This is a genomic window from Phytobacter cepae, from assembly GCF_054165735.1.
Genome location: NZ_CM135107.1, coordinates 229514 through 344856, shown reverse-complemented (window position 1 = coordinate 344856; position 115343 = coordinate 229514). Strand labels below are relative to the sequence as shown.

Here is a 115343-nt window from a genome sequence, read left to right as displayed (position 1 = left end):
GTTCAGGGAGACATGAAAATGATGACAAAAAAATAAGAAATAGCAAAGAGTGCATTGCCCGTACATTCTCCGAAAACCAAAAAACATATGTCATTGGTCAAATGGTTTACGCGTCATTTAACTATGGTCCGAATCCCGAAGACTGGAAATACCGAGAAACACTCAATGATAAAATAGCAATAGATATTTTTGGGAAACAGGAACTTGTGCTTTGGGGATATAAATCTGGTGATGCCGTGAAAAATCGCTACTCAAAAGACAAAGAATATGGCGTTTTGTCTGGTGGACAAATATGGCCATGCAGGAAATACAGAGATGGGCAAGAAATCGTGCGAACCGTTAGTTCACATGCTTTTAATTACGATGACCTTACCTTTATCTAATCCAAGGAATTAACTACGCCATGCCTTACACCGGAAAACGATTTTATTCAGGACTTGCCTGTTTGTTGACTATCCTCATATTAGTGGTCACATTTTACATTTACCAATACAAACACCGTAATTATACATTAAAACTCGCAATGCTGCCGCAGGAAGAATTATGGACTATAGAACATTCACGTAAGATGATGGATAAAGCTATAACCCCAGAGCATCCGAGTATCGATGATGAACAAGCAATGCTGCAACTCATCATTCATGCCTGGCAATGGGATAAGAATGCCATGATCCGGTATGTCGACATTCAGTTCGAGATCCACGGAGATCCAATTCTGGATGATTTTATCGAAAAACATTGTCATCTCATCGTGGATAAACACGGTCAACAACTTAAAAAACCCGAGATCCTGGATTTAGATTATGATCATTTTATCCCTTTATTTGCAGACCAGCATTATCCTTTGGCAGCTAAATTTGCAACCTGGTTGATTTTTGGAAAGACAGGAAGAACGGATACACTTCATAACCCGCTAACAACTGCAGATCGAAAAAAAATAATAGCTTACACTCGGGATACTATCAAGGGTGGAATGAGAGATCATTTATATCTTGCTAGCGTCTTTTTATTTGAAAACGGACATCTTTATAGAGATAGTGATTTCACACAAATACACACACTAAAAGATATAATCCCTTCCGCTTCTCAAGATGAATTAAAGGCTAGCTTAGATGCATATAAAATCAGCGCTCTTCATGGTTCACTCTATGCGCAGGTTAAAATGAGTGAATTTTATTACTATGGCGTTGGTATTAACCAAGACATCGAACAAGCCTGGGCATGGTCTTTAATTGCCAGTGATAACTTTATTAAATTTATTAAATCAAACCCACGCTACTATTATAAGACAAACAGTCCAGAATCGACTATAGATAAATTTAACAAGACATCTCTCCAAAAAGAAATATTAGAAAATTCCACTAAACAGCAAATTATAAATGGTGAGGCACTGGCAAAAAAACTGCAGCCCAATTGTTACCAGGATGACTTCCGCATTTGGGCGGCAGGAATAGAAGATGTTACACCGCAACCTTGACAATCTGTCATTGATAAAAAATATGCACAGAAACAATCTACTGCCTGATCACACTTCAAACCGGACAAGAATATGCCCCTAGCCGCCAGACTTAACGATAAAGGTACTCAGCATGATGGTTATCGTGAAACCGTCATTACTGCTGGTTCATCCACTGTATTTATAGATAATCTCGCCGCAGCCCGAAAAGGAGATCCACTAACTCCCCATTCAAAACCAAATCATCCTCCACATCCAAGAAAAATAGCCAGTGGCTCTGGTACGGTTTTTATTGATGGTCTGCCTGCGGCCAGAACCGGTGATGTTATAGACTGCGGCGGTGTGGTTATCGGTAGCGGTACGGTCAATATTGGCTAGCGTGGAGCCACAGGGCAGAAGCAAGGTTAACGGTTGCGTTAAAAATAACCATTGCATCAACGGGCCGTTGCAGTATCATGCGGCGGCTTTGCACGACGCTTACACGTTCAACCACGCGTAATTGTCGCAGCCCGTTTGATGGAGGCCAGCGCGCAGGCACCGCAACGTACTCAGTATACGTGGGGGTGACGAGCACTATCTGATATCAAAATGGCAACTAAAATAGCGAGTTACATGTTTATTGGGTTCCCTCACCCCAAACACTAAAAAGGTCAAAATATGACGCAGTTTTCACAAACGCAGCGCATGAAAGCGCTGTTCTGGCTATCCCTTTTTCACCTGCTGGTGATCACCTCCAGCAACTATCTGGTGCAGTTGCCGGTCAGTATTTTCGGTCTTCACACCACCTGGGGCGCCTTCAGCTTTCCCTTTATCTTCCTCGCGACCGATCTGACCGTGCGTATTTTTGGCGCGCCGCTGGCTCGTCGGATTATCTTTGCGGTGATGATCCCGGCACTGGTTATCTCCTACGCTATCTCTTCTCTGTTTTACATGGGAAGCTGGCAGGGATTTGAGGCGCTGACCCACTTTAATCTGTTCGTCGCCCGTATCGCGACCGCCAGTTTTATGGCTTACGCGCTGGGGCAGATCCTCGACGTTCACGTCTTTAACCGTCTGCGTCAGAACCGGCGTTGGTGGATGGCCCCTGCGGCCTCCACGGTCTTCGGTAACGCCAGCGACACCCTCGCCTTCTTCTTCATCGCCTTCTGGCACAGCCCGGACCCGTTTATGGCCGAGCACTGGATGGAAATCGCGCTGGTGGATTACGCCTTTAAGGTCTTTATCAGCATCGCGTTCTTTTTACCGATGTATGGCGTATTGCTCAATATGTTGCTGAAAAGACTGGCAGACAAATCTGAAATCTCAGCGTTACAGACCAGTTAAAGGTACGCGTTGCCAGTTGTGGTAAGATGGACGAATGAGCCGTTATGGCTGTTTATCGAAAGGAAGAAGTCAATGCGCAATCTGGTTAAATATGTCGGTATTGGCCTGCTGGTAGTCGGCCTGGCGGCCTGCGACAACAGCGACAGCAAAAAAACGCCCGCGCAGGGTGCCTCGGCGGAAAGCAACGCCACCGGGCAGCCAGTATCGCTGTTGGACGGTAAACTCAGCTTCTCGCTGCCCGCAGACATGACCGATCAAAGCGGCAAGCTGGGTACGCAAGCCAACAATATGCACGTTTACTCGGATGCCTCCGGGCAGAAAGCCGTGATCGTGATTGTAGGTGACGACACCCAGGAAGGGCTGGACACGCTGGCAAAACGTCTTGAAGACCAGCAGCGCAACCGTGACCCGCAGTTGCAGGTCGTCACGAACAAGCCGATTGAGATGAAAGGCCAGAAGATGCAGCAGCTCGACAGCATCATCTCCGCTAAAGGCCAGACGGCCTGGTCTACCGTGATATTGGGTAAAGTGGACAACAAATTGCTGACCCTGCAGGTCACGCTGCCGGCAGATAACCAGCAGCAGGCACAGACCGCAGCGGAAAATATTGTGAATACCCTGGTCATCAAGTAATCAGGAAGCGGCCTCCAGCGGAGGCCGTTTTTTTAGCCACCACGTCAGCAACAACGCCCCCGCCACCAGCACCGCTGTCAGCAGATAGACCATCGATACACCGGCCCACGCCATCAACAACCCCGCCAGCGGCCCTGTTATCCCAAGCGACATATCCATGAAGACCGTATAGGTGCCTAACGCCGCACCCTGGTTATGCTGCGGCACGGCTTTAACCGCCACCACGCCCAGCGCCGGGAAGACCAGCGAGAAGCCCGCACCGGTCAGGAATACCCCTATTTTCGCCATCAACGGCGCATCGGCAATGCCGACCAGAATCAACCCGATGACTTCGACAGCCAGGCTTATCATCGCGACGTTCAGTCCGCCGAGACGGTTGATGCTGTTCGGAAACACCAGCCGTGAGCCGACAAACGCGAGGCTGAACAGGGTCAGGGCGAAGGCCGCGCCGTCCCAGCCTTTGGCATCATAAAAGAAGGTGATAAAGGTCGCGATAACGCCAAATCCGGCCGTGCCCAGCGCCAGGCCCATGCCATAAATCCAGACAAACCCCAGCACCGCACGGAACGGCAGCGGCTTACCTTTACTGGCTTTAACCGCCGCCCGCGGCAGCGCGCAGGCAATCGCCACGAACACCACCGCCATAATGAACCCGCCCAGTCCGCTCAGTCCGGCGTAGCGGTAGCAAATCACGCCAAGCGGCGCGCCAAGCGCCATGGCGCCATAGGTAGCGATACCATTCCAGGAGATAACGCGGGCGATATGCAGTGAACCGACCACCCCCACGCCCCAAAGCATCGACCCGGTACCGGCAAAGCTTTGCCCTACGCCCAGAATCACGCGCCCGAGGCAGAGCAGCGCCAGACTCACCAGCGGCGAGGCACTTTGCAGATCCGCCAGCCAGTAGCAAAGACCACAGATAAATGCCCCGCAGAGGCCAAACACCACCACTTTTTTCGGGCCAAGCGTATCGGCAAAACGTCCGGCATGCGGGCGGCTGATGAGGGTCGCGAAGTATTGCAGGCTAATCACCAGTCCCGCCCAGAAGGCGCTATAGCCCAGTGTTTCATGAACATAGCCGGGCAGCACCGCCAGCGGCAGACCTATGGTGAGGTAACTTGCGAAGTTGAAGATAACAACAGAGAGAATCCGCAGATTAAGACGTAATCCGCTTAGCGCCGGTTCAGCGGCTTGTTCGGGCATAGGGGGTCACCAGATTTTCACAACGATGTTTCACTATTACCACGTCATGGCCTGAAAATCAGCACGCAGAATAAGATTATCTGCCTCAGGCGAAGCGTCTGGCAGTAGCTACACTTATCGGGCGGTATATAAAAAGGAATTACCCATGACACAGCCCCAGCCCGATCGTGCGGGTTTACACATTCTGCTTAAACTGGCCTCACTGGTCATTATTCTGGCCGGTATTCATGCCGCTGCCGACATCATTGTTCAACTCTTACTGGCGCTGTTTTTCGCCATTGTTTTAAACCCGTTAGTCACCTGGTTTCTTCGCCGGGGGATCAAGCGCCCCGTTGCCATCGCCATTGTCGTTCTGGTGGTGATGATTTTCATGACCGCGCTGGTGGGCGTATTAGCCGCTTCAACGAATGAATTCATGACGATGCTGCCGAAATACAGTCGCGAGTTCACACGTAAGTTCCTCCAGTTACAGGATGCACTCCCTTTCCTGCACCTGCATGTTTCACCGGAACGCATGCTCCAGCGTATGGATTCCGACAAACTGATGACCTTTGCCACCGCGCTGATGACGCAGCTTTCGAACGCGATGGCGAGCATTGTTCTGCTGGTGATGACCATGGTCTTCATGCTGTTTGAAGTGCGCCATGTGCCTTACAAACTGCGGTTTGCACTTAACAACCCGCAAATCCACATTGCGGGCCTGCACCGGGCGCTAAAAGGCGTCTCCCACTATCTGGCGCTGAAAACACTGCTCAGCGTCTGGACCGGGGTGATTGTCTGGGCGGGACTGGCGATTATGGACATCCAGTTTGCCCTGATGTGGGGGGTATTGGCTTTCCTGCTCAACTATGTGCCCAATATCGGCTCGTTCATTTCCGCTATCCCGCCGATGATTCAGGCGCTGCTGTTTAACGGCGTCTACGAAGCTGCGCTGGTGGGCGGCCTGTTCCTTGTGGTGCATATGGTGATTGGCAATATCATGGAGCCACGCATGATGGGACACCGTCTCGGCATGTCGACGCTGGTGGTGTTCCTCTCATTACTGGTCTGGGGATGGCTGTTGGGTCCGGTGGGCATGCTGCTCTCCGTACCGCTCACCAGCGTATGTAAAATCTGGATGGAAACCACCAAAGGCGGCAGCAAGCTGGCCATTCTGCTGGGGCCAGGCAGGCCGAAAAGCCGCCTGCCTGGTTAGCAAAACTTAACGCAGATTATTAGGGAAATCTGCCGGAAGTTCACTGGCGGCGCAGGCGATGACGTTGTCATTATCTGCGCCGCAGTCGTGCACATAGGTGATGGTGGCAAACTCATCGATAACTTCGGTCGGATACGCCGGACCTGCCGCACGGTATGACTCCATCAACGGAATGTGGTCGTTCTGGAAACAGACGGTTTTTTCCGGATTATTGATAACCCAACGCGGGAAGAAGATGGTGCCGTGGAACAGACAATCGCCGAGGTTCACAATCAAGCTGACGTCAGTGCCGGTCGGTTCCGTCCAGGAAATTTTATAAATGCTCTCGCCGACGCGCACAATGTACGCCTGCTGATTTTTCACCCACCGATTTGCCACAATGCCGCTATGAATGCGGTAATCAAGCGTGGTGCCATTTTTGACATAAATCTCGTAGTTCCAGCCATTATCGTAGGTATAAACCACATGTTTGCCGATAAAGCCGCTTAAGTCGTGTTTATCAAAGTTGCTCATGATGTCTCTCCTCATTTCGATGAGAGGATCTTACCCCTTCAAAAAATGAATGAATAACGCTATGTTTGAATCAAATTAATTCATTTTTTAGATGTATTATGCATAAAACCACCCTGGAACAATGGTCGCTGCTGCAAAAAGTGGTCGAGCTCGGGAGCTTTGCCAAAGCCGCTGAAGAGACGCACCGCAGTCAGTCTTCTGTTAGCTATAATCTCGCCCTGTTACAGGAGCGGCTGGGGGTAGCATTGCTGGTACAGGAGGGCCGCCGCGCGGTGCTTACGCCTTCAGGCGAACTGTTGCTCAATCAGGTAAAACCCCTGTTGAAAGCGTTCGATTATGTTGAAACCCGGGCGGTTACGCTGCGCGACGGTCAACGCACCCGGCTGGACCTGGTCGTGGACAGCATCTTTCCACGTGCACGACTGTTTGCCATTTTGCGCCAGTTCCAGCAGCGTTACCCGCAGACGCAGGTGCATTTAACAGAAGTGTTAGAGAACGCCCCGACGGAGCGCCCTGCCCATGCGGAGGCAGATGTGATGGTACTGACCCGTCGACAGGACATGACCGGGCGCGGTGAGTGGCTGATGAATATTGATTTTGTCGCCGTTGCCCATCGCGATCACCCCCTCAGTAAAGCATCAACGGTCAGCGACGAAACTCTCGCCGCCTGGCCGCTGATTCGCATTGCCGACCGCGATAACCGCCAGCAGCCGAATGAAAGCGGAGAATCCTGGACCTTTTCGACCATCGATGCGGCCATAGAGGCAGTGCAGTACCAGGTCGGCTATGGCTGGCTGCCGGAAGAGCGCATTGCGTCGCTGCTTTCCAGCGGGGTGCTAAAAATTCTGCCGCTCAGCCACGGTTCGCGTCGCGCCACACCGCTTCATGTGATTGTTAAAAAGGATTTGATGCCGCTGGATGAACAGGTGGAAACCTTGTTGCAGTTGTTGAAGGGGCAGTAGCACCTGGCGAAGAGATTATTGAGACGCTGTTTGCCGGCGGGAGGATCCCGTCTGGTAAGCAACAAAATTTTACCGGCAAAATAACCCGCCCAATTTATAGGGTTTTTGATCCTGCGCACCGTATTCGTATGATGAATGCATAGAATCGTCATACTTCTTTGGTGGCAGTTTCTTTTTCAGGGACAGTTATGTCGCTCTCTCGCTCTGTCAGCGTGCTGCTGTTGGCCTGCGCGGCATTCGTGGCGCAGGCCTCAACATCATTTGAACTGACGACCGCCTGGCCGGTCAACGTGGGGCCGCTCAATCCCCATCTTTACACCCCCAACCAGATGTTCGCCCAGAGCATGGTGTATGAGCCGCTGGTGAAGTACCAGGCTGACGGCAGCGTGACGCCCTGGCTGGCAAAAAGCTGGACCACATCAGCCGATGGCAAAACCTGGGTTTTCACCCTGCGCACCGATGTGACCTTCTCTAATGGTGAACCGTTCAACGCTCAGGCAGCGGTCGAGAACTTCCGCGCCGTGCTGGATAACCGCCAGCGCCACGCCTGGCTTGAGCTGACCAATCAGATTACCGACGTAAAAGCGCTCAGCGAGAGCGAACTGCAAATCACCCTGAAAAGCGCCTACTACCCCTTTTTGCAGGAACTGGCGTTACCGCGACCGTTCCGCTTTATCGCCCCCTCACAGTTCAAAAACCACGAAACCCAGGACGGCATTCTTGCGCCGATCGGCACCGGGCCGTGGGTGTTAAAAGAGACGCGTCTGAACCAGTACGATGTACTGGTGCGTAACGATCATTACTGGGGTGAGAAGCCGCAAATTAGCAAAATAACGGTGAAGGTCATCCCCGACCCTACCAGCCGGGCCGTAGCGTTTGAAACGGGGGATATTGACCTGCTCTACGGCAACGAAGGGCTGCTGCCGCTCGACACCTTTGCCCGTTTCAGCCAGAACCCGCAATGGCACACTCAACTTTCCGCCCCTGTAGAAACCATCATGCTGGCGCTGAATACCGCAACCTCGCCGACCCAGGATCTGGCGGTGCGTGAAGCGCTCAACTATGCGGTGGATAAAAAAACCCTGATCGACAGCGCCCTCTATGGCACGCAACAGGTTGCCGATACCCTGTTTGCCCCGAGCGTACCGTATGCCAACCTTGGCCTGAAACCGCGCCAGTACGACCCTGAACATGCCCGCGCATTGCTTGATGAAGCGGGCTGGACGCTGCCTGCCGGGAAGACGGTGCGTGAAAAATCAGGCCAGCCATTGCACCTCGAACTGGCCTTTGTTGGCACCGATGCCCTGAGCAAATCCATTGCTGAAATCATTCAGGCGAATCTGCGGGATATCGGGGTGGATGTCGCCCTGGTGGGGGAAGAGGAGAGCAGCATCGATGCGCGTCAGCGCGACGGGCGCTTTAGCATGATCTTCAACCGCACCTGGGGCGCCCCCTACGATCCCCATGCGTTTATGAGTTCCATGCGTGTACCGTCCCACGCAGACTACCAGGCGCAACGGGGTTTAGCGGATAAACCGCTTATCGACAAAGAGATCGGCGAAGTACTGACCACGCAGGATGAAGCCCGGCGCCAGGCCCTGTACCGCGACATTCTCACCCGCCTGCATAACGAAGCGGTCTATCTGCCGATTGGCTACGTCTCAATGATGGTGGTGGCTAAGCCGACGTTAGGCACGATCCCCTTCGCCCCCATCACCTCTGAGATCCCTTTTGATAAAATTAAGGTTATGGCCCCCTGATGCTGCGCTACGTGTTTCGCCGTCTGCTGATGTTGATCCCGATGATCCTCGGGGCCTCGGTGGTGATTTTCCTGCTGCTGCGTCTGGGCACCGGCGATCCGGCGATGGATTATCTGCGCCTGTCGAATCTTCCGCCCACCCAGGAGATGATCGCGTCAACCCGCGTGATGCTTGGGCTGGATAAACCGCTGCCGGAGCAGTATCTGCACTGGCTGTGGCAGGCGCTGCATCTCGATTTTGGCCTCTCTTACGCCACCCAGCGCCCGGTACTGGACGATGTGCTGCACTTTCTGCCTGCGACGCTGCAACTGGCGGGCGTGGCGCTGGTGCTGATCCTGCTGACCTCGGTGCCGCTCGGCATCTGGGCGGCGCGGCACCGCAACCGCCTGCCGGATTACGTGGTGCGGCTGATCGCCTTTTTTGGCGTTTCGATGCCCAACTTCTGGCTCGCCTTCCTGCTGGTGATGTGTTTCTCGGTCTGGCTTAAATGGCTCCCGGCGATGGGCTATGGCGGCGGGCAGCACATCATCCTGCCTGCCGTATCGATTGCCTTTATGTCACTGGCGATCAATGCCCGTTTACTGCGCGCCAGCATGCTGGAAGCTGCCGGGCAGCGCCATGTCACCTGGGCGCGGCTACGCGGACTGAGTGAGAAACAGACCGAACGCCAGCATATTATTCGCAACGCCGCCCTGCCGGTGGTGACAGCGCTGGGCATGCACGTGGGCGAGCTGATTGGCGGCACGATGATCATCGAGAGCATCTTTGCCTGGCCTGGTATTGGGCGCTACGCGGTGTCGGCCATCTTCAACCGCGACTACCCGGTCATTCAGTGCTTCACCCTGGTCATGGTCATCGCTTTTGCCCTGTGCAACCTGCTGGTGGACGTCCTGAGCGCGGCGTTGGACCCACGTCTGCGCCGCCATGAAGGAGCACACGCATGACCTTCCTCCATCGTGCCCGCCCGTCGGTGCGTCTGGCGCTGTTGATTTTGCTGTTACTGCTGGCGATTGCGCTGACCTGCCAGTGGTGGCTGCCGTTCGACCCGCAGGCGATTAACTTGCCCGCTCGCCTGCTGCCGCCGGGCAGCGAGCACTGGCTGGGCACTGACCACCTTGGGCGCGATATCTTTTCACGGCTGCTGGCCGCCACCCGCGTGTCGCTCGGTTCAGTGATGCTCTGCCTGCTGCTGGTGCTCAGTTTAGGCCTTACCCTTGGCGGCTGCGCCGGGTTGTTGGGCGGACGCGTAGACCAGTGCATCATGCGCGTCGCCGACGTGTTTATGACCTTTCCGACCTCCATTCTCTCGTTTTTTATGGTCGGCGTGCTGGGGACCGGACTCACCAACGTGGTCATTGCCATCGCGCTCTCCCACTGGGCGTGGTACGCCCGCATGGTACGTAGCCTGGTGATTTCCCTGCGCAGTCGCGAATACATTCTCGCTTCACGTCTGAGCGGCGCGAGTTATGCCCGGGTGTTTATCGACCATCTGGCCGGGGCGGTTATTCCTTCACTGCTGGTGCTGGCGACGCTGGATATCGGCCATATGATGCTACACGTGGCGGGGATGTCGTTTCTTGGCCTTGGCGTGACCGCACCCACGGCGGAGTGGGGCGTGATGATCAACGACGCCCGCCCGTACATCTGGACGCAGCCGCTGCAAATGGTGTGGCCGGGGCTGGCGCTGTTTATCACCGTGATGGCCTTCAACCTGGTGGGAGACGCCCTGCGCGACGACCTCGATCCCTATATGGACACGGAGCACGCTCACTGATGCCCTCGCAATTAGCCCTGCGCAATATCACTCTTGAGGCGGACAGATGTCTGACCGAGAACGTCTCGCTGACCCTTCATCGGGGACGGGTGCTGGCCTTAGTCGGCGGCAGCGGCAGCGGGAAATCCCTGACCTGCGCCGCGGCGCTGGGTGTACTTCCGGCGGGCGTTCATCAGACAAGCGGCAGCCTGCAGGCCGACGGTCAGCCCGTTTCACCGCAGGCATTACGCGGCCTGAACGTGGCGACTATCATGCAAAACCCGCGCAGCGCCTTTAACCCCCTGCACACCATGGCGGCCCATATGCGCGAAACCTGTCTGGCGCTCGGTAAGCCCGCCGATGACGCTGCGCTGATCGCCGCACTCACTGCCGTCGGGCTGGAATCCCCGGAACGGGTGCTCGGACTTTATTCGTTTGAGATGAGCGGCGGCATGCTGCAGCGCGTGATGATCGCGCTGGCCCTGCTCAGCGAGGCCGCTTTTATTGTGGCCGATGAACCCACCACCGATCTCGATGCCGTCGCCCAGGCGCGCATTCTCGATCTGCTGGAAAATATCATGCTTACGCGTGCGCCGGGCATGCTGCTGGTCACCCATGATATGGGCGTGGTCGCCCGTCTTGCCGATGACGTGGCAGTCATGGAAAACGGGAAAATTGTTGAACAGGGGAGCGTTGGGTCACTCTTCGCCGCGCCGCAGCATCCGGTCACCCGGCAGCTGATTTCTGCGCATCTGGCGCTGTACGGGATGGAGCTAACCCCATGAATCTGCTGACGGTTTCCGGTGTATCACACCACTATCAGCATCATGGCGTGCTGGAGAATATCTCACTGGCCATCAACAGTGGAGAAAGCCTGGCGCTGCTGGGCCGCAGCGGCTGTGGGAAAAGCACGCTCGCACGGTTGTTGGTCGGGCTGGAGTCACCTGCAGACGGCGAAATTTATTGGCAGGGTAAACCGCTAAAAAAGATGCCCCGTTTGATGAAAAAAGCGTTTCGCCGGGATATTCAGTTGGTGTTTCAGGATGCCATCAGCGCCGCGAACCCCCGTAAAACGGTGCGGGACATTCTGGCCGAGCCGCTGCGCCACCTGCTGAATCTGTCTAAACAGGAACAGCAGGTACGCATTAAGCAGCTTATGACGGATGTAGAACTCGACCTCTCGCTGCTTGAGCATCGGCCGCCGCAGTTGAGCGGAGGGCAGTTGCAGCGCGTCTGTCTGGCCCGCGCGCTGGCAACTCGCCCCACGTTGCTGATTCTCGATGAAGCCCTGTCCAGTCTGGATCGAGTGCTGCAGGCAGGCGTGATACGGCTACTGACAAAACTGCAACAACAGTCGGGCATCGCCTGCCTGTTTATCACCCACGATTTGCGTCTGGTAGAACGCTTCTGCCAGCGCGTGGTGGTGATGGACAATGGCCATATCGCGGAAGATATTGCCGTGACTCATCCGTTACGCTTCACCTCTCTGGCCGGACAGGTACTGCAAGAGGCCGTCCTGCCCGCCCTTCCCCGCCCACGCCCCGAAAGGACGATGCCATGCAACGTGTAACCATTACCCTTGACGACGATCTGCTCGCCACCCTCGACAACTTAAGCCAACGCCGGGGCTACAACAATCGCTCGGAAGCACTGCGGGATATTCTGCGCGATGCGCTCAGCGAGGAAGCCACCGTCAATCCCCAGACCCACGGCTACGCGGTGCTCTCCTATGTTTACGAACATGAGAAGCGCGATCTGGCGAGTCGCCTTGTCGCCACGCAGCATCACCATCACGATCTCTCCGTCGCCACGTTACATGTCCATATCAACCACGACGACTGCCTGGAGATTGCGGTGCTGAAGGGCAATATGGGCGAAGTTCAGCATTTTGCCGATGATGTCATCGCCCAACGCGGCGTACGCCATGGCCATTTACAGCGCATTGCCGGGGTTACGCCGTCAGGTCACGGGCATACGCACGGTTTGAAACGTATTGTTCTGTAAGCCGTAAGGCCTGTTCAATGCGTGAGGGTTCGAGCGAGAAGGGTAAATACGCCAGCGCATCACGCGGAAACGGAATGCTCCGTGCCACGGCCTGAATGACCGCCAGGCGGATCTCTTTGAGCGGCGCCAGCGTCAATGGCATATCGTACTGACGCAGCAGCGCCAGTAGCACCGGATCGGGCTGACTGTTGTCATTTTCCAGAATAGATTGCACCAACAGGCTGAACCCCACGCGCTCACCGTGCAGCCAGTGGCGTAAAGCCGGCTCATGGGTCAGACGATTGTGAATGGCGTGTGCTACGCCTGGGGTGGGGATTTCGCCCCGCACGCTGTTAGCCATACCGGCAACCGCGATGTTGGCATCAATCACATTAATCAATGCATCAGACACCACCTGCGCTTTATTATCGCGAATAGCCTGCTCACCGTGCTTTTCAAAAATCTCTACCGCCAGTCGCGCGTTCTGGACTTTTAATTGCAGCGCGAGGTTATCGGGATTCTTTTGCAGGTAAGGGCGAAACTCATACCATTTCGCCAGTGCATCGACGATACCGGCTTTTAAATAACGCACGTCGCTGCGGGCAATAATTTCACTGTCCACCAGCACCAGTCGCGGCATCGTGCGCAATGCCTGGCTGCTGATTTGTGCCCCTTCAGCGGTGTAGAAGACCGCCAGCGGGGACCAGGCCGCACAGGTTGCTGCGGTGGTCGGAATGGTCACCGACTCGCCTCCCTCCAGCAGATCGGCCACCGCTTTGGCGGTATCCAGCACCTTGCCACCGCCTACACCCACGATAAAGTTGATGCCCAGCGCTTTCGCCCGTTGGACGTAGCGAGCCACGCCTTCCTCCGTACAGTATCCGGTCATAATTTCGGTCTGCCAGCGAATACCACTGGCACGCAGACTCTCTTCAAACGCCGGATTCACCTGCGCCCACGCCTTTACGCTGGTAATAATTAAAATATGTTGAGTGAGTGGCGCAATATATTTCCCTGCGTCATGACGAATACCAGACTGGTGAAACCAGGTCTGCGGAGTTTTTATCGCAAGCATTGGCATGTCCATGTGTGCGCGAATTATTTCGCGTTATGCCACCATGCTACAAAATTAAAAATTAAAAACAACATTCTCTATTTCTTCTATTTTCATATCGATAGCTAAATCCTGAATAAGCGTAATTCAATGTTTTTGAAAAAAAACAATAACCAAGGAAAACAGCAATAGCCTGGCAGCATCACCGCGGGTGACACCTGAAAAATTCCCCTGCGTAAACTGCTACGCTTAATGGTTTCCGATCGCTAAAAGGAGCAGAGGATGAACATTGATCTGAACGGGAAGGTTGCACTGGTCACCGCGTCGACCGGCGGTATTGGTTTTGCTATTGCCACGGGGCTGGCAGAAAGCGGCGCAGAGGTGATTCTCAACGGGCGCAGCGAAGGGTCGGTAAGCAAGGCGCTGAAGGCGCTGAATGAACGCGTGCCGGGGGCGAAAGTGCGTACCGCCATCGCCGATTTAGGTACCGCAGAGGGGGTAGAAACACTGCTGAGTGCGGCGACGGACGCCGACATTCTGGTTAACAACGCCGGGATTTACGGGCCGCAGGATTTTTATGAAACCGACGACGCCACCTGGGAAAACTACTGGCAAACCAACGTGATGTCTGGCGTGCGTCTCTCCCGTGCGCTGCTGCCTGCAATGGTGAAAAAAGGCTGGGGTCGCGTGGTCTTTATCTCCTCCGAATCGGCACGCAATATCCCTGCCGATATGATTCATTACGGCGTGACCAAAACGGCCCAGCTCTCGCTGGCGCGCGGGCTGGCCAAGTTTGTCGCCGGAAGTGGCGTCACGGTCAACAGCGTTCTGCCTGGCCCAACCCTTTCCGATGGTTTTACCGCCATGATGCAGGACGAAATAGAAAGAACCGGTAAATCGTTGGATACACTGGCTAAAGAGTTTGTGATGGCGAACCGCCCCAGTTCCGTTATTCAGCGGGCGGCAACAGTGGAAGAAGTGGCGAATATGGTGGTTTACGTTTGCTCGACTCAGGCATCGGCGACCTCAGGCGCGGCGCTGCGCGTTGACGGCGGCGTGGTGGATGACATTCTGTAACCCGTTCTGGCAGGGCACGCGGCGTGCCCTGCCGGGAAAATCACGGCCATGCCGGATAGTAGCGGCTCATCATGATCATCAGCATCGGCGTGGTCAGGGTTGAAAGAAGAGTTGAAATCAGCATGCTGGTAGCCGTCGCCCCTTGCAGCACATTGAATTTCTGCGCCATCAGATAGACGTTAATCCCTACCGCCATCGAACCCAGTAACACCACCACCTGACTCTCCTGCTGCGGCAGATGCAGAGCATAAGCCAGCAGCCAAATCAGCCCTGGCATTAGCACCAGTTTGATCAGGCAAATGGCGGCGCTTTCCCGTAGCCCCTGGCTTATCTTGTAATGCGAAAGACTCATGCCCAGCGTCACCAGGGTCAGGGGCGCGGCGACTTGCCCGAGCATACTCACCGGGCCATCAATAAACTGCGGCAAGGGATGGTGCGTTGCGCTCCAGGCAAAGCCAGAAAAGATCCCGATAATCAGCGGATTGCGCAGCACATTCACCAGCGTTTTGCCGATCCCTTTCAGGGAAAAACTGCCACTCTGCGCCCACTCCACGGAGACGGTCACCAGCGTCCACAGAATCAGGCTGTTAAACACCAGCACCAGTGCGACCGAGGCGAGGCTGCCCTGACCGAGAAGAATCACCGCCACCGGAATGCCGAGCATCACATTATTGGAGAAGATGCCACCGAGGCCAAATACCGATCTTGAGATAGCATCGAGGCCAAACACGCTTTTTGCGACAATGCGCCCAACGATATAGACCAGCAGACAGCTCCCGAAGTAGGCAATCAGCAATCGCATATCGACCGGGGGGCTTTGGTAGAATTTACTCATCACCTTAAATAACATGCACGGCAAGGCAACGGAAAAACAGAAGCGGTTAAATACCGCGCTGGCCGATTCTGGCCAGCCGGCAAAACGCCCGAGACAATAACCCAACGCAATTAATGAAAACAGCGGTGCAGACAATATCATTTGCTGCGTAAGCTGCCCGAGGAAATTCGCGCTTTCCATCCTTTACCCTGCCTGTTCTATCCAAAGTGAATAAATTTAATGTTTTTTGGCAGTATAAGGATTTCAACGCGAAGCGTCAGGGAAGCGGTGCGGGTTTGTAAAATTGCACGGGATATATTTGGCAGCTGACCAGGGGGGTGATGTGGATTGTTGACCCTCACCCCTGCCCTCTCCCTAAAAGGGAGAGGGTGCAAACCAGCCCCTCGCCCAAGTAGAGCTGAGGAATCCCCGGTAATATTACGTTTTACAGCGATAACATTGCTCAATGAGAACACAACAGTCACCGCGATGACTGGGTCCGGCTGAAAATCGACGAAGCGTATCCGCAAGGCCGGGGCGACGCGCAGGGATGCGCGGCGAGGGCGACTTTACACGGACGTTTCCTTCGCCCGTCCCCGATTAGCCTGAAGGAATATGCGTAGTGCACCGCGCCAGCGGCGATTTTCCTGGCCGGGAGCCCGGGTCGCCAGGGTGGTGGCGGTGAACCACCCTGGCACGTTCACGGGTTCTGTCGCTACAGAAAAGCAAGGAACATAAGGTGAACGGAATGCCCCTCAGAGCCGCATGTTTCCCCTCACCCTTACCTTCTCCCTATGAAAACCGGTCCCTCGCCCCTTGCGGAAAGGGTTAGGATAAGAAGAAACACAATTAACTCAGATAATTACCCTGCGCCTTAGAGAAAAACGCCAGCGTCTCTTCGAGATTCTTCGCCTGCTCTTCCAGCGACATCGCCGCCGCAGAAATTTCCTGTACCAGGGACGCATTCTGCTGCGTTGCGCTGTCCATCTGATTGACCGCCACGCTCACCTGACCGACACCTTTGGTCTGCTCATCAAGCGCCTGCACAATCTCGCTCATCACCAGATGCACGCTCATCACCGATTCGATAATTTGCTTCATCATCGTCCCGGTTTCATTGACCAACGCCACGCCCTTACTGACGCGCCCTGCGGACTCGTCAATCAGTGTGGAAATCTCCTTCGCCGCGTTTGAGCTGCGCTGCGCCAGGTTGCGCACTTCGCCTGCCACCACCGCAAAACCCCTGCCCTGTTCACCGGCACGGGCCGCTTCAACCGCGGCATTGAGCGCCAGGATATTGGTCTGGAAGGCAATGCCATCAATGATGCTGTTGATGTCGCCGATCTTGCCGGCACTCTCATCAATCTTGCCAATGATGTCCACCACTTCTCCCACCAGCGTCTCACCCTGCCCGGCAATTTGCGCGGCCTGTTCGGTCAGATGCGTCGCCTTGAGGACGTTATCGGCGTTGTTTTTCACGGTCACAGAAATTTGCTCCATGCTCGCTGCCGTTTCTACAATCGCCGCCGCCTGCTCTTCCGTACGTGATGCCAGGTCGAGATTCCCCGCCGCTATCTCACTGCTGCCCGCGCGCACCGAATGGCTGGCATCACTGATGCTGCCCACGATACGCTGGAGCTCAGACTGCATGGTGTGCAGGGCATAGAAGATGCTGTGGTTGTCTCCCGCTTGCACCGGAATCGGGTTAGTCAAATCCCCCTGCGCCACGGAGAGGGCGATTTCAGAGGCTTCCGACGGCTCTCCGCCCACCGGGCGCGCCACTTTACGGGTGAAGACCAGCGCCACCACCACGCTGACAATGATAATACTCAGAATCATCAAAATGATGGCGTTACGCAGGTAGTTCCAGGCTTCTGCCATCACTACGCTGACCGGGGTAACAATGGCGAGCTTCCACGGCGTCTGGCTGTTACCCACCTCAATGGATTGCCAGGTCACAAACGCCGGCTCGTTTAACAGCGGGTCATCGATGCGCGTCACCGCTTCCCCGGTAATCGCCCCGCTCCAGGGTTTACCGGCCATGGTTTTGTCCGGGCTGGAAATGACTTTGTTATCCGCCGAGAGCAGCAGTGCGTAGCCTGCCCCTTCCCAGGGCTTGATTGCACTAATCATCTTTTGCAGCGTTTCCAGCGAGAAGTCTGAGGTGACGGAACCCTGGAATTTGCCCTCGCGCATAATCGGTGACGCAATGGAGGTGAGCATCACATCCACGCCGTTGTAGGGGTAGATATAGGGCTCGATAATGACATCTTTCTGACGCTGACGCGGCAGCACATAGTAATCGCCGCTGCCGGGCGTTTCATAATCCACGAGGTTGTGCAGCGCCGGGTTGCCGCCATTATCACGATCCACATAGCGGGCGTAACGCCCTGCCGGGTCCTGTTCTGGCTGGCCCGCAAAGTCGCTGTCTTTACCGTCAAACGCGTTGGCCTCGAAGGTCAGCGACATCGACAGAAAGTCATTATGCTGGCGCAGAAAATCGGTGAGTAACTGGTCGAGGCCACGGCGGTCGGTGAGGCCCGACTGATGTAAAGACCAGGCGCTGATCCCCAAATCGCGCGAGGCCGTCAACGCGGTATCGAGCTGCTGCTGCACACGCAATGACTCAGTATGGGCGATTTGTTGCAGGTGTTTTTGTGCGACGGCTTGTTGTTGATTCATAGACTGCCAGAGCAGCAGCCCGATGGTGACCAGGAACCCGGCAGTGATAGTGACAAATATCGACGCCAGCATCAGCGTTCTGGCGGTCAGTTTCTTTCTTGCTTTCATGTTTCCCCACTTGGGCCGAATCCTTGTGGCCAACAACGCGTTCAATGTATTCAGCTCATATTTCATATATCGGTAAAAAATCGTTAACACTTAAATCAAATAAGCATTAAATTTTTTTTACAATGTTTTGAAGGGGTTTGGGGAAGGCAGGGCTCGCTATAGCGTATTGCCATGGTAGATCTGGTAACCCAAATCCACCGTGTTGCGGTTAAGGCCATCGTTTCTGAGTTTGTTCAGCAGCATTTGCGCCGCCATCCGGCCAATATCAAAGCGTGGAGTAATAACGCTCGCCAGACTCGGGATCATCTGTTTGCCCATTTCCAGGCCATGAAAACCGGCGATGGAGATCTGTTCCGGCACGGCAAGCTGATGCTCACGGCAATGTAACAGCGCGCCCATGGCAATATCATCATTGGTACAAAAAACCCCATCGAGATCCGGGTGGGCAAGCAGGGCTTCACGCATTAACTGCGCGCCAAGATGGATGGAGGAGATCGCACGCGGGTTGATGCGGTGCGCCTCAAGATGATGCTGCCTCATCGCATCATCATAGCCGCGAAAACGCTGCTCATCGCGCATGTCATCTTTCGACCCAAGATAGATAATTTTTCGCCGCTGACGTTTAGCCAGCATGGTCGCCACCATTTCAAATGCCGCCTGGCGGTTGTTGAACCCGACGTCCATGTCCATTCTGCCGCCCTGCACATCCATCAGTTCAACAATAGGAATTTTGGCGGAGCGAAGAAATTTTACCGTGCGCGGCGTATGGTGTTTTTCTGAGAGAATAATACCGTCGATGTTATAGGAGAGCAGGTTAATCACTGACTCCTCTTCAGAGACCTTATTGTAATTATAATTAGCGATAAGTGTTTGATAATTATGCTCAGATGTCACGGACTCAATACCGGCAAGAATATCGGCGAACAACTGATTTTGGAAAGAGGGTATCAGCACACCTAACGTGAAACTTTGCGCATTGAGCAACATGCCAGGCGCACGATTTGGCACGTAGTTAATCTCCTCCATGATCAACGCAATCCGCTCCCCCGTCGCTTTCGCCACCTTTTTAGGGGAACGGATATAACGACTGACGGTCATTTTGGTGACCCCCGCCAGCGTAGCGATATCCTGTAGCGAAATACGGTGGTTTCTCATCGTTCCTCTCTGCCACGGGGAAGGACTTTACGCTTCCCCGTGGATGCTAAAAATAGGCCACAAATTTAATGCAGGATGGCATTGAGACACAGTACGCCAAGCAAACCCATCACCGAGATTAGCGTTTCCATCACGGTCCAGGTGCGCAGTGTCTCACCAACGCTGAGATTAAAGTAGCCTTTGAACAACCAGAATCCAGGATCGTTAACGTGTGACGCAATCACGCTACCCGCACCGGTTGCCAGGACCATTAACGCCGGATCCGCATGGGTGATATTAATAATCGGTAACACCACGCCTGCGGTGGTGATCGCCGCGACGGTAGCGGAACCGAGCGCAATACGCAGCACGGCCGCCACGGTCCAGCACATCAATAGCGGCGAGAGCGTCGTCCCGGCCATCATCTCCGCAATGTATTTCCCCACGCCACTGTCGACCAGCACCTGTTTAAAGGCGCCGCCCCCGGCAATGATGAAGACAATCATGGCGATCGCACCAATGGACTCACCCACCATGTCCATCACCTTTTCGAGGTTTCGTCCGTTACGCAGACCCAGAGTAAACACCGCGATCACAATGGCGATAAACAGCGCCACCGCCGGGTTACCCACGAACTCGAAGAAAATGCGAACTCCGTTCGTCTTCGGCAGATTGATTTCACATACGGCGGCAATCGCCATCAGAATAATTGGCATCACTGCCGCAAAAATACTGTTCCAGAAGCCCGGCATTTCATGGTCGGCAAAAATATGCGGGTTGAATAATCCTTCCGGTGGCGCTTTTTCAAATTTGGTCAGCAGCTTAGAAAATAACGGCCCTGCGACAATGACGGTCGGGATGGTGATGATCATGCCGTACAACAATGTTGTACCGAGGTTTGCTTCGAAAATGGTGGCGATGGCGGTCGGGCCTGGGTGAGGCGGTAAGAAGCAATGCGTCACCGATAATGCCGTGACCATCGGAACGCCCACATACAACAGCGGCAAACCGGAAGAGGCCACCACGGTAAATACCAGCGGCAGCAAAAGCACGAAGCCCACTTCGAAGAACATCGCCAGGCCCACGACCAACCCGGTGATGACCAGCGCCCATTGCACGCGTTCTTTACCGAACGTCGCAATGAGCGTTGTCGCGATGCGCTGCGCTGCGCCGGTATCAGAAATCAGTTTCCCCAGCATAGCCCCGAAACCGAGGATCATCGCCAGGCCGCCAAGTGTGCCGCCAATGCCGCCCTGAATGGAGTGCAGCACGGCTTGCGCATCCATTCCTTCAGCAAACCCTACCACAGCAGCAACCAGCACCAGGGCAATAAACCCGTTAACTTTAAAGCCAATCATTAAGACCAGCAGCAGGGCTACGCCTGCCGCGATAATCAGTAATGGCATAATCGATTCTCTGTTATGTGTGAAACAGCAGCGCCGGAGCGCTGCATCGTCTTACCTGAAGGTCACACCGCGACCAGCATGCCGCCATCGACGAACAGCAAGTGTCCGTTAACAAAATCGGAGGCTTTTGAGGAGAGGAACACGGCCGCGCCAATCAGCTCTTCCGGGTTGCCCCAGCGTGCGGCTGGCGTACGTTTGCAGAGCCAGCCGGTGAAGGCTTCATCTTCCACCAGGGCTTTGGTCATCTCGGTTTTGAAGTAGCCCGGCGCAATGCCGTTAACCTGGATGTTGTAACGCGCAAGCTCAACGCACATTCCGCGGGTCAGCATTTTTACTGCCCCTTTTGACGCCGCATACGGGGTAATGGTGTCGCGGCCTAACTCGCTCTGCATGGAACAGATATTGATAACCTTGCCAGCCTGACGTGTAATCATGCGGCGAGTGACCGCCTGAGACACCAGGAACACCGCAGTCTGGTTAACGGCAATCACATCGTTCCACTCTTGTTCCGGGAACTCCGTAAACGGATGGCGACGTTGAATGCCGGCGTTATTCACCAGCACATCAATCGGCCCGGTTTGCGCTTCAATACGCGCAATCGCCGCGTCAATCTCGTCTTTTTTGGTAACGTTAAAAGGAGCCGCCACGGCACGAATGTCTGCGGCGCGCAGCTTGTCGACCGCTGCATCTGCTCTTTCCTGATTAATATCGTTCACAATGATTTGTGCGCCATATTTTCCAAGCCCGGTCGCCAGCAGATAGCCAATACCCTGTGCAGAACCGGTAATCAGGACGTTTTTGCCCGCCAGTGAAAAGAGGTCATTCATTCTGTTATTCCTTATCGCAACGCATCAAAAAACGAGCTGAACCTTGGCGGCCTGGGTTTTATCACCCGCAAATATCAGCGCCTGTTCAAGTTCATGGAAGGGATATTCACCGCTTAATAACGGCAGCGGATTGACGACGCCCGTGGCAAGCCAGGAGACGGCGGTGTTGAATTCAGAGGTAAAACGGAAAGAACCTTTCAGGGCAATTTCTTTGGCGATAAGCATCATCATCGGGAAGTCAGGAACCGCACCGCCCATTCCGACCTGTACCATCACGCCTTTGGCCCGGGTCACTTCGAGACAGGTAGTGATGGAGCCCGGATTGCCGGAAACCTCAAAGCTGACATCGAAGTAGCCTTTTTCTGCTTTCCACGGCGTCAGGTCTGCGCTGCGCGGGTCGATAAGCGTATCGGCGCCCATCTGCTGCGCCATCTCCAGCGAACGCGGGCTGATATCCGCGCAGACAATTTCTGCGGCACCCAGGGTTTTGACTGCGCTGATAATCAGGCATCCAATCGGCCCTACGCCGGAGATAAAGACGCGTTTACCCTGCAAGTCCCCCGCCTGGTGCGCAGCATGGATTGCCACGGCCAGCGGTTCAGCAAAAGCCATCACTTGTTCACTGGCATCAGCGGCATACGGAATGCACTGCGCGGTATCGACCACTTTAAAGCGGGTAAAACCGCCATCGACATGGGGGAAATACATCGCACTGCCAAAGAAACGCATTTCAGTACACTGATTCTCTTCTTTCGCCAGACAATATTTACAGTGTCCACAAGGTTTCGATGGATTTACTGCAACCGGCTGACCTTCTTTTAATTTCTCTGAATCAGTATGAACAACATTACCAATAACTTCATGGCCAAGAATCATCGGTGCTTTAACCGTAAAATTACCCACCTTACCTTCTTGATAATAATGCAAGTCGGAACCACAAATACCCCCACGGGTTATTTGCACCAGCGTACCTTCATTATTCCATTCAATTTCCTGGTCGCTAACGTCAACAGTTTGCTTACCCGCGACAACGCAGGATTGTGTTTTAATTTTCATGTTTCCTCTCTGGTCAGGACGTGGCCTGGTGGGCATTTAAGCGGTTTTGACAAGGCAGAATTGTGAGGTGCGTCACGCATAAAAATTGTTACACTGCAATGTTACGCATAACGTGATGGGCTTTATAAATCTGCTTTACCAGGCTAAAAAAATCATAACCCTGCTCTCTCTGACGGGGTATTATCCGCGCCATAACGTACTGACAGGGTAAAAATAATGAGCGGTGAGAGTTATATTTTGATGGGTGTTTCCGGCAGCGGAAAATCATTAATTGGTAATAAATCAGCATCTTTATTGGGTGCAAAATTCATTGATGGTGACGATCTTCATCCCGCGAAAAATATTGATAAGATGGCTGCCCGTATTCCTCTTACCGATGAAGACAGATTACCCTGGCTGGCTCGGTTAAATGACGCGTCCTACAGCCTGTATAAGAAAAATGAAACCGGGTTGATTGTCTGTTCGGCATTGAAAAAACGTTACCGTGACATTTTGCGTGAGGGCAGCCCGAATGTGCATTTCTTGTGGCTGGACGGTGACTACGACACCATCCTCGGAAGAATGGCGAAACGGGAAGGCCATTTTATGCCGGTCGAGTTGCTCAAAAGTCAGTTTGCTGCACTGGAACGCCCCGGCCCCGAAGAGCCAGACGTGGCCCGCATTGATATCAACCATGACATTGAAAATGTGGTTGAACAGTGCGTCAGGGCGGTCAGAGAGTTAAGAGAAGCGAGGGGGAAAACAAGGTAAAATGGCGCGGGTGTGGCGTTAATAAAGGTAACGACAGGCTGCAATCAGAAGCGCATCGTTGGTAATGGAATAAACCAGACGATGCTCTTCAGTGATACGGCGAGACCAAATTCCTGCCAGGTTATATTTTAAAGGCTCAGGTTTCCCTTTTCCCTCAAACGGTGTTCTGCGGATATCCTTGATAGACGGCGATTATTTGAACAGCCCCGATCACATCGCAAATCCCGACGCGCTCAGCTCCTTTTCCACCCAGGCGAGAAAGACTTTTACCTTCTCTTTCTGCTCATTGACGTGCGGCAGAACAAAATGGTGCGCGGCTACCGCCATGCTGCGATCGTCGTTGAACACCGGCACCAGATTGTGCTGACGCAGGTAGTCGTCAGCCAGCAGGTTACTTTCGAGGATAATCCCCATCCCCATTCTGGCGGCTTCGATACTCATGTAGGAGCGGTCAAAACTGAAGTAGTAATTCTTATTGTGATGCTCAACGCCGTACCAGGCGAGCCAGGTATTCCAGTTCACCAGCGTACTGTCAGAGTGAATGAGTTCATATTGCAGCAGATCCGCAGGCACTTTAATGGCCTTACCCGCCAGATAGTCGCGTGAAGCAAAAGGGATCAGCTTTTCATTCTTAATGGTTTTCACGTTCAGCGTCGGCCACTCCGGCAGGCCGTGACGCACATCGATATCCAGATTATCGCGCGAGAACTGTAGGTTCTCATACGAGCAGGTCAGGCTGATTTTTAGATCAGGGTATTCCTGTCTGAATTTATTAAGACGTTGAATGAGCCATAACAGCCCAAAACTGGGGGCCGAATGAATACGTAAATGCTCATGATGAATATCATTAATGACCTGATCGGTTGCCCGCCCGATAACACTGACCGCACCGGATACTTCTTTTAAATATTTCTCACCAATAGGAGTAAGCGAAACGCCTTTGCCGCTGCGAATAAAAAGTTTCTTACCAATAAATTGCTCCAGACTTGAAACCTGATGACTCACCGCTGAAGCGGTAATATTCAAAAAATCAGCCGCCTGATTAATACTTCCGGTATTAGCGACTTCAATAAACGTCTGAATATTTCGCAGCGAGGGGATCGGCAATGCTTTTTTTGGGTTTGCTTTTGTCATTGTTAACTCGCTTTTGTCAATTGCCTCAATAGCTGCATCACACTTCGCATCTACTACCAATGGGTAACCCGGTGCGTTCACAGGGTTACAACCATAAAGCGCAAGGATAAAACCTCTTATAAAACAGGGAGGATAAGTTTAGGGACTAATTTCAGCCTCAGGATTTATCATTTTGTGACGGACTTTGCATTTTTACCCCTTTGCTTAAATGAAAGCGATTCTGGATGCCTGGTTACATGCGTCAAATCACGAATCAAATTTTTCTCAATATGAATTGAGGTTTTTTGCATGCCCGGCATTTTGGCGCATTGATATATTTCATTCGCAGGTCTGAAAATAACCGTGAACGTTGAGTCCGGAACGTACCCCTAAGATAAAAAAAATAAGAGGAAACCCTATGTCCCGTATAGATAGTCTTGTCTGTACCGGCACCAAGAAAACTCACTATCGTTTTTTGGTGCTGGCGATTATATTCGCGGTATATGCGATTAACTACGCCGATCGTACGAATATCGGTGCCGTTCTTCCGTTTATTATCGAAGAGTTTCATATCAACAACTTCGAAGCCGGGGCGATTGCCAGTATGTTCTTCCTCGGCTACGCAATCAGTCAGATCCCCGCCGGTTTCTTCATTGCGAAGCGGGGTACGCGCGGGGTGGTAGCCCTGTCGATCTTCGGCTTTTCCGCCTTTACCTGGCTGATGGGAACCGTCAGTTCCGTCTTTGGCCTGAAGTTAGTGCGCCTGGGGCTGGGATTGAGCGAAGGCCCCTGCCCGGTCGGCCTCGCCTCTACCATTAATAACTGGTTCCCGGCGAAGGAAAAAGCGACCGCGACAGGAGTGTACATTGCTGCAACCATGTTCGCCCCCATTATCGTGCCGCCGCTTGCCGTATGGATTGCGGTCACCTGGGGCTGGCGCTGGGTGTTCTACTCCTTTGCCATTCCCGGCATTTTTATTGCGATAGTCTGGTATCTGTTTGTTAAATCCCGCCCGGCTGACAGCGGATTTGTCTCTGAAGCCGAGCTGGCGGTGATTAACGCGGATACTAATGAGCAGCAACAAGTGCGGCAAAATATTGAAATGCATCCCCGGTTTGCCACCCTTGACAAATTTATCCGCGTCAAAAAACTGGCACCGATTGCCACTGTAAAAGGGTTATTCACCTCTAAAAACATTCTCGGTGACTGTCTGGCCTATTTCATGATGGTTAGTGTGTTATATGGCTTATTGACCTGGATCCCGCTCTATCTGGTGAAGGAAAAAGGCTTTGATTTTATGCGTATGGGGCTGGTCGCCAGCATGCCATGCATTGGCGGATTTGTGGGGGCAATTGGCGGCGGATTTATCTCCGACAAATTATTAGGGCGTCGCCGTAAACCAACCATGATTTTCACCGCCATTTCGACGGTCATTATGATGGTGATTATGTTGAATATTCCGCAAAGCACCCTCGCGGTCTGCACAGGACTTTTCTTCGTCGGTCTGTGCCTCAATATTGGCTGGCCTGCGTTTACGGCCTACGGCATGGCGGTTTCAGACAGTAAAACCTACCCCATTGCGTCATCCATTATTAACAGCGGCGGAAATCTGGGCGGTTTTGTCTCCCCGATGGTCGCCGGGTATTTATTAGATACCACCAACAGTTTTAATTCTGTATTTACCTATTTTGGCGCCTGCGCCGCCATTGGCTTGCTCATTATTCTCACACTTGATGAAGCGCAATAATATTTATTAACCACCACCTCATTTAATGTAATGGAGTAAATTATGTTGTTAAAAGACAAAGTCGCCATTATTACTGGCGCGGCCTCCCCACGCGGTTTAGGTTTTGCCACGGCGAAATTATTCGCTGAGAACGGCGCAAAAGTGGCCATTATTGATTTAAATAAAGAGGCCAGCCAGTCCGCCGCAGCAATGCTGGGTAGCGAACATATTGGTCTTGCTGCCAACGTGGCCGATGAAATTCAGGTACAGGCGGCGATTGAACAGGTGATCGCAAAATATGGCCGTATCGATGTGCTGGTCAATAATGCCGGGATCACCCAGCCTATTAAATTGATGGACATTAAACGCGAAAATTATGACGCCGTACTGGATGTGAGTCTGCGCGGCACGCTGATTATGTCTCAGGCCGTTATCCCAACCCTGCGTGCACAACAATCCGGCAGCATCGTCTGCATCTCTTCCGTTTCTGCCCAGCGCGGTGGCGGCATCTTTGGCGGTCCTCATTACAGCGCCGCAAAAGCCGGTGTCCTTGGCCTGACCCGTGCGATGGCCCGCGAGCTTGGCCCGGACAACATCCGCGTCAACGCCATTACCCCTGGGCTGATTCAGACCGATATCACCGCCGGGAAACTGACCGACCAGATGCGCGAAAACATTCTTGCAGGCATCCCGATGAACCGCCTCGGTGACGCCGTGGATATTGCCCGTGCGGCACTGTTCCTCGGCAGTGACCTCTCCTCTTACTCAACGGGTATCACGCTGGATGTTAACGGCGGGATGTTAATTCACTAAGGGAGAGCATCATGACGAATAACGATATTCAGAAGGTTGCCGCCGCCGCATGGCGCATCCGCCGCTACGCCCTGCGCATGGGTGAGGTTCAGGGCCAGGGCTATATTGGCCAGGCGCTGGGCTATGCCGACGTACTCGGCACCGTTTTTGCGCACATTATGAATCTCCGCCCGCACGAGCCGGAGTGGGAGGAGCGTGACCGCTTCCTGCTTTCGCACGGCCATTACGCGATTGCCTGTTACGCGGCGTTCATTGAAGCCGGCATTATCCCGGAGGAAGAGCTGGAGACCTATGGTTCTGATGAAAGCCGCCTGCCAATGTCCGGGATGGCAACCTACACGCCAGGGATGGAAATGTCCGGCGGCTCGCTGGGTCAGGGGCTGAGCATCGCCGTGGGCATGGCCCTCGGCCTGCGGCAGAAGAAAAACCCGGCGCTGGTAATTAACTCCATGTCGGACGGCGAGCTGGATGAAGGCTCAACTTGGGAAGCGGCAATGTCGGCCGCCCACTATGGTCTGACGAACCTTATCAACGTGGTGGACGTTAACAAACAACAGGCCGATGGCGACTCACGTAAAATTCTCGGCTTTGAGCCACTGCATGAGAAGTGGGCCTCTTTCGGCTGGTACGTTCAGCGCGTGGACGGCAATGATCTGCCTGCCGTCATCAGGGCTTTTGAGAATGCCAAAAGCTACCCGGAAAACCAACCGCGCGTCATCCTTTGCGACACGCTGATGGGTAAAGGGGTGCCGTTCCTGGAAACCCGCGATAAAAACCATTTTATCCGCGTTGATGCCGACGAATGGCAAAAGGCCATCGCCGTTCTGGATGCCAACAAACCGGAAGGAGTGCTGTAATGAGCCAGACCACTGCGGGCAAAACCCGTTTAAAAACCTCGGCGATGATTGCGTCGATTGCCGATGAAGGCCAGGCCACGATTCCCGCGCCTTTTGGTGTGGCCCTGTCAAAACTGGCGGCTGAGCGCCCGGATATCGTCGGAATGACGGCAGACCTGTCGAAATACACCGATTTGCATATTTTTGCCCAGGCGTTCCCGGAGCGTTTCTTCCAGATGGGGATGGCAGAACAGTTGCTGATGGGAGCGGCAGGCGGAATGGCAAAAGAGGGTTTCACTCCTTTTGTGACGACCTACGCCGCCTTTGCCACCCGTCGTGCCTATGATTTTATCCATCAGGTGATTGCTGAAGAGCACCTGAACGTCAAAGTGTGCGCGGCTCTGCCAGGGTTGACCACCGGCTATGGGCCAAGCCATCAGGCGACGGAGGATCTGGCGATTATGCGCGGTATCCCAGGGCTGACTATCGTTGATCCCTGCGATGCACTGGATACGGACCAGGCGGTGCGTGCTATCGCTGATCACAATGGGCCGGTCTATATGCGTTTGCTGCGCGGCAAAGTGCCCCTGGTGCTGGATAAGTACGACTACACCTTTGAACTGGGGAAAGCGAAGCTGCTGGAAGAGGGTAACGAGGTGCTGATCATCTCCTCGGGCATCATGACCATGCGCGCGCTGGAAACCGCACAGAAGCTGCGCGAAGACAATGTGAGCGTGGCAGTGTTACACGTGCCCACCATCAAGCCGTTGGATGAAGAGACCATTCTGGCGCAGGCGGCAAAACCGGGTCGCCTGGTGATAACCGCCGAGAACCACACCTGTGTTGGCGGGTTGAGCGAGGCCGTGGCCGCCCTGCTGATGCGCAAAGGCGTGCGCTGCGACTTTGACGTGGTCGCCCTGCCGGACGAATTCCTGCTGGCTGGCGCGTTGCCAACACTGCACGACCGCTACGGCATTTCCACTCACGCCATGGTGGAAAAAATTAAACAGCGTTTGAAATAGCCCTGCCGCCGCCGCGTTCTGCGGCGGCGTTTAACGACTTATTGCTTTTCCACGTGCAAAATAAACTCCGTAATTTCAGAGGGTCGGCCAAGACGCAGCGGGAAACCGCTCCAGAGCCCTGCGCCATTGCTCACGTAAAGCGTCATGTTGCCCACCTGATAACGACCGGAAACAAATCCACCGTTCACGGCTTTCACCGCCTGATCGAGCCCACGCACCATGCCGCCGTGGGTGTGCCCGGAAAGCTGGAGTTTAACGCCAGACTGCGCGTTTTTCACCGCCGTATCAGGACGGTGGTCGAGCAGGATAACGGTGTCATTTGGCGTGGTGCCTTTCAGTGCACGGGCAAGGTCAGGGGCCTCAAAACCAAAGCGTTTGGCAATTTTATCCGTCACGCCCGCCAGCACCAGTGACTCCTCTCCCCTGGAAATACGCACATGGCTGTTCATCAGGAACGGGATGCCCAACTGCTGCCAGGCAGGAATCCATTCGTGATAGTCAAAGTAATACTCATGGTTGCCGGTGATGGCATACACCCCGTCAGCCGCGCGCAAATGGGCGAGCGGTTCGACATCGCTGTAGCGAACCTTTAGGGTGCCGTCTGACATATCCCCGGTAAGGGCAATCAGGTCAGGTTTAAGCGCATTGGTTTTTGCGACAATCTGCTCAACCCATTCACGCGGCAGCAGGCGGGTGGCGTGTATGTCGGCAAGTTGCACCACCCGGTAGCCTTCGAATGCGGGAGATAACCCGGCAATGTTGACGTTAACGGTCCGCACCTCTGGCACCTGAATCGCCTGCCAGACGCCAAAGCCTGAGAGCGCGATTGAGCTCACCAGCAGCGTCAGGGTAACGGGCAGAAAAGGCAGACGTTTACGGGTAACCAGCCGAACAAGCAGCGCGGTAAGATCGCGCAGCAGCAGTAAGCTGGCAAAGAGTACCGTGGCACCAAACAGCGTCCCGATGGCAATCATTGCCGGGCGTGGCCATTCGGGGGAGAACATGCTTCCCCACAGCATCCTGCTGATAAAATGGAACTGGCAAATCAGCACGACCAGCAGGGTAAAGAGTAGCTTCGGGACGACGGGCAGCGAGAGCCGCCAGATAAAACGAAAAGCAATGTACAGCGCCGGTAACAGCGTCCAGAGAAAGAACATCTCAGCTCCATAGCAACAAAAGTGGGACCGCAAAGGTGATAGCTCTTTAAAGCTAGCACCTTGTTGCGTCGTTTCGGTTGCTATTTTCTCTCTTAACGCGGAATGATGTTTTCCGCTTTCAGTTGATCAAAGAGCTGAGTGAACGCGTCGAGCGTGCTGCGATAGCCGGTGAAACCCGCCTTGCGGCTTTTGCTCATGTCAGTAAATGCCTCCATCGGGCGACCGAGGTCGGCATCGGTGTGCCACCATGAGGCCAGCCGGTTCACATCCGTCTCTTTCAGTTGATAACGACCGGCTATTTCCTGCCAGGCCGCCTGCGCCTCTTGCATACGCCCTTCCAGCGGCATCGGTGTTCCGCTAAAGCCGGCGGATGCAATACCGAAGTACGCGGCAAGACGTGGCCACAACCAGTTCCAGCGGAACACATCACCGTTGACCGCATTAAAATCTTCGTTAGCGGCGTTCGGGCTGGATGTAGCCCAGATCAGTTGCTCCGCCAGCAGGCCTGCATCGGTCACGTCGGTGACGCCATTCCACTGCTCGATGGATCCGGGGAAGATAAACGGCCAGCCTTTCTCACGGCACAATGTAGCGTAGACCGCCAGCGTCAGCCCCATGTTCATGGCATTACCGACCGCGTAACCAATAATGGAGTGCGGACGATGCACGCTCCAGCGGTAGTCGTATTTTTCGGCGCCAGCGAAGATCTCATCTTCCTGCGCGTAATAGAAATTATCGACAGGCTGGCGGCCCTGCTCCTCACGGAAGGGGGTCACCGGCACCGCACCTTTACCATAAGCTTCGAAGGGGCCAAGGTAATGTTTTAAACCGGTCACCAGTGCCACATGCGCACCGGAAAGACGCTCACCCAGCGCCTCGATGACGTTTTTTACCATCATGCCGTTGACGCGAATGTTCTCTTTCTCATTTTCCTGGCGCGCCCAGACGCTAAAGAACAGGGCATCCGGTTTGGTTGACGCCAGCGCCGACTTGACGGCCTCAGCATCGGTCAAATCTGCCACCAGGCTGGTGCACCCTTCTGGCACCGCACCGCGTCCACGCGACAGACCCGACACGTTCCAGCCTTCTGTTTTCAGTTTTTCTGCCAGCGCACGACCAATTACGCCGCTGATGCCGACTATCAGTGCTTGTTTCTGCATTCCGGTTTCTCCTTAATCAGGTTAATGATTAGACTAATAGAGAATTTAATTCTTATCTCTGGCATTAATTCACATCATTCTTAACCTGAGTTCATTAATCGATGCACGACCAGCGCCTGAAAGATATCGTCCCCTTTGTGGCTAGCGTTGAAAGCGGCAGTTTTACCGCCGCCGCCGCACGCCTGCATGTTACCGGCTCCGCCATCAGCAAAAGCGTCAGTCGGTTGGAAGCCCGACTGGGCTCACGCCTGCTCGAACGCACCACCCGAAGCCTGCAACTCACCGACGCCGGAACGGCCTATTACCAGACCTGTATCCGCATTATGGAAGAGCTGGCTGAGGCCGAATCGGTGCTGGCGGCACAACGCATCATCCCCTCCGGGCGTTTGCGTCTGGCAGTACCGAACACGTATGGCCGATTGAGCGTCATGCCACTGCTCATCCCCTTCTGTCAGCAAAACCCGGAGCTGGAACTGAGCCTGACCTTCTCGGACCGCTTTCTGGATCTGTTTGAAGAAGGTATTGATGTCGCCGTACGGATTGGCGGCGCCGGGACGCTGCCCGCCTCGCTGGGCTGCAAGTACCTGGGGCGTGAGAAAATGGTCTTCTGCGCCGCGCCTGCTTACCTCCATGCCCACGGCAGGCCGCAAACGGTGGAGGAGTTGCTGCAACATCAGGCCATTCTGTATGAACGGGTTGATGGTTCGGTAAAACCCTGGCTGTTTATCACGGAAGATAATCATCTGCACTGGCGCACAGTGCCGTTTCGTATGGCGCTGGGAGATGTGGACGCCCAGGTGCAGGCGGTCTGTGCCGGGCTTGGCGTGGCACAAAGCCCCACCTGGCTTATCCGTGACCAGCTTGCCAGGGGTGAACTGGAGATTGTGTTGCCTGAACGACAACCGGATGGCCTGCCGTTAACGCTTATCTGGCCGCGACGCAAACAGCTTCTGCCTAAAGTGGATGCATTGCTCAATGCACTGAGCGCGCTGGATATTGCCGGGCTGGCCTCGACGTAAAATGAAGGCGGCATTGTGAGAAAGGGGCAGATCGCGTAAGAGAGGATCTGCCCGATCGAAAGGGGGACTCAGAGACCCGGATAGTCGTCCGATGGATCCGGCCATGGGGTGAGAAGATCGTACCCGGTGCGGGTAACGGCAACCATATGTTCCCACTGCGCGGAGAGCGAGCGGTCTTTAGTGACCACCGTCCAGCCATCGGAGAGCACGCTGGTTGCAGCTTTACCGGCATTAATCATCGGCTCGATGGTAAAGATCATCCCTTCTTTCAGCACCAGGCCGGTGCCCGGCTTGCCGTAGTGCAACACCTGCGGTTCATCATGATAAATCCGGCCGACGCCATGCCCGCAGTACTCTTTCACCACCGAGAACCCGGCAGATTCAGCAACCTGCTGAATGGCCGCGCCTACGTCACCCAGCGTCGCACCCAGTTTAACCGCTTTGATGCCTGCCACCATCGAATCGTACGTGACTTTAATCAGGCGGTTTGCACGCACGGAAGGTTCACCAACCACATACATGCGACTGGTGTCGCCGTACCAACCGTCTTTAATGATGGCGACATCGATATTAACGATATCGCCCTTTTTCAGGACCTTGGCAGACGGAATACCGTGGCAAACCACATGGTTCACTGAGGTACAGACGGTACGGGTATAGCCGTTGTAGCCAATATTAGCCGGAATAACCTTGAGCTCATCGCGAATGTAGTCGTGGCAGAGCCGGTCGAGTTCATCCGTTGTGATACCTGCGCGGACATGATGCTTGATCATTTCCAGCACCTTTGCGGCCATGTGTCCGGCAGCGCGTGCCATCTCAACCTCTTGTTGAGTATGAATTTTTACCTTGCTCACTGTGCTTCCTGCTCCATCGCCAGGGAAAGGGATTCGCCGTCTACCAGCCTGGTCATGTCGACGCCACCGTTAAGTTCTGCCTGTATCAGCAATCGGGTTAGCTGTTGGTGAGTCAGATGCGGATAAAGCTCCGCCAGCATGCCAACTTTAAGCCAGTGTTCCGCCTGCGCATTGATTGAGCGGCTCAGCGCGTTGCTGGCCAGACGCAGGTTTTCATGCATCAGATCGGAGATTTTGACAATACCCATGGTGTCACCATATACGTTTTATGTATGAAACGTATAATACACCATTTTCTGTAGTCTGGAAGAAGGAAGGAGCTGAAGCAGACGAAAGCGCACCGGCCCGCGTTAAGGGCTAGAACGCTTCAAGTAGCTTCAGCTGTCTGATGGTTAAGGGGTAATAGAAGATGTAACCCTGTACGCCAATATTATTGTACTTTTTAAGTAAGTTAAGATCGGCTTTCTTTTCTACTCCTTCGCAAATAATTTTGACATCAAGCTGGAGAATATTCGTGAGAATATGGTGGAGAGATCTCCGTTTTGCTTCATCATGACCAATGCCATCAACAATGGATCGGTCTATTTTAATCGTATCGAAATGAAAAAGACCCAAACTATCAAGCTGGATATTTCCAGCGCCAAAGTCATCAAGCGAAACAGAAAAACCAAACTCTTTTGCTTTTTTTAAAAATCGCTCACACTGAAGAAGCTGATCTTTCGTGACTTTCTCACTGATTTCAATTTCAATATTTTTTGGATCGACGCCCTGGGTGGCGCATTCAAGATAAAATTTTTCAGGATAATTCGTGTCATTGAGTAAAGCATGAGAAAAATTAAATGACACTTTTAAATTTCTTTTTTTTGCAATCAAACTACAAACTAGTTTAAAAATAAAGTCTGTTATTATATTTACTGAACCTGACTTCTCTGCACTATCGATAATTTTTTGTGTGGATACTGCAATTCCCTCTTCGTTACTAAATCTGGCAAGGGCTTCGTACTGGTCAATCTTTTGTTCACGCAAACTTACTATCGGCTGAAACGCCGCGGTCATATGAAACTTTTTATTATTGAATTCGAAAATTCTCGTTTCCATTTATTTATCGTTCCATTGACCTTTCAAGAATGCATCGTTATCCCCCATACATTACACATTCTAATCATTTATTCGGCATCTTTAAAAATTGTTTTAAATGATCAATATTTATAATTTGATAGGTTTTGCCTATCTAGATTATTTCAATGATCGCTACAAGCTATTTTACTTATGGTCAACAGAGACCAACCTGGCGAAAAATCATGAAAATTCATCTTAAAGCAACAGGATAATTCGTTGATTATTTTCATTATTGTTATCTTTTATTATCAATATAATAAAAATATATTTTCACATGAAAGACATTCACGTTACCTATATAGATGATTTTACATTTTATTAACACGCATAAGGCGTGGCTTTGTCCGCAGAGGCTACATGATATATATATTAATTTATTTCATGTTTTTAGGCGGATATCACGCTGTCTGGAATAGCGCCCGAAAAAGCATAAGTATAGATAAAAAAAGCCTAAGGAATATGTATTAAAAATTTCCCATAAAATTCAATTCGCTTTAATCCGTATGATTAAGCACATCCACGATAGCGACGTGGCGAAATATTACATTCAACCCTATGGCAGATTTTTCTTTCGGGAAGTGAGCAAACTACGCATTACACGCCCAGGGGCAGTGAAATAGCCGCAATAGCTGAAGGGCTGCGCCACCCTTTTGACCTCTTTTTTCATGAATGTTAGTTGAATCGTTACGCTTACTGTGCATAAAACAAAAACTACGCTACGGTTAGTTGATAAAGGAGAATTTTCTGATGTACTGGCGCAGTAAACTTCAGGAGGGGATGTGATGACTATGAGTCCGAGAATTGAGTTTTTGAACCCAACTCAGACGATACGTATGCCGGTGTACAGTGCCGAAATCGCTTTTATTAAATCGGTGAAAGATGAGCTAAGCGCTCTCAATTTTCCTGTCAGCAACAAAGATGTCATTCTGGCGATCATTCGTCATCTGGAGAATGAGCGCGATCCACAACGATCGGCGTTATACAGTAGCGCACTGGAGATGGTGGTCAGAACGACCCCTGATGATTTGTAACCCTAAGACGGTGTTGTGTTGTTTCCCTGGCTAAGCATTCAGTGTTTTTTATCGCCCCGGCCAGGCGGATCGCTGTTCAGGTATTGCAGTATATTTTCAGAATTTCTGTTTTGACTCCCCTTCCATTGCGTCGAGGCTTTTCTTTTGCCGAGCGACAGGGAGTGACTACTGCGAATTTCTTCTATCGCCGCTGAAAGGGCTTCCAGCCTCGTTTCTCGCGTTTCCGTTTCAAGATGCCGGATTAACAGGCCCAGCAATGCCTCATGAGAAATGGGAGCATCGGCTTCAAGCAGTTCAAGAATGGCATCACCAATGACGATTTCAACCAGGCTCTCTTTTACATTTTTGTACATGTTGCCTCCCTCAATTTCCATCCTGCTGGAATGTCAGCGAACATTGTGCAGGGCTAATCAGGCTTTCGGGTCAGGAGCAGGCGCAAAATGTCCGCATAATGCGCTTCAATGACCTCAGGCGTATTTTCCCCGATACAGGCCGCCACCGCGACACAAAGGCTCTGACGAGTAATACTCTGTCCTTCCCGGATCATCTGGACAACGATAGCGCCAATCGTCTGCTCAATACAAAGCATTTCACCGCCTGGTGGCATTACGATCTTATCCCGGCCGTCACTTCGTGAGTCACTCATATTTAACCTTTTCATTAGGTTCAGGAAAATATCTCTATGACAGCGCAGCGTAAAAATGCGCACCTCGCATTGTGGCACCTGCAGGCGTTAAATGAAAGAATATCTCAACATGGAAGGTGAGCGCAGTCAGGTAAATTGGCACGGCGGAAGGCAGGTTTCAGAGAATGTTTTTTAGAGGACCTCAGACATAATCAGCCCTGGGGGCAGGATTCTGCCTCCAGGGGTTACCGTTACTCACTCAAACGTGTTATCCCGGAATGTGAAGGGTCACGCTTATACAAAAGCTCATATGCCCGAACTTCACCTATGGCCATTGTATAGTGTAGACGTCGGTAATTATCATCCGTCATCGTGCGTTCCGTTCTTAACGTCCGTATCAGATTGGCATAGGTTATTTTTGCCTGCGATTGCAGTAACTGAGCTGTTGCCTCGCATATAAGCACGTCGGATAACCTTTCGGTGGTTTTCATCGTATCCTCCTCATGGTTGAAACGTATAATGCAGGTCTAAACATCGCTGATGTAAGTCATTACTGCATTTTCTCTAATACGCGTCTACGTGCAGCCTGATAAATCGACTTACGCGTTAACACTTCAGTCTCCTCTTCTTCCTGAATAAGAATTTGGATGAGACTGCGTGTGGTCACCGGCAGACCTTTTTTAATAAGTTGCGTTGTCGCAATGCCGATTACTTCGCGGATTAATTCTTCTTGTGTCAAACCATCATTACCGGTTTGTTTTACCATAGTAAAATTAATTTCTCCTCTCGATTAGGATAATATTACTGCGTACAAGACATTTAATAAAAATCATGTTGTTTATGAATATGCATGGGCATTCAGCCAGCTATAAAGCATCGCCGAAAGTATTTTTGAGGCCTTTACGCCATCATGACGGCAAGGCTATCGTGACATTAACTACCGTTGAGTAGACTAATGAATTGAGTTGGCCGACTCGCTTAACAGCGATTGCCCTTGCAGAATTTGCTTACGTAAAGTTTCATTTTTCACCTCCATGGCCTGCTTTTCTAATACAGCGATAAGTGAGCCCAGGGATATTTCTTCATTACTATGAAGCTGACCCAGTACAGCATCACCAATAGCAACATATCCTGATTTAATACTTTCTTCATTGTACATTAATGTCACCTCCTGTATTTACCTTGGTTAAATATCAAGTGTCCTGTTTTAAACATTCATGTAATCAATGATTCATAACTATATTATAGCCCCACCTGAATATGTTAATAGATATTCAGGGGATTCCTAGAGCGAGGCGGTTAATCGACGTGGGGATAATAAATGACCCAATGCTAAATTTTAAGAGAAAATAATTAAATTATTACGCGAAAAAATGATGTCGAGGGGGAAAATAACCCCCTGAATATTTGATTGGTAGTGTATTGATTTAACAAAGAATAATTAATCAGAGCGCGGTCTCATGGTGAGTAATGGCGAATCCCTGTTTTTGCCAGTGCATAAGCTGCTCTTGTTGATGACGCGACAGCGTTTTATCTGCCCAGACAAAAATGTGCTGGCCAGGGAAAAGTTCGGGTCGTGGTGAGTCAAGGGGTTCGGCTAACACGTCGATGTTCCAGCCATGTTGCGATAAACGCCATGCTTCCAGCCACAGGCGTGTGCGATCGTCAATGCTCCAGCCGATCAGCAGGGCCTCTTTACCTAACTTCTTACGCGCACGGGTCAATGCCAGAATGGCATGATCGATTAAAATACCGTCCAGAAGACTGCACATGGCGCGGGCTGTATTTTGGTCCAATGAGAGTCGCTGACGCACTGGCACAAAAACATGGTCGATAAGCGCATCAACCGGATGTTCACGGCAGAAGGTAGCAATGGTAGCGCGGAGTTTGGCAGGGCGGACATGACGGAGCGAGGCCATCAGCGCTTCCTGGAGTGATTCCCAACCTTCATGCGAATCCACTTTGTTTTCTTCCAGCAGCGCCTTAACTTTACCAACAGGCACGCCGCTTTCGATCCAACGTTTAATATTCTCGATGCGTTGAATATCTTCTTCATCAAACTGTCGGTGCCCACCCTCGCTTCGCTGAGGTTTAAACAAGCCATAGCGCCGCTGCCAGGCACGCAGTGTGACAGGGTTAATTCCACATCGTTCGGCCACATCGCCAATACTGTAAAAGGTCATTAGTTCCCTCGTACTTAAACCCGATACATGTATATCTAAACTAGCTAATACGGACAGGTTGTACAATTCATTTTATGCTGTACAACTATGGAACAGCAGGTGCTAAAGCATAACCTGAATTGCTCAAAATTCAGAACCCGAATTTCAATTAAGAATGAGAAAACACACCCATACCATCAAAGATCTCTCTTTGGATAGTATGGGTTGAATCAACAGTAAATGGGGAAGATTAAACCTGAATCAGGCCGTTTTTTCCGGCCAGTTTACGACCGGAATCGCCCCAAGTTCGGGACGTGCAAAGAGATAGCCCTGGAACTGAGAGATACCGGCAGACTCCAGCCACATCCACTCTTCCGCCTGCTCTACCCCCACGGCGGAGACCATGATTTCCAGCGAAATACAGCATTTGATAATGGCTTGTACAATGGCTTGCCGTGGCCCGCTCTTATGTACATCTTTTATAAGGTCGCGGTTAATTTTGATTCGCTCCGGCTGAAATTGCGCCAGCAGAAGCAGTCCTGCAAAACCGGCGCCGAAGTGATCGATCGCCACGCGGAAACCCGCACCTTTGAGCAGTTTGACGCCTTCGGTGAACTCATCTAAACGGGAGATAACCTCACTTTCCGTAAACTCCACAATCACCTGCTCGGGCACAAGGCCATTGGCTTTGATCTCTTGAAGGAGGAAATTTACCGCACCGGGTACTTTCACCAACGTCATCGGCAGTAAGTTAACAGATAAGGTCTGTTCGCCCAGCTCCAGTGCGGCTGCCATAGCAAACGCCACCTTCTTGCTGCGCAAATCGGCTTCATAAATGTCGTCGCCCTTCAGCTCGTCAAACCAGGCCTGAGGTGAATCACCTTCAGGGGTACGCAGTAGGGCTTCCAGCGAAACCACCTCGCGTGCGAACGGATCGATAATCGGTTGAAAGGCGAAATGGCAGCCCGCTTTGCGATCGGAACTGACTGTTTTCGTGGAGGCGGGCTGTTCGTCAGGAAGAAATTCCCACGAATCCCCCGGAGGGATTTCGAAGTAGTTCTCTTTCTCGAGATCTTCGACAAAGGTGCGGAAGAACTGCAGGGCGCGATCTTCATAGGTCAGCTGGTATTTTGAGGTGCCCTTATCGAGCACGCTTTGCAGGACCTCTTCGCGGTCATACTCGCGTAAATCGAAGAGTTCCATACCACACTTACCAAATCGACGTGATGGCGCATAGTCACGCAGTAGCTCAACAAGATTGTAATGCCGTTTATCCCGACAAATATGCTGGTAAATGGTTGAAACCTTCTCTTCAGGCCCTTCCAGTAACTGGAAAAAGTGAGTGCCGTTGAACAGCAAAATGCCGGTGACATCAACGTGCCAGTTCTTATTATTGGCCGTTGAAACCATATCCTCGAGCACCGAGAAAGGGACATTCTCGCAGATATGACTACGGTAAATGATTGTTGTAAGCATGAACTTTCCGAAAGAAAGCGTTGTAATCGCCACAATAACGGGGGCATACGCAGGGGGTCTTTTAACCATCGTGACCAACGGCGGGTATACAACTGAGTGATGTTGAAATGACAAAAAATCCTGCAATCCCTGAGGCTTTACTTATCACCTTCTAAATACTGCGCATAAAGTGTAGACCGAAACGCCTGGTTTCACCTGATTCTTTACATCTATCTCTTTGAAAATTAACTACTAGCATTTATTGATCAAAAAGAAGGTTAAATTTGTACAACTTTCATGTACAGTTTTCCTATAGTTGTATAACTTAGATGTCTCTTTTTATTAAGAGTAAAAAATTGGTTTTACAGGAGTGACCCATGCAGCAGAACGGCTACCTACCGGATACAGCGAATGCGATTGCCCAGTATTTTAACAAGGCGGACCTGCCGACTCAGCAAGAAACCCTTGGGCAAATTGTAGTGGAGATCCTTAAAGATGGTCGACATCTGAACAGGAAATCACTCTGCACCAAACTTTTGAGCCGACTGGACCAGGCTTCGACACCGGAAGAAGAGAACCATTATCAGATGCTGATTGGCTTGCTCTTTGGCCCAGACTAAACAAAACGCAGCACTAACCTGTGAATTGAGTTGATTCTGGCGGGCATTCCAGGAAGCCTGCCGACTGTACCGGAGGATTAACTCACTGCCGCGTTTCACTTTCTGAACGGTGCGGCAATCAGAGATGCAGTTATGAAGAGTAGTGATATTGAACAGCTTACCGATGAGCTGATTGGGGAAGCAGTACTGTCTCTTCTCCATGAGAATGGCCCGATCAATACGTTGTCCCTTATTGCCAGGTTGCAGACGATGAAGGGCAACGAGCAAGAGCGACAACGCATTGAGATGCTGGCGCGCCTGATTGATGAGATCAGTCATAGCCATATTACCCCTGCGGGCGAGCAAGAAGAAGGTAAGCAAGTAGTACGTAAAAAAGAGGCCGAAGATAATGTTTATCCATTATTCGGCGATCGCCAACGTCAGGGGCGCAGTAAAAAGCACTGATGGCACCCGGCATCAATCCTAAATTTAAGGCGTGAATAAATGAGCCAAGCGATGTTTGACCCAACAGAGCAATATGCAAATCTGCCGGATAGTGCGCTTACCGACTATTTCAAAAACGCAGGTGAAATGCTCGCAGAAGAGGCAGCCATCCTTGGCGGCGTGATTCGCAGTATTCTCGCCTATGAAGGGCAGATTACGAATAAGGCCATTATTTTGCGCCTTATTAACCTGCTGGAGAACACAGAAGATGTGGTCACCGGCGATGTCGTCCGCAAAACGCTGGAGATCGTGGTCGATCACACGCTGGACGATATCTAAGCACGACTTTCAACCAGTGCCTGTGAACACGCCCAGGCGCTGGCCCATGCCCACTGGAAGTTGTAACCGCCTAACCAACCTGTCACATCCATAACCTCACCGATAAAATAGAGGCCAGGCACATTGCGGGCTTCCATGGTGCGTGAGGAGAGCTCATGCGTATCCACCCCACCCAGGGTGACCTCCGCAGTACGATAACCTTCTGTTCCGTTAGGTTGCACGTGCCAGTTCGTGAGCGTGTCAATTAAGGCATCCTGTTCGCGACTATTGAGTTGTTTCAGGGTCACGTCCGGAATTTGGCCAAGCTGCTGTAAACACTCCACCAGACGTTTGGGTAACTGCATCGCGAGCGTATTTTTTAGGCTTTGATTCGGATGCGCCTGGCGCTGCTCATTCAGTAGGCTTTCGAGGTCGCACTCCGGTAACAGATTAATGCTGACGAACTCGCCCGCCTGCCAGTAGCTGGAAATTTGCAGCACCGCCGGGCCGGAGAGGCCGCGATGGGTAAAGAGCAGGTTTTCTTTAAAGACCGTGCCGTCTTCAGCGGTAATGACCGACGGCACCGACACGCCGGACAGCACCTGGAACTGGTCGAGCATCGGCTTGTGTAGCGTGAATGGCACCAGCCCCGCCCGCGTTGGCAAGACCTTAAGCCCGAACTGCTCAGCAATTTTATAGCCAAACGGCGAAGCGCCCAGCCCCGGCATGGATAATCCACCCGACGCAATCACCAGCTTTGGCGTCCCCACCGTCTCACCATTCAACTCGAGCGTATAACCGCTTTCATCGCGCGACACGCTCAACACCTCACTGCGCAGGCGCGTGGTGACGTTCCCCTTCTCACACTCCGCCACCAGCATATTGACGATTTGATCGGCGGAGTCATCGCAAAAGAGCTGACCGAGGGTCTTCTCATGCCAGGCAATGCCGTATTTACCCACCAGTTCGATAAAGTCCCACTGGGTATAACGAGCGAGGGCGGATTTGCAAAAATGGGGGTTTTGGCTGAGATAGGCCGCGGGTTCAACATAAAGGTTGGTAAAGTTACAGCGACCACCACCAGACATCAGGATCTTGCGGCCTGGTTTTTTTCCGTTATCCAGTAACAGCACGCGCAATCCTGCCTGCCCTGCCTGAGCGGCACAAAACATTCCTGCCGCACCGGCACCGATAACGATGGCATCAAACCGTTCCACACTTCACCTCACTCGTTTTTAGTCGCGCGAATTGTAAATTTTCTAAGCTGGTCGCACCAGCCCGAATATCCCGACATTCATCCATTTCATTGAAAACTATGAGAATACGATTAAATCAGAGATGTAAATTCATAAAGAATGTCAAAAAAAGTCCATATTTCACTTTGCCGATGTCACTAAAGTCACTGATAATGCGCCGCGTTCATGTCCCCAAGATGGCGTAACGTCTATGCTACATTTATTTGCCGGCCTGGATCTTCATACCGGGTTATTACTTTTGCTTGCTCTGGTTTTTGTGCTGTTCTATGAAGCGATCAACGGCTTCCATGACACCGCAAACGCTGTAGCGACGGTTATCTATACGCGTGCAATGCGCTCGCAGTTAGCTGTTGTTATGGCCGCTGTGTTTAACTTCTTTGGCGTTCTGCTGGGGGGGCTAAGCGTAGCGTATGCGATTGTGCATATGTTACCGACCGATTTACTGCTCAACGTGAGTTCTGCTCATGGCCTCGCCATGGTCTTCTCAATGTTGCTGGCAGCCATTATCTGGAACCTTGGCACCTGGTATCTCGGGTTGCCGGCCTCCAGTTCTCACACCCTGATTGGCGCGATTATCGGCATTGGTTTAACCAACGCCCTGATGACCGGCACCTCAGTGGTGGACGCGCTGAACATTCCAAAAGTGATCAACATCTTTGGTTCACTGATCATCTCCCCTATCGTCGGGCTGGTGTTCGCCGGGGGTCTGGTTTACCTCCTGCGCCGCTTCTGGAGTGGAAGTAAAAAGCGTAATCGCATCCATTTAACGCCTGCTGAACGTGAAAAGCAGGACGGTAAAAGGAAACCGCCATTCTGGACCCGTATCGCTCTGATTCTCTCTGCCATTGGCGTGAGCTTCTCCCACGGCGCCAACGACGGTCAGAAAGGCATCGGCCTGATTATGCTGGTGCTGATTGGCGTCGCGCCTGCAGGCTTCGTGGTCAACATGAATGCCACCGGTTATGACATCACCCGTACCCGTGATGCGGTCAACAACGTTGAAACCTACTTCCAGCAGCATCCTGACCTGCTGCAGAAAGTCACCGGCGTTGACCCGATGGCACCCGTGCCGGCACCGACCGATGTGGTCGCGAACCCGACCGAGTTCCACTGCCACCCTGGCCGCGCCATTCTGGCGCTGGACACGGCAAAAGGGATGCTGACCGGCATTGAAAGCTACGACAAACTGCCGATTGAACAGCGTAGCCAGCTGCGCCGTATCATGCTTTGCCTGTCCGATATCACCGATAAAGTGACCAAGCTGCCTGAAGTCAATGCTGACGACCAGCGCCTGCTCAAGAAGCTGAAAGGCGATATGCTGAGCACCATCGAATACGCGCCTATCTGGATTATCATGGCCGTCGCGTTAGCGCTGGGCCTGGGTACGATGATTGGCTGGCGTCGTGTAGCGACCACCATCGGTGAGAAAATCGGTAAGAAAGGGATGACCTACGCGCAGGGGATGTCCGCTCAGATGACGGCAGCCGTCTCTATCGGCCTGGCAAGTTATACCGGTATGCCGGTCTCCACCACCCATGTGCTCTCGTCCTCCGTGGCGGGGACCATGATTGTGGATGGCGGGGGTCTGCAACGCAAAACCGTCACCAGCATTCTGATGGCCTGGGTATTTACCCTGCCGGCGTCCATCCTGCTTTCGGGCGGTTTGTACTGGATAGCGCTGAAGCTGATTTAAAAGCACTACCCTAAGTTGCAGGCAGGCGACAACGCACATGCAACATGAAGAATGACGGGGAAAAACGGGTCAGCTTGCTGGCCCGTTTTTATAGGCTCAGTGCCATATCATCAACGCTATCAAACTCACGACAATCAAGCCGCACAACGCACTGGTTAAAAGGAACTGACCGCGTACACGGTCACAACGGCGAATGAACTCATCATCATGATGATCGCGATAACGTTGGGCATAGATATACCACACCAAACGCATCTGCTTACCAGGTTGTCCATGGGAGGTAAAAAAGCCTCCGCCATCTACATATTGATAAAGCAACGGGTCACAACCACGCAGTACCACTAGCAAAGCACGTAACGACGAAAAGTAACGTGCCATGTTAACAACACAAACGATGCATAACGCCCAAAACAGCGCGACGGTGCTGATCATCATATTTACTCTCCCGGCGACCTGCCCACGGAAACCTGCTCCGGGACTACCGCTCCCAGATATCACCCAAGTCATTCAGTGAAGAGTGTTACCAATAACCGATCGGGATCACAAACTTATATCCGAACGGCTCATTAAATAGTGTAGGAGATCAGTCTATTTTTTTGCCACATCGTTATGCGTTCTATTCATTCTGGTTGCAAATATGCGTTAAGTGATTCGTGATCGTGGCGCATTGACGGTTTCTGAAGAGAGTTATAAGGTAGAAATATCCTCTACAATGAGATCCTTAAGGCCATGCGCTACCGGCGCTGGTGGAATGCAGGACCTGGGAAGTGCCACTGCATCATAGGGGATCGACCCTGTGGTCATCGACAACTTATGGAAGGAGTAACATTATGGCTTACAAACACATACTCATCGCGGTAGACCTCTCACCCGAAAGCAAATTGCTGGTCGAGAAAGCAGTCTCCATGGCGCGCCCTTACAACGCGAAAGTGTCCCTGATTCATGTCGATGTTAACTATTCCGATCTATACACCGGCCTTATTGACGTTAACCTCGGCGATATGCAAAAACGTATCTCCGATGAAACGCATCAGGCCCTGACAGAGCTTTCCACCAACGCAGGCTACCCCATCACCGAAACCCTGAGCGGCAGCGGTGATTTGGGCCAGGTGCTGGTAGATGCCATCAAAAAATACGATATGGATTTAGTGGTGTGTGGTCATCATCAGGATTTCTGGAGCAAGCTGATGTCGTCTGCACGCCAGCTGATTAACACCGTTCACGTCGATATGCTGATCGTCCCGCTGAAGGACGAAGAAGAAGAGTAATCGGGTTACCCATGGAACAATCCCCTCTCCCCGTGGGAGAGGGTCAGGGTGAGGGGAAACATGCGGCTCTGAGGGTCATTCCGTTCACCTTATGTTCCTTGCTTTTCTATCGCTCCAGAACCCGTGAACGTGCCAGGGCGGTTCACCGCCACCGCCCTGGCGACCCGGGCTCCCGGCCAGGAAAATCGCCGCTGGCGCGGTCCACTCAGCTTCTCCTTCAGGCTTATCGGGGACGGGCGAAGGTAACCTCCCTGTAAAGTCGCCCTCGCCGCGCATCCCTGCGCGTCGCCCCGGCCTTGCGGATACGCTTCGTCGATTTTCAGCCGGACCCTGTCATCGCGGTGACTGTTGTGTTCTCATGGCGCAGTGTTATCGCTGCAAAACGTAATATTACTGGGGATTCTTCCGCCCCGTGAACGTGCCAGGGTGAGGGCATCAGAGCGCACTCTGCTCCGGTGTGCCAGCATAAATATCAAACCGGTGGCCTTTGGTGGTCACCGCATTGGTCGTCGCGACATTCGCCAGCGGCGGCGCATAGTCCGGGCGTTTCACAACCACACGTTTGGTCGCTAATTGACGCGCAGGCTCAAGTAAACCATCGGCGTCCAGGTCCGGTCCCACCAGCGACTGAAACACCCGCATCTCTTTTTTCACCAGCGCGCTTTTCTGCTTATGCGGGAACATCGGGTCGAGGTAGACCACCTGCGGGCGCGGCGTGATCTCTGCAAGCCCGGTCAGGCTCGACGCGTGAATCAATTGCAACCGTTCCCGTAACCAGCCGCCAATTTCCGGATCGGCATAGCCGCGTGCAAGCCCATCATCCAGCAGCGCGGCGACCACCGGATTACGTTCTAACATACGCACATGGCAGCCCACCGAGGCCAGCACAAACGCATCACGCCCCAGCCCCGCCGTGGCGTCTACTACATCCGGCAGATAACTGCCCTTAATGCCCACCGCTTTGGCGACTGCTTCGCCACGTCCCCCGCCAAACTTGCGTCGATGCGCCATCGCCCCGTCGACAAAATCCACGAAAATGCCGCCAAGCTTCGGCTCATCGCGTTTACGCAGCTCCAGACGAGACTCCGTCAGCACCAGCGCCATCAAATTCTCATCGTCATGTTCCAGTTCCCAACGGGACGCAAGAACAGATAAGGCGCCGTCTCCGGCGCCTGTTTCATCTATTAAACAGATTTTCACTACGTGGTACCCAAAATAATTCGAGTTGCATCAAGACAACAAGGGAACGAACCCTGGGAGCGTACAAGCGTACGTGGCCAGGGTTCGTGAGTACAGTTGCCGCAGAGGCAGCTTGAAGTATGAAGGGGATTAACCTTCGATACCATAATGCTCCAGCATCGCGTCAAGCTGCGGTTCGCGCCCACGGAAGCGTTTGAACAGCTCCATCGGCTCTTCCGAACCGCCACGGGTCAGGATGTTGTCGAGGAAGGACTGGCCAGTTTCACGGTTGAAAATGCCCTCTTCTTCAAAGCGAGAGTAAGCATCCGCCGCCAGGACATCCGCCCACAGGTAGCTGTAGTAGCCCGCTGCATAACCACCGGCGAAGATATGGCTGAATGCGTGCGGGAAGCGGCCCCAGGACGGGCTTTGCATCACCGCCACCTGGTTTTTAATCTCAAACAGCGTGTCGAGGATTTTGGCGCCCTGCTCCGGGTTAAATTCTGCATGCAGACGGAAGTCGAACAGGCCGAACTCCAGCTGACGGAGAATAAACAGCGCCGCCTGGTAGTTTTTCGCTTCCAGCATTTTATCCAGCAGATCCTGCGGCAACGGCTCGCCGGTTTCATAGTGACCGGAGATAAATGCCAGCGCATCCGGCTCCCAGCACCAGTTTTCCATAAACTGGCTCGGCAGCTCGACGGCATCCCATGGCACACCGCTAATACCGGCGACCCCTGGGGTTTCGATGCGAGTCAGCATATGGTGCAGACCATGACCGAACTCATGGAACAGAGTGATCACTTCATCATGCGTGAAGAGCGCAGGCTTTCCATTGACCGGACGGTTGAAGTTACAGGTGAGGTAGGCCACCGGTTTTTGCAGTGAACCATCCGCCAGACGCATCTGCCCGACACAGTCGTCCATCCAGGCACCGCCGCGTTTGTGCTCACGGGCATAGAGGTCAAGGTAGAAGCTGCCACGCAGTTCATTATTGTCGTCATACAGCTCAAAGAAGCGCACTTCCGGGTGCCAGACGTCCACATCCGTGCGCTCTTTCGCCGTGATGCCATAAATGCGTTTCACCACTTCGAACAACCCGCTGACGGCTTTGTTTTCCGGGAAGTAGGGGCGCAGTTGCTCGTCACTGATGCTGTACAAGTGCTGTTTCTGTTTTTCGCTGTAATACGCAACATCCCACGGCTGCAGGTCGTCGACGCCGAACTCTTTGTTGGCAAAGGCGCGCAGCTGTGCCAGCTCTCTCTGCCCCTGTGGGCGCGCACGCTTCGCGAGATCGTTCAGGAAGTCGAGTACCTGCGATGGATTCTCCGCCATTTTGGTTGCCAGAGACTTAAAGGCATAACTTTCAAAACCAAGCAGCTGTGCCAGTTCATGACGCAGGGCGAGGATCTCTTCCATCACCGGGCTGTTATCCCATTTGCCCGCATTCGGACCCTGATCGGACGCACGCGTACTGTAAGCGCGGTACATCTCTTCACGCAGCGCCTGATTGTCGCAGTAGGTCAGCACCGGCAGGTAGCTTGGGATATCCAGAGTCAACAGGTAGCCCTGCTGTTCTTTGGCTTCGGCCTGCGCTTTCGCTGCGGCAAGGGCGCTTTCCGGCATCCCGGAGAGCTCGGCTTCGTCGGTAATCAGTTTGCTCCAGCCCATGGTCGCATCCAGCACGTTATTGCTGTACTGATTGCCCAGTTCGGAGAGGCGCGCGGCAATTTCACCGTAACGTTTCTGTTTTTCTTTATCGAGACCAATCCCGGACAGCTCAAAGTCACGCAGGGCGTTATCGACAGATTTTTTCTGAGCGGTATTCAACGTGGCGTAATGCTCACCGTCGCGCAGGTCACGATATGCGCTATACAACCCTTCGTTCTGACCGACCCAGGTGCTGTACTCAGAGAGCAGCGGCAGGGTTTGCTCGTAGGCTTCGCGCAGTTCCGGGCTGTTTTGTACGGAATTCAGGTGGCTGACCGGGGAAAAAAGACGGCCCAGGCGATCGTCAACTTCAGCCAGCGGCTGGCAAAGGTTGTCCCAGGTAAAAGGCCCGCTTTGTGCGACCACGCTTTCCACCGCCGAACGGCAATCATCCAGTGCCTTCGTAACGGCAGGTACGACATGCTCAGGCAGGATTTTTGAAAATGGCGGTAATTCGAAAGGCGACAACAATGGGTTGGTCATATGCGCAGTCCTGTCCTGTTTAAGAAAGTGAATGAAGCGCACAATCCGGCGCTCTGCATAACGTTGTAGCATGGGGTTAAGTGTAGAGGATTTCAATGGCGGACGTTGCGCGTAACGGCTAATTGCTGCCATCGCTGTATCGTCGTACTCTGCCATTTTTACTCAGGAATCAGGGTCATAACTCGGCCTCAGTGCGTATACTTAGCATAACGTTTACAAGGAGAGCGTATGTTGAATTTCATTCTGGCGATACTGCCCCTGCTGGCGCTTATCGGGCTGGCACTCACTTTCCCGAAATGGCGGCGTCGTAAAAAGGGGGCAGAAGCGGATAAGGGCTTACGAAAGATATCTATCCCCACCAAAACCTTCCGCCCCGGCAAAGGCGGGCAGTTGTTACCCACAACCTATTATTTTGATGAAGAGAACTTTTATGAGATTCAGGTGGATGTGAAAAAATCCGTGCCGCTGAGCGCCATTACCAAAGTCGAACGGGACAGCATCAAAGTCAATAACCGCTCATTCTGGATTGTCACTTACTCCACCGAAGGCCAGACGAAACAGGCACGTTTTCGCCACAACTACACCCTGTTTCACACCGATTTCGCCGACTTTCTGGAGGCGGTGAAACGCGCCAACCCCGCTGCCAGCGTGCGCCAACTGAACGCATTCACTCTCTGAACTACACAGGACGCCAGCGCCGGGAGCGACTGCGCTTCCAGGGCGTCAAACGACGGGCTAATGGAAGTCGGAGTGGTGGTGTTAGCCATCTCCTGGGCCACGTTCACCGGCACATCTTTTGCCATTGCCTGTTACGCCAGCAGCAGGGAGGCAATTAACAGCGTCGTACGAATTTTCATTTTTTAGCCTTTCATTCAAACGATTACCTTGCCTGCCCACGACGCCAGGGCTGGCGTTTGACGCTTTTGTGACACGGATAAATTTTGAAACGCTTTAACGGGGGTTGAAACAAGCGCATCGGGCAACGGCATTTCAACGCAATCTACGGTAAACTGTGCTGAATCACGTTCATTTTCTGGAATCTCTGCCTCCATGCTCAGTTATCGCCACAGCTTTCACGCTGGCAACCATGCCGACGTATTAAAACACACCGTTCAGAGCCTGATCATCGAATCGCTCAAAGAAAAAGATAAACCCTTTATCTACCTGGATACCCATGCGGGCGCGGGGCGTTATCAGCTTTCCGGCGAACATGCCGAGCGTACCGGGGAGTATCTGGAAGGTGTTGCGCGTATCTGGCAGCAGGACGATTTGCCTGCAGAGCTGGAGCCTTATATGAGCGTACTGCGCCACTTTAACCGCAATGACACCCTGCGCTACTACCCTGGCTCGCCGCTGATTGCCCGCCAGTTGCTTCGCGAGCAGGACAGCCTGTTCCTCACTGAACTGCACCCGAGCGACTTCCCGTTACTGCGTCAGGAGTTCCAGAAAGATGAGCGTACCCGCGTTGAACGTGCCGACGGTTACCAGCAGTTGAAAGCCAAGCTGCCGCCGGTTTCCCGTCGCGGTATGGTGCTGATTGACCCGCCCTATGAGATGAAATCTGATTATCAGGCCGTGGTTGCGGGCATCCATGAAGGCTACAAACGCTTTGCCACCGGCACTTACGCCCTGTGGTACCCGGTTGTTCTGCGTGCGCAAATCAAACGCATGATTAAAGATCTGGAAGCCACCGGCATTCGCAAAATCCTGCAAATTGAACTGGCCGTGCGCCCGGATAGCGACCAGCGCGGCATGACCGCGTCCGGCATGATCGTTATTAACCCGCCGTGGAAGTTAGAAGCACAGATGAATAACGTGCTGCCGTGGCTGCACCGTACACTGGTGCCGGGCGGTACCGGGCACACGCTCGTTAACTGGGTTGTACCTGAGTAACAGAACCGGAGTAATCGCAGCGATTGAGGGAACCTTCGCCGCTGCGCGCTACAATCGCGACAGTTTTCAACCTCGTTCAGGACTATGGATATGAGCAAACACTACAACTACATCGCCATCGGCGGCGGCAGCGGCGGGATCGCCTCCATCAACCGTGCGGCGATGTATGGCCAGAAATGCGCGCTGATTGAAGCCAAAGAGCTGGGCGGTACCTGCGTGAACGTGGGTTGTGTGCCGAAAAAAGTGATGTGGCATGCGGCGCAGATCCGCGAAGCCATTCACCTGTACGGCCCGGATTACGGTTTCGACGCCACCATTAACCATTTCGACTGGGCGAAGCTGGTTGCCAGCCGTACTGCCTATATCGATCGCATCCATACCTCGTACGACAACGTGCTGGGTAAGAATAACGTCGATGTGATTCGTGGATTCGCCCGTTTTGTCGATGCGAAGACGATCGAGGTCAACGGTGAGACGATCACTGCCGATCACATCCTGATCGCCACCGGTGGTCGCCCGAGCCATCCGAACATTCCGGGTGCCGAATACGGTATCGACTCCGACGGTTTCTTTGCGCTACCTGCGCTGCCAAAACGTGTGGCAGTTGTCGGTGCCGGTTACATCGCGGTGGAACTGGCTGGCGTGATTAACGGTCTGGGGGCTGAGACACACCTGTACGTGCGCAAGCATTCGCCGCTGCGGAGCTTCGACCCGATGATTAGCGAAACGCTGGTCGAAATTATGGCTGCCGAAGGCCCGACGCTGCACAAAGAAGCGATTCCAAAAGCGCTCGTAAAAAATGCCGATGGCAGCCTGACGCTGGAACTGGAAGATGGGCGCTCGCAGACTGTCGATTGCCTGATTTGGGCTATTGGTCGCGAACCGGCTAATGACACCTTCAATCTGGACGTTACCGGCGTGAAAACTGACGAAAAAGGCTATATCGTCGTCGATAAATTCCAGAATACGTCGGTTCCGGGTATCTATGCGGTGGGTGACAACACCGGTGCCGTTGAGCTAACGCCGGTGGCCGTGGCGGCAGGCCGTCGCCTCTCAGAACGCCTGTTTAACAACAAACCGGATGAGCATCTGGATTACAGCAACATCCCGACCGTGGTGTTTACCCACCCGCCGATTGGCACCGTCGGTTTAACCGAGCCGCAGGCGCGCGAGCAGTACGGTGATGAACAGGTGAAGGTTTACCGTTCATCCTTTACCGCCATGTACACCGCCGTCACCTCGCACCGCCAGCCGTGCCGCATGAAGTTAGTCTGCGTCGGCCCGGAAGAGAAGATTGTTGGTATCCACGGCATTGGCTCCGGTATGGATGAAATGCTGCAAGGCTTCGCGGTCGCCCTCAAAATGGGTGCCACCAAGAAAGACTTTGATAACACCGTGGCGATTCACCCTACGGCGGCCGAAGAGTTTGTGACGATGCGCTAAGCAGCGTTATCAATGCTTTGGTGAAGAATGAAAAGGCGCTGATTCAGCGCCTTTTTTATTTTTGCCGATTAGCCAGAACATACGTTGAGAAACGCCCGATGGCGCACGCTTATCGGGCCTACGTTTCTGCCCCCTCACCCCACCCGATCCTCAATGGCTGAGGAATCCCGAGACAAAATGCGTGCACGAGCAGTCCCCTCGCCCCACCGGGGAGAGGGCAAGGGTGAGGGGAAACATGCGGCTCTGGGGGGCATTCCGTTCACCTTATGTTCCTTGCTTTTCTATCGCTCCAGAACTCGTGAACGTGCCAGGGCGGTTCACCGCCACCGCCCTGGCGACCCGGGCTCCCGGCCAGGAAAATCGCCGCTGGCGCGGTTCACTCAGCGCATTCCTTCAGGCTTATCGGGGACGGGCGAAGGTAACGTCCCTGTAAAGTCGCCCTCGCCGCGCATCCCTGCGCGTCGCCCCTGCCTTACGGATACGCTTCGTCGATTTTCAGCCGGACCCAGTCATCGCTGTAACTGTTTTATTCTCATGGCACGATGTTATCGCTGGAATACGTAATATTACTGGGGATCCCTCTCCCTGAAGGGAGAGGGGACCGACTGTGCCCGCATTTTTTTGCGGGTGTTCCTCAGCCCGATGGGAGACGGAGAAAAGCCTGCCGCGATTGATCCCGTAGGCCGGATAAGGCGTCAGCCGTCATCCGGCAAAATCCCTAATCACTCCTGACACTATGCTGTCAGGAGGGGGGTGGCACTATCTCGTTGTCGAAAACACAACGAGGACGAGAACATGAGCAACATTATCAACTGGTTTGAGATTCCGGTGCAGGACCTGACGCGGGCAACGGCCTTTTACGAATACTGCGTTAACGCACAATTTCGTCAGGAGCATGTCGCGGGCATTTCTATGTCTGTCTTTCACTATCAGGCACCGTCGATTGGTGGCGCGCTGGTAAAATCGGAGATGTTCCAGCCGTCCACCAGCGGTAGCGTGGTTTATCTCTACACTGCTGATATCGCTGCTTCGCTGGCAAAAGTGGCAGAAAAAGGCGGCACCTGCTGCTTCGGCCCAGAAATTTTGCCGGATGATATTGGCACCATCGCGCTTATCATTGACAGTGAAGGAAATAAAGTTGGGCTGCACCAACCGGCCTGAAAGCAATAACCCCCCACTGACAGGAAACCCACCATGAGTCGCCGTGCCGACAGGCTTTTTCAGATAGTGCAGATCCTGCGGACACGCCGCCGGGTCACGGCGGCCATGCTGGCGGAAAGGCTGGAGGTGTCAGAGCGTACCGTCTACCGGGACATTCGCGATCTGTCGCTCTCCGGCGTACCCATTCAGGGAGAGGCGGGGAGCGGCTATCGCCTGATGCCGGGCTTTGATATCCCGCCGCTGATGTTTACCGGCATGGAAGTGGAAGCGCTGATTGCCGCGATCGGCATGCTGCAAACCTGGAGTGGCGACACGCTGGCAAAGGCGGCGGGGTCAGCACAGGAAAAGCTGTTGGCAGTCTTACCCACCGACCGCCGCATTCTGACGCCCGACTTTGGCAGGTACCCGCAGGCAAGGCGCTGGTTTGATGTTTTCCATCAGGCCATGCGCCAGCATGATGAAGTTTACATTCGTTATGAAAACAACAAAGGCGAAGGCTCTGAGCGGGCGATCCATCCGCTGGGCCTGTCGTTCTGGAGAGAGGTATGGGTGCTGGTGGCATGGTGCGAATTGCGTCAGGATTACCGCTGCTTCCGTCTGGACCGGTGTCTGGCGGTGACACTGACGGGTAAATCCTTTGCCGACCGCCCCGACCGCTCGCTTGAGGATTTTATCCGCCAGCAAAAAGCGGCTTCTGCAAGCGCAGACGATGAACAGTAATGCCAGTCCGCTCCACAGCCGGCTGGCATTCTCTGCTCGCATCCCTTACCCACTAAATTGAGCCAATCAATCCGCCGTCGACCCGAATCACCGCGCCGGTAATGTAGCTGGCGGGCTGACTTGCCAGAAAGGCAGCGGTGGCCCCGTACTCCTGCGGCTCACCGTAACGGCCTGCCGGAATAGACAGGCGACTTTTCTCGGCCACCGCTTCGGCGCTGCTGTTTTCCCGTTTCGCCTTGATGGCATCCAGTTGCCCCACGCGGTCGGTGGCGATACGCCCCGGCACCATCACGTTCACCGTCACGCCGTCGGCCGCCACTTCACTGGCGAGCGTTTTCGACCAGCCGAGCAGGCTCATGCGTAGAGCGTTCGACAGCGCCAGATTGGGGATTGGGGCAATAACGCCGGAAGAGGTCGTGGTAATAATGCGCCCCCAACCACGACGGCGCATGGCAGGCAGCAGTTTATCGGTGAGCTGAATCAGCGAGGCGACCATCACGGAGAACTGTTGTTGCCAGAGTGCGCCCTCCGTCCCCTGCGCCAGCGCGGGCGGCGGGCCACCGGAGTTGTTCACCAGAATATCGATATCTCCCCAGTGCTGGCGAATGCCACCAAGAATCTCATCAAACTGCTCGGGCGCCGCCAGGTCGAGTTGCCAGGCCTGTGCGGTGCCGCCCAGGCCGGTAATCAGCTCAACGGTATGGGCCAGCTTTTCCGGGTTACGCCCGGTGACCGCCACCTTCACCCCTTCCTGTGCCAGCGAAACGGCAATCGCCTGCCCGAGGCCACTTCCGGCACCGCAAACCAGTGCCACACGTTGTTGTATCTGGAAATCCATAACTGCTCCTGATTGTATTTTCAGAAGCAATATGTGCAAGAGTAGTGCCAGTTATGCGCGGGTGTTTTTCACGTTCACCTGATCAAAGGCGTATTGCAGGTGCTTTCTCATCAGTTCCGCCGCCTGTTCCTGTTTGTTCTCGCGCAGGGCATCGATGATCGCCACATGCTCCTCACACCACTCTTTTACCCGACGCTTATTGTGATAACTGCCGAACTCCAGCAGACGGCGCAGTCGGTTTTGCTGCTGGATGGCCTGCAACACAAACAGGTTGCCGCTGGCTTCCGCCAACAGTTCATGAAATGCCGCATCGGTTTCAAAAATCTCTTTTGCCGGCACCTGGGTGACGTCGGGGTGGGTGATGAGGCGCAGATGCTGGGCGCGCAGGCGTTTGAGCATTTGCCTGTCTACGTGCAGGTTGGGGGTAAGCAGCGCGGCCGGTTCAATCATCAGGCGAAAACCGTAACTGTTGCGCAGGGCCACATCGGAGTTCAGGGTTTGCTGGAAGCGCCAGCCGTGCCCGGCATTGCGGGCAATCAGGCCATCTTCTGACAGCTTTACCAGCGTGCGGGTCAGCACGCCGCGATCGACATCGTAGCGCTGGCTGATTTCCGTCTGGGTAAAAGATTCCGGCAGCACGCCCGCAATGCGATCGTGCACCAGTCGCTCATACAGCTTCTGGTCATTGCTCTTGGATTGTTCAATCTCCAGCAACTCCAGTTCATCGCTGCGTTTGAGCAGGAAGAAACCCTGATTAGGCCGCGCTTCAACCGCCCCCATACGGGTTAGTTCTTTCAGCCCGGCACGCACCGGCGTGCGCGAAACACCCAGCGCATCGGCAAGATGTTGTTCACGTAAGTGATGACCTGGATCGAATCTTGCTTCAGAGATCAGGTCGAGTATTTGCCGGGCTATCCGGCGACTGCTCGCAGTGGAGTCAGGCTGCATGGAAAGAGGTTCCCTGGAATGCATTATTGTGGTCGAAAGATACAATAGCACGGGCAACAAAACGCAGCAAAATAAAGCAAGGACTGCACGGTTAACGTGCAAGGCGCACCAGGATGAGACAATTTCTTCACATTTACAATTGTATTTATTGAGTCACTAAATTCAATTTAGACCTTAACCAGGAGACGACTATGTCCAGCCAATCTTTACTGTTTCGCCGCGTACGCACACTGATGTTCGCGCTGACCGTGTTCCCACTGGCAGGCCAGGCGGCAGAAACCATTGCCCCCGGCAAACTCACCTACGGCACGGCAGCGACCTTTATGCCGTTTGAATTCATGAAAGAGGGAAAGCTGACCGGGTTCGACATCGACCTGATTAACGCCCTGAGCAAAGAGATCCAACTGACGCCTGCCCCCATGCCGATGGAGTTCAAGGGGCTGATTCCTGCCCTACAGGGCAAACGCCTCGACATCATTAACTCGGCCATGTACGTCAACCCGGCCCGCGCCGCGCAGGTCGACTTCGTACCCTACCTGAAAATTGGCAGCCGCGTGGTGGTGCGCAAAGGCAACCCGGAAAAGATCACCGGGCGCGATCTCAGCCTGTGCGGCAAGAACATCGCCGTGACCCTGGGCGGGATCGAAGAGAGTCAGGCAAGAGCAAATAACCAGCACTGTCTGGACGCCAAAAAACCGGCGATTAACGTGATGACATTCCCAGCCGCCACCGACTCTGCCGTTGCTGTCGCTCAGGGTCGTGCCGACGCCGAATTCCTCTCCACACCGGGCACTGTCGCGCTGTTGACCGAAAAAGCCGGCATGTTCGAAGCGGTAGGCGAAGAGTTCGAAGCCGATACCCACATCGCCTTTGCCGTGCGTAAAGGCGATACCGCCACCCATGCCCTGCTGGAAAAAGGCCTCCAGGGCCTCGTTAAAAATGGCACCTACACGCAACTGATCAAGAAATGGAACTTCCCTGACTCCGTTGCGATTTTCTAACCCGTTTTGCCATTAACCGGAGAAAGCTATGTCGATTGAATTAATGTGGCAGTACTTCCTCTCACCCGAGTTTATTCAGGGTGCGTGGATGACGCTGCTGATTACCCTCTGCTCACTGTTGTGTGGCGTGGTGCTGGGTCTGGTGCTGGCGCTGTTACAGGAAGCGCCGTTTCGCACCGGAAAAGGGCTGGCCTTTTTCTACCTGTGGCTGTTTCGCGGGACGCCAGTGCTGTTCCAGATAATCTTTGTCTACAACGTGCTGCCAGGCTTCGGCTTACGCTTCTCCGCGTTTACCTGTGCGGTACTGGCGCTCTCCCTCAATGAGGGCGCGTATATGGCGGAAATTCTGCGATCGGGTCTGCAGGCGGTGAAAAGCGGTCAACGCACCGCCGGCATGGCGCTGGGGATGACCAACGGGCAGATCATGCGCAAAATCGTCCTGCCTCAGGCGGCGCGCATCGTCCTGCCGCCGATGGGTAACCAGATGATCAGCATGCTGAAATCAAGCGCGCTGGTCTCGGTCATCGCCGTGCAGGAGCTGCTGCTGGTCGCCAACCAGACCGCCAGCGCCAGCTTCCGTTACTTCGAAGCGCTTTGCGCAGCGGGCATCTACTACCTGCTGCTCACCACGCTGTTCATGATTTTCCAGTCGTGGCTGGAAAGCGCGCTGGACCCGAAACAGCGCCGCAGCAAAAGCCAGAAGCGGCTGACCCGCCTGTTTAAATTACCGAAAACTGCCCGGGAGGCACCATGAGCCAGAAACCGCTGCTGGAAATGATCGGCATCGATAAGACCTTTGGTCGCCAGACCGTGCTGAAGAACTGTTCCCTGGAGCTGCAACGTGGCGAAACCGTGGTGCTGATTGGGCCATCCGGCTCGGGGAAATCTACCCTGTTGCGCTGCGTCAACATGCTCTCCCCTGCCGACAGCGGTGACGTGTTCTTTGCCAACCAGCACATCAGCCGGGGCGAAGTCCCCGCCCACCAGTTGCGCCAGCGTATCGGCATGGTGTTCCAGAACTACGAGCTGTTTTCCCATCTGACGGCGGCGGAAAACATCATGCTGGCCCCGATGACGGTGCTCGGCATGAACCGCATCGATGCCCGCAAGCTGGCGGACAAGCTGCTTGCCAAGGTACGCATTAACGAACGCGCCGACCACTTCCCGGACGAGCTGTCCGGCGGGCAACAGCAGCGCGTGGCGATCGCCCGTGCGCTGGCGATGAAACCCGAACTGATGCTCTACGACGAACCGACATCAGCGCTCGACCCGGAGATGATTCGTGAAGTGCTTGAAGTGATGGCAGAGCTGAGTGCGGAGGGGATGACCAGCATGGTGGTCACCCATGAAATGGGCTTCGCCCGCCGGGCCGCCAATAAAATTCTGTTTATGGAAGAGGGCGAAATCATCGATCGCGCCAACACCGATGATTTCTTCGCCGGCAATGTCAGCGAGCGTGCGCAGCGCTTCCTGACCCAAATATTACATTAATCCCGGAGTGACCTATGTCTACGTATCAGGTTGACAGCGCGCGCATGAAAAAGAACTTAGCGAAGCTGGTGGCGATCAACACAGAAAACCCGCCGGGTCAGGAGCGCGAGGCCGCCGAGTGCCTGGCCGACTGGTTGATCACCGCCGGATTCGACCTCTCTTTTAGCGAATATGCACCGGGGCGCACCAACGTCATTGCCGTTCTGAGCAATGGCCCCGGCCCCTGCTTCGCCTTTAACACCCATATCGATACCGTGCCGGCGGGCACCGGCTGGAGCAGCGATCCTTTCACCCTGACCGAGCGCGACGGGCGCTTGTACGGACGCGGTGCCTGCGATGCCAAAGGGCCGCTGGTCGCCATGATTGAAGCCCTGCGCCAGTTGGTCACGCATCGAAATCTGTGGTCCGGCACGCTGATGGGCGTGTTCACCGCCGATGAAGAGGTCGCCAGCGAAGGGGCGAAGTACTACGTGCGTGATAACCCGCCGACCATTGATTTCGCGGTGATCGGTGAACCAACCTCCAACGCCACTTTCTCTGCCCACAAAGGCAGCCTGCGCCCCCGCGTGCGGGTCAACGGGGTCACGGCTCACTCCGGCACGCCGGAACTGGGGGTCAATGCTATTTATCAGTCAGCACGTCTTCTGGGGCTGATTGAAGAGGCGCACCACCAGCAGGTGCGCTGCCGCTGCCACGACCTGGTGGGTAACGCCAGCCTGACGGTCACCCGCATTCACGGTGGTCACGCCGACAACGTGGTGCCGGACAGCTGTGAGCTGCTGCTCGACCGGCGCATGGTACCCGGCGAAGACGAAGAGACCGTCAAAGCTGAACTGCAGCAACTTCTCGATCACGCCCATGCTCATGCAGGTGTGGACGCTGAAATCATCGCCTGGCAGCCGACGACCGGGGGCGCCACCCAAACCGACAGCAGTGAAGCCATCGTCGAGCAAAGTCTGGTGGCCTGCCGCAGTCACGGACAGCGCGAGCCTGGCCCCTTTGGTTTCCAGGGCGGGTGTGACCTCGTCCATTTCCGCTCGCTGGGCGCAAAAGGGGTGGTCATTGGCCCCGGCTCGCTGGCGGTAGCGCATAAACCGGATGAGTTCGTCCCTGTCGATGAGTTCATCGCGGCGGCGCATATCTACATCGATATCGCGCTGGCGATGCTGCCCGTGGAATCAGCATCGTGAAAGCGCAACTCTACCGGGGCGACCTGCACTACGCCGGGGTCACGCTGCACACCGCCGCCTCCGGCGCGGTCACCGCACTCGACACTCTCTGGCTGCGCCTTGAAGACCAGGGCGTAATCGGCACTGGCGAAGTACGGCTCAACATTGGCTACCTGCACGGCTACAGCGAAAGCCAGGTGCTGGACAATCTGCTGACGATGCTCGCCGGATGGAACTGGCAGCAGAGCGCGCAAACGCTACTGGCTGCCGTGCACGCACCGGGCAGCGCATTGCTTTCACCTTCTCGTATGGTGCTGGACATGGCGCTGCACGACCTGCTGGCGCGCCAGCAAAACCTGAGCGTCGCGGCCTGGCTCGGCGCACCTCACCGCCCGGCGTCCTGGCCCACCAACCAGACCCTGTTTTGGGGAAGCGAAGCCCAGATGCTTGACCAGGCCTGGCGCTATGTCGAGCGCGGTTTCACCCAGTTGAAATTGCGCACCGGGGTAGCGGATTTCGCCACCGATCTGGCGCGCCTGCACGCCCTGCGCCAGCGCTTTGGTGAGCAGATAGAACTGGCTATCGACGTCAACGGGCAGTGGTCAGTGGCCAAGGCGCACAAGGCCTTTCCTCAGCTTCGCGCGCTGGCGCTGAGCTATATCGAGCAGCCTTTAAGCCCGGCGCACGACGACCAGTTACCTGAACTCTACGACTACGGCATTCCGGTCATGCTCGATGAAAGTCTCAACAGCGATGCTGCCATTACGCGGTTAGCGGCGGCCAAAGGCGCACTGTGGGGCCATCTCAAGCTGGTGAAACTGGGCGGTATCGCCCCGACGCTGGCGGCGGCAAAACGCCTCAAGGCAGCAGGCGTGCCCTTTATGGTCGGTCAGATGAACGAGGGCCACGCCGCCACCGCTGCCGCCCTTCAGCTCTGCCGTGTCGTGCAACCCGATTTTGCCGAGCTGTATGGCGCAGACGGCTTAACCGACGATCCGGTCAGCGGGCTGGATTACCGGCACGGACGTGTCGCGGTCAACGATTCTCCCGGCCTGGGCGTGCAGTTCGACGCCGCGCGGGCCACCTTCCTTCAGGAGTTTAGTGATGCAAGATATTAACAACGTCATTCAGGGCAGCGAGTCGGCATTTGCTGCCGACGAGTATGCCCAGCGCATTCGGCGCACCCGCGAACGCTTAAACCAGGCGGGCGTAGATGTGATGATTGTCACCGGACCGGAGAATATTTTCTGGTTAACCGGTCAGCAAACCCCCGGCTATTACACCTTCCAGGCACTGCTGTTGCCGGTAGAAGGGGAACCGGTGTTTGTGATTCGCCAGCTCGAATATTTTAACTTTATCGCCAACACCTTTATTTCTGACGCCGCCGTCTATCAGGACGGTGATAACCCGGTGGACTTCCTGGTCGGCATGCTGCAACAGCGCGGCTGGCTCAACAAGCGCATCGGACTGGACAAACGCGGCTGGTTCCTGCCGATTGCGGTGTATGAACTGCTGCAATCGAAACTCGGCACCATCGCCGATACCGCAGGCGTCATCGAGCCTCTGCGCGCGGTGAAATCAGCAGCCGAAGTGGACAAAATCGCCGCTGCAGCCCGCTACGTGGATGCCGGTATGCGCGCCGGGATGGCCGCGATTCGCAGCGGCGCCGACGAAAACGCGCTGGTCTCCGCCATGATGGGTGCCGCGATTGCCGCCGGTTCCGAGTATGTCGGCATGGAGCCGCTGGTTTCCACCGGCCCGCGCAGCGGTGTGCCGCACGGTACCTGGCGTCGTCGTGTGATGCAGGATAACGATCCGGTCTTCCTGGAGATGTCCGCCGCTCACGATCGTTACCACGCCGCGCTGATGCGATCCGCCTGGCTGGGCCGTCCGCCGGCTATTGCTCTGGAAATGGAAAAGGTGTGCCAGGAGGCCCTACAGGCCGCGCTGGATGCGATCCGTCCAGGGGCGACCTGTGAAGCACCGCACCTCGCCTGCCAGAAGGTCATCGACCACGCCGGGTTTACCGACAACTTCAAAAAACGCACCGGCTACTCCATCGGTGTGGCCTTTGCTCCCGACTGGGGCGAAGGCGGCATCCTCAGTTTGTACAGCGGTGTCACCACCGAGCTGCAACCTGGCATGACGTTCCACATTCCCCCTGCCCTGCGCATCTACGGTGAGTTCACCGTTGGCGTCAGTGAAACCGTGGTAGTAACCGAAACCGGATATCGCCAGCTTGGTAGCCTGGCTCGCCCATTAACCCTGCTGTAAGGAAGAGACATGAAAGATTTCGACGAATGCCGTGAACGCCTGCGGGGGATTTTTAATATCACCGTGACCCCTTTCGACGCCCAGGGGGCGATTGATTTCCCGGCGCTGCGCGAAAACATCGAGCGCGTCATCGGATTAGGTTATGACGGCCTGCTGATTGGCGGCACCTACGGTGAGTTTCCGGTGATGACCGTGGCGGAACGCCGCGAACTGTTCACACAAGTGATGGCCTGCGTGGGCGATCGCATTCCGGTGATGCTGTGCAGCGCCAGCTCAGATCCGCGAGATGCCCGTGAACTGACGATACTGGCGAGCGACCTCGGCGGCCTGCCGATGGTGACGGCGCCCTTTGTCAGCGAGATAACCGACGCGCAAATCATCAGCTATTTCAAAGAAATGGCCCCGTTATCTAAAACCGGCATTCTCGTCTACAACGCGCCGGGCATCGGCATCACCCTCTCGCCGGCGCTGCTCGACGAACTGGCAGATATCCCGAACGTGGTCGGCATTAAACAGGGCGATTTGAACCCGACCGCCATTGACCAGATTGCCAATCGCCTGCGTGGTCGCCTGCGCCTGTTCTGTGCGTCAGACCTGGCCTTCCTCGGCCCGATGATGGCGGGCTTTGACGGCATCAGCACCACCAATAGCGGCGCACTGCCGGAGATTATCATTAACACCTTCCGTGCCGTGGAACAGGGTGATGCCGCCACCGCGCGGGATCTGCACCAGCTATGGTACGACTACCGTGCCCTGGCGCGTAAACATGGGCAGCCGCAGCTGGTGAAAGCAGCGATGGCGCTGCGCGGCTTTAACGGCGGCACCGTGCGCGAACCGTTAAAACCGGTCTCTGAAGCGGCGCTGGCAGAGTTGACCCGCGTGATGCAGGTGCTCGCCAGCGATCCACGCACTGGCGTTACCCTTGCGCGCTAAGGGCCGTCAGTAGCAGCGCCGTAAACAGCGGATGGGGCGCATCCGGGCGTGACATCAGTTCCGGATGCCCCTGAACGCCGTGCCAGAAGGGGTGCGCCGGCAGGGAGATGCCCTCGACGATATCGTCGGTTTGCGCACTGACCTGTACGCCGCTCGCGACAAGCTGCGGCAGGCACTGCGGGTTAAAACGGTAGCGGTGGTTGTAGTGCATCTGGGTGGTGTTGCCCGGCAGCAAGGTTGAAGTAAACGGCAGCACGCCGCAGCGATGGAGACCATCGGCAAAGGCCACAAAGCTGTGCACCGGGGCATCGGGGGCGACTTCCGCCAGGATCGCCTGTTCAAAGCCTGCGGATTGGCGCACGGCAGCGGTCATCATGCTCTGCATGCCAAGACACAAGCCGAGTGTCGGCAACCGACGGGCCAGCGTTGCTTGCGCCACGCGGATCTGCCCGTTGACCGCCGCCATGGACGCCCCCCCCGGCAGCACCACGCCGTGGAGTGTATCCAGCTCCTGCAAACCGTGAGACAGCTCAGCGGGCGGCAGAAAATGGACGTCGAGATCAAAACCCAGGGCGCAGGCGGCATCCCCCAGCGAACCGAGGGTGGCGGGGTAAACCAGACGGTGGTCAGCTTCGCGCCCCACCAGGCCAATGCGTAGCGATGCCCCCGCTTCGCCGGGGAGGGTGGAGAGCCAGCGCCCAAAGCGGTCACCCGTCAGGCGCATCAGGGTTTGCGTGCCCTCGCGCAGGGTCAGATGGCCATCGCGATCGTCGCTGTACAGGCGCGGGCCGATGAGGGAGGCAATCCGCTGTACGTCGGATTCCGCCAGCACAATCACCGCGTCAGATGCGGGTAATTGCGCCACATCGCACACCTCTTCACGCAGGGTGTCACTGCGCCAGAGGCCGCTGGTGACGCAGTATCCGGCACGGATAACGTGCTGGTGACTGTCGGGCAGGTCGCCCGCAAATTCAGGGCGCAGGCTCCACAGAGGCAAGCCCAGACGATTGGCCCACAGGCTGGCAGTGATGCCAAAGCGGGCGGGAACAGAGGCGTTATCGAGAATAAAGATCGGTGACACGGCGATTTTCCTGCTGAAGTTGGGTGCTTAATTGTATTAATTGAATCATGAGATACAAAAGAGGATTTATGAATAACAGCCAAACAGCCCGTCGTATGCAATCGGTACGCCCTTCCCCAACGGCGGCCATATCTGACCAGGTGCGTGCACTCGAAGCGGCAGGCAAACAGGTGATTAATCTCGGTGAAGGGGAGCTGGATTTTGCCACCCCGGCACACATCAGCTATGCGGGAATCGAAGCCATTGTGCAGCAGCAGACCAAATACACGGCAGTCTCCGGTACGACCGCGCTGAAATCGGCGATTGCCGCGAAATTTGCCCGTGATAATCAACTGACATACCGCCCGGAAGAGATCATTGCCGGGAGCGGTGCCAAGCAGCTTATTTTTAATGCGTTTCTGGCCACGCTGGATGCAGGCCAGCAGGTGATTATCCCTGCGCCATACTGGGTCTCATACCCGGACATGGTGGCGCTGGCCGACGGTGAACCGGTGATTGTGCCGTGCGAAGAGGCGCATCGCTGGAAGCTGACCCCGCAGAAGCTGGCGGCCGCCCTGACGCCATCAACACGCTGGTTGATACTCAACTCACCCGGTAACCCCACCGGGGCGATTTACAGCAGGCAGGAGCTGTGCGCGCTGGCAGAGGTGCTGGCGGATTACCCGCAGGTACTTATCATGGCTGACGATATTTATGAACCGCTGCGCTACGGCAACACGCCGTTTACCACCTTTGCCGACGCGGCACCGCATCTGGCGTCACGCACGCTGACGGTCAACGGTGTGTCGAAAAGCCATGCCATGACCGGCTGGCGGCTGGGCTATGCGGGCGGTCCGCAGTGGCTCATCAACGCCATGCAGGTCCTGCAATCGCAGAGCACCTCCAACCCCAGTAGCATTTCGCAGGCGGCAGCGGTCGCGGCGCTGAACCACCCGGCAACATTCTTTGATGGCTGGTTAACGACGCTCGATAAGCGTCGTCAGAGGGTGCTTCAGATGATTACCGCCACCGACGGCCTTAGCGCCAGGACGCCGGAAGGCGCGTTCTACATTTTCGCGAACTGCCAGGCATTGATCGGGCGCGTCACGCCGGAAGGCGAAATCCTGGACAGCGATAAAGCGCTGGCGAACTGGCTGCTTAGCCACACCCAGGTTGCCGTGCTGCACGGCTCCGCCTTTGGCACGCCGGGTTATTTGCGCATTGCCTATGCGGTGGAAGATGGCCTGCTGGAGATGGCCTGCCAGCGCATTGAAAAGGCGTGCGCGCTGCTGCGCTAACCACGCTGCCGTCAGGGAAAATGCCTGACGGCGCGTTAACTCAATGATTTCGACTTATCGGTAGCCTGAAGATGACATGATCTGCCAGGCAACAAACAACACGACGGCGACGATTGCCAGCAGGACGATTTTGCCAAATGCGCCTCCGCCACCACCACCACCGCTTACCGGAAGTTCAGTCACCGTCATGGTCGCTTTTTCCGGCAGATCAAAACCACACTGCAACTCTTTCACGGTGGTTTCAGTTAATGGTGGCAGGTTCCGGCGGAAGGGGAAGACCTCTACAAAGCGGGTGCGGTCTGTATTAAACGTATCTGGCAGGCTATGCACCTTATCGCCGACGCGCGGATCATGAAAATCTAAGGTCTTTCCGGCAGGCACATCCGCCCTGCCCTGGGCCCGGTCGAAAACAACCAGCTCGGTATCACTGCTATTAATAAACTTAGCAAAAGAGCTTACCAGATAATATTTATCTCCGTGATAGTGAACCGTGTTTCCGCGTGTAACACCCTGACCAACAATATCTTTTCGCGCGCTATAAGCGATTTCGGTTTCAACTCGACACTCTCTTATTTTTAATAACGGCAGCGCCCATTCATATCCCTGTGAAATGCGCGCCTGGCAAAGCGCTTTATAAGCAGAAACATCACCGGATCTGTACAACGCATGCAATTCCAGTAGCGTGGCCAAAATAAAGAATTGCTCTCCCGCTGACTTGAGCTCATCGCAACCTTTATTGATAAGCTCATCGACCAGCGCAATCAGCGCATTAAGGCTGGCAACATGCTGCATCGCCTCTTCACGACTTAAATTACGATTATTAAAAAGTTGTAGTTTTTCAGGCAGTTTAAGCGTTGCTTTTCGCTGCATCCGCAGAAGACGAAGCCCTGCTGCCTTTACCCCGCCCTCCAACGCCAGCATATAGTGGTGTTTCGCGCGTTCAATATCGGGCTGCGTACCTTCACCCACATTGTAGCAATAAGCAATATTATAATGCGCTTTGGGGTCATTGGTTGTATTAGCAATATTTGTCCATTCAATGAACGCGGCATAAAAATCATCCGGGAGTTTATTGCCGATAAAATAAAGGAGACCGTCTTTAATTAATCCGTCTATTTTTTCTTTCATGAATGCCCCAAAATAAAGCTCAAGTATTAATGCGTTTATTCCGCTGCCACGGAAAAAAGGCACCATCTTCGTCCCGGCAACGATAACAGATAAAATAACAACAGTAACTTGCTGATTTTGGTAGGCAACAGCATGACCGACCCTTGCGCTGAGGAATCCCCAGTAATATCACGTCTTGCAGCGATAACATTGCGCAATGTGAATAAAACAGTCACCGCGATGACTGGGTCCGGCTGAAAATCGACGAAGCGTATCCGTAAGGCCGGGGCGACGCGCAGGGATGCGCGGCGAGGGCGACTTTACACGGACGTTACCTTCGCCCGTCCCCGATAAGCCTGAAGGAATATGCGCAGTGGACCGCGCCAGCGGCGATTTTCCTGGCCGGGAGCCCGGGTCGCCAGGGCGGTGGCGGTGAACCGCCCTGGCACGTTCACAGGTTCTGGCGCTTTAGAAAAGCAAGGAACATAAGGTGAACGGAATGACCACCAGAGCCGCATGTTTCCCCTCACCCTTGCCCTCTCCCCAAAGAGGAGAGGGGACTGTCCGTGCTCGTATTATTTTGTGGGGATCCCTCAGCCCTGAGGGAGAGGGTTAGGGTGAGGGGGGAATGCAGATCTGAGGATCACTCAGCCCGAAGGCAAAATGCCCCCCTTCCTCAGAGCTTGAAGCTACCGACCACGTTTTCGAGCTGTACGGTCTGCTCTTCCATCGACTGGGCGGCAGCCGCGACCTGCTCAACCAGCGCGGCGTTCTGCTGCGTGGCGCTGTCGAGCTGGTTAATCGCAATGTTGATTTGCGCGATCCCACGGCTCTGCTCATCGCTGGAAGAACTGATTTCCGAAATCAGCACGTTCACGCTTTCCACTTTTTCCATCAGGCCATCCATGTTGGTTCCAGCCTGACGCACCAACCCACTGCCCTGCTCAATGCTGCTGACGGACTCTTCAATCAGCTTTTTGATCTCCTGCGCGGAACGGGCGCTGCGCTGCGCCAGGGAACGCACTTCCCCTGCCACCACCGCAAAGCCACGACCATGCTCACCCGCACGCGCCGCTTCCACCGCCGCGTTAAGGGCAAGGATGTTGGTCTGGAAGGCGATGCCGTCGATCACACTGATGATTTCCACCACTTTCGAGGAGGAGTCATTGATGTTGTTCATGGTCAACACCACCTGGTTAACCACGCTGGCCCCTTTCTTCGCCGCCTGGGTCGCTTCCACCGCCAGCTTGTTCGCCTGCAGCGCATTTTCAGCGTTCTGGCGGACGGTGCTGGTCAGTTCTTCCATGGATGCCGCCGTTTCGACAATTGATGACGACTGTTCCTCCGTGCGTGACGACAGATTCAGGTTGCCACTGGCAATCTGGCGCGAGGCCGAGGAGATAGCCATGGAACTGCTGCCTACCTGCTGCATCAGCTCATTCAGGAATGAGATGAACTTATTGAAGTTATTGATAATGGAGTTAAATTCCGGGCTCTTACTTGCCACCAGACGCTGGGTTAAATCGGCCCCACCGCTGGAGAGCGCTTCAATATTCTGATTCAGCAGCGTCACATTGCGGAAAATATTACGCACGATGAACATCATGATTAACACAATCAGCAGGCCAATCACGGTCTGCACGATAGTGAGTTTGGTCATGATGGCATTAGACATGCTCACCAGATGACTGCTCGGAATATCAACCGCCATAAACCACGGGCTGCCGCTGATGGGCAGAACCAGCAGCGTATGCTCCCCATCATCGCCATCATAGGTGCTGGTGGTTTCCGCCTGCCCGCCTTTTGTCAGTAGCGTGCTTAAGGCTGAAGAGGAGGGGAGGTTAAGGTCGCGCACGTTGGACAGCGCAGGTTTATCCTGTACGGAAGAGCCGTTACCCACGATTTTGCCATCAGCCTCGACGATCAGAACGCTGCCACCCACGGCTTTGCCCATGTCCACGGCCAGTTGGTTAAAGAAGCCCAGCGTGACATCGATGGTTGCCACGCCCCAGGCTTTGCCATCTTTGGTGATCGCCATGGCACAGTTAGTGCGTGGCTGAGGACTGGCGGCATCCTGATAGGCTTTCGCCCAGGCACACTCTCCTTTCGGCGCGTTCAGGCCATCTTTATACCAGGGTTGCTCCCAGTATTTTGCCGATTCCGGCTGGTTCCAGACGGTGTTGACCTGAAGGGTGCCGCTGGAATTACGTGCGTAAAAGGTGCTGAATTTGTCACGCTCAGGCGCGCGCTGGCCCGGCAAAGGCCAAATTCCGCCACCAAAAACGTTTAAATCTCCATATTGATTAACGAGTTGCGGTAATAACTCGTCAATCTGTTCACTCTGCAAGCCAACGACCAGTTCAGTAATTGCACGTTGCTGTGCTTTAACGCGGTTCATTTGCTCTTTAATTGCATCACTTTGCAATTCAACCGTTGCCTGAATATTTTTAGTTTCCGTTTCAATAATCTGGGGAGAAACAAATTGTTTAATAACTATCCATGTCACTATGAGTAAAACGACGAAAAAACTAATTAATAACAGGCCAATTCGGCCCTGCGTGGTTTTCCATGACATAATGGCAGATACTCGGTCTGGTTGAATTTAAAGGTTATTTACCCTAAATAATCCGATTCGCAGGCAGGCGCCAGGTGCATCAGCCCCCTGAAGCTTACGGGAGTAAGTACAGGGCGAACAAACGCAGCCAACGCACAGGCAACTTGAAGGATCACCGGTATAACGACAATTATTAGAATTTCTTTAATCTAAATTGTGCTTTGATTTCATAAAAAAACACGTTCCATCAGGCAAAATTCGATTTTAAAAAAACAAGCACACTGGCTTATTTATTTTTATCTCTGAGAGAGAAAATAAAGGTGATGGAATGCGCCCACGCTGATTTGCGTAACTTAACATTATCAATATGTTGAGTCGCAAGATGCGAACATTCTCATGAAATGAAGCAGAACCCGATACCGCATCTTATTTTTATGCTTTCCGTCACATCAACCGGTTACCGCGCTTTTTCTGATTCAGGATGCCTTTGCGGGCGCGTGAACTGTTGTTCCAGCATTTCACTGCCCCACTGTTCCCCCTGCCACTCTTTTGTCAGGCGAAAGCCAAAGGATTCATACAGACGGCGTGCAGCATTAAGTCCGCTAAAGGTCCACAGCTGGACGGCGGCAAATGCCTGACTGTCGCAAAAAGCCATCGCCTCGCTCATTAAGCGGCGACCGATGCCTGACCCTCGGCACGCATCATCAAGAATAAACCAGCGCAGGTGCGCCTCATTATTCCCCAGGTCTTCACCATCAATGGCAACCGAACCGACGATGCGGCCCTGCTGAACAGCTAACCAGATGCGGTTAGCAGGATTCTCAAGTCGCCCGGTGAACTCCGCCAGACCGGCAGCGACTTTGCTTTCAAAAAAATAACCGAAGTTATAATGCGATGAATAGTAGCTGGCATGCATCTCGCTGATGCGGCCAATCATCCCAGGCTGATAACCGGAAACAATGTCGATGCTGTCGCTTTGCGAGGTTGACGTGCCCTTCCGGCAGGCTTCGAGAGCCTGCGCCCAGTTTGTCAGACCTGCAGCAACCGTGTGCTGCTGAGACGGTGTTAAATGATGCAGCGCCTCGACCACGCGCTGGCTGCCATACTGATTAATTCGCGAAACGCTCTCCTGCCCCTGCGGGGTCAATTGCAGCGTCTTGAATCGCGCATCCTCCTTCGAGGCTACTTCCTCTATTTCACCGGCGGTAATGAGCTTGCCGAGCATCCGGCTGACGCTGGATTTCTCAAGCCCCAGGAGGTGGACCAGTTGAGCCGCTGTCATCGCCCCCTGATTATCAATTTCTAATAAGGTGTGTACCGCTGAAGGGGAGTAATCCGTGGCGGCAAGCGTTGCGTTCATAAAACCTAACTCACGAACCATAAGGCGGGAGGCAACGCGGATTTCATTGACCAGGCGGGCGTTTTGCATACTCATTACCGTTCATTTAAATAGTTGTACAATACAACCATCTGAACAAACCTCTGTCAATAGCGCATAAAGGGCGGTGCCGTCACGCGCGAGAAAAAGCTAAAAATATCTGAAAAAAGCATAAGCCAGAGTTTGATTAAAATTTCATCAGGAAAACAACCAGCTAGCGGCATGACGGGTCTGTAAGCCCTTTCCTTAGCCGCTTCGCTTTTACAAAGCTCCTGCTCCTAACCTCTTCACAGCACGTAGTTTTCGGCGCATAGTTGAACAAATGTTCAGCAGAGGAAGAGAGTGGTTGTAATGACAGACCGTCCGTTAATTATCCTGCAAGTAGGTTTACCCTCAGAATCTATTCGTGAAACGCATGGCGATATCCCGTCCTGGTTTTGCCGTGCTATTCAGCACCCTCTTGAACAAACGGAAGTTGTCAGAGTCTTTGAAGGCGAAGCCCTTCCCCCACCGGATGCCAATCGCGTTGCCGTGATTACCGGCTCCTGGGCGATGGTGACTGACCGCCTGCCCTGGAGCGAAACGGCTGCCGAGTGGATCCGTGAAGCCATGTCTATTGGCATGTCGCTGTTTGGCGTTTGCTATGGCCACCAGTTGATGGCGCATGCGTTGGGTGGCGAAGTGGCATGGCACCCGCAGGGGCGCGAAGTGGGCAGCCAGGCGATTGAGCTTCATCCGCATGCCAGCAACGACATGCTGCTTAGCACCTTGCCGCGCCAGTTCCCGGCGCATCTGACGCATATGCAAACTGTTTCTCGTCTGCCGGAAGGCGCACTGGCACTCGCATCCTCTTCTCATGACCCGCATCAAATTGTGCGTTATGGGCCGAACGCCATGTCTACTCAGTTCCACCCGGAATTTACCCCGGATATTGCCGCCGACATGATTCGCCAGCGTGAAGAGGTGCTGACCACTGAAGGCTTTGATCCGCTTGCCTTGTTAGCAGGCGTGCTGCCGTCACCCGATACCGCCGAACTGCTGCGCCGCTTTGTGCATCAGGCGTTTAGTCGCGAAATTCCACAGCAAGGTGAACTGGCGCAAAGTGCCTGATACGGCTCCCCGGCGGCGCCAGCTTGCCGGGGCTACAGATATGCACAACGCCATCAGATCTATCACATCTGCACATCAATCAACTCCGACACTTTTTTGCGGCCTTTCTTCCATAATAACATTTCTATCAAACAGTTAATTTGCACACTCGCCCTCGTTCAGGCAAAGAATAAAATTTCAAATCAGAAATGAGCACCACCAATGTTGACAATATGTCAACATTGGATTTATTGTTCACCTTCTCAGGGAGAGAGAAATCAACGTGCACATCATTTCAAGAGCACCGTTTGATGAAGCCGCAAAGCGTTTTCCAAATGACGCCCAGGCACTTACGGATGTCTATAAGACACTTAAGCGCCTGCGATTTGCTACACCAGAGGAGATGAAAAAGGTCTATGCGACCCTGGACCGCATGAAATACCGGGAACGATGGTGGGTCATTGATGTTGGCGGCAACAACTTGCGAATTGTGTTTTACGCGGATTTCGACGCAGGACGCCTCTTTATAAAGCATATCGTGGCGCATTCTGCGTATGACAAACTTATCAAAAAATATCGAGAGCAATCAGAATGAGAACACAGGATATTATTAACACCACAAATCATCTGGTCAGTTTGCTTCCGATTCTGGGTGGCAGCCCCCTCAGACAAGATTATGAAGATGCTCTGGAAATGGTGGAGTATCTGCTTGAACACGAACCCACAAACCCTTTGATTGAGATGCTCAGTGTGCGTATCGAGAAATATGAAAACACCGCACCTGAATTTGCCGCATTTAATGCCCGTGTGGCCAGCACAGAAACCGGACTGGCACTGCTTCGCGTTTTGATGGCGCAGCATGGGCTCAATCAGAGCAGCTTTCAGCAGGAAATTGGCAGCCGTTCACTCGTCAGCAAGATCATGAACGGCCAGCGCAGCCTGACACTGGATCATATGCGGGCGCTGGCAAAACGGTTTAACGTGCCCGTCGCCGCGTTCGCCGGATAGGCCCCCCCCCCCCGGATATGCGCTAAGCTATCCGGGAATATTGCTGAACTATTCGTAGGAGAAGGTGAACTCAGTCTGGGATTTAATGGGGCCGCTCTGTACCGTGCCGCCTTTATAGTAATAGTAGGCATTGAATTTCAGTGCTTCGCTGGCTCCAGCAGAGCTGAGGACAGCCACTTTCTCACTAATTTTTAATGGGTTGCTGTTATAGAGTATTTGCACACCAACATTATCGTTACCCGTTAATTTATTAACCAAAACATCCTCACTGGTAATACCGGGCAGCTTATCGCCATCAAATTTTACGCTGACTTTCGGCGTGTTTTCACAGGCGAGGTTAATGGTAAATTCTTTTGTCACACCATTGTAGCGACCCGAACCCTGACTGATTAAATCGGCACGCTTTACCTCAGGTAGGGTGACCGTGTTATCAAAGTTTTTGACATCGCAGGTGGGGACAACGGGTGTAACGCTGCCATTAAATCGAAAATATAAAGGCAACAGAGTAGAGTCATATGCACCATAATTATTCATACGAAGTCTTATTGTTGCAATAAGAGTATTCGTCGGGATAGTAGTGTATGTCGCCGTATTATTTTTTTTTAATCGTATATATACAGCTACCGTAGGGTAGTTATTAAGAGAACTGCTATATGATACAGTACACTTATCATCAGCCCAAACACATTTACCTACGGCTGCGGAAGGTTCCATCCATTCTGAATTGCCAACTTTTACCTCTAAAGTAAAACCTCTGTTCTGAATTTGCGAATTAAACTCAACAGAATATATTTTCACCATGTCTTTAAAGGAAGAATTAGGATATCCACTTGCCCTCACTGACGCACCGCCACTAGTAAGAGAGGTTACATTTCCTGTTCGGGCAGGAAACGTTGCCGCATCCATATATGCAGTTGCACTTGAATCATTATAACCGAAAGCCAACGTTTCTTCAGGCGTGAACCCTGAGAAGAAAATCATAACGACTAACAACCAATAACGCCCCTCCATTAAGATATCTCCTTGTCTTTGATTAATATGAATAAAATCTTCATTAAAAAAATTAATTTTGCAATTAAAATTAAAATGATTAATAATCACGATTATCATTTATTTAATGGCATGGCAGACGACAAATAATGTGCCTGGAAAATATTTTTAGCGTAAAGAGACGATAAATAAATAATCTTATCGTTGCGGAAGTATGGTGTTTTTATATTCCCTGATTAATTATTATATTTTAACCACCTTCAGTTCGTTAATCAGCCACTGCAATGCCGCCTGATAATCAAATAAGCGATGCGTTAACAGGATTAAATCATAAGAGGGCGCGCCGTCAGGCAATTGCATAATGCGCAGCGGCATCATTGCCGCCAGCTCTTTAGCAATGCGATACGGCACACACATGACGTACCCCGACGCGACGGCCACGCGTCCGCCCACGGCGTAGCTCTGCACCACCGTGGTTAATGGGCGATAGAGGTGCTGCTCCAGCAGCCAGCTATCAATATGATCGGCTCCAGAGCTCACGGCAGGTAAATGAATTTGCGCTTCAGTCACCAGGTGTTTGAGCGTGAGCTGCTCGGGCAAGTCGGTCCGCTCAACTGACGCTATCGCGACATAATGGTCGGAAATCAGCGGCTGCTTATTAAAATACTGCGGAATGTATTGCAGGTTATTTACGCCAATAAAGGCATCTAACTGCCCACGTTCAACCCGTTCAAACTTGATGGTTTCCGACAGAATATCGACGGACAGTCGGATATTCGGGGCGCGAATTTTAAACTCTGCGGTTAACGCAGGCATATACATAAACTCGAAATAATCTACGGCACCAATATAAAAGGTGTGCGGATCGCGGCTCGGGTCGAAATTGCCTTTGCCACGCGTCGCCGAGTCCAGTTTGCTCAGGGCATTTTCAATCACCGGAATCATCGAGGCGGCATAAGGTGTTGGCTCCATACCGTTACGGGTACGAACAAACATCTCATCATTAAGTTGTTCGCGCAGGCGATTGAGCGCGTGACTGAAGGCCGACTGGGTGATGTTGGCTTTGCGCGCCGCCCGGGTGACGTTTTTCTCTTTCGCCAGTATGGGGACGAGGCGCAGCAAATTAAGATCAATCACGACTATGCATCCTGTTCATGGTTTCATGCAAACAATACATTTTATGCATAACCACAGACATTGCTATAGTCATGCTTACGCAAAATAAATGCTGCGCCCTGTGCGCAGCGTTTATGACTCAGAACGATTTAACCTCTGCTTTACGGAGAAGCTCATGAGAAATGTAACGGTTGCCGCTACCCAAATGGCCTGTACCTGGGACCTCGACAAGAACGTGGTCAACGCTGAACGTCTGGTACGTGAAGCGCACAGCAAAGGCGCGCAGGTTATCCTGATCCAGGAACTGTTCGCTGCCCCGTACTTCTGCATCGATCAGAGCCCGGAACACTATGCGCTGGCGCAGGAAGTCTCTGACAGCCCGCTGATTAAACACTTTTCGGCGCTGGCAAAAGAGCTGGAAGTGGTGCTGCCGCTGAGCCTGTTTGAGAAGCACAATAACGCTTACTACAACTCGCTGGTGATGATCGACGCCGACGGCAGCGTCCTGGAAACTTACCGTAAAACGCATATTCCGAACGGCCCGGCCTACCAGGAGAAACAGTTCTTCATCCCTGGCGACACCGGCTTCAAAGTGTGGAATACCCGCTACGCCAAAATCGGCGTGGGCATCTGCTGGGACCAGTGGTTCCCGGAAACCGCACGTAGCCTGGCGCTGTTGGGTGCTGAGATCATCTTCTACCCGACCGCGATTGGTTCAGAACCGGCTTACCCGGAAATCGACAGCCAGCCGCACTGGACTCGCGTTCAGCAGGGCCACGCGGCGGCAAACCTGGTGCCAGTTATCGCCTCTAACCGTATCGGGACCGAAGCCAGCAAATACATCGAAGGCCTGGAAATGACCTTCTACGGCTCCTCATTCATTGCCGACCAGACCGGTGCGCTGGTTGAGCAGGCGAACAAGACGGACGAAGTCGTGCTGGTTCATACCTTCGATCTGGAAGCGATTGCCGCGCAGCGTGCCTCCTGGGGTCTGTTCCGCGATCGTCGTCCGAACATGTACACCACGCTTGCCACCTCCGACGGTAGCGAGAGGAGCAAATAATGCCTGCGTTGACCACACCGCGTCAGGATGGCTTCACCATGCCAGCCGAATGGGCACCGCATCAGGCTGTCTGGATGTGCTGGCCGTACCGCACCGACAACTGGCGTGCTAACGGCGCGCCAGCCCAGCAGGCCTTTGCTGCCGTCGCTGAAGCCATCTCCCGCAAAACGCCGGTCATTATGGCCGTACCAAATGCGGAGATGGAAAAGGCACGCAACACCATGCCGGCCAGCGTCACGCTGGTTGAAATGGAGAGCGATGATGCCTGGATGCGCGACACCGGCCCGACCGTTGTCAGCAATGGCGCAGGCGAGCAGCGTGCCGTCAGCTGGACGTTCAACGCCTGGGGCGGACTGCTGGGCGGCCTGTACGACAGCTGGGATAAAGACCAGTTGGTCGCAGGCCAGGTGGCCCGTTACCACGACATGCCCTGCTACGACACCAGCCTGATTCTGGAAGGGGGATCGATTCATGTGGATGGCGAAGGCACATTGCTGACGACCGCGGAATGTTTGCTGAATCCGAACCGCAACCCGCATCTGTCTCAGGCCGAAATCGAACAGCAGCTACGTGACTATTTGGGTGTTAAGACCTTTATCTGGCTGCCGGAAGGGGTGTTTAACGACGAGACCGATGGGCACATTGATAACATGTGTTGCTTCGTGCGCCCCGGTGAAGTGGCGCTGCACTGGACAGACGACGAGAACGATCCGCAGTACGCCCGTTCCGTCGCCGCACTGAAGGTGCTGGAAAACACCCCGGATGCGCAGGGCCGCACGTTGAAAGTATGGAAAATGCCTTCACCGCCGGCGTTGTACGCCAGTGCGGATGAAACGCGCGGTGTTGAGAAGGGTAATGCCATTGAGCGCCACGAAGGTAACCGCCTGGCGGGCTCTTACGTGAACTACCTGATCAGCAACGATCATATCATTTTCCCGTTGCTCGACCCGGCCACCGATGCCCAGGCGGAAGTGCTGTTCCAGCAGATGTTCCCCGGCATGCTGATTACCGGCGTGCCGGCGCGTGAGATTCTGCTTGGCGGTGGCAACATTCACTGCATTACGCAGCAGATTCCGCGCTAATTTGTAGACCCTCACCCCTGCCCTCTCCCTAAAAGGGAGAGGGAGCAAAGCTGTTCTCTGCCTGTATGTTGACAGAGAGCAAAGCCGTTCACTGTCCGCTCGATCGGTTCCCTCGCCCCTCTGGGGAGAGGGCCAGGGTGAGGGGCAACTTTCCCTCACTCCCGCGTCATCCGCACATACTCCACGCCCTGCTTAAAGAAGGTCTCCCCTTCAGAGATAAAGCCAAACTTTTTATAGAACCCCGTCGCTGACGTTCGCGCATCCAGGCAGACGTGTTTAATCCCCCCTTCCGCCATTCTCTCCAGTACTGACTGAAACAGAAAACCACCAAAGCCCTGCCCCTGATAGGCATGCAGCGTGGCGAATTTACGAATCTGGCAGGTGGTGGCATCGTGCTGGAACACGGAAAGGCAGCTCACGATCCCATCCGCGTGCTGCACGCCAAAATGCAGCGCGTTATCGTCACCTTCAACAAGGGAAGCCTCCCTGGGGAGATGCGGCCATAAAACCTGATGGCGGATGGTGAGGCACTGCGCAAGCGTAACGGGGATAATACGCACAATCACTCCGGTCAGTGAGGAGATTTATTGAACATAAATGCTCTGCTAGCGAGCAGGTTCAGTCAAATACGATAAACTTTGCATAACCTCACAAGGTTCATAAATCGTTGCAAAATGATTAATCTGAAAAAAGCTGGCACATCAACCTTATATCTTCTTTCCAATCAAAAGGTTAAATAGTATCAGAACTTTCAGGGTAGATATAAAAACGTGATCTGTAGCACACTTTATCCCCACATATCGAAGCGAATGTCTAAGCTTAGATAATAGCCGGGAAACACCCGTATTCTGTTACGACGACATCCGGAGGCCAGTATCTCTATGTTAAACCAGAAACTTCACAGCGCTGAATCCGTAGAATTTGGGCTCGAAGAAGAAGCCCGCTACGAAATCGACCCTTGCGAGTTAAAACTGGAAGAGATGATCGAGGCGGAGCCGGAGCCAGAAATGATCGAAGGGCTGCCTGCGTCGGATGCGCTCACCCCTGCCGATCGTTATCTGGAGCTGTTTGAGAATGTGCAGTCAGCACGTATTTTTACCGACAGTAAAACCTTCCCTGACTGCGCGCCGAAAATGGATCCGCTCGACATTCTGATTCGCTATCGCAAAATTAAACGCAAGCCAGGCTTTGACCTGCGCCAGTTCGTGAAGGCCCATTTTTGGATGCCTGAAGACTACAGCAAAGAGTATGTTTCCGATCCGGGTAATACCCTGAAAGAGCATATCGATCAGCTGTGGCCGGTGCTCACGCGTGAACCGCAGGACCATATTCCCTGGTCTTCTCTGCTGGCGTTGCCGCAGTCCTATATCGTGCCCGGCGGGCGTTTCAGTGAAACCTATTACTGGGACTCCTACTTCACCATGCTGGGGCTGGCGGAGAGCGGTCGTGACGACCTGCTGCGCTGTATGGCGGATAACTTCGCGTGGATGATTGAGCGCTACGGCCATATTCCCAACGGCAACCGTACTTACTACCTCAGCCGTTCCCAGCCGCCGGTGTTTGCCCTGATGGTGGAACTGTTCGAAGAGGATGGCGTGCGCGGGGCGCGACGTTATCTTGAACACCTGCTGATGGAGTATGACTTCTGGATGGACGGCGCAGAGTCGCTGTCGCTCAACCAGGCTTACCGCCACGTGGTGCGTATGCCGGATGGTTCATTGCTCAACCGTTATTGGGACGACCGTGATACCCCGCGTGATGAGTCGTGGCTGGAAGATGTGGAAACCGCGAAACACTCCAGCCGCCCGGCTAACGAAGTGTATCGCGATCTGCGAGCCGGGGCGGCTTCAGGCTGGGACTACTCGTCACGCTGGCTGCGGGATGCGCACCGCCTGGCCAGTATTCGCACGACCCAGTTCATCCCCATCGACCTGAACGCCTTCCTGTTTAAACTGGAAAGCGCCATTGCCAACATCGCCGGGTTGAAAGGTGACCGTGAACGGGAAAGCGAATTCCGCCAGAAGGCCAGCGATCGTCGCGCCGCGGTAAACCGCTACATGTGGGACGATGAAAAAGGCTGCTTCCGCGACTACGACTGGCGCCGCGAAGAGATGGCGCTGTTCTCCGCTGCCAGCATTGTGCCGCTGTACGTTGGCATGGTTACCCATGAGCAGGCAGAACGGGTCGCTGAGGCAGTAACCACCCGCCTGTTAACCCCCGGCGGTATACTGGCGACCGAGTATGAAACGGGCGAGCAGTGGGATAAACCCAACGGCTGGGCACCGTTGCAATGGATGGCGATTCAGGGCTTCAAGCTGTATGGCAATGACGCCCTGGGCGATGAGATTGCCCGCAACTGGCTGCGCACCGTGAATCATTTTTACCAGAATCACCACAAGCTCATCGAGAAGTACCACATCGCGAGCGGTACGCCGCGTGAAGGGGGCGGGGGCGAATACCCGCTACAGGATGGCTTTGGCTGGACAAACGGTGTGGTACGCCGCCTGATTGGTCTGTACGGGGAGCCGTAGCCCCCCGGCTATCCGTCAGTCGATGGCGTCATAAATAGCGGACTGAATATCCGCCCATTTTTTGGTGTCATCGCCGGGCGTAGCTTTATAACGCAGTTGCGCCTGTTCCATTTCATACCGCTGACGATTGACCACGGGCGTTGAGGTACAAAACGCCTGAAGCAGATTTTTACGCACGGCGTTCAGCCGCGCACCCGCCGACATCTCATGCGCCATGTTCTCAATAAAGCGACGGCAGGGGCGATTCTCTTCCATTTGCAGGCGGTAGCGCAGCAGCATATCCAGCACGTCAGTGTAATTGTTCGCCAGCGCCTGTTCGGTCCAGGAGAGCTTCCACGGCATACCGGTGCTCAGGAACAGCGAGACGACACGGGTATCGTTGCGGTCGATAGCTGAACGGAAGTTGCTTTCATCACGTGGGATCCCCAGCCGACTCAGTTCCTCTTTGGGGGTGACTTTTTCTTTATCCTGCGAAATCGGTACCGTGATGCGGCTCTCCCGACCCAGCGGTGCTGAAGAGGTGAGAGAAGCGTCGCTGAACATGAAAAAGGCGCCCACGGCCATCATCAGCACCACAACGCCCACGGCACCCCATAATATTTTCGACAGCATCTGTTCACGCTGCTCACGCGTTCGCGCAGCGCGTTTTTCCGGTTTCTCGATATCACCGCGAATTTGCATTGCGTCCCCTCCCGCTGCGCGATCTTTTGTCCGCGCATGCTCCCAAAAAGCCTCTAAGCCGTTTCCCGCCTCTTTCATCAAACCTGCGGGATTAATGGTGATTAGCCCCTCTTCCCACGCACGCTGCACGGGGCCGGTGATTTGCGGGTAATAATTATCCAGCAAGGTGAGCTGGTTACTGGTTAAAGGTTGCCCTGCCACCACGGTGCTACGGATCTGACGAATATCGTCGAGGAACGTCTGCAACGTTTTACGCGGCTCAAGGAACAGGTTTAATACCGCCGTGTCGTTAAAGAGCCGGGCGTAATGTTGACTGAACTCTTTTCTGTCCACTAACAGCGAGGCCAGTTCACTGAATTTCATGCCGCTGAGAACGTCGTCATCCTCGCCGATTTTCAGCCAGCGGCGCACGTTGTCAGCCCCGAACCGGGTTTTCAGATGGTTACGTAAGCGTAAGTTTTCAGGCCAGGCGTGATTAATCAGCGACTTCATCATCAACTCAAGCGCCCGTAGCTGCGTTAGCCCCTGCTCCTGGCCTCCACTCTTCACGTGAAGGGTCGTGTTATAGGTCAGCAAAGGCTGCTTCATGCGCAAGTGTTCCAACGCGCGCACAAAACGTAACGCCGCAATCAGCTGATTCTCACTGACGTTCTGCCCTTTTTCAAAATGCGGCACAACCTGCTGTAAGTGGCGTAATTGCAGCGTGAATTGCGTTAACTCCGCATCGTTCAGTTTCAAGCGTTTTGCCACTGCGCCCCAACCGCCCAGGCTCAGCCGGGCGATATCGAGTTGTTCCAGAAACCAGCGGGGATCCTTGCCTTCCTCAAAATGGGCATTTAATAACAGTAAAATTTCAGTGGATGCCAGACGAATAACACCAACACATTCGTCAAATTGTTCACTCAGACTAAGCGGTGCATTACGGGTCATTCTTTTCCTTTAAGTACAACCAGAGAAATAATTAACTAACGCGTGTGAGCGTTAAATTTTCTTTATTTATGAGTAGTTAAAAACATAGACCACTTAATGATTATTATCAGTGACGGCGGTATTAACATAACAAAAATCTCTGGAGCATCACGATGCCAATGCTGAACACTTCTCGCCTTGAATGCAGCCCGCTGGTGGACGCCGACTGGCCCTTTTTTCTCGCCTTGCAACAGGATCAACAGGTGATGCGATTTGTCGCGGCACATCGCCCGCCAGAGGCGATCCGTGAGGCCTTCGAGGCCCGGCTTCCCGTCTGGTCGCCTGGCTGCGAACACTGGCTCTGTCTGGTGGTACGCGACAGCGAGACGCAAACACCGCTTGGGGTCACGGGTTACATTCATCGCGAGCCAGACTGCGCCGAAGCGGGGTTCCTGTTTGCGTCGCATGCACAGGGAAAAGGCTTCGGTCTTGAATCGCTGCATGCTGTCTGTCGTTACGCATTCACCGCGGGCGGCATTCGTCGACTGGTCGCGACCGTAACGGCGGGAAATAGCGCCTCAAAGCGGCTGCTGGAGAAGGTGGGATTCGTGCAAGAGGGCGAACTGCGTGAAGCCTTCTGGCTGGATGGCCGCTGGCAGAATGACTGGTTATTTGGCCTGCTGCACCATGAATACCGCGAAACCAGATAATTCACCTGTCATCCTCAGCATGCTGTGCCAGGCTTAGCCAGTGTTTTACTGATCGTGAGGCGAGCTTATGAAGAAGATTCTGCTGGCAACAGCCGTAGCAGCACTGTTTTCCATGACAGCATTCGCAGAAGAATCACCGGGACTTAAAGCGGATAAAGCGCCACCCGCACCGCATAAAATGGATGAGGGCTACCGTGGCATGGAAGATGCCCGTTCCATGACCGTGGAGCAGGCGAAAGCGATGCACGATGGTGCCTCCGTCTCTTTACGCGGCAACTTAGTGCGTAAAATCGGTGAAGATGTGTATGAATTCAGGGATAAAACCGGGCAAATAGAGGTGCATATCCCGATGGCTATCTTTGATGGTCGCCAGGTTTCCCCGGATCATCTGGTCGGCATTAGCGGGTCACTCGACGCGAAGCAGAAACCTGCCCGCGTTAAAGTAACCCACTTCCAGAAACAGTAATCTTGCAGAAAAACCGCGCCGGGTCATCACTACCCGGCCCGTTTTTACACGAACATCCCGCCTGACACTTCCACACGCTGAGCATTCATCCACGCCAGGTCATCACTCAGTAATGCCGCCATGGCATCGCCGATATCGTCCGGTTTACCCACGCGGCCAAGCGCTGTTTGCGAAGCAATGTGCTGGTTGATTTGCGGGTTGTCGCGCACTTCTCCACCGCGGAAATCGGTCTCGATTGCCCCCGGTGCGATGATATTCACGGAGATCCTGCGCCCCCCAAGCTCTTTGGCCTGATAACGGGTCAGCACCTCCATCGCCCCTTTCATCGCCGCGTAAGTGGCATAGCCCGGCAGGGCAAAACGCGCCAGGCCGCTGGAAACGTTCAGAATGCGTCCCCCGTCGGCCAGTAGCGGCAGCAGGCGCTGGGTGAGGAAAAAAGGCCCTTTCAGATGGATGTTCATTAATTCATCAAACTGCGCTTCGCTGGTCTCGGCAAAGGGCGCCGTAATGCCAATGCCGGCGTTGTTCAATAAATAATCAAACGACTCCCGGCCCCAGACGGTATTCAGCTGCTCCTTCACCTGTTGAGCAAAAACCTCGAAGCCTGCCGCATCGCCGACGTTTAAGCACAATGCCACCGCTTTCACGCCTTTACGCGTGATTTCCTCAACGACTTCCTGAGCCGCCTGCACGTTGTTGTTGTAAGTCAGGATGATCCCCGTTCCGCGCGCTGCCAGCTTCAATGCCGCACTTTTCCCCAGCCCACGGCTGCCGCCGGTAATTAAAGCGATACGTTGTGTCATGAGAAACCTCGTTTTCGTCTGTTGTTCACTGTAGAAAAAGCTTATTAGCTGATGGTAAAACAATAAAGGCGCTGAAATACGCTTCACTGTTTCACTATGAACAACAATAGGGGCATGAAATGGATAAAATTTATGCAATGCAACTGTTCATTCGCGTTGCGGAACTGGAGAGTTTTTCCCGTGCTGCGGACTCTCTGGGCGTGCCCAAAGGGAGCGTGTCGCGGCAAATTCAGGCGCTGGAAAACCAGCTCGGCACACAGCTGCTTTATCGTACAACACGGCGCGTGCAACTGACCCAGGACGGCATGGTCTATTACGAACGGGCAAAAGATTTACTGACCAACATGGATGAGCTCGACGGCCTGTTCCTGCATGATCCCGCCAGCGTCAGCGGTCGACTACGGGTGGATATGCCCGTTGCGGTGGCGAAAAATCTCGTCATTCCGCGGCTGCCTGCTTTCCTGCAGCAGTACCCCGGCATTGAGCTGGAGCTCAGCAGTAGCGATCGGCTGGTGGATATTATTCGCGAAGGATTTGATTGCGTGGTCCGCGTCGGCGCATTGAGAGATTCCGGGCTGATTGCCCGCCAGTTGGGCAAGCTGTCGATAATCAATTGCGCCAGCCCCGACTATCTGGCGCGCTTCGGCTATCCGGAAACCCTGGAGGATCTCTCCTCTCACGCCGTGGTGCATTACGCACTCAATCTTGGGGTGCGTCCGCAGGGTTTTGAAGTCTGGCGAGACAATCAGACCACCTGGGTCAAAACCGGCGGGGTGCTGACCGTCAACAGCACCGATACTTACCATGCCGCCTGCCTGGCTGGATTGGGGATTATTCAGGTACCGCGCATCGGCGTGCGTGACGCCCTGCGCAGCAAAAAGCTGGTGGAAATTTTACCCCAGTACCGCGCTGAGCCGATGCCGGTCTCACTCATTTATCCTCACCGTCGCAACCTCTCACGCCGCGTTCGCCTGTTTATGGAGTGGCTGGCCGGGGTGATGAAAGACTACGTTGATTAGAGGCAGGCTATAATTTTACGTAATCGCGAATAAACAAAGGAAATAAGCACTGATGACGCCGGAAAACAGCGAAAAACGTCCGACTCAGGACCTGGAATACGAGCCAGTCAGAAAAATGGAGACGTCAGAACCGTCTGAAAAGAAAGCCAGTGACGGTTCGGACGACGGTGACGGTCGCTCACCGCTGGAGACCGTGGCCCACGTGGCGCAAAAAGTGCAGCTTCGCCCGATGGTGGCGCACATGATTCGTGCCACTGAACGTTTTAACGATCGTATGGGCAATCAGTTTGGGGCCGCCATCACCTACTTTTCATTTCTGTCGATGATCCCGATTCTGATGGTGTCGTTCGCGGCGGCGGGTTTTATTCTTGCCTCACACCCCACGCTGCTTCAGGACATCTTTAATAAGATCCTGACGAACGTAAACGACCCGACGCTTGCTGCCACGCTGAAAAGCACCATCAGCACCGCCGTGCAGCAGCGTACCACCGTGGGGATTGTCGGGCTGGCCATCGCCCTCTATTCCGGGGTCAACTGGATGGGTAACCTGCGCGAAGCTATCCGCGCCCAATCGCGGGATACCTGGGAAGGTACGCCCCAGGATGATGAGAAGATTTGGGTGAAGTATTTTCGCGATTTTATTTCGCTGATTGGCCTGCTGATAGCGCTCATTATCACCCTGTCGATTACATCCATTGCCGGCTCAGCGCAGCAGATGATCATTTCGGCGCTCTATCTGGACTATATCGAATGGCTGAAACCGGCCTGGCAGCTTATCGGTCTGGCTATTTCTATTTGTGCCAACTATCTGCTGTTCTTCTGGATATTCTGGCGACTGCCGCGTCACCGTCCGCGTAAAAAAGCCCTGATTCGCGGTACGTTGATTGCCGCTATCGGTTTTGAAGTCATTAAGATCATTATGACCTGGACGCTGCCGTCATTGGTGAAATCGCCCTCCGGTGCCGCCTTTGGTTCAGTGCTCGGTCTGATGGCCTTTTTCTACTTCTTTGCCCGCCTGACGCTGTTCTGCGCCGCCTGGATTGCGACCGCGCAGTACAAAGATGACCCGCGTATGCCGGGTAAATCCCACCGTTAAAACCTTCATCGGGCTGAATATATCAGCCCGATTCATCATTTCAGCATGAATAACCAAGCCGTAACTTTTATTTAACCTAAAACCAGTTTTAAATTCTAATATTAAAAATTTGTGAAGCATTTCATAGAAGAGAAAACGCAAGTCTGAAAATTATCCGCTTTTTGCCGCTTTTTCCCCCGCCGTGGCCCCTTGTTACAGATTGAAATGTCGCTTTTGCTATGACTAATATGGTCGTCCGTTCGCCCAAAAATAAGAAAATTTTATGCAAGCCACAGCAACAACTTTAGACAACGAGCAGGAAAACCCACCGGTAAACTCACGCAGTAAAGTCGTTATTGCTTCACTGATTGGCACCGCCATCGAGTTCTTCGACTTCTACATTTATGCCACTGCGGCGGTCATCGTTTTCCCCCATATCTTCTTCCCGCAGGGTGATCCAACGGCGGCAACGCTCCAGTCACTGGCGACCTTTGCTATTGCTTTTGTGGCGCGTCCGATTGGTTCAGCGGTCTTTGGTCACTTTGGCGATCGCGTGGGGCGTAAAGTCACCCTGGTCGCCTCACTGATGACGATGGGGATCTCAACCGTACTGATTGGCCTGCTGCCGACGTATGAATCCATTGGCGTGATGGCACCACTGCTGCTGGCGCTGGCCCGTTTTGGTCAGGGTCTGGGCCTCGGCGGCGAATGGGGTGGTGCTGCCCTGCTGGCAACCGAGAACGCCCCGCCACGTAAACGCGCGCTGTATGGCTCCTTCCCGCAGTTAGGCGCACCGATTGGCTTCTTCTTTGCCAATGGTACCTTCCTGCTGCTCTCCTGGCTGCTGACCGACGAGCAGTTCATGAGCTGGGGCTGGCGTGTACCCTTTATCTTCTCAGCCGTGCTGGTGCTGATTGGCCTGTATGTGCGCGTCTCGCTGCATGAGACCCCGGTCTTCGCCAAAATCGCCGCGGCGAAAAAACAGGTGAAAGTACCGCTGGGCACCCTGCTGACCAAACACGTGCGCGTGACGGTGCTCGGCACCTTCATTATGCTGGCGACCTATACGCTGTTCTACATCATGACCGTCTACTCCATGACCTTCAGTACCTCACCGACCGGGCTGGGCCTGCCGCGTAACGAAGTGCTGTGGATGCTGATGATGGCGGTGATTGGTTTTGGCGTGATGGTGCCCATTGCCGGTTTGCTGGCGGATAAATACGGTCGCCGCAAGAGCATGATCGTGATTACCTCGCTGATTATTCTCTTTGCGCTGTTTGTCTTCCCGCCGCTGCTGGGCTCCGGTAATCCGGCGCTGGTGATGGCGTACCTGCTGATAGGCCTGAGCCTGATGGGGCTGACCTTTGGTCCGATGGGCGCGCTGCTGCCGGAGCTGTTCCCGACCGAAGTCCGCTACACCGGGGCATCCTTCTCTTACAACGTGTCGTCGATTCTGGGGGCTTCTGTTGCGCCGTACATCGCAACCTGGCTGCAGGCGAATTACGGTTTAATGTATGTGGGGATTTACCTGGCGGCAATGGCAGCGCTGACGCTTATCGCCTTGATTCTGACTCACGAGACTAAGCACCAGTCTCTGTGATGTGTGTGGGCTGATACCCTCACCCCGGACTCTCCCACCGGGGATCGGTCCCCTCGCCCCTTCGGGGAGAGGGTTAGGGTGAGGGGAAACATGCAGCTTCGACGGTCATTCCGTTCACCTTATGTTCTTTGCTTTTCTGTAGCGACAGAACCCGTGAACGTGCCAGGGTGGCTCACCGTGCACTGAACCCCAGTTCCTGGACACTTTTTTATTCGTGTCTTTCTGCCTGAGCCCGGTATGCCACCGGGCTCATCCCGCCCGTTTTCAGGCTGATCCGTTCGTTATTGTAGTAGCGGATATACACCCTGATATCGCGCTCCAGTTCTTTCACGGAACCGTATTTCTTACGGTAGTACATCTCCACCTTCAGATGGCTGAAGAAGTTTTCTATCACTGCGTTATCAAGACAGTTCCCTTTACGCGACATGCTCTGGGTTATCCCGGCTTTCTCCAGCATTAACCGCCATGCCGGTGTCCGGTAAGCCCAGCCCTGGTCGCTGTGTAATATCAGACCTTCTTTGTGTCTGCCGGCTTTCACTGCCCTTTGCAGCATCCTGCAGACCAGAGGCTGTGACGGGCTGGTCGACATATTCCAGGCCACGATTTCATTGTTGAACAGATCCTGCAGGGCAGACAGATACAGTTTCTGCCCCGCGGCCCGGAACTCCGTCACATCCGTACACCACTTCATCCCACTTCGTTCAGCGCTGAAGTCCCGGGCAAGAAGATTAGAGGATGCCAGCCCGGCATCCGGCATGTACGAGCGATATCTTTTCCGGCGCAGCTGACAGGTCAGGCCGTGTTCTTTCATCAGCCTGCGCACGGTTTTGTGATTGAGCATGAAGCCCTGATCACGCAGCGCTTTTGTCATTCTGCGGTAGCCATAACGCTGAGCATGCCGCTGGCTGATGGCCTTCATCGCGCTGACGGCCTCCGCATAACGTTCAGTATCATGTGCTGGATGCGAGACATGATAATAATACGTGCTGCGTGACAGTCGCGCGGCATACAGCAGGCAGGGCAGCCTGTGTGCCGCCAGTAATGACTGCACTATTCTGGTTTTTTTTGCTGCTCCCTGAGCGCGCTTTCCTCCCTCAGGGCTTTCAGCTTTTTTAAATAAGCATTTTCCGCACGCAGATATTCCAGTTCCCTCTGAAGCTCTCTCGGGGTCATTTCACTGAATGGCTTCGCGCCAGGAATGTACTTTTTCTGTGACATAGCGGGTCCGGGTCTGGCAGAGTGAAGCGCCTTTTTACCCCCTTTCCGGTAACGCCTCATCCAGTCGAGAATAAGGGATTCATTGGGGATAGCGAAGCGCACGGAAGCCTCCGCGTAGCTGCACCTGTTTTCAATGACGTAGCGGACAACGCGGAGCCTGAATTTTGCAGTATAGGCACGGGCAGGACGGTCCTCCAGCCCGGCTTTACCCAGGCGTCTGAAGGCCCGCAGCCAGCGGGTCAGCGGTGTCCTGCCAACACTGAACAGGCGGGCCGTTTCCTTGATAGAGGAATGCCCGGCCATGTAATGCTGAACAGCAGCAAGCCGGATGTGAAAAGGATATTTCATCGTACTGAACCTCCAGACTGAGAAATCTGGTGTCCAGGATCCTGGGTTCAGTGCACCGCCACCACCCTGGCGACCCGGGCTCCCGGCCAGGAAAATCGCCGCTGGCGCGGTGCCCTCAGTGTATGCCTCCAGGCTTATCGGGGACGGGCGAAGGCAACGTCCCTGTAAAGTCGCCCTCGCCGCGCATCCCTGCGCGCCGCCCCGGCCTTACGGATACACTTCAGCGATTTTCAGCCGGACCCAGTCATCGCGGTGACCGTTTTATTCTTACTGGGCAATATTATCGCTGTAAAACATAAGATGACTCGGGATCCTCAGCCCCTCACCCTGACCCTCTCCCCAGAGAGGAGAGGGGACTGTCCGTGCTCGTATTATTTTGTGAGGATCCCTCAGCCTCCGAGGTGAGGGGCAATCACCGCACAACGCTTACTTCTTCATCTGCGACAGTATCGTCCGGCACTGATTCTCATCCCCTTCCGATGGTGACACCAACGCCAGCAGCGCAGCCGCAGGCGTCACTAATGTTGCCAGCGCCGCAGCCACCGCACCGCGCGCAATCAGCGGCCCGGCTTTCACACCGGCCTGCGGATTCTTAAAGCTCCCGCGCACATACAACGGAGAACGCAGCGTCACAATACGGATGCCTTTACTCTCCGGGTCGATGGTTAAATCAAGCTGCTCCGAGGCGAAGCTGGCGCTCCCGGTCACGTTGATCAGTGAGTTTTCCGTATCAAATGCGAAAATTTGCGGACGGGCCACACCATTCACCAGGTTCAGGTTTGCCGCCGCGCAGTTGACCCGCACCTCATCATCGCCAAAGAGCTGCCCGACCAGGTAGTTACCGACGTTCAACCCCACAATCTCCATCAGGTTGCGGCTAATAAGCCCGTCGTTCATCAGCAATTTCAGGTTGCCATTGCTGGTACCGAGCAGTGCTGCCACCGAATTCCCGGTGCCACGGAAATCTGCGTCACCGTTCATTTCACCCAGCGTCTTCTGCATCAGCTCCACATCCGGCATCAGCTCTTTAAGCTTCAGTCGACGTGCCTGAATCTCTGCTCTTCCCTGCATCGGCTTTTTATCGCCTTCAAGACGAATATTGGAGGAGATGGTTCCGCCTGCGAGGCCAAATTTCAACGGGCTCAGCTTCAGGTCCGCGTTCTGCAAAATGATATGGGTAGAGAGATCGCTGATTGGCAGCGAACTGCCGTGCTCGATACGCTTACCTTTAAAGCGTACATCGGCGTCCATGACGTTCCACTTGTCGGTTTCAAAGCGGTCATAGGGCAGCACTTTGCCAGCAGGTTGAACGGTTTTTTCGCCTTTTTTCTGCTCGGCCTGCTTCGATTTTTCCGCGCCTTTACCCGAGTCAACGCCAATCAACGGACCGAGGTCGGCAAGACGCAACTGGCGGGATTCCAGGTCTCCTTCCAGTTTCGGCCGCGGTTTACCGGTGGTGTAGGTCAGCGAGCCGTGAATATCGCTATCGCCGATACGGCCGTTGAAACCGCGATAGTCAAAGACTGAGCTTTTCTCGGTATCAATTTTGGCGACCAGATGCCCGTCCGTTTCAAACGGCGGGGTGTCCGGCAGCAGTACGCCGGTCAGATCATACAGTTCGCCGAGCGAGTCGCCGGCAAACTTGAGTTGCAAGTCCACCCCGCCCATCTTCATCGGGTCGTTGACCTTGCCGACAAAAGCAACGCGGGTATTACCGGAACGAAAATCGGCCTGCACCGGGAATGGTGTTCCTTCGCTGCGTAACGCCAACATACCGCCGATTTTCCCTGTGCCGGTCAGCGGTTGACCGTTGTAACGCCCTTTTGCCTTCAGGCCAAAGACATAGTCTGCCACTTGCCCGTTATCTTTTTTATCGCCCGTGATTTCGTTAAAGGGGACCGGCTTACCGAGGGGATCGATCAGGATTTCGATATCTGCTTTGCTGACCTTATCGTCGACGGTCACCTTGCCCTGATCGAAGAGAATATTGTCCAGCCGGAAAGACCAACTGGAAGGCTGAACATTGGGGTCCTTGTTTTCATCGCTGGCGAAGTTAAAGGTCCAGTTGTTGTTTTTCTCTGACAAACGAATCAGCCGCGCATCCGGCTTTTGCAGCTTGATCCACGGTAGATAGACGGTTTTGGAGAGCAGCGCCAGCGGAGCCAGAGTGGCTTCAACGCGCGGCAGATGCACCATGGTCACTTCAGGGATGTCCGGTGGGTTACCGAGGATAATGTCATCAGCGTGAACGTGCGGCCACGGTATCCAGCTACGCCAGCCGGTCTCCTCTTTTTGCCGCTCCCAGACCACGCCCAAATCACCGCGAATAGCAAACGGTCGGTTAAGCTCAGTAGAGACTTTTTCGTTTATCGTGGGCTTGAGCCGGTTCCAGTCGAAGGTCGCGATGATGATGATCGCCACAACAATCAATAGCAACAGTGTTCCAAGTACTGCGAATAGCGTTTTCCGTGTTTTTGTCATGCGGGCACCCTTTCTTTAAAGCCTTGCCTGTCATAAAGATAGCTGAGGCTGGCAGAAAGGGGGCGATGCTTACAGGTTCAGAATAACGCGGTCGAGCGTATCCAGTGGGACCGGGCGGGAAAGGAAGTAACCTTGAGCGGCAAAAGCCGGAGAATTCTGAACGTCGCGCCACTCTTCCAGGGTCTCAACCCCTTCCACAATGACACCCTGACAGTACCGATTCATCAGTTGCAGCAACAGGGCAAACAGGTTTTGCCCCTCGGGAGTTTTACGCAGCATGATGAACAGGTCGCGAGCGACTTTGATGTAGTCGTAATGCATCTCGCCAAGAGCAGAGAAATTGGCCATCCCGGTGCCAAAATCATCCAACCACAATGGCCCCATATCGCTGATCATCGCGATGGTGGTGTCTTCCGGCAGACGAATGTGCTCGACCAGTTCAAAACGGATCCAGGGAACGGTTTCTATCAGCGCTCTCAGAGCGATGTTCTGACGCATTGCCAGCAACGTCGGACCATCCACGTTGACTGAGGCCAGGATATTATTTTCAGTGAAAAAGTCTTTCTGCTTCGCTAACAGGGCAATCTGCTCATGAACCACATCGACACGCTGGCGCACCGCGACCTCGGAGAAATAGCGATCCGGTGCAATGCGTTCACCCGGTTTACTGGGATGGGTCACCACGGTCAACACTTCAATCGCCATCAGGCGACCGTCGGTTTTGTAGATGGGCTGATAAGTATAAGCACGCTCACACTGCAGCCAGTAACGACGCTCCTGAAGGCTTTCAATGCTTGCCTCAGGATAGTTTAGCCGCTGGATAACCTGCTTTAACTTCATTTCGCATGTCCTGTTGAAGATGAGTACCAGAAAGAACTCGTCACTGGGTTATCGGCGTTGCGACTGATAACTTTATGTCCAGGTTAGCCGCAATATGAAAACGCCGAGCGGAAAATGTGGCTATCTACACAGAATACGCGTTAGCTCAAATAAATAATGGAACGACGTTTTAATATAGTTGACCATGAAACACGCACACAGCACACTATCGTTAATTCATCTGATTCAGGTTCCGGACTATGTCAAAGAAAATTGCCGTGATTGGCGAATGCATGATTGAACTGTCACAAAAAGGCACGGACGTTAATCGTGGCTTTGGTGGCGATACCCTTAATACGTCGGTGTACATCGCCCGTCAGGTCGACGCGGCCGCGCTGTCGGTGCACTACGTGACTGCACTCGGTACGGATAATTTCAGCCAACAGATGCTGGACTCCTGGCAGGCTGAAAACGTGGATACCCGTCTGACACAGCGTATGGAAAACCGCCTTCCGGGCCTGTATTACATCGAAACCGATGAAACCGGCGAGCGCACCTTCTATTACTGGCGTAACGAAGCTGCGGCAAAGTTCTGGCTGGAGAGCGAGCAGTCTGCCGCTATCTGCGAAGAGCTGGCGACCTTTGATTACCTCTACCTGAGCGGCATCAGCCTGGCGATCCTCAGTCCCACCAGCCGCATGAAGCTACTCTCCCTGTTGCAGGAGTGCCGCGCTAACGGCGGTAAGGTGATTTTCGATAATAACTACCGTCCGCGCCTGTGGGCCAGCAAAGAAGAGACCCGTCAGGTCTATCAGCAAATGCTTGCCTGCACCGATATCGCTTTCCTGACCCTGGATGATGAAGACCTGTTGTGGGGCGCATTGCCGGTTGAAGAGGTGATTGCGCGTACCCAGCAGGCTGGCGTAAAAGAAATTGTGATTAAACGCGGTGCCGATTCTTGCCTGGTGGCCATTGAAGGCGAAGCGTTAACAGAGGTGCCAGCGGTGAAACTGCCGAAAGAGAGCGTGGTGGATACGACGGCAGCGGGCGATTCATTCAGCGCCGGTTACCTGGCGGTGCGTCTGACCGGCGGTGATGCCGAAGCGGCAGCCAAACGTGGTCACTTAACCGCCAGTACGGTGATTCAGTATCGCGGGGCGATCATCCCCCGTGACGCGATGCCGAACTAAGACGAGGTTTTTCCCTCACGCCATAAGGGGCGAAGGGACTGCTCGAGCAGGCTGTGGCATGGCTTTTTTCTCACACACCAAAGCGGGAGAGGATCCCCAGTCATACTACGTTTTAAAGCGATAACATAGCTGAATGAGAACACAACAGTCACCGCGATGACTGGGTCCGGCTGAAAATCGACGAAGCGTATCCGTAAGGCCGGGGCGACGCGCAGGGATGCGCGGCGAGGGCGACTTTACATGGACGTTACCTTCGCCCGTCCCCGATAAGCCTGAAGGCATACGCTGAGTGGACCGCGCCAGCGGCGATTTTCCTGGCCGGGAGCCCGGGTCGCCAGGGCGGTGGCGGTGAACCGCCCTGGCACGTTCACGGGTTCTGGAGCGATAGAAAAGCAAGGAACATAAGGTGAACGGCATGACCCTCAGAGCCGCATGTTCCCCCTCACCCTAACCCTCTCCCTCAAGGGAGAGGGAATCGATTGTGCTCGCTTTTTTTTGTGGGGATTACGACTTTGGCGGAATATCCGACACATCAGAATGAGGCTCGTCGTTACCCACCGTTGTGGCAACCGGCGCCGCTTCACCGGTTGACATCAACGTCTCCCAGTTTGCCTGCAAATCCTTCATGTTGAATTCCGGCTCACCCTTCGGCTGAAGCAGAATCAAAGCCATATCCTGTGAAAGCTGCGAACGCAGATCCTGATTCAGCTCCTCTTTGGTCAACGAGGCGAGGAAGTTTTGCCGCAGCTTTTGATACTGTTCTGGTGCGATATCCACAACCTGGTTTTGCAACGAACGCATCCGCTGGCTGATCAAAATATCGGTATCAGTACGGGCATAGGTAGCAAACAGCTTCTGCAACTCCAGATTCTTCTGCGCGACCAGCGCATTAAACTCTTCCTCTGGCAGGCCGTTGTCGCGGACTTTTGCCAGCTCGCGGGCAACCGTACCTAAATTGCTCTGCAGTTTTTCGTTTGGCGAATCCAGATTGATAGCGCATTGCGCACGCTGGAACAGCACGCGGCAGTCAAAACCGAGGCCAATATCTTTGTTATTTGCTTTGGTCAGATACTGCTGCAGGTGCCAGAACAGGGCTTCACGGGCGAGATCTTCACGCCAGTAACGCTGCAACGCGGCTGATTCGCGGATCGGTTGCCACGCGGTATCCCACATAATCGCGAGTCGGTCCTGCTGCACCGTCTCGGTCATGATGCTCACCGGCTGACGTGGCAGCGGTGATAATGTCGGGACGGGGGCCGGGGTTTCACGTTTGCCTTTCAGGTCACCAAAGACTTTGTTGATTTGCTCGGTCACGTTACGGGTATCGACGTTACCGACCACAATCAGGGTCATTGCATCCGGGGTATACCATTTGTGATGAAAGGCCTGAAGCTGTTTGGCCTCCAGGGGGTGCTTGAGCGATTCCGCCGGATCGTGTCCTAACAAGGACGAGCCCTTAAGGCGATAGCGCCACCAGCTGTCTTTGGTATTGCCAGGCCAGGTCGCAACCATGTCTTCGCTTGCCAGCGCGTGATTCACCGTTTCAGGGGTGATTGCCAGTCTGCCCGTGCTGTCTGACAGCCACTGAAGCGCCTCTTTCAGCAGATCGTTGCGGTTGTTGGGCAAGCTCAGACTAAAAATCGTGTATTCATAGGACACCAGCGCGGGCGGCAGCGGCCGCTTCGGATCAATGGCTTGCTGCCAGAGTGAGCGCACTTGTGCCGGTTGCAGGCTGCCGCTGTGGGTCAGCGCGATGCGGGGAATAAAATGGCTGAAACCGGTTTGCTGCGTACTCTCGGTCAGCGAACCGGTATCAATAGACAGGCGAACCTCAACACGGTCGCTGGGACGTTGCGGCGTGGCGAGAACCTGCCACTGTAAACCGTTTGATAATGTCCCTTGTTGCCAGGCCGGATCTGGCTGGAGTGCTTCTGCCTGCACATAACCGACAGCCGCCAGCATCAGCAAACCGCCTGTTAACAATCGAATTTTTGTGCCCTGCATGGGAACCCCTAATCAACATTCCTGGTTAAAAAGTCAGCCCCGCTAAGGTAGGAGCCGAAGATACATAACACTCCGGTGTTAGACCTCGCAAAAGCGAAAATGTCACACCGCAATATGAAATATCCCGACGAATTTGCTTCGTACGTTAGCGGTCCAGGGGTCAATTATGCTCAGGCACCCGCAGCCCGACAAGGGCTACGGGCTTAAGTGGCGAAATTATGAGGATATTTCGCCTGTTTTGCTGCTTGTCGCACGATTATCCAGCGTATCGACGAGTTTTTTCTGATCCAGCTCTTTCACCCATTTCGCCACCACGATGGTGGCCACACCGTTGCCGACCAGGTTAGTCAGCGCGCGCGCTTCGGACATGAAACGGTCAATCCCCAGAATCAACGCCAGCCCGGCAACCGGTAAATGCCCCACCGCCGAGATGGTCGCTGCCAGCACAATAAACCCACTGCCGGTCACGCCTGCCGCCCCTTTTGAAGAGAGCAATAACACCACCAGCAGCGTGATCTGATGGAAAATATCCATGTGGCTGTTGGTCGCCTGCGCAATAAACACCGCCGCCATCGTTAGATAAATGGAGGTGCCATCGAGGTTGAACGAATAGCCGGTAGGAATGACCAGCCCCACGACCGACTTACGGCAGCCGAGGCGCTCCATTTTTTCCAGCATACGCGGCAGCGCCGACTCCGAAGAGGAGGTACCGAGCACGATCAGCAGCTCTTCACGGATATAGCGGATAAACTTGAAAATGTTAAAGCCAGTCGCGCGGGCGATAGAGCCGAGCACCACCACCACAAACAGAATACAGGTGATGTAGAAGCAGATAATCAACTGCCCCAGCTGCACCAGCGTACCCACGCCGTATTTACCGATGGTGAACGCCATTGCGCCAAACGCGCCAATCGGCGCCAGACGCATAATGAAGTTGATAATGCCGAAGATGACCTGCGAAAAGCTTTCAATGACGTTGAAAATGAGCTGACCCTTGCTGCCCAGGCGGTGCAGCGCAAAGCCGAACAGCACCGCGAACAGCAGCACCTGCAGAATATTACCGCTGGCAAACGCACCGATCACGCTGGAAGGAATAACATCTAACAAGAAAGCCACAATGCCTTGCTGCTGTGCCTGCTCGGCGTAGACCGCTACCGCTTTGGCGTCCAGCGTCGCCGGATCAACGTTCATACCGGCGCCCGGCTGCACCACGTTCACAATCACCAGGCCTATAATCAGCGCCAGCGTACTGACCACTTCAAAATAGAGCAGCGCCACCGCACCCGTGCGGCCTACCGCCTTCATGCTTTCCATACCTGCGATGCCCGTCACTACCGTACAAAAAATCACCGGGGCAATAATCATTTTGATGAGCTTAACGAACGCATCACCCAGCGGTTTCATTTGCGTGCCAATATCCGGGTAAAAATGGCCGAGCAAAATACCGATAGCGATAGCCGTCAGCACCTGAAAGTAGAGACTTTTGAACAGAGTGGTTTTCATAGGGTGTCCTTGAGGTTTAAACCACAGGCTTTGTAGGGAGTTCTCGCGCCTGCGGATTAAAAATAACACCCGTAAAACATGACAGAAATAAACTTACATCAAATTTGAAACAATGATGTTAAGAAATTAGAGCTGACTCGTACAAGCCAGCCTGCATTCATCCCTTTTCAGTCTTATCTGAAAGGGTCAAGTAACGTGATTCAAACGCTTCAGGCCTCACCGCTTTATCGAATAAAAAGCCCTGCGCCATTTCCACTCCCGCCCCGGCCAACCAGTCACGTTGCGCCTCGGTTTCCACCCCTTCTGCAATAATCTGCAGATCCAGACTGCGCGCCATATGAATGATGGAGGCCACCATACTGCTGTCCTCCGGCAGCCCCTCGACAAATATCTTGTCGATTTTAAGCAGGTCAACCGGCAGCGACTTCATATGCTGCAGTTGGCGTAACCCGGCATAGCCCATACCAAAGTCGTCCAGTGCGATTTGCACCCCGGCATTACGCAACGGACGCAGAATCGCCACCGCCGCATGGGGGTCGTCTATGCGGCGACTCTCCGTCACTTCGAGAATCAGCTTATTTGGCTGAATACGGTAGCGATTGAGCAGTTCAAGCAGGTCCGGCACCATGTTGTGATGCATCAGTTGTAACGCGGAAAGGTTGACCGACAGCGGCATCGTGAGCCCTTTCTCCTGCCACGCCGCCAGCAGACGACAGGACTCTTCCAGCACCCAGTAGCCCACCGTCACCATCAGGCCACAGGACTCGATGCGCTCAATTAATCCTTCCGGCAGATCCCAGCTTCCGTCCGGCTGCTCCATACGCAGCAGCGCTTCGGCGCTGACCACCTGACCGGTCGCGAGATCCACCTGCGGCTGTAGCCAGATGGCAAATTTCTGCTGGTCGAGGGCGTTGAGAATATCGCTCTCTTCGGTCAGCCGCTTTTGCGCCTCTTCCATCTGCTCGGGGTCAAAGAACTGAATCTGATTTTTCCCTTTGCGCCGTGCGGTAAAGGCTGCTGATGCAGCGCGACGATAGAACTGCTCGGCATTCATGTCGCCATAGAACATCGCCACCCCAATGCTGGCGCTTGGGCGCAACTGGATGCCATGCATCGGCAGACGCTCATTAATCACCGTGAGCACTTGCTGGCCCAACGTAATGGCATGCCAGGGCTCTTTCACCCCATGCGCGACGATCGCAAAATCATACGCGCTGACCTGGGTCAGCACCATGCGCGGCGCCAGTACCGATTTAAGTTTCTCGACCAGCGTCAGCAGCAGTATTTCCCGCTGCGCCTCTTTCAGCACACCCGCCGTCTCCTGCAACGTTTCACAGGCAACAAACATCAGCGCGGTGGTTTTCTGTTGGGTCACCACCTGCTCAAGTAACGCCATCAAAAAGGCTTTATTGGGCAGATCGGAAACCGGGAACTGCATGGACTGGATATTCAGTTCATCGTGCTGGCGCAGCAGGTTTTGCTGATTGCGGTTATAGCTGCGCACCAGGCTGCCAATTTCATCATCGTGATGGTGACGCGGCAGCGGAAGCTGATGGCCGAACTGATCCTGAAGCGGAAGTTCATGCAGCTCACGGGCGATTTTGCGCAGCGGATGCACAATCAAACGATTAATACACCAGGTGATAGACACCGTCATAATCAGCGTCAGAAGTAAGTAAGCAGTTACTAACGTAGAAAGCGTACTCATCACAAATTTGTAGACCCGATAAGAGTCCGCCTCCAGCACCAGGTAAGCCAGCGGCTGGGGGTTCGCAGGGCGTTGCAGGGAATAGATGGGGAGCGAAATCTGGATCGGCAGTTCGAAGACGCGCGCCAGCATCATCGGCACCGGACGTTCTGGAATAAAGCGCACCCGTAATGCCTGGAATTGATTGGGCAGCACCACGTCGGCGCGACTGACCACCCCTGCGGGCTTAATTTGCCTGATAATGGCTTCCGCTTCGGGGATGTCGGCTTTCAGAATAGCTTCCGACAGGGGTTCACGTACCGAGCGGGCAATACTTTCCAGTTGCGTAGCCGTGTTGTAGCGGTTTTGCTGAACAAAGTGAAACAGCAAAGTCACGCAAAAAATCAAAATAAACACCATCGCCACGGCAAATACCGCAGCCATCTGTTTAATGGTTAAAGAACGGCTGACACGCAAGTTGACTCTCCAGAGATACACAAAAAGCAGGTCTTCGGCTCAGGACACTGCCGCCAGAGTATACTCTATCGCGCCCTTATTGAGCTAAACCGGTGAACAGTTTGTACACCCAGGAAAACTCCTTATTTTACCAGTCAGCATACGGGGTCAGCGTTTGCGGCGGCATATCCATATCGCCCTGCCATCCGCCTGCGGAATAGCGGACAAACATCATGCCCTGGCTTGGGGTGTAGTCTTTTGCCTGTTGAATATTCACGCCGAGCCCTACCGACCAGTTGGAGGTAATTCTCCGCTCAATCAGCGCCTGCGCCGTATAACCCACACCGCGGGATGAACCGCCGCTCTCAATGGCGTCTCTGGCATCCGCCTTGTAGGCGGCAGGAATCAGCCCCATCAGAGGGTAGCTTGGCTGCGACGCACTGCGTGAATGTGACCAGGAGACCGAGCCTCCCACTTCCCATGACCAGTTTTCGGTGCGCTGCCGCCAGGTCACCGGCACGGCAAAGGACAGGTACTCTTGCGGGCTGTAGTAACCGCCCTGGCCCAGAGTGTAGTGGCTCAGATCCTTATCATAGTGCCAGATCATATTGCTCAGACCGACGGTCACCCGGCGATTATTCTCGTTAATCAGTTTGTAGTAGTAACCCGCCATCCAGCGCACGCGCCAGTTATCGGCAACGTTTTTCCCCGTCAGTTGGTCAGCCCCGAGCGAGGCCCAAACGCCGTTCGCTTCCCCGCGATCGTAACTCATGCTGGCCGTCGCACCGTTTGCGCGAACACCGCCCCAGGTGGTGCCAGGATGATCGTCGTGGGCATTATCCTGCTGGCCGCCAAAGGCCAGCAGCGAACTGGATACCGGACGACGATGGACGTTCAGCGTGTAGCCAATCTGCCCGATATCATCGCTGTAGCTGAGGCCGCCGACCACATCGACCACATTAAAACCGATTGGCGTGGTGCCGATATCCATATCCCAGGTGTCGTTGCGCCACCCCACGGCAACGCTGGCACCGGTATCTTTCTGGGTACGGTGCCCGGAGACGCAATCCGATAAATTACAGGTCCCCCAGTTGGGCGACCAGCTACCGTCTGAATCTTTTGCAAAGGTACCGGCATTCATGGTGACCCTGTCAGTACGGAAGAACATCCGCCCATCCGCCAGCGGCGCATCAGCCTGCAGCATTGTGGTGTGCGCTTTCAGATCGGAATAACCGCCGGTCCCGCTGGAGCCCCAGTAGTTATGTTGCAGAGTGACATTGACATCCTGTTGACGATAGAGGTCAGCGGCATCGCTGCGTACACCGCGTTTCAGCCAGTCATCTCGCGCGTCGTTACGCGTCAGCAGGGTAAAGGCGTCATTGCTGGCAGGACGCGAGGGGGTAATTCCGGCAGCGATCATCGCCTCTTTATAGGTGTCCAGCGCCTGTTTTGGCTGGCCGGTGCTCGCCTGGAAACGGGCAGCATCACGCAACACCAGCGCGCTCTCCATGGAGGGAGGCTGAGATTTTGCCCGCGGCACGATGTTTTCGAAGGTCTGCTGCGCACGTTGGGTATCGCCCAGTTGGGCCTGTACCAGCGCGACACGGCGCTCAGTATTGATGGAGGGGATGACCGTCGGTGCCGGTGCTGGCAGTTTCGCCAGCGTCTCGCGCGCCGCCATGCGGTTACCCTCTGCCGCATAGATTTCCGCCAGCCCCAGCAGCGCATCGTCATTGGCCGGTTCACGTGCCAGTACAGACTGATAGCGGGACGTCGCTTCGCTGTTATCACCCCGCTGTTGCGCCCAGTCCGCCAGCGTCAGTTCAATGCGGGTCGAGTCCGGTTGTTGCCTGAGGAAGGCTTCCGCCTCGGCTTCATGCCCGCCGTCGCGAAGCTGATTGGCCCGCGCCAGCATCTGGTTAGATTCCAGCCGGTTTGCCAGCTCCTGAATGTTACTGTTCCACTTCGCTTTCGGCAGCGTATTCAGGTGGGCAAGGGCGGCGCTTTCCTGATTATTACCGGAAAGATAGAGCCCATACGCGTACACCTGCTCGGCATCGCCTGGCTTTTCACGGGCCAGATTACGCATCTGTGCATCGGCGGCAATTTGCTGCCCGGCGGCGCGCAGATCGCTTGCCAGACGGTAGTTCACCCACACGCTGCCAGGGTCCAGCGCAAGACGGCGACGTTGCAGTTCTGCGGCCTGGGCAAAATTCCCCTGATTCTCCAGACGCTCCGCCTCTTGTGAGAGAGTGTCGTTGGTCATGCTGCGTTCAATATCATCAATGCTGCGTCGCTGGCTGGCGGAGAGCGTCTGGATAAAGGCGGTCGCTTTCTCCGCTGACTGCGCACGATAGATATTGGCAAGGCCACGCACGGCGTTGGTGTTCCCTCTGTCCATGCGCAGTGCCTGCTGGTAAAAACGTTCTGCGGACGCCGAATCATTACGTGCCATCGCCGCATCGCCCAGCCCCAGCACCGCGTAGCTGTCGGTGTTATCTATGCTTCTGGCCCGTTGGTAATAGCGTTCTGCCTGGTCGGGATTTTTCGCTGCCAGCTGCGCGTCGCCCTGCTGAATCAGCAGCCAGTAGCGGTTGACCTTGAGCAGGCTGTCCCATTTGCCCCGGTTATCACTGTTCGGATCGAGCGCAATGGCTTTTTCAAACTGCGCCACCGCGCTGGCGCGATCCCCGCGCTGGGAGTAAGCCTGGCCCAGCGCGCCGACGGCTTCGCTGTCCTGATGATTTTTACTGACCGCCTGCTGCAACTCCGCAACCGCACTGCCGCCCTTCCCGGCTTCCACGGCGGCCAGGCCGCGTGCCCGTGCACGGAATTCAGGATCGGCCAGTTGCTTCTGTTGCGCATCCAGCTGCTGGCGCGCCGCCACAACGGTATCTCCTTCGCTAAAGACGCTTAAAAAACGCTTCAGCGCCGCGACGCTGTTGTCACTGACCGTCATGCCCTGAATTTGCTGATACCAGATGACTGCGGCGGCATCGCGTCCGGTATTATTTTTCGCCATCTGCTCAAGGACGGCATAGCCCTCTTCGCTTCGCCCGTCCGCAATCAACATCCGCGCAAGCGCGCTTTGCAGATCGGCGTTGCCGGGGCTGCTGGCATTAATGGCTTTTAATTGATTCACCGCTTCAGTATGGCGGACCGGAATTTTAGCGACCTGGCTCCAGTATTCAGTCGCCAGGTCACCGTCAGGCGGCGCGCCATTAAACAGGCTTTCATAGGCGGCAATGGCTTCTGGCGCATGCCCGGTCGCCGCCTGCAGGCGGGCCTGCTGCAACGCCTGACGCCCTTGTGGGGTCGACAGCGTCATCTGCGTTTTCGACGCTTTATAGGCAGAAGATGTCGGGGCAAGCGTGGCCAGCCGGTCGAGCTGTTTCTGGGCGCCCGCGCTGTCGCCCTGGCGTAACAGATAGCGCAGGCGCGCGGCAATCACGTCCGGGTCATCGGGTGCCATGAGTTCCAGACGGTAGAGCGACTGGCGCACAAGATCTTCGCGTTTACTGGTCTCACCCAGGCGCACCTGCTCCAGCAGTTGTTGCTGTGCGGACGGAGCCGCATGGGCAATGGGCATCAGAGCAATGCCCAGCGATAAACTCAGAAGACTCAATGAGAAGTTGCGCATGCCTGGCCCCAGTCAGGTTGTAACTCACCACGAGGGGTGAAGCGGAAACGGTGCTCGTCCCAGCCCTGACCAAACAGCGCCAGGACGTAATTGTAATAGGCATCGTTGCCGGGAAAATGGTCTGCCACGCGCTGGCGCTGTATTGCCTGGGCGTCACGGTCTTGTAAAAACGGCAGCAGCATGGCGGAGAACCCCGGCGGGCCGTCGCCCTTCGCTTTGCCGGTGGCCACGTCCACCTCTTCTGGCGGCAGGCCGTTTTTGGCAACCAGTGCTGCCATCGGTTTAAGCCGCGTCAGCAAACGGGCCTTTTGCGGGTCCTTGTCATGCATCATGCCCACCCAGCCATAAACGCGAATGGCATCGTAATTACTGACAAGGGTTTTCTCGGACTTAAGCTGCCAGCCGCTGTTTTTTTGATAACGCACCCAGTCCGGTGAAAATCCTTTTGGCGCGGTCTCAAGAAGCAGGCGCAGGTTGGTTTCACGCAGCGTGGTCCAGGGCGCGCCATAGCGGCTAAAATATTGCGCCAACTGCGGCGGTAAATAGCTTGGGTTAAAGCGCCAGACCGCTTTATCTGCAAAACCGACACGACCGGGTAATAGCATCGAACCCAGACCCGGCACGGTGACAACCTCTTCTTTGGCAATACGCGACAACAGCGCTTTACCTGTTCGGCTGTACGCCGGCATGTTCCATAATCGCCCGGCTTCCAGCAGCGACCAGGCTATCCAGACGTCGCCATCCGCAGCGGAATTATCGTCGAGCACCGCCCAGTCATTGTCGTTTTTCTTGCCCCACAGCCAGGCCGGGAGGTGGGCGCTCAAATCTCCCTGCGCCAGATTGTTTTGCGTCCAGTTCAGGAGGAGGTCAAACGCCTGCCGATCGTTGGCGGCGAGGGCAAAAAACAGGGCGTAACTTTGCCCTTCAGAGGTGGTGATTTTGCGGGCATCGCTGGGATCGATGACCCGCCCGCCATCACTGATGTAGTGCTGTTTGAAGTTCTCCCAGGCCGGCCAGCTACAGGCGGCGCGAACCTGCACCGCCGCCAGCATCAGCGCCGCCATCACTATCAAGCGTAGCGCTTTCATCACAACTTACTCGTGGTCCGGGTCGAGACGACGGCGGCTAATAATCCGCAGCAGACGCCACAGCACCCAGGCCAGCAACACGACGCTCACTGCCGCCAGAATCGCCAGCAGCACCGGGTGGTTCGCCAGGGCATACCAGATACGTTCGAACCACGGCAGATGACCCACGTAATAAATATCGCCGACTCGCAGGCCGTTCACGCCCGACTCACGAATCACCGACACCGATCCATAAATCGCCGCCCGTTTACCACTGTCGTTCATCGCACTGTTGAGCAGTTCATAGCCACGCGGACTGTCCGCCAGCAGGGCGACCACGCTGCGCTGTTCATTGAACGGCGACTGGAAGCCGACAATCGCCGCCATTGGACCACTGGACGACACCGAGGTTTGGACATCCGGTTGACGATCCGCTTCATCCGGCAGCGCGCCCGGGAACGCGGTCTGGCGGGAAGGCGTTTTCACCCAGCTTTGCGCAGCATTGACCAGCAGATCGATACGCTTGTCATCTTTCAGTTTGTCGGGGATCGCGCCAATGATCAGGATATCGGCGTCTTTACCCTGAATCTGGGTATTGTCGTCGGTCAGCGTCAGATTGATCGCCGGGAAACCCGTTTGCGCACCGACCGTTCCCAGCGAATCCAGCAGTGTGGTCAACTGAGCAGGGTTCGGATTCGGTGGCGTCACGACGATAGTCTCAGACAGGTCCGCCATCCGGGTGAACGGGAAGCCCGCATTGGCAAACGCACGCAGGTCCGGCATCGCCAGGAAGTGGTAATACTTCGAGAAATCGATGGTGGAATCATCACCAATGACCACGCGGTTTTGCACCGGCTGGAAGGTGACGCAGTTCTCTATCGTTCCGCCCGGCATGGGGTTCATATACTGGAAGTCAAAGCGCAGCTGATTCACCGCACCCAGCTTGAGCGCCGGAATAGAGACATCGGTTTTGCCGTCCAGCAGCCCCTGGAGTACCGGCAGGCGCAGCAGCAGTCGGTTGGTATCCTGGTTACTGGTCAGACTGAAATATTGCAGGAACTGGTTGTTCAGACTGATATCCATGCGCGAATTGTCTTTCGTCGGCGGCGCGGTGTAACGGTAGTTAAGCTGCATATCAATGCCGTTACTGCGCAGCAGATAAAGGTCCGGCGGCAGGTTCAGGGCGAGGTTGATCGACGCGGGCTGCAACCCGGAAGACTGCAACTGCTCTTCATAGGTTTTCAGTTCGCCGAAGGTCACCGCGCGGTCAGTACGCACCCAGTTTGGCGCATCGTACGGTTTACGCGCCAGCAGCGGTTTGACCTCATCAACGGTCACACTGCTTCCCCGGAACAGCACATTCCCTTGGGCAATCCCTTTCGCAGCCTGCAGCAGATCTTTGTCGTCGCGACCAAAGACCACCAGCAGTTTCACGTACGGGTTGTTGGGGTGGCTCATCATGGTAATGGTCGGGGCATTCACCTTCGGCGCATCACGCAGGAAATCGGGACGCTTGTCGTTGGTGGCAAACACGATGGCATTGTGATCCGGTAACCCTTCGTATTGCACCGGGAAACTCTGTCCGCGCCAGCCGGTGCGGGAACCAAACCAGGACGCGATGATAGACGCTGCCTGCTGCTGCACCAGACCTGGCGCCCCGGCAAACACCATCGGCAGAGTCAGTGGACGCGTATCACGCGGATCGAAGAACGGAATGGGGAAGTGAGAGAGATCGTTCTGCACCGCCAGCGTCTGGTAAGAGAGCTCCAGTGAACTGCTCCGTCCGATGTCCATCCACAAGGTGGTGCTGGCCGGGTTTTCGCAGACGTCGCGGTAATGGCCCACAAACTCCAGCCGCACACGGTTAAAGTCGGTGATATAGAGCGGGTCGATCGGCACCTGCGCACGGGTTTTATTGCCCAGTTGCTCTTTGGTGACCGGCAGCACGCCCATCAACTCGTCGTTCAGATAGACCTTGAGCTGAGACTGCACGGGCAGCAGCGAAGGAGACGGCGTATATTCCAGATTCAACAGGGCCTTAGACACCACTTCATCGCTACGCGTCCCAAACTCAATGCCGTTATTCGGGTTAATGCCACGCAGCACCATGCTGCCGGGCGGCGGCGCGATCTCGGCGAAAGTCAGTTTGACGTTACGTGACGGCGCATTGTCGGCCACAATCGGCGCATTGGCACGCGCCACGCCTGGCATCACCTGGCCCACGGCCTGATTACCGGGGGCGGGTGCTGGCGTGGTCTGCCCTTGCGTCGGGGTGGTAGGCGTGAGCACTTCCGTTTGTCCTGGCGCAGGTGTCGCAACAGGTTCGGTGGCAGGCGCAACGGCAGGCACGGTCGGGGCTGCCTGCGCTGCCGGGTTGCCGGGCGCCGCGTGGGTCATCATGGAGGGGACGGTGCTCATCCCCAAAGCCACTGCACAAATCCAGGAGAGTTTTGTTTTCATCGCGTTTTCATCATTGTTGAGCCCAATCACGTCACCGGTTGCTGTTCCGCCACGCCACGCTCCGGGCGGCGCGGAACGAACGACACAATCCAGGAAACCAGTACGGTCAGAGACCGGAAAATCATTTTCACCGACGGAGGGGCAAATTCCGCGAGATGGCGATAGCCACGGAAGCCCAGTTTCAAGATATCCATGAGGCTTTCCAGAGGCTTATCCTCCGGGAAGCTGTCCTGCCACAACGCCCATGTATCCGCACGGGCAAAGGTACACTGCACAAAATCAATATGCTGTTGGGTGGACAGCGGCAGCAACTGCAGCCCCACTTCATTGCCAGACACGCGCACCACCATGGTGGGAAAAACATACTCCTGCTGCCCGCGCTTGAGCAGCAGACTCACTTTCTGCCCTTCCAGCACCTGTGACTGCCCGTTGATCTTGATACCCATCCCGCCGTCGGAGAAGTCATGCACCGTACAGGAGAAGAGATGACCATCTTCACGGGCGATGGCGGCGGGCATCGACATCTCAACACGGTGCGCACGGCGAACTTGTTTGCTCTCCACCGACACGGCCACCGCGCCGCCAAGGATAATCAGGTTGTAAAAGACCCATGCCATACTCACGAAGACGGTGAGCACCTCATTGGCCGGGCCATAGAAGTAACGCCAGACACCCACCAGAATGCCAACCAGATTGATCAGTACCAGGTAGATGTAAGGGCGAGAGATGACCCAGTCGACGTATTCCTCTTCAACCAACCCCCCCTTCGCGGTGACGTTGAACTTGCCTTTATGCGGGTTAAACAGCGCAACCATCGTCGGAGGCGCAATGTACCAGGCCAACACCGTTTCGTAGATTTCACTCCAGAACGAGTGTCGGTACTTACCCTGAATTTTGGAGTTGGTCAGGCTGGCGTGGACCATGTGCGGCAAAACAAAAAGCGCGATCATGATGGCAGGGGCATAAATGATGTAGGCATGCAGCAGCAAAAACGCCAGCGGCGCGGTCAAAAACACCAGGCGCGGAATACCAGACATAAAGTGCAGCATGGCGTTGACGTAGCAGAGACGCTGCGCCAGCTTCAGCCCTTTGCCAAACAGGGGGTTATCGAGACGGAAAATCTGCACCATGCCACGCGCCCAGCGGATACGCTGACCAATGTGCGCGGAGAGACTTTCGGTCGCCAGCCCTGCCGCCTGGGGAATACGCATGTAGGCCGACGTGTGGCCACGGCGGTGTAAGCGCAGCGAGGTGTGCGCATCCTCGGTGACCGTTTCCACCGCAATGCCACCGATTTCATCCAACGGGCCACGACGAATCACCGCGCAGGACCCGCAGAAGAAGGTGGCATCCCACATATCGTTGCCGTCCTGCACCAGCCCGTAGAAGAGTGTGCCTTCGTTGGGGGTTTTGCGAAAACGGCCGAGGTTACGCTCAAAGGGGTCCGGCGAGAAGAAGTGGTGCGGCGTCTGCATCATCGCCAGATCTTTCTCTTTGATAAACCAGCCCATGGTCATTTGCAGGAAGGAACGTGTCGGTACATGGTCGCAATCGAATATGGAGACAAAGTCGCCTTTGGCGTATTTGAGCGCGTTGTTGATGTTCCCGGCTTTTGCATGTTCATGGGTGGTACGGGCGATGTACTCTACCCCCACCGTCTGGGCAAACTGACGAAACTCCTCACGACCGCCATCATCCAGAATCCAGATTTTGAGCTTATCTTTCGGCCAGTCGATACCGAGTGCGGCATAAATCGTGTTTTTCACGACGTTGAGATCTTCGTTATAGGTCGGCACGAAGATATCGACTGACGGCCATACGGACAGGTCTTTTGGCATCGGCACCGGCTGGCGGTTAAGGGGCCAGACAACCTGGAAGTAGCCCAGCACCAGCACTATCCAGGCATAGGTCTCGGCAAACAGCAGGACCAGGCCGCACACCAGGCTGACCGGATCGTCCCAGTTCAGCGTGGAGGTATAACGCCACCAGATGTAGCGGCACGAGACGGTCAGCGACAGTACGATCAGCATCAACGCCGAGAAACGGCCAGGAATGCGTCGCACCAGCAGCGCCACCCCCCACAGCAGGATCAGGAAGATAAACTGAGAGATCGGGTTAAACGGCTGCGTAATACACAACAGCGCCAGAATCAGCGAGAAGGTGACGATGATACCCAGAATCAGCCGCCGTACCCCCTGGCTCAAATGCCCTAACTCTTTCTGACTCTCCAGATGACTTGTCTTGCCGGTGACGCGCGTCGGCAGGCTGTCGAGCCAGTTGTGGTAACGCTTGCGCCAGCTTCGCGTGCGGGAAAAACGTCTGGGGCGCATGGCATGCGGCGCGTGTCGGGGCAGGGTCACCAACAGCCAGCAGGTTTGCAGCAGATAACGTGCCGGATCCAGGGGGCGCGGGCGATCGGGATTGATATGCGGAAACAGCGTTGCATGCTGGGCCCGCAATTTTTGCCACAGCGGGTTTTCTAATGGTATTAACAACCACGCCATCGCGGCCCAGAAACAGCCACATGCCGCACTGAATCCCGACGCCTTATGACGGCGATAATGGTGATAACGCGCGCTTAAGCGGGCGTAAACCGGGGGGATGAGTAACCAGGCGGCAGGATGGTTCATGGCTGCCCCTGAAGAGATTGACCTTCCGGGGTGCGGGGGGTGGCGCAATGCAGTAAGCACCAATTGGCCAGCGTCAGAATCTCTTCTGCCGCCAGCGCGTCACCACGGTATTCGCCCAAAGGCTGCTTCGAACCCAGACATTCCACCATCGCCTCATCGCGATGAATCACCATCGGGAGCAAATGTCGCTGACTTTGCAGCCAGACCTGGTACAAATCATCCTGCATCTGGCTGCCAATACGCAGATCGTTGACCAGAATACGTGCACCCACGGGCAGGGGCTGTTGATGCAGGCGGACATGGCAGTTGGTATCCGGTTTGACCACCACGAGGGTATGATCGCAATGGTCTAAAAACTGGCGGGTTAAGGGGGAGACGCCGTGCGGTAAATCAACCAACACCCAGTTATAGCGCTGTTGGGATTGAAGCGTCTGCAAAACCGGGATGAGCTGGCCGAGCGCGTCGTGTAATACGTGGGTATTTTCCCATTCTGCCGCCGTCAGGCGACCAAAAGGCAGAATATCGAGGCTTGAGGTGTACCGCATTCCCCCCTCACGCCAGTCCCGGTTATCCAGCATGGCGCGCGCCCACCCCTCCTCGCGATCAAAGTCAACGTTGAACGACAGGCGCAGGAGGTTATCGGGGCAGGCATCAATAACGAGTACTGACTCTCCCAGAACGTGTAATGCCCAGCCGAGTGCGGCGGTAATGGATGTTGTGCCTACCCCGCCGCGCACCCCTTGTAACCCCAAAACAGCCATCCACGGCGTCCTTATTGAAAACGTGCTAATTCGGCAAGCAACGGCCAGCGTTTAATAGCCGCTGCCAACTGTTCTCGCTGGGAAATATCGGCATAATCTATTTCAGGTAATGAAAATGCCTTACTAAGCGCCAGAAAGTCATTTTGAAATGTATAACCCAAGGTCGAATCGCCCTGAGTTTTAGGTTCATCGTTAAGCATTTCAGGCCCGTTCCCTTTGAGGAGAAATCATAAGTACATTCTTAGTAATGGTATTTTGCCAGGGAAAAACATTTACATGCTAAAACTGATGTTCTTTAATTTCAATGTTAGGTTTATTTCTTCGCTTTCGCTAGTAAACTGATATAGACATAAATTGATAAGCAGAGGGACACCGTGAACCCCATATTTTCTATTGGCATCCGCTCATTGTGGGACGAATTGCGTCACATGCCAGCAGGCGGTGTCTGGTGGATTAATGCCGATCGCGAAGAAGATGCCATAAGCTTACTGAACCAGACACTTGCGACGCAGTCCAGTGACAGCAAAGTCGCAGTGGCTGCGATGGGCTATGATCTTCGCAAGCTCATCAAATTAGATAACGATCACGGCCCCGAAAAAATTCGAATATTTTCCATGCCTGAAAAAGAGAATAGTCTATACTTTTTCTCCCGCGATTTATTGTGCTCATTTGAGCCGGAAAATTATTTCCTTATCCTTCTCTGTGCAAATAACGCCTGGCAGAATATATCAGCAGAGAAAATGCACCACTGGATTAAAAAAATTCATGATTGGACGAAATATCATAATTGTACCCTCCTGGTATTAAATCCTGCGGCTAACAGTGACAAACAATCGTCGATATTGATGAGTGAGTATCGTTCGCTGTTAGGGCTGGCAAGTTTGCGCGTGCAAAGTGATACCCATCTGTATGATGTGGCCTGGTGGTGTAATGAAAAAGGCGTAAGTGCGCATCAGCAGCTTATTCTGGAGCATCACGACGGCGTCTGGCAATTAGCCCAGCAGGAAGAGACGACGGTGCAGCCGCGCAGCGATGAGAAGCGGGTATTAAGCAACGTGACGGTGCTTGAAGGTGCCCCCGCGCTTTCGGAGCACTGGGCGCTGTTTGAAACCAACGAAAGCATGTTTAATGACGCGCGTATGGCCCAGGCCGCGACCATTATTTTTGCCCTGAGACAAAACAACCAGATTGAAACCATTGCCCGCCAGGTGCATACCTTGCGGCGTCAGCGCGGCAGTGGGTTAAAAATTATCGTCCGTGAAACCCAGGCCAGTCTGCGCGCCACCGATGAGCGCCTGTTACTGGGCTGTGGGGCTAACATGGTGATTCCCTGGAATGCCCCCCTCTCCCGCTGCCTGACGCTCATCGAGAGTGTGCAGGGCCAGAAGTTCACTCGCCACGTTCCGGAAGATATCACCACGCTGCTGTCGATGACCCAGCCGCTTAAGCTTCGCGGCTACCTGCCGTGGGAAACGTTCAATGAAGCGGTGGCCAACATGGTCAATAACCCGCTGCTGCCGCCAGACGGTAAAGGCATCCTGGTCGCATTACGCCCGGTCCCGGGAATCCGCGTTGAGCAGGCGCTCACCCTGTGCAGACCCAATCGTGTCGGCGATATCGTCACCATTGGGGATAACCGGTTAATCATGTTTTTGTCCTTCTGTCGGGTCAACGACCTTGATACCGCGCTTAACCACATCTTCCCGTTGCCGACAGCCGACATTTTCTCTAACCGTACCATCTGGTTTGAAGATACGCAGATTACCGGCGAACTGGTACTGATGCGCGAAATCGAGCCGGAAAAGTGGGGCAAGCCGCTGACTATCGTGAGTAAAGAGTCTAAAAAAGTGATTAACGCCGAGCATGACGGTCACGTCTGGCGTCACATTCCTGAACCGCTGCGATTATTAAGTGAAGACACGGAGCGTTCATCATGATGTCCATTGCCGACATTATTCAGCTCGTGGTGCTGTGCGCGCTGATCTTCTTTCCGCTGGGGTATCTCGCACGCCACTGGCTGTACCGTATTCGCGTCATTTTGCGAATCATGTTTATTAAACCCCGGTATGTGAAATCGGCTGGCGTCATACGCCGCCCATCGCTTGTCAAGGCAGACCGAAAAGATGACTAATCAAACCGTTACCGCAACGCCACCCTCCCCGCTCTGGCAATACTGGCGGGGGCTTTCCGGCTGGAACTTCTATTTCCTCGTGAAGTTCGGTTTATTGTGGGCGGGCTACCTTAATTTCCATCCTCTTCTGAACCTGGTCTTCATGGCATTTCTGTTGATGCCAATACCGAATAAAGGTCTGCATCGCTTACGACACTGGGTGGCCCTGCCCATCGGTTTTGGCCTGTTCTGGCATGATACCTGGCTGCCCGGCCCGGAGAGCATCATGAGCCAGGGGAGTCAGGTCGCCGGATTCAGCGCCGACTACCTGCTCGATCTGGTAACACGTTTTATTAACTGGGAGATGATTGGCGCGCTCTTTGTGCTGCTTATCGCCTGGCTGTTCCTTTCCCAGTGGCTCCGCGTGACGGTCTTTGTGGTGGCGATTATGGTCTGGCTGAACGTCATGACCCTTGCCGGCCCGGCATTTACCCTGTGGCCGGGTGCGCAACAGTCCACGACCGTCTCGACGACGGGCGGTACGGCAGCCGCCACGGTCACGACTGCAGGCGCTAACGCCACGCCGGTGGTGGGCGATATTCCCGCGCAAACCGCACCGCCAACGTCAGAGAACCTGAATGCCTGGCTGTCCAGCTTCTATGCGGCGGAAGAGAAGCGCCAGACCCCCTTCCCGTCACAGTTAGCGGCGGATGCCCAGCCGTTTGATCTGCTGGTCATTAACATTTGCTCGCTCTCCTGGGCCGATATTGAAGCCTCTGGCCTTTCCGCCCATCCGCTATGGAAGCATTTTGATATTGTCTTTAAGCAGTTCAACTCCGCCACCGCCTACAGCGGCCCGGCGGCCATTCGTCTGCTGCGCGCCAGCTGCGGTCAGACCTCGCATAAGAACCTTTATCAGACCGCGGGCGCGCAGTGTTATCTCTTCGATAATCTGGCGAAACTGGGCTTCACTCAGCAACTGATGATGGACCACAACGGCGTGTTCGGCGACTTCCTCAAAGAAGTACGTGAGAACGGGGGAATGCAAGCTCCGTTGATGAATCAGGCTGGCCTGCCGCCGGTTCTGCTCTCTTTCGACGGCTCGCCGGTTTACGACGATACGGCGGTGTTGAATCGTTGGATGGAGAGCGAGGCGACCCAACAGGGTCACCGCACCGCGACCTTCTACAACCTGTTACCGCTGCACGACGGCAACCACTACCCGGGTATCCGCCAGACAGCGGACTATAAAATCCGTGCGCAGAAGATGTTTGATGAGCTGGATGCGTTCTTCACGCAGCTTGAGAAATCCGGTCGTAAGGTAATGGTGGTGATGGTGCCGGAACACGGTGCAGCATTGCAGGGGGATAAAATGCAGGTATCGGGTCTGCGTGATATTCCGAGTCCGTCCATTACCCATGTGCCGACGGCGATTAAGTTCTTTGGCATGAAAGCGCCGCATCAGGGCGCCCCCATTGAGGTTAATCAGCCGAGCAGTTTCCTGGCGATATCCGAGCTGGTGGTGCGTGTGCTGGACGGCAAGATTTTCACCGAGGACAGCGTGAACTGGGACCAATTGACCAGCGGCCTGCCGCAGTCAGCACCGGTGTCGGAGAACGCAAATGCGGTGGTGATTCAGTACCAGAACAAGCCATACGTCCGCCTGAACGGCGGCGATTGGGTGCCGTATCCGCAGTAGCGCGCGTGGCTTCCCTCAGGGCTGAGGGATTCCCACAAAAAATGCGAGCACGGGCAGTCCCCTCGCCCCACCGGGGAGAGGGTTAGGGTGAGGGGGAACATGTGGCTCTGGTGGTCGTTCCGTTCACCTTATGTTCCTTGCTTTTCTGTAGCGCCAGAACCCGTGAACGTGCCAGGGCGGTTCACCGCCACCGCCCTGGCGACCCGGGCTCCCGGCCAGGAAAATCGCCGCTAGCGCGGTCCACTCAGCGTATTCCTTCAGGCTTATCGGGTCGGGCGCGATGCAGCGTCCCTGCAACGCGCGCCCTGAACCCGCATCCCTGCGGGTTCCCCCGGCCTTACGGATACGCTTCGTCGATTTTCAGCCGGACCCAGTCATCGCGGTGACTGTTTTATTCTCATTACGCAATGTTATCGCTGTAAAACGTAATAATACCGGGGATGCCTCAGGGAGAGGGAGAGGGGAAAAGACGGCTCACATGCCCGCCTCCCCGGCCCATAAAAAAACCGGCGCCTCTGCACCGGTTTTTATTTTTGCTCACTCACGCGTGGGGCTTTTCGCCGTTCTCATCCTGATCGACCGCGAAGCAGGCAACCAGTTGACCGTTGTAGTCCTTCAGCTGCGGCTGCAGCTGAGTGCATGGGCCGAAGCGACGACGGCAGCGGGCGTTGAACGCGCAACCCGGCGGTGGGTTTAGCGGGCTTGGCAGTTCACCGGTCAGTTTAATGCGCTCGCGCCGTTCGTCCGGGTTCAGACGCGGGGTCGCAGAGAGCAGCGCCTGGGTGTACGGATGGCGCGGGTTGGTGAAGATCTGGTCCTTGGTGCCTTTCTCAACGCAGCGGCCGAGATACATCACCATCACTTCATCCGCAATATGTTCCACCACCGACAGGTCGTGCGAGATGAAAACATACGACAGCCCCAAATCCTGCTGTAAATCCATCATCAGGTTCAGCACCTGCGCACGCACGGAGACATCCAGCGCGGAAACCGGTTCATCAGCAATCACCACGTCCGGGTCAAGCATCAACCCACGAGCAATGGCAATACGCTGGCGCTGACCGCCGGAGAACATATGTGGGTAACGGTCGTAATGTTCGGTTTTCAGGCCGACTTTTGCCATCATCTCCAGCGCTTTCTCACGACGCTCGGCTTTACTCAGGGTCGAGTTAATTTGCAGCGGCTCTTCCAGAATCTGTCCCACTTTTTTACGCGGGTTCAGTGAACCGTACGGGTTCTGGAACACAATCTGGATTTTCTGCCGACGCAGTTTCTGCGCCTGAGGATCGTGCTTGAGCAGATCCTGCCCCTGATAGTAAAGCTCGCCGCCGGTCGGCGTTTCGATCATTGTCAGCAGGCGGCCAAGGGTGGATTTACCACACCCGGACTCCCCTACCACCGCCAGCGTTTTACCGCGTTCGAGGGTAAAAGAGACGCCGTCCAGCGCTTTTACCAGGCGTTCCGGGGCAAAGAGCCCCTTCTTCACCGGGTAATGTTTTTTTAAATCAATGGCCTGCAACAGGTGCTGTTGCGTGGTGGCCTCATGCGTACTCATAGGGTCGGCCTCCCGGCATCATCGAGTGGGTAGTGGCATTTAGACTGGCGTCCGTCCGCGAGCGTGTTCAAATCGGGCTCATCAACACGGCATTTGTCGGTGGCATAGGGGCAGCGCGGGTTCAGCAGACAGCCATTCGGGCGGTCATACTTACCGGGCACCACACCCGGCAGCGACGCCAGACGGGCTTTGTCCTGCGCAAACTCCGGCAGCGCACGCAACAGCGCCTGGGTATACGGATGACGCGGTGCACGGAAGATATCCGTCGCCGCCCCCGTTTCCACGACCTGGCCTGCGTACATCACAATGATTTTGTGCGCCGCTTCGGCCACCAGCGCCAGGTCGTGCGTAATCAGGATCAGCGCCATGTTCTCTTTCTGCTGCAGTTCGAGCAGCAGTTCGATGATCTGAGCCTGGATGGTCACGTCGAGCGCGGTAGTCGGTTCATCGGCAATCAGCAGTTTTGGCTGACAGGCAATCGCCATGGCAATCATCACACGCTGGCTCATCCCACCGGAGAGTTGGTGTGGGTAAACGTCCAGACGCGATGCCGGGTCAGGAATCCCGACCTGGTTGAGCAGGTCAATCGCACGCTGACGACGGGTTTTCTTGTTACCGCCCTGATGCACCTTAATCGCTTCCATGATCTGGAAGCCCACGGTGTAGCACGGGTTGAGGCTGGTCATCGGGTCCTGGAAAATCATCGCCACTTCGGAGCCCACCAGACTACGGCGCTCTTTTTCCGAAATGCGTTTCAGATCCTGACCATTAAACTCCAGCTTCTCCGCCATCACGCGGCCTGGGAAGTCAATCAGGCCCATGATCGCCAGTGAGCTGACCGATTTACCGGAACCAGACTCCCCAACAATGCCGACCACTTCGCCCTGATTTACGCTGTAACTCACACGGTCTACGGCGCGGAACGCGGCCCCTTCGTCTCCGAAGTGCACCGATAATTTATCTACATTTAATAACGCCATCTCGAACCCCTTACTGCTTCAGTTTAGGATCGAGCGCATCACGCAGGCCGTCACCCATCAGGTTAAATGCCAGCACCGTCAGCAGGATCGCCAGACCCGGGAAGGTCACGACCCACCAGGCACTCTGCGCGAACTGCAACACGTCGGAGAGCATGGTGCCCCACTCCGGTGTTGGCGGCTGCGCACCCATGCCAAGGAAGCCGAGGGCGGCCATGTCGAGAATGGCGTTCGAGAAGCCGAGCGACGCCTGAACAATCAGTGGCGCAAGGCAGTTAGGGAAGATATTGACGAACATCTGACGCATCGCACCGGCACCCGCCACGCGAGAAGCCGTCACGTAATCACGGTTAACTTCCACCAGCACGGCGGCGCGCGTCAGTCGCACATAGTGCGGCAGCGCCACGAAGGTCAGCGCCAGCGACGCGTTGACTATCGACGGCCCGAATATAGCGACCAGTACCAGCGCCAGCAGCAGGCTCGGCAGGGCCAGCATAATGTCGACGATACGCATGATGACGGTATCCACGATACCGCCAAAGTAACCGGCAACCAGACCCAGAACGACCCCCATCACCAGCGAGAGGACCACCACCA

The 115343-nt window shown here is 54.5% G+C and carries 105 protein-coding genes and 1 pseudogene (2 of these 106 running past the window's edge); 54 read left to right on the top strand and 52 right to left on the bottom strand.

Annotated elements, in window-relative coordinates:
• From ACUY4Q_RS01595 to ACUY4Q_RS01575, 5 genes are all read left to right on the top strand, one after another.
• Window positions 1-383 carry the end of a hypothetical protein gene (locus tag ACUY4Q_RS01595; RefSeq protein ID WP_458045404.1) on the top strand. It extends 454 nt beyond the left edge of the window, so 383 of the gene's 837 nt are visible here — the last part of the coding sequence; its start codon lies off the left edge, out of view; the stop codon is at window positions 381-383.
• 20 nt (window positions 384-403) lie between these two features.
• On the top strand, window positions 404-1477 hold the full coding sequence (locus ACUY4Q_RS01590) for an SEL1-like repeat protein (RefSeq protein ID WP_458045403.1): 1074 nt from the start codon (window positions 404-406) through the stop codon (window positions 1475-1477).
• Between the two features lie 72 nt (window positions 1478-1549).
• Entirely contained in the window at window positions 1550-1834 is a 285-nt protein-coding gene (locus ACUY4Q_RS01585) for a type VI secretion system PAAR protein (RefSeq protein ID WP_458045402.1), read from the top strand.
• 279 nt (window positions 1835-2113) lie between these two features.
• Entirely contained in the window at window positions 2114-2779 is a 666-nt protein-coding gene (locus ACUY4Q_RS01580; RefSeq protein ID WP_458045401.1) for a 7-cyano-7-deazaguanine/7-aminomethyl-7-deazaguanine transporter, read from the top strand.
• A gap of 72 nt (window positions 2780-2851) precedes the next feature.
• Complete coding sequence (locus ACUY4Q_RS01575) at window positions 2852-3412, top strand: DcrB family lipoprotein (protein ID WP_458045400.1); 561 nt, start codon at window positions 2852-2854, stop codon at window positions 3410-3412.
• Here ACUY4Q_RS01575 and ACUY4Q_RS01570 read toward each other — a convergent pair whose 3' ends face one another.
• Window positions 3413-4615 (bottom strand): MFS transporter, encoded by a 1203-nt coding sequence (locus tag ACUY4Q_RS01570; RefSeq protein ID WP_458045399.1) that lies wholly within the window; start codon window positions 4613-4615, stop codon window positions 3413-3415. It abuts the gene before it with no gap.
• 145 nt (window positions 4616-4760) lie between these two features.
• Here ACUY4Q_RS01570 and ACUY4Q_RS01565 point away from each other — a divergent pair, with 145 nt between their 5' ends.
• Window positions 4761-5810, top strand: a complete 1050-nt coding sequence (locus ACUY4Q_RS01565) for an AI-2E family transporter (protein ID WP_458045398.1) — start codon at window positions 4761-4763, stop codon at window positions 5808-5810.
• 6 nt (window positions 5811-5816) lie between these two features.
• Here the strand turns inward: ACUY4Q_RS01565 and ACUY4Q_RS01560 are convergent, their stop codons facing one another.
• Window positions 5817-6326, bottom strand: coding sequence for a phenolic acid decarboxylase (locus ACUY4Q_RS01560; protein WP_458047233.1), 510 nt, complete (start codon window positions 6324-6326; stop codon window positions 5817-5819).
• A gap of 95 nt (window positions 6327-6421) precedes the next feature.
• Here ACUY4Q_RS01560 and ACUY4Q_RS01555 point away from each other — a divergent pair, with 95 nt between their 5' ends.
• The 7 genes from ACUY4Q_RS01555 (at window position 6422) to nikR (ending at window position 12802) form a co-directional block, all read left to right on the top strand.
• On the top strand, window positions 6422-7285 hold the full coding sequence (locus ACUY4Q_RS01555; RefSeq protein ID WP_458045397.1) for a LysR family transcriptional regulator: 864 nt from the start codon (window positions 6422-6424) through the stop codon (window positions 7283-7285).
• A 188-nt stretch (window positions 7286-7473) separates the two neighbouring features.
• On the top strand, window positions 7474-9045 hold the full coding sequence (nikA, locus tag ACUY4Q_RS01550; RefSeq protein WP_458045396.1) for a nickel ABC transporter substrate-binding protein: 1572 nt from the start codon (window positions 7474-7476) through the stop codon (window positions 9043-9045).
• A complete protein-coding gene (gene nikB / locus ACUY4Q_RS01545) occupies window positions 9045-9989 on the top strand; it encodes a nickel ABC transporter permease subunit NikB (protein ID WP_458045395.1) in 945 nt (314 codons plus the stop codon). Before nikA ends, nikB begins: the two co-directional genes overlap by 1 nt.
• Window positions 9986-10819, top strand: a complete 834-nt coding sequence (nikC, locus tag ACUY4Q_RS01540) for a nickel ABC transporter permease subunit NikC (RefSeq protein ID WP_458045394.1) — start codon at window positions 9986-9988, stop codon at window positions 10817-10819. The genes nikB and nikC overlap by 4 nt, the downstream gene beginning before the upstream one ends.
• Entirely contained in the window at window positions 10819-11583 is a 765-nt protein-coding gene (gene nikD / locus ACUY4Q_RS01535; RefSeq protein WP_458045393.1) for a nickel import ATP-binding protein NikD, read from the top strand. Before nikC ends, nikD begins: the two co-directional genes overlap by 1 nt.
• Window positions 11580-12368, top strand: a complete 789-nt coding sequence (gene nikE, locus ACUY4Q_RS01530) for a nickel import ATP-binding protein NikE (RefSeq protein WP_458045392.1) — start codon at window positions 11580-11582, stop codon at window positions 12366-12368. Before nikD ends, nikE begins: the two co-directional genes overlap by 4 nt.
• Window positions 12356-12802 (top strand): nickel-responsive transcriptional regulator NikR, encoded by a 447-nt coding sequence (gene nikR / locus ACUY4Q_RS01525; protein WP_458045391.1) that lies wholly within the window; start codon window positions 12356-12358, stop codon window positions 12800-12802. Before nikE ends, nikR begins: the two co-directional genes overlap by 13 nt.
• Here nikR and ACUY4Q_RS01520 read toward each other — a convergent pair.
• Window positions 12750-13856, bottom strand: a complete 1107-nt coding sequence (locus tag ACUY4Q_RS01520) for an iron-containing alcohol dehydrogenase family protein (RefSeq protein ID WP_458045390.1) — start codon at window positions 13854-13856, stop codon at window positions 12750-12752. The genes nikR and ACUY4Q_RS01520 overlap by 53 nt on opposite strands.
• A 261-nt stretch (window positions 13857-14117) precedes the next feature.
• On the opposite strand from ACUY4Q_RS01520, the gene ACUY4Q_RS01515 reads away from it, so the two are divergent.
• A complete protein-coding gene (locus ACUY4Q_RS01515; RefSeq protein WP_458045389.1) occupies window positions 14118-14912 on the top strand; it encodes an SDR family NAD(P)-dependent oxidoreductase in 795 nt (264 codons plus the stop codon).
• Between the two features lie 40 nt (window positions 14913-14952).
• On the opposite strand, the gene ACUY4Q_RS01510 is transcribed toward ACUY4Q_RS01515, so the two are convergent.
• From ACUY4Q_RS01510 to idnD, 6 genes are all read right to left on the bottom strand, one after another.
• Window positions 14953-15927: an AEC family transporter gene (locus tag ACUY4Q_RS01510; RefSeq protein WP_458045388.1), complete on the bottom strand. Its 975-nt coding sequence runs from the start codon at window positions 15925-15927 to the stop codon at window positions 14953-14955.
• 648 nt (window positions 15928-16575) lie between these two features.
• Window positions 16576-18516: a methyl-accepting chemotaxis protein gene (locus ACUY4Q_RS01505; RefSeq protein WP_458045387.1), complete on the bottom strand. Its 1941-nt coding sequence runs from the start codon at window positions 18514-18516 to the stop codon at window positions 16576-16578.
• Window positions 18517-18672: 156 nt separating this feature from the next.
• A complete protein-coding gene (idnR, locus tag ACUY4Q_RS01500; RefSeq protein ID WP_458045386.1) occupies window positions 18673-19671 on the bottom strand; it encodes a DNA-binding transcriptional regulator IdnR in 999 nt (332 codons plus the stop codon).
• Between the two features lie 65 nt (window positions 19672-19736).
• Window positions 19737-21056, bottom strand: coding sequence for a gluconate:H+ symporter (locus ACUY4Q_RS01495; protein ID WP_458045385.1), 1320 nt, complete (start codon window positions 21054-21056; stop codon window positions 19737-19739).
• 62 nt (window positions 21057-21118) lie between these two features.
• Entirely contained in the window at window positions 21119-21883 is a 765-nt protein-coding gene (gene idnO, locus ACUY4Q_RS01490; RefSeq protein WP_458045384.1) for a gluconate 5-dehydrogenase, read from the bottom strand.
• A 24-nt stretch (window positions 21884-21907) separates the two neighbouring features.
• A complete protein-coding gene (gene idnD, locus ACUY4Q_RS01485; protein WP_458045383.1) occupies window positions 21908-22939 on the bottom strand; it encodes an L-idonate 5-dehydrogenase in 1032 nt (343 codons plus the stop codon).
• A gap of 216 nt (window positions 22940-23155) precedes the next feature.
• On the opposite strand from idnD, the gene idnK reads away from it, so the two are divergent.
• A complete protein-coding gene (idnK, locus tag ACUY4Q_RS01480) occupies window positions 23156-23689 on the top strand; it encodes a gluconokinase (RefSeq protein ID WP_458045382.1) in 534 nt (177 codons plus the stop codon).
• Window positions 23690-23707: 18 nt separating this feature from the next.
• Here the strand turns inward: idnK and ACUY4Q_RS01475 are convergent.
• Together ACUY4Q_RS01475 and ACUY4Q_RS01470 are read right to left on the bottom strand one after the other, a co-directional pair.
• Window positions 23708-23872 (bottom strand): annotated as a pseudogene (locus ACUY4Q_RS01475) (Txe/YoeB family addiction module toxin); the annotation flags it as partial.
• Between the two features lie 27 nt (window positions 23873-23899).
• Complete coding sequence (locus ACUY4Q_RS01470) at window positions 23900-24823, bottom strand: LysR substrate-binding domain-containing protein (RefSeq protein ID WP_458045381.1); 924 nt, start codon at window positions 24821-24823, stop codon at window positions 23900-23902.
• Between the two features lie 397 nt (window positions 24824-25220).
• On the opposite strand from ACUY4Q_RS01470, the gene ACUY4Q_RS01465 reads away from it, so the two are divergent.
• The 4 genes from ACUY4Q_RS01465 to ACUY4Q_RS01450 are packed head-to-tail and all read left to right on the top strand — an operon-like array spanning window position 25221 to window position 29199.
• Window positions 25221-26549: an MFS transporter gene (locus ACUY4Q_RS01465; protein ID WP_458045380.1), complete on the top strand. Its 1329-nt coding sequence runs from the start codon at window positions 25221-25223 to the stop codon at window positions 26547-26549.
• Window positions 26550-26591: 42 nt separating this feature from the next.
• Complete coding sequence (locus ACUY4Q_RS01460) at window positions 26592-27341, top strand: SDR family NAD(P)-dependent oxidoreductase (protein ID WP_458045379.1); 750 nt, start codon at window positions 26592-26594, stop codon at window positions 27339-27341.
• An 11-nt stretch (window positions 27342-27352) separates the two neighbouring features.
• Complete coding sequence (locus ACUY4Q_RS01455) at window positions 27353-28198, top strand: transketolase (RefSeq protein ID WP_458045378.1); 846 nt, start codon at window positions 27353-27355, stop codon at window positions 28196-28198.
• Window positions 28198-29199 carry a transketolase family protein gene (locus ACUY4Q_RS01450; protein ID WP_458045377.1) on the top strand — a complete coding sequence of 334 codons (1002 nt, stop codon included), beginning with the start codon at window positions 28198-28200 and terminating at the stop codon, window positions 29197-29199. Before ACUY4Q_RS01455 ends, ACUY4Q_RS01450 begins: the two co-directional genes overlap by 1 nt.
• 38 nt (window positions 29200-29237) lie before the next feature.
• Here ACUY4Q_RS01450 and ACUY4Q_RS01445 read toward each other — a convergent pair whose 3' ends face one another.
• Both ACUY4Q_RS01445 and ACUY4Q_RS01440 read right to left on the bottom strand, forming a co-directional pair.
• The gene (locus ACUY4Q_RS01445; protein WP_458045376.1) at window positions 29238-30356 is read right to left on the bottom strand and encodes a metallophosphoesterase; all 1119 of its coding nucleotides are present in this window, start codon (window positions 30354-30356) and stop codon (window positions 29238-29240) included.
• A gap of 92 nt (window positions 30357-30448) precedes the next feature.
• On the bottom strand, window positions 30449-31516 hold the full coding sequence (locus ACUY4Q_RS01440; RefSeq protein WP_458045375.1) for an SDR family oxidoreductase: 1068 nt from the start codon (window positions 31514-31516) through the stop codon (window positions 30449-30451).
• Window positions 31517-31617: 101 nt separating this feature from the next.
• On the opposite strand from ACUY4Q_RS01440, the gene ACUY4Q_RS01435 reads away from it, so the two are divergent.
• A complete protein-coding gene (locus ACUY4Q_RS01435) occupies window positions 31618-32535 on the top strand; it encodes a LysR family transcriptional regulator (protein WP_458045374.1) in 918 nt (305 codons plus the stop codon).
• A 68-nt stretch (window positions 32536-32603) separates the two neighbouring features.
• Here ACUY4Q_RS01435 and map read toward each other — a convergent pair whose 3' ends face one another.
• The 3 genes from map to ACUY4Q_RS01420 form a co-directional block, all read right to left on the bottom strand.
• Complete coding sequence (map, locus tag ACUY4Q_RS01430) at window positions 32604-33389, bottom strand: type I methionyl aminopeptidase (RefSeq protein ID WP_458045373.1); 786 nt, start codon at window positions 33387-33389, stop codon at window positions 32604-32606.
• On the bottom strand, window positions 33386-33637 hold the full coding sequence (locus tag ACUY4Q_RS01425; RefSeq protein WP_458045372.1) for a ParD-like family protein: 252 nt from the start codon (window positions 33635-33637) through the stop codon (window positions 33386-33388). Before ACUY4Q_RS01425 ends, map begins: the two co-directional genes overlap by 4 nt.
• A gap of 109 nt (window positions 33638-33746) precedes the next feature.
• Window positions 33747-34487, bottom strand: a complete 741-nt coding sequence (locus ACUY4Q_RS01420) for an EAL domain-containing protein (RefSeq protein ID WP_458045371.1) — start codon at window positions 34485-34487, stop codon at window positions 33747-33749.
• Between the two features lie 803 nt (window positions 34488-35290).
• Between ACUY4Q_RS01420 and ACUY4Q_RS01415 the strand changes: the two genes are divergently transcribed.
• Window positions 35291-35539, top strand: a complete 249-nt coding sequence (locus ACUY4Q_RS01415; protein WP_458045370.1) for a biofilm development regulator YmgB/AriR family protein — start codon at window positions 35291-35293, stop codon at window positions 35537-35539.
• A gap of 38 nt (window positions 35540-35577) precedes the next feature.
• On the opposite strand, the gene ACUY4Q_RS01410 is transcribed toward ACUY4Q_RS01415, so the two are convergent.
• The 6 genes from ACUY4Q_RS01410 to ACUY4Q_RS01385 form a co-directional block, all read right to left on the bottom strand.
• Window positions 35578-35892: a hypothetical protein gene (locus ACUY4Q_RS01410; protein ID WP_458045369.1), complete on the bottom strand. Its 315-nt coding sequence runs from the start codon at window positions 35890-35892 to the stop codon at window positions 35578-35580.
• 53 nt (window positions 35893-35945) lie between these two features.
• On the bottom strand, window positions 35946-36185 hold the full coding sequence (locus tag ACUY4Q_RS01405; protein ID WP_458045368.1) for a hypothetical protein: 240 nt from the start codon (window positions 36183-36185) through the stop codon (window positions 35946-35948).
• A 529-nt stretch (window positions 36186-36714) separates the two neighbouring features.
• Entirely contained in the window at window positions 36715-36930 is a 216-nt protein-coding gene (locus tag ACUY4Q_RS01400; protein ID WP_458045367.1) for a hypothetical protein, read from the bottom strand.
• Window positions 36931-37116: 186 nt separating this feature from the next.
• Entirely contained in the window at window positions 37117-37323 is a 207-nt protein-coding gene (locus tag ACUY4Q_RS01395; RefSeq protein ID WP_458045366.1) for a hypothetical protein, read from the bottom strand.
• A gap of 286 nt (window positions 37324-37609) precedes the next feature.
• Window positions 37610-38347, bottom strand: a complete 738-nt coding sequence (locus tag ACUY4Q_RS01390) for a MerR family transcriptional regulator (RefSeq protein WP_458045365.1) — start codon at window positions 38345-38347, stop codon at window positions 37610-37612.
• Between the two features lie 240 nt (window positions 38348-38587).
• Window positions 38588-39802 (bottom strand): diguanylate phosphodiesterase, encoded by a 1215-nt coding sequence (locus ACUY4Q_RS01385; protein WP_458045364.1) that lies wholly within the window; start codon window positions 39800-39802, stop codon window positions 38588-38590.
• 356 nt (window positions 39803-40158) lie between these two features.
• Here ACUY4Q_RS01385 and ycgZ point away from each other — a divergent pair, with 356 nt between their 5' ends.
• The 3 genes from ycgZ (at window position 40159) to ACUY4Q_RS01370 (ending at window position 41163) form a co-directional block, all read left to right on the top strand.
• The gene (gene ycgZ / locus ACUY4Q_RS01380; protein WP_458045363.1) at window positions 40159-40401 is read left to right on the top strand and encodes a regulatory protein YcgZ; all 243 of its coding nucleotides are present in this window, start codon (window positions 40159-40161) and stop codon (window positions 40399-40401) included.
• A 132-nt stretch (window positions 40402-40533) separates the two neighbouring features.
• Window positions 40534-40845: a hypothetical protein gene (locus ACUY4Q_RS01375; protein WP_458045362.1), complete on the top strand. Its 312-nt coding sequence runs from the start codon at window positions 40534-40536 to the stop codon at window positions 40843-40845.
• Window positions 40846-40896: 51 nt separating this feature from the next.
• Window positions 40897-41163: a biofilm development regulator YmgB/AriR family protein gene (locus tag ACUY4Q_RS01370; RefSeq protein ID WP_458047232.1), complete on the top strand. Its 267-nt coding sequence runs from the start codon at window positions 40897-40899 to the stop codon at window positions 41161-41163.
• Here ACUY4Q_RS01370 and ACUY4Q_RS01365 read toward each other — a convergent pair.
• Entirely contained in the window at window positions 41160-42359 is a 1200-nt protein-coding gene (locus ACUY4Q_RS01365) for a BaiN/RdsA family NAD(P)/FAD-dependent oxidoreductase (RefSeq protein ID WP_458045361.1), read from the bottom strand. The genes ACUY4Q_RS01370 and ACUY4Q_RS01365 overlap by 4 nt on opposite strands.
• Window positions 42360-42588: 229 nt before the next feature.
• On the opposite strand from ACUY4Q_RS01365, the gene pitA reads away from it, so the two are divergent.
• The gene (gene pitA / locus ACUY4Q_RS01360; protein ID WP_458045360.1) at window positions 42589-44091 is read left to right on the top strand and encodes an inorganic phosphate transporter PitA; all 1503 of its coding nucleotides are present in this window, start codon (window positions 42589-42591) and stop codon (window positions 44089-44091) included.
• Between the two features lie 96 nt (window positions 44092-44187).
• Here the strand turns inward: pitA and uspB are convergent, their stop codons facing one another.
• Complete coding sequence (gene uspB, locus ACUY4Q_RS01355; protein WP_458047231.1) at window positions 44188-44523, bottom strand: universal stress protein UspB; 336 nt, start codon at window positions 44521-44523, stop codon at window positions 44188-44190.
• A 398-nt stretch (window positions 44524-44921) separates the two neighbouring features.
• On the opposite strand from uspB, the gene uspA reads away from it, so the two are divergent.
• Window positions 44922-45359, top strand: a complete 438-nt coding sequence (uspA, locus tag ACUY4Q_RS01350) for a universal stress protein UspA (protein WP_458045359.1) — start codon at window positions 44922-44924, stop codon at window positions 45357-45359.
• Between the two features lie 435 nt (window positions 45360-45794).
• Here the strand turns inward: uspA and rsmJ are convergent, their stop codons facing one another.
• Both rsmJ and prlC read right to left on the bottom strand, forming a co-directional pair.
• Window positions 45795-46559 (bottom strand): 16S rRNA (guanine(1516)-N(2))-methyltransferase RsmJ, encoded by a 765-nt coding sequence (rsmJ, locus tag ACUY4Q_RS01345; RefSeq protein WP_458045358.1) that lies wholly within the window; start codon window positions 46557-46559, stop codon window positions 45795-45797.
• Between the two features lie 129 nt (window positions 46560-46688).
• Window positions 46689-48731: an oligopeptidase A gene (gene prlC / locus ACUY4Q_RS01340; RefSeq protein ID WP_458047230.1), complete on the bottom strand. Its 2043-nt coding sequence runs from the start codon at window positions 48729-48731 to the stop codon at window positions 46689-46691.
• Window positions 48732-48959: 228 nt separating this feature from the next.
• On the opposite strand from prlC, the gene ACUY4Q_RS01335 reads away from it, so the two are divergent.
• The 5 genes from ACUY4Q_RS01335 to ACUY4Q_RS01315 all read left to right on the top strand — a co-directional run bounded on the left by ACUY4Q_RS01335 (window position 48960) and on the right by ACUY4Q_RS01315 (window position 53948).
• Window positions 48960-49409, top strand: a complete 450-nt coding sequence (locus tag ACUY4Q_RS01335) for a hypothetical protein (protein WP_458045357.1) — start codon at window positions 48960-48962, stop codon at window positions 49407-49409.
• A 372-nt stretch (window positions 49410-49781) separates the two neighbouring features.
• Entirely contained in the window at window positions 49782-50624 is an 843-nt protein-coding gene (locus tag ACUY4Q_RS01330) for a 23S rRNA (adenine(2030)-N(6))-methyltransferase RlmJ (RefSeq protein ID WP_458045356.1), read from the top strand.
• Window positions 50625-50714: 90 nt separating this feature from the next.
• Complete coding sequence (gorA, locus tag ACUY4Q_RS01325; RefSeq protein ID WP_458045355.1) at window positions 50715-52067, top strand: glutathione-disulfide reductase; 1353 nt, start codon at window positions 50715-50717, stop codon at window positions 52065-52067.
• Window positions 52068-52862: 795 nt separating this feature from the next.
• Complete coding sequence (locus ACUY4Q_RS01320; RefSeq protein WP_458045354.1) at window positions 52863-53228, top strand: VOC family protein; 366 nt, start codon at window positions 52863-52865, stop codon at window positions 53226-53228.
• Between the two features lie 33 nt (window positions 53229-53261).
• A complete protein-coding gene (locus ACUY4Q_RS01315) occupies window positions 53262-53948 on the top strand; it encodes a helix-turn-helix transcriptional regulator (RefSeq protein ID WP_458045353.1) in 687 nt (228 codons plus the stop codon).
• Between the two features lie 52 nt (window positions 53949-54000).
• Here the strand turns inward: ACUY4Q_RS01315 and ACUY4Q_RS01310 are convergent, their stop codons facing one another.
• Together ACUY4Q_RS01310 and ACUY4Q_RS01305 are read right to left on the bottom strand one after the other, a co-directional pair.
• A complete protein-coding gene (locus tag ACUY4Q_RS01310) occupies window positions 54001-54786 on the bottom strand; it encodes an SDR family oxidoreductase (RefSeq protein WP_458045352.1) in 786 nt (261 codons plus the stop codon).
• Between the two features lie 51 nt (window positions 54787-54837).
• A complete protein-coding gene (locus tag ACUY4Q_RS01305; RefSeq protein WP_458045351.1) occupies window positions 54838-55734 on the bottom strand; it encodes a GntR family transcriptional regulator in 897 nt (298 codons plus the stop codon).
• 191 nt (window positions 55735-55925) lie between these two features.
• On the opposite strand from ACUY4Q_RS01305, the gene ACUY4Q_RS01300 reads away from it, so the two are divergent.
• From ACUY4Q_RS01300 to ACUY4Q_RS01270, 7 genes are read left to right on the top strand one after another with little or no spacing between them, the layout of a single operon-like run.
• Entirely contained in the window at window positions 55926-56735 is an 810-nt protein-coding gene (locus tag ACUY4Q_RS01300) for an ABC transporter substrate-binding protein (RefSeq protein WP_458045350.1), read from the top strand.
• A 28-nt stretch (window positions 56736-56763) separates the two neighbouring features.
• Entirely contained in the window at window positions 56764-57489 is a 726-nt protein-coding gene (locus ACUY4Q_RS01295; RefSeq protein WP_458045349.1) for an amino acid ABC transporter permease, read from the top strand.
• On the top strand, window positions 57486-58226 hold the full coding sequence (locus ACUY4Q_RS01290; protein ID WP_458045348.1) for an amino acid ABC transporter ATP-binding protein: 741 nt from the start codon (window positions 57486-57488) through the stop codon (window positions 58224-58226). The genes ACUY4Q_RS01295 and ACUY4Q_RS01290 overlap by 4 nt, the downstream gene beginning before the upstream one ends.
• Window positions 58227-58240: 14 nt before the next feature.
• Window positions 58241-59416, top strand: a complete 1176-nt coding sequence (locus tag ACUY4Q_RS01285; RefSeq protein WP_458045347.1) for a M20 family metallopeptidase — start codon at window positions 58241-58243, stop codon at window positions 59414-59416.
• Window positions 59413-60513 carry a mandelate racemase/muconate lactonizing enzyme family protein gene (locus ACUY4Q_RS01280; RefSeq protein ID WP_458045346.1) on the top strand — a complete coding sequence of 367 codons (1101 nt, stop codon included), beginning with the start codon at window positions 59413-59415 and terminating at the stop codon, window positions 60511-60513. The genes ACUY4Q_RS01285 and ACUY4Q_RS01280 overlap by 4 nt, the downstream gene beginning before the upstream one ends.
• Complete coding sequence (locus ACUY4Q_RS01275) at window positions 60500-61669, top strand: M24 family metallopeptidase (protein WP_458045345.1); 1170 nt, start codon at window positions 60500-60502, stop codon at window positions 61667-61669. Before ACUY4Q_RS01280 ends, ACUY4Q_RS01275 begins: the two co-directional genes overlap by 14 nt.
• Before the next feature lie 9 nt (window positions 61670-61678).
• Window positions 61679-62602 carry a dihydrodipicolinate synthase family protein gene (locus ACUY4Q_RS01270; protein WP_458045344.1) on the top strand — a complete coding sequence of 308 codons (924 nt, stop codon included), beginning with the start codon at window positions 61679-61681 and terminating at the stop codon, window positions 62600-62602.
• Here the strand turns inward: ACUY4Q_RS01270 and ACUY4Q_RS01265 are convergent.
• Window positions 62586-63683 (bottom strand): glutamine amidotransferase-related protein, encoded by a 1098-nt coding sequence (locus ACUY4Q_RS01265; protein WP_458045343.1) that lies wholly within the window; start codon window positions 63681-63683, stop codon window positions 62586-62588. The genes ACUY4Q_RS01270 and ACUY4Q_RS01265 overlap by 17 nt on opposite strands.
• 68 nt (window positions 63684-63751) lie before the next feature.
• Here ACUY4Q_RS01265 and ACUY4Q_RS01260 point away from each other — a divergent pair, with 68 nt between their 5' ends.
• Window positions 63752-64960 (top strand): pyridoxal phosphate-dependent aminotransferase, encoded by a 1209-nt coding sequence (locus ACUY4Q_RS01260; RefSeq protein WP_458045342.1) that lies wholly within the window; start codon window positions 63752-63754, stop codon window positions 64958-64960.
• A gap of 54 nt (window positions 64961-65014) precedes the next feature.
• Here the strand turns inward: ACUY4Q_RS01260 and ACUY4Q_RS01255 are convergent, their stop codons facing one another.
• The 3 genes from ACUY4Q_RS01255 to ACUY4Q_RS01245 form a co-directional block, all read right to left on the bottom strand.
• Window positions 65015-66154: an SEL1-like repeat protein gene (locus tag ACUY4Q_RS01255; protein ID WP_458045341.1), complete on the bottom strand. Its 1140-nt coding sequence runs from the start codon at window positions 66152-66154 to the stop codon at window positions 65015-65017.
• 589 nt (window positions 66155-66743) lie between these two features.
• Window positions 66744-68642: a methyl-accepting chemotaxis protein gene (locus tag ACUY4Q_RS01250; RefSeq protein WP_458045340.1), complete on the bottom strand. Its 1899-nt coding sequence runs from the start codon at window positions 68640-68642 to the stop codon at window positions 66744-66746.
• A 436-nt stretch (window positions 68643-69078) separates the two neighbouring features.
• Window positions 69079-70050: a bifunctional helix-turn-helix transcriptional regulator/GNAT family N-acetyltransferase gene (locus ACUY4Q_RS01245; RefSeq protein WP_458047229.1), complete on the bottom strand. Its 972-nt coding sequence runs from the start codon at window positions 70048-70050 to the stop codon at window positions 69079-69081.
• Window positions 70051-70350: 300 nt separating this feature from the next.
• Here ACUY4Q_RS01245 and ACUY4Q_RS01240 point away from each other — a divergent pair, with 300 nt between their 5' ends.
• The 3 genes from ACUY4Q_RS01240 (at window position 70351) to ACUY4Q_RS01230 (ending at window position 72096) form a co-directional block, all read left to right on the top strand.
• Window positions 70351-71109, top strand: a complete 759-nt coding sequence (locus tag ACUY4Q_RS01240; protein ID WP_458047228.1) for a glutamine amidotransferase — start codon at window positions 70351-70353, stop codon at window positions 71107-71109.
• A 262-nt stretch (window positions 71110-71371) separates the two neighbouring features.
• Window positions 71372-71683, top strand: a complete 312-nt coding sequence (locus ACUY4Q_RS01235; RefSeq protein ID WP_458045339.1) for a type II toxin-antitoxin system HigB family toxin — start codon at window positions 71372-71374, stop codon at window positions 71681-71683.
• Window positions 71680-72096: a helix-turn-helix domain-containing protein gene (locus ACUY4Q_RS01230; protein ID WP_458045338.1), complete on the top strand. Its 417-nt coding sequence runs from the start codon at window positions 71680-71682 to the stop codon at window positions 72094-72096. Before ACUY4Q_RS01235 ends, ACUY4Q_RS01230 begins: the two co-directional genes overlap by 4 nt.
• A 48-nt stretch (window positions 72097-72144) precedes the next feature.
• Here the strand turns inward: ACUY4Q_RS01230 and ACUY4Q_RS01225 are convergent, their stop codons facing one another.
• Together ACUY4Q_RS01225 and ACUY4Q_RS01220 are read right to left on the bottom strand one after the other, a co-directional pair.
• On the bottom strand, window positions 72145-73197 hold the full coding sequence (locus tag ACUY4Q_RS01225) for a fimbrial protein (protein WP_458045337.1): 1053 nt from the start codon (window positions 73195-73197) through the stop codon (window positions 72145-72147).
• 132 nt (window positions 73198-73329) lie between these two features.
• Window positions 73330-74223 carry a LysR family transcriptional regulator gene (locus tag ACUY4Q_RS01220; protein ID WP_458045336.1) on the bottom strand — a complete coding sequence of 298 codons (894 nt, stop codon included), beginning with the start codon at window positions 74221-74223 and terminating at the stop codon, window positions 73330-73332.
• A 154-nt stretch (window positions 74224-74377) separates the two neighbouring features.
• Between ACUY4Q_RS01220 and aguB the strand changes: the two genes are divergently transcribed.
• The gene (gene aguB, locus ACUY4Q_RS01215) at window positions 74378-75265 is read left to right on the top strand and encodes an N-carbamoylputrescine amidase (RefSeq protein WP_458045335.1); all 888 of its coding nucleotides are present in this window, start codon (window positions 74378-74380) and stop codon (window positions 75263-75265) included.
• Window positions 75265-76347: an agmatine deiminase gene (gene aguA / locus ACUY4Q_RS01210; protein WP_458045334.1), complete on the top strand. Its 1083-nt coding sequence runs from the start codon at window positions 75265-75267 to the stop codon at window positions 76345-76347. The genes aguB and aguA overlap by 1 nt, the downstream gene beginning before the upstream one ends.
• 155 nt (window positions 76348-76502) lie before the next feature.
• Here aguA and ACUY4Q_RS01205 read toward each other — a convergent pair whose 3' ends face one another.
• Window positions 76503-76907 (bottom strand): GNAT family N-acetyltransferase, encoded by a 405-nt coding sequence (locus tag ACUY4Q_RS01205; protein WP_458045333.1) that lies wholly within the window; start codon window positions 76905-76907, stop codon window positions 76503-76505.
• Between the two features lie 321 nt (window positions 76908-77228).
• Between ACUY4Q_RS01205 and ACUY4Q_RS01200 the strand changes: the two genes are divergently transcribed.
• Complete coding sequence (locus ACUY4Q_RS01200; protein ID WP_458045332.1) at window positions 77229-78878, top strand: alpha,alpha-trehalase; 1650 nt, start codon at window positions 77229-77231, stop codon at window positions 78876-78878.
• Window positions 78879-78893: 15 nt separating this feature from the next.
• Here ACUY4Q_RS01200 and ACUY4Q_RS01195 read toward each other — a convergent pair whose 3' ends face one another.
• The gene (locus ACUY4Q_RS01195; protein WP_458045331.1) at window positions 78894-80489 is read right to left on the bottom strand and encodes an STY4199 family HEPN domain-containing protein; all 1596 of its coding nucleotides are present in this window, start codon (window positions 80487-80489) and stop codon (window positions 78894-78896) included.
• A gap of 152 nt (window positions 80490-80641) precedes the next feature.
• Between ACUY4Q_RS01195 and ACUY4Q_RS01190 the strand changes: the two genes are divergently transcribed.
• Complete coding sequence (locus ACUY4Q_RS01190; RefSeq protein WP_458045330.1) at window positions 80642-81178, top strand: GNAT family N-acetyltransferase; 537 nt, start codon at window positions 80642-80644, stop codon at window positions 81176-81178.
• A gap of 112 nt (window positions 81179-81290) precedes the next feature.
• Window positions 81291-81644, top strand: a complete 354-nt coding sequence (locus ACUY4Q_RS01185; protein WP_458047227.1) for a YdeI family stress tolerance OB fold protein — start codon at window positions 81291-81293, stop codon at window positions 81642-81644.
• Between the two features lie 44 nt (window positions 81645-81688).
• On the opposite strand, the gene ACUY4Q_RS01180 is transcribed toward ACUY4Q_RS01185, so the two are convergent.
• Window positions 81689-82447, bottom strand: coding sequence for an SDR family NAD(P)-dependent oxidoreductase (locus tag ACUY4Q_RS01180; RefSeq protein ID WP_458045329.1), 759 nt, complete (start codon window positions 82445-82447; stop codon window positions 81689-81691).
• 119 nt (window positions 82448-82566) lie between these two features.
• Between ACUY4Q_RS01180 and ACUY4Q_RS01175 the strand changes: the two genes are divergently transcribed.
• The 3 genes from ACUY4Q_RS01175 to ACUY4Q_RS01165 all read left to right on the top strand — a co-directional run bounded on the left by ACUY4Q_RS01175 (window position 82567) and on the right by ACUY4Q_RS01165 (window position 86141).
• Window positions 82567-83466, top strand: a complete 900-nt coding sequence (locus ACUY4Q_RS01175; RefSeq protein ID WP_458045328.1) for a LysR family transcriptional regulator — start codon at window positions 82567-82569, stop codon at window positions 83464-83466.
• 52 nt (window positions 83467-83518) lie between these two features.
• Window positions 83519-84562 carry an inner membrane protein YhjD gene (gene yhjD, locus ACUY4Q_RS01170; RefSeq protein WP_458045327.1) on the top strand — a complete coding sequence of 348 codons (1044 nt, stop codon included), beginning with the start codon at window positions 83519-83521 and terminating at the stop codon, window positions 84560-84562.
• 262 nt (window positions 84563-84824) lie between these two features.
• On the top strand, window positions 84825-86141 hold the full coding sequence (locus ACUY4Q_RS01165) for an MFS transporter (protein ID WP_458045326.1): 1317 nt from the start codon (window positions 84825-84827) through the stop codon (window positions 86139-86141).
• A gap of 208 nt (window positions 86142-86349) precedes the next feature.
• On the opposite strand, the gene ACUY4Q_RS01160 is transcribed toward ACUY4Q_RS01165, so the two are convergent.
• From ACUY4Q_RS01160 to pdeH, 3 genes are all read right to left on the bottom strand, one after another.
• Window positions 86350-87707 (bottom strand): IS3 family transposase gene (locus ACUY4Q_RS01160; RefSeq protein ID WP_458043069.1). Its coding sequence is split into 2 segments (ribosomal slippage): window positions 86350-87257 and window positions 87257-87707, totalling 1359 coding nucleotides; the frame shifts between segments, so codons are not numbered across the junction.
• 426 nt (window positions 87708-88133) lie between these two features.
• Window positions 88134-90188, bottom strand: a complete 2055-nt coding sequence (locus ACUY4Q_RS01155) for an AsmA family protein (protein WP_458045325.1) — start codon at window positions 90186-90188, stop codon at window positions 88134-88136.
• Window positions 90189-90257: 69 nt separating this feature from the next.
• Window positions 90258-91028, bottom strand: a complete 771-nt coding sequence (gene pdeH / locus ACUY4Q_RS01150; protein WP_458045324.1) for a cyclic-guanylate-specific phosphodiesterase — start codon at window positions 91026-91028, stop codon at window positions 90258-90260.
• 239 nt (window positions 91029-91267) lie between these two features.
• Here pdeH and kdgK point away from each other — a divergent pair, with 239 nt between their 5' ends.
• A complete protein-coding gene (gene kdgK / locus ACUY4Q_RS01145) occupies window positions 91268-92197 on the top strand; it encodes a 2-dehydro-3-deoxygluconokinase (RefSeq protein WP_458045323.1) in 930 nt (309 codons plus the stop codon).
• 504 nt (window positions 92198-92701) lie between these two features.
• On the opposite strand, the gene ACUY4Q_RS01140 is transcribed toward kdgK, so the two are convergent.
• The 9 genes from ACUY4Q_RS01140 to bcsR all read right to left on the bottom strand — a co-directional run bounded on the left by ACUY4Q_RS01140 (window position 92702) and on the right by bcsR (window position 108605).
• Entirely contained in the window at window positions 92702-94201 is a 1500-nt protein-coding gene (locus ACUY4Q_RS01140) for a M16 family metallopeptidase (protein ID WP_458045322.1), read from the bottom strand.
• A 216-nt stretch (window positions 94202-94417) separates the two neighbouring features.
• Window positions 94418-95704, bottom strand: coding sequence for a dicarboxylate/amino acid:cation symporter (locus ACUY4Q_RS01135; RefSeq protein ID WP_458045321.1), 1287 nt, complete (start codon window positions 95702-95704; stop codon window positions 94418-94420).
• A gap of 157 nt (window positions 95705-95861) precedes the next feature.
• Entirely contained in the window at window positions 95862-97868 is a 2007-nt protein-coding gene (gene hmsP, locus ACUY4Q_RS01130) for a biofilm formation regulator HmsP (RefSeq protein ID WP_458045320.1), read from the bottom strand.
• Between the two features lie 127 nt (window positions 97869-97995).
• The gene (gene bcsC, locus ACUY4Q_RS01125; protein WP_458045319.1) at window positions 97996-101487 is read right to left on the bottom strand and encodes a cellulose synthase complex outer membrane protein BcsC; all 3492 of its coding nucleotides are present in this window, start codon (window positions 101485-101487) and stop codon (window positions 97996-97998) included.
• Entirely contained in the window at window positions 101469-102575 is a 1107-nt protein-coding gene (gene bcsZ, locus ACUY4Q_RS01120; protein ID WP_458047226.1) for a cellulose synthase complex periplasmic endoglucanase BcsZ, read from the bottom strand. Before bcsZ ends, bcsC begins: the two co-directional genes overlap by 19 nt.
• A 6-nt stretch (window positions 102576-102581) precedes the next feature.
• On the bottom strand, window positions 102582-105014 hold the full coding sequence (bcsB, locus tag ACUY4Q_RS01115) for a cellulose biosynthesis cyclic di-GMP-binding regulatory protein BcsB (RefSeq protein WP_458045318.1): 2433 nt from the start codon (window positions 105012-105014) through the stop codon (window positions 102582-102584).
• A 26-nt stretch (window positions 105015-105040) separates the two neighbouring features.
• Window positions 105041-107644 carry a UDP-forming cellulose synthase catalytic subunit gene (bcsA, locus tag ACUY4Q_RS01110; RefSeq protein ID WP_458045317.1) on the bottom strand — a complete coding sequence of 868 codons (2604 nt, stop codon included), beginning with the start codon at window positions 107642-107644 and terminating at the stop codon, window positions 105041-105043.
• The gene (bcsQ, locus tag ACUY4Q_RS01105; RefSeq protein ID WP_458045316.1) at window positions 107641-108405 is read right to left on the bottom strand and encodes a cellulose biosynthesis protein BcsQ; all 765 of its coding nucleotides are present in this window, start codon (window positions 108403-108405) and stop codon (window positions 107641-107643) included. Before bcsQ ends, bcsA begins: the two co-directional genes overlap by 4 nt.
• An 11-nt stretch (window positions 108406-108416) precedes the next feature.
• Complete coding sequence (gene bcsR / locus ACUY4Q_RS01100; protein WP_458045315.1) at window positions 108417-108605, bottom strand: cellulose biosynthesis protein BcsR; 189 nt, start codon at window positions 108603-108605, stop codon at window positions 108417-108419.
• A 174-nt stretch (window positions 108606-108779) separates the two neighbouring features.
• Between bcsR and bcsE the strand changes: the two genes are divergently transcribed.
• From bcsE to bcsG, 3 genes are read left to right on the top strand one after another with little or no spacing between them, the layout of a single operon-like run.
• Entirely contained in the window at window positions 108780-110342 is a 1563-nt protein-coding gene (bcsE, locus tag ACUY4Q_RS01095) for a cellulose biosynthesis c-di-GMP-binding protein BcsE (RefSeq protein WP_458045314.1), read from the top strand.
• Window positions 110339-110536: a cellulose biosynthesis protein BcsF gene (bcsF, locus tag ACUY4Q_RS01090; protein WP_458045313.1), complete on the top strand. Its 198-nt coding sequence runs from the start codon at window positions 110339-110341 to the stop codon at window positions 110534-110536. The genes bcsE and bcsF overlap by 4 nt, the downstream gene beginning before the upstream one ends.
• A complete protein-coding gene (bcsG, locus tag ACUY4Q_RS01085; RefSeq protein WP_458045312.1) occupies window positions 110529-112214 on the top strand; it encodes a cellulose biosynthesis protein BcsG in 1686 nt (561 codons plus the stop codon). The genes bcsF and bcsG overlap by 8 nt, the downstream gene beginning before the upstream one ends.
• Window positions 112215-112755: 541 nt before the next feature.
• On the opposite strand, the gene dppF is transcribed toward bcsG, so the two are convergent.
• The 3 genes in view from dppF to dppC are tightly spaced (at most 10 nt apart) and all read right to left on the bottom strand, a layout consistent with a single transcriptional unit that may run on beyond the window.
• Complete coding sequence (gene dppF, locus ACUY4Q_RS01080; protein WP_458045311.1) at window positions 112756-113769, bottom strand: dipeptide ABC transporter ATP-binding subunit DppF; 1014 nt, start codon at window positions 113767-113769, stop codon at window positions 112756-112758.
• Window positions 113766-114749 (bottom strand): dipeptide ABC transporter ATP-binding protein, encoded by a 984-nt coding sequence (gene dppD / locus ACUY4Q_RS01075; RefSeq protein WP_458045310.1) that lies wholly within the window; start codon window positions 114747-114749, stop codon window positions 113766-113768. The genes dppF and dppD overlap by 4 nt, the downstream gene beginning before the upstream one ends.
• A gap of 10 nt (window positions 114750-114759) precedes the next feature.
• Window positions 114760-115343, bottom strand: the 3' portion of a protein-coding gene (dppC, locus tag ACUY4Q_RS01070) for a dipeptide ABC transporter permease DppC (RefSeq protein ID WP_458045309.1). It continues 319 nt past the right edge of the window; 584 of the gene's 903 nt are visible here — the last part of the coding sequence; the start codon falls outside the window, past its right edge — the gene reads right to left on this strand; its stop codon occupies window positions 114760-114762.

Bases quoted from the DNA above. Each gene is read 5' to 3' on its own strand.
- ACUY4Q_RS01590 (WP_458045403.1), top strand. From the start codon at position 404: ATGCCTTACACCGGAAAACGATTTTATTCAGGACTTGCCTGTTTGTTG.
- ACUY4Q_RS01585 (WP_458045402.1), top strand. From the start codon at position 1,550: ATGCCCCTAGCCGCCAGACTTAACGATAAAGGTACTCAGCATGATGGT.
- ACUY4Q_RS01580 (WP_458045401.1), top strand. From the start codon at position 2,114: ATGACGCAGTTTTCACAAACGCAGCGCATGAAAGCGCTGTTCTGGCTA.
- ACUY4Q_RS01575 (WP_458045400.1), top strand. From the start codon at position 2,852: ATGCGCAATCTGGTTAAATATGTCGGTATTGGCCTGCTGGTAGTCGGC.
- ACUY4Q_RS01570 (WP_458045399.1), bottom strand. From the start codon at position 4,615: ATGCCCGAACAAGCCGCTGAACCGGCGCTAAGCGGATTACGTCTTAAT.
- ACUY4Q_RS01565 (WP_458045398.1), top strand. From the start codon at position 4,761: ATGACACAGCCCCAGCCCGATCGTGCGGGTTTACACATTCTGCTTAAA.
- ACUY4Q_RS01555 (WP_458045397.1), top strand. From the start codon at position 6,422: ATGCATAAAACCACCCTGGAACAATGGTCGCTGCTGCAAAAAGTGGTC.
- nikA (WP_458045396.1), top strand. From the start codon at position 7,474: ATGTCGCTCTCTCGCTCTGTCAGCGTGCTGCTGTTGGCCTGCGCGGCA.
- nikB (WP_458045395.1), top strand. From the start codon at position 9,045: ATGCTGCGCTACGTGTTTCGCCGTCTGCTGATGTTGATCCCGATGATC.
- nikC (WP_458045394.1), top strand. From the start codon at position 9,986: ATGACCTTCCTCCATCGTGCCCGCCCGTCGGTGCGTCTGGCGCTGTTG.
- nikD (WP_458045393.1), top strand. From the start codon at position 10,819: ATGCCCTCGCAATTAGCCCTGCGCAATATCACTCTTGAGGCGGACAGA.
- nikE (WP_458045392.1), top strand. From the start codon at position 11,580: ATGAATCTGCTGACGGTTTCCGGTGTATCACACCACTATCAGCATCAT.
- nikR (WP_458045391.1), top strand. From the start codon at position 12,356: ATGCAACGTGTAACCATTACCCTTGACGACGATCTGCTCGCCACCCTC.
- ACUY4Q_RS01520 (WP_458045390.1), bottom strand. From the start codon at position 13,856: ATGCTTGCGATAAAAACTCCGCAGACCTGGTTTCACCAGTCTGGTATT.
- ACUY4Q_RS01515 (WP_458045389.1), top strand. From the start codon at position 14,118: ATGAACATTGATCTGAACGGGAAGGTTGCACTGGTCACCGCGTCGACC.
- ACUY4Q_RS01510 (WP_458045388.1), bottom strand. From the start codon at position 15,927: ATGGAAAGCGCGAATTTCCTCGGGCAGCTTACGCAGCAAATGATATTG.
- ACUY4Q_RS01505 (WP_458045387.1), bottom strand. From the start codon at position 18,516: ATGAAAGCAAGAAAGAAACTGACCGCCAGAACGCTGATGCTGGCGTCG.
- idnR (WP_458045386.1), bottom strand. From the start codon at position 19,671: ATGAGAAACCACCGTATTTCGCTACAGGATATCGCTACGCTGGCGGGG.
- ACUY4Q_RS01495 (WP_458045385.1), bottom strand. From the start codon at position 21,056: ATGCCATTACTGATTATCGCGGCAGGCGTAGCCCTGCTGCTGGTCTTA.
- idnO (WP_458045384.1), bottom strand. From the start codon at position 21,883: ATGAATGACCTCTTTTCACTGGCGGGCAAAAACGTCCTGATTACCGGT.
- idnD (WP_458045383.1), bottom strand. From the start codon at position 22,939: ATGAAAATTAAAACACAATCCTGCGTTGTCGCGGGTAAGCAAACTGTT.
- idnK (WP_458045382.1), top strand. From the start codon at position 23,156: ATGAGCGGTGAGAGTTATATTTTGATGGGTGTTTCCGGCAGCGGAAAA.
- ACUY4Q_RS01470 (WP_458045381.1), bottom strand. From the start codon at position 24,823: ATGACAAAAGCAAACCCAAAAAAAGCATTGCCGATCCCCTCGCTGCGA.
- ACUY4Q_RS01465 (WP_458045380.1), top strand. From the start codon at position 25,221: ATGTCCCGTATAGATAGTCTTGTCTGTACCGGCACCAAGAAAACTCAC.
- ACUY4Q_RS01460 (WP_458045379.1), top strand. From the start codon at position 26,592: ATGTTGTTAAAAGACAAAGTCGCCATTATTACTGGCGCGGCCTCCCCA.
- ACUY4Q_RS01455 (WP_458045378.1), top strand. From the start codon at position 27,353: ATGACGAATAACGATATTCAGAAGGTTGCCGCCGCCGCATGGCGCATC.
- ACUY4Q_RS01450 (WP_458045377.1), top strand. From the start codon at position 28,198: ATGAGCCAGACCACTGCGGGCAAAACCCGTTTAAAAACCTCGGCGATG.
- ACUY4Q_RS01445 (WP_458045376.1), bottom strand. From the start codon at position 30,356: ATGTTCTTTCTCTGGACGCTGTTACCGGCGCTGTACATTGCTTTTCGT.
- ACUY4Q_RS01440 (WP_458045375.1), bottom strand. From the start codon at position 31,516: ATGCAGAAACAAGCACTGATAGTCGGCATCAGCGGCGTAATTGGTCGT.
- ACUY4Q_RS01435 (WP_458045374.1), top strand. From the start codon at position 31,618: ATGCACGACCAGCGCCTGAAAGATATCGTCCCCTTTGTGGCTAGCGTT.
- ACUY4Q_RS01425 (WP_458045372.1), bottom strand. From the start codon at position 33,637: ATGGGTATTGTCAAAATCTCCGATCTGATGCATGAAAACCTGCGTCTG.
- ACUY4Q_RS01420 (WP_458045371.1), bottom strand. From the start codon at position 34,487: ATGGAAACGAGAATTTTCGAATTCAATAATAAAAAGTTTCATATGACC.
- ACUY4Q_RS01415 (WP_458045370.1), top strand. From the start codon at position 35,291: ATGACTATGAGTCCGAGAATTGAGTTTTTGAACCCAACTCAGACGATA.
- ACUY4Q_RS01410 (WP_458045369.1), bottom strand. From the start codon at position 35,892: ATGTACAAAAATGTAAAAGAGAGCCTGGTTGAAATCGTCATTGGTGAT.
- ACUY4Q_RS01405 (WP_458045368.1), bottom strand. From the start codon at position 36,185: ATGAGTGACTCACGAAGTGACGGCCGGGATAAGATCGTAATGCCACCA.
- ACUY4Q_RS01400 (WP_458045367.1), bottom strand. From the start codon at position 36,930: ATGGTAAAACAAACCGGTAATGATGGTTTGACACAAGAAGAATTAATC.
- ACUY4Q_RS01395 (WP_458045366.1), bottom strand. From the start codon at position 37,323: ATGTACAATGAAGAAAGTATTAAATCAGGATATGTTGCTATTGGTGAT.
- ACUY4Q_RS01390 (WP_458045365.1), bottom strand. From the start codon at position 38,347: ATGACCTTTTACAGTATTGGCGATGTGGCCGAACGATGTGGAATTAAC.
- ACUY4Q_RS01385 (WP_458045364.1), bottom strand. From the start codon at position 39,802: ATGCTTACAACAATCATTTACCGTAGTCATATCTGCGAGAATGTCCCT.
- ycgZ (WP_458045363.1), top strand. From the start codon at position 40,159: ATGCAGCAGAACGGCTACCTACCGGATACAGCGAATGCGATTGCCCAG.
- ACUY4Q_RS01375 (WP_458045362.1), top strand. From the start codon at position 40,534: ATGAAGAGTAGTGATATTGAACAGCTTACCGATGAGCTGATTGGGGAA.
- ACUY4Q_RS01370 (WP_458047232.1), top strand. From the start codon at position 40,897: ATGTTTGACCCAACAGAGCAATATGCAAATCTGCCGGATAGTGCGCTT.
- pitA (WP_458045360.1), top strand. From the start codon at position 42,589: ATGCTACATTTATTTGCCGGCCTGGATCTTCATACCGGGTTATTACTT.
- uspB (WP_458047231.1), bottom strand. From the start codon at position 44,523: ATGATCAGCACCGTCGCGCTGTTTTGGGCGTTATGCATCGTTTGTGTT.
- uspA (WP_458045359.1), top strand. From the start codon at position 44,922: ATGGCTTACAAACACATACTCATCGCGGTAGACCTCTCACCCGAAAGC.
- prlC (WP_458047230.1), bottom strand. From the start codon at position 48,731: ATGACCAACCCATTGTTGTCGCCTTTCGAATTACCGCCATTTTCAAAA.
- ACUY4Q_RS01335 (WP_458045357.1), top strand. From the start codon at position 48,960: ATGTTGAATTTCATTCTGGCGATACTGCCCCTGCTGGCGCTTATCGGG.
- ACUY4Q_RS01330 (WP_458045356.1), top strand. From the start codon at position 49,782: ATGCTCAGTTATCGCCACAGCTTTCACGCTGGCAACCATGCCGACGTA.
- gorA (WP_458045355.1), top strand. From the start codon at position 50,715: ATGAGCAAACACTACAACTACATCGCCATCGGCGGCGGCAGCGGCGGG.
- ACUY4Q_RS01320 (WP_458045354.1), top strand. From the start codon at position 52,863: ATGAGCAACATTATCAACTGGTTTGAGATTCCGGTGCAGGACCTGACG.
- ACUY4Q_RS01315 (WP_458045353.1), top strand. From the start codon at position 53,262: ATGAGTCGCCGTGCCGACAGGCTTTTTCAGATAGTGCAGATCCTGCGG.
- ACUY4Q_RS01310 (WP_458045352.1), bottom strand. From the start codon at position 54,786: ATGGATTTCCAGATACAACAACGTGTGGCACTGGTTTGCGGTGCCGGA.
- ACUY4Q_RS01305 (WP_458045351.1), bottom strand. From the start codon at position 55,734: ATGCAGCCTGACTCCACTGCGAGCAGTCGCCGGATAGCCCGGCAAATA.
- ACUY4Q_RS01300 (WP_458045350.1), top strand. From the start codon at position 55,926: ATGTCCAGCCAATCTTTACTGTTTCGCCGCGTACGCACACTGATGTTC.
- ACUY4Q_RS01295 (WP_458045349.1), top strand. From the start codon at position 56,764: ATGTCGATTGAATTAATGTGGCAGTACTTCCTCTCACCCGAGTTTATT.
- ACUY4Q_RS01290 (WP_458045348.1), top strand. From the start codon at position 57,486: ATGAGCCAGAAACCGCTGCTGGAAATGATCGGCATCGATAAGACCTTT.
- ACUY4Q_RS01285 (WP_458045347.1), top strand. From the start codon at position 58,241: ATGTCTACGTATCAGGTTGACAGCGCGCGCATGAAAAAGAACTTAGCG.
- ACUY4Q_RS01275 (WP_458045345.1), top strand. From the start codon at position 60,500: ATGCAAGATATTAACAACGTCATTCAGGGCAGCGAGTCGGCATTTGCT.
- ACUY4Q_RS01270 (WP_458045344.1), top strand. From the start codon at position 61,679: ATGAAAGATTTCGACGAATGCCGTGAACGCCTGCGGGGGATTTTTAAT.
- ACUY4Q_RS01260 (WP_458045342.1), top strand. From the start codon at position 63,752: ATGAATAACAGCCAAACAGCCCGTCGTATGCAATCGGTACGCCCTTCC.
- ACUY4Q_RS01255 (WP_458045341.1), bottom strand. From the start codon at position 66,154: ATGGTGCCTTTTTTCCGTGGCAGCGGAATAAACGCATTAATACTTGAG.
- ACUY4Q_RS01250 (WP_458045340.1), bottom strand. From the start codon at position 68,642: ATGTCATGGAAAACCACGCAGGGCCGAATTGGCCTGTTATTAATTAGT.
- ACUY4Q_RS01245 (WP_458047229.1), bottom strand. From the start codon at position 70,050: ATGCAAAACGCCCGCCTGGTCAATGAAATCCGCGTTGCCTCCCGCCTT.
- ACUY4Q_RS01240 (WP_458047228.1), top strand. From the start codon at position 70,351: ATGACAGACCGTCCGTTAATTATCCTGCAAGTAGGTTTACCCTCAGAA.
- ACUY4Q_RS01230 (WP_458045338.1), top strand. From the start codon at position 71,680: ATGAGAACACAGGATATTATTAACACCACAAATCATCTGGTCAGTTTG.
- aguB (WP_458045335.1), top strand. From the start codon at position 74,378: ATGAGAAATGTAACGGTTGCCGCTACCCAAATGGCCTGTACCTGGGAC.
- aguA (WP_458045334.1), top strand. From the start codon at position 75,265: ATGCCTGCGTTGACCACACCGCGTCAGGATGGCTTCACCATGCCAGCC.
- ACUY4Q_RS01200 (WP_458045332.1), top strand. From the start codon at position 77,229: ATGTTAAACCAGAAACTTCACAGCGCTGAATCCGTAGAATTTGGGCTC.
- ACUY4Q_RS01195 (WP_458045331.1), bottom strand. From the start codon at position 80,489: ATGACCCGTAATGCACCGCTTAGTCTGAGTGAACAATTTGACGAATGT.
- ACUY4Q_RS01190 (WP_458045330.1), top strand. From the start codon at position 80,642: ATGCCAATGCTGAACACTTCTCGCCTTGAATGCAGCCCGCTGGTGGAC.
- ACUY4Q_RS01185 (WP_458047227.1), top strand. From the start codon at position 81,291: ATGACAGCATTCGCAGAAGAATCACCGGGACTTAAAGCGGATAAAGCG.
- ACUY4Q_RS01180 (WP_458045329.1), bottom strand. From the start codon at position 82,447: ATGACACAACGTATCGCTTTAATTACCGGCGGCAGCCGTGGGCTGGGG.
- ACUY4Q_RS01175 (WP_458045328.1), top strand. From the start codon at position 82,567: ATGGATAAAATTTATGCAATGCAACTGTTCATTCGCGTTGCGGAACTG.
- yhjD (WP_458045327.1), top strand. From the start codon at position 83,519: ATGACGCCGGAAAACAGCGAAAAACGTCCGACTCAGGACCTGGAATAC.
- ACUY4Q_RS01165 (WP_458045326.1), top strand. From the start codon at position 84,825: ATGCAAGCCACAGCAACAACTTTAGACAACGAGCAGGAAAACCCACCG.
- ACUY4Q_RS01155 (WP_458045325.1), bottom strand. From the start codon at position 90,188: ATGACAAAAACACGGAAAACGCTATTCGCAGTACTTGGAACACTGTTG.
- pdeH (WP_458045324.1), bottom strand. From the start codon at position 91,028: ATGAAGTTAAAGCAGGTTATCCAGCGGCTAAACTATCCTGAGGCAAGC.
- kdgK (WP_458045323.1), top strand. From the start codon at position 91,268: ATGTCAAAGAAAATTGCCGTGATTGGCGAATGCATGATTGAACTGTCA.
- ACUY4Q_RS01140 (WP_458045322.1), bottom strand. From the start codon at position 94,201: ATGCAGGGCACAAAAATTCGATTGTTAACAGGCGGTTTGCTGATGCTG.
- ACUY4Q_RS01135 (WP_458045321.1), bottom strand. From the start codon at position 95,704: ATGAAAACCACTCTGTTCAAAAGTCTCTACTTTCAGGTGCTGACGGCT.
- bcsC (WP_458045319.1), bottom strand. From the start codon at position 101,487: ATGCGCAACTTCTCATTGAGTCTTCTGAGTTTATCGCTGGGCATTGCT.
- bcsZ (WP_458047226.1), bottom strand. From the start codon at position 102,575: ATGAAAGCGCTACGCTTGATAGTGATGGCGGCGCTGATGCTGGCGGCG.
- bcsB (WP_458045318.1), bottom strand. From the start codon at position 105,014: ATGAAAACAAAACTCTCCTGGATTTGTGCAGTGGCTTTGGGGATGAGC.
- bcsA (WP_458045317.1), bottom strand. From the start codon at position 107,644: ATGAACCATCCTGCCGCCTGGTTACTCATCCCCCCGGTTTACGCCCGC.
- bcsQ (WP_458045316.1), bottom strand. From the start codon at position 108,405: ATGGCTGTTTTGGGGTTACAAGGGGTGCGCGGCGGGGTAGGCACAACA.
- bcsR (WP_458045315.1), bottom strand. From the start codon at position 108,605: ATGCTTAACGATGAACCTAAAACTCAGGGCGATTCGACCTTGGGTTAT.
- bcsF (WP_458045313.1), top strand. From the start codon at position 110,339: ATGATGTCCATTGCCGACATTATTCAGCTCGTGGTGCTGTGCGCGCTG.
- bcsG (WP_458045312.1), top strand. From the start codon at position 110,529: ATGACTAATCAAACCGTTACCGCAACGCCACCCTCCCCGCTCTGGCAA.
- dppF (WP_458045311.1), bottom strand. From the start codon at position 113,769: ATGAGTACGCATGAGGCCACCACGCAACAGCACCTGTTGCAGGCCATT.
- dppD (WP_458045310.1), bottom strand. From the start codon at position 114,749: ATGGCGTTATTAAATGTAGATAAATTATCGGTGCACTTCGGAGACGAA.